Origin of the sequence: Mucilaginibacter kameinonensis (genome assembly GCF_003675385.1) — a bacterium.
GTDB lineage: Bacteria > Bacteroidota > Bacteroidia > Sphingobacteriales > Sphingobacteriaceae > Mucilaginibacter > Mucilaginibacter kameinonensis.
In genome coordinates this window covers 115,344-230,686 of record NZ_RCWZ01000001.1, presented here as the reverse complement: position 1 = coordinate 230,686, position 115,343 = coordinate 115,344, and the positions used below count along the sequence as shown (strand labels likewise).

Annotated in this window: 91 protein-coding genes (2 of these 91 cut by a window edge); 39 read left to right on the top strand and 52 right to left on the bottom strand. The window is 43.5% G+C overall.

Annotated elements, in window-relative coordinates; genetic code table 11:
- The 3 genes from EAH55_RS00950 to EAH55_RS00940 all read left to right on the top strand — a co-directional run.
- A protein-coding gene (locus tag EAH55_RS00950) for a hypothetical protein (RefSeq protein WP_121808113.1) crosses the window boundary here: on the top strand, positions 1–448 show its 3' portion. The gene continues 101 nt to the left of window position 1, outside the view; the window shows 448 of its 549 coding nt (coding positions 102–549); its start codon lies off the left edge, out of view; the stop codon is at positions 446–448.
- A gap of 150 nt (positions 449–598) precedes the next feature.
- On the top strand, positions 599–2,842 hold the full coding sequence (locus EAH55_RS00945; RefSeq protein WP_244228071.1) for a CRTAC1 family protein: 2,244 nt from the start codon (positions 599–601) through the stop codon (positions 2,840–2,842).
- A gap of 83 nt (positions 2,843–2,925) precedes the next feature.
- Positions 2,926–3,306, top strand: coding sequence for a hypothetical protein (locus EAH55_RS00940; protein WP_162996706.1), 381 nt, complete (start codon positions 2,926–2,928; stop codon positions 3,304–3,306).
- 72 nt (positions 3,307–3,378) lie between these two features.
- Here EAH55_RS00940 and EAH55_RS00935 read toward each other — a convergent pair whose 3' ends face one another.
- From EAH55_RS00935 to EAH55_RS00925, 3 genes are read right to left on the bottom strand one after another with little or no spacing between them, the layout of a single operon-like run.
- Positions 3,379–5,079 carry a S41 family peptidase gene (locus EAH55_RS00935; RefSeq protein ID WP_121808111.1) on the bottom strand — a complete coding sequence of 567 codons (1,701 nt, stop codon included), beginning with the start codon at positions 5,077–5,079 and terminating at the stop codon, positions 3,379–3,381.
- A gap of 44 nt (positions 5,080–5,123) precedes the next feature.
- Positions 5,124–7,469: a M56 family metallopeptidase gene (locus EAH55_RS00930; protein ID WP_121808110.1), complete on the bottom strand. Its 2,346-nt coding sequence runs from the start codon at positions 7,467–7,469 to the stop codon at positions 5,124–5,126.
- Positions 7,466–7,828 (bottom strand): BlaI/MecI/CopY family transcriptional regulator, encoded by a 363-nt coding sequence (locus tag EAH55_RS00925; protein ID WP_121808109.1) that lies wholly within the window; start codon positions 7,826–7,828, stop codon positions 7,466–7,468. The genes EAH55_RS00930 and EAH55_RS00925 overlap by 4 nt, the downstream gene beginning before the upstream one ends.
- 168 nt (positions 7,829–7,996) lie before the next feature.
- On the opposite strand from EAH55_RS00925, the gene EAH55_RS00920 reads away from it, so the two are divergent.
- The gene (locus EAH55_RS00920; protein WP_121808108.1) at positions 7,997–8,716 is read left to right on the top strand and encodes a peptidase associated/transthyretin-like domain-containing protein; all 720 of its coding nucleotides are present in this window, start codon (positions 7,997–7,999) and stop codon (positions 8,714–8,716) included.
- Between the two features lie 70 nt (positions 8,717–8,786).
- Here the strand turns inward: EAH55_RS00920 and EAH55_RS00915 are convergent, their stop codons facing one another.
- Positions 8,787–10,079, bottom strand: a complete 1,293-nt coding sequence (locus EAH55_RS00915) for a BamA/TamA family outer membrane protein (RefSeq protein WP_244228070.1) — start codon at positions 10,077–10,079, stop codon at positions 8,787–8,789.
- Between the two features lie 293 nt (positions 10,080–10,372).
- Between EAH55_RS00915 and EAH55_RS00910 the strand changes: the two genes are divergently transcribed.
- A complete protein-coding gene (locus tag EAH55_RS00910; RefSeq protein WP_244228069.1) occupies positions 10,373–12,106 on the top strand; it encodes a glycoside hydrolase family 13 protein in 1,734 nt (577 codons plus the stop codon).
- Between the two features lie 159 nt (positions 12,107–12,265).
- On the opposite strand, the gene EAH55_RS00905 is transcribed toward EAH55_RS00910, so the two are convergent.
- From EAH55_RS00905 to EAH55_RS00880, 5 genes are all read right to left on the bottom strand, one after another.
- Positions 12,266–13,897 carry a GH35 family beta-galactosidase gene (locus EAH55_RS00905; RefSeq protein ID WP_121808106.1) on the bottom strand — a complete coding sequence of 544 codons (1,632 nt, stop codon included), beginning with the start codon at positions 13,895–13,897 and terminating at the stop codon, positions 12,266–12,268.
- A 100-nt stretch (positions 13,898–13,997) separates the two neighbouring features.
- Positions 13,998–15,017 (bottom strand): nucleoside hydrolase, encoded by a 1,020-nt coding sequence (locus EAH55_RS00900; RefSeq protein WP_121808105.1) that lies wholly within the window; start codon positions 15,015–15,017, stop codon positions 13,998–14,000.
- A gap of 298 nt (positions 15,018–15,315) precedes the next feature.
- The gene (locus EAH55_RS00890) at positions 15,316–16,014 is read right to left on the bottom strand and encodes an SMUG2 DNA glycosylase family protein (protein ID WP_121808103.1); all 699 of its coding nucleotides are present in this window, start codon (positions 16,012–16,014) and stop codon (positions 15,316–15,318) included.
- Between the two features lie 15 nt (positions 16,015–16,029).
- Positions 16,030–16,920, bottom strand: a complete 891-nt coding sequence (locus tag EAH55_RS00885) for a helix-turn-helix domain-containing protein (RefSeq protein WP_121808102.1) — start codon at positions 16,918–16,920, stop codon at positions 16,030–16,032.
- 74 nt (positions 16,921–16,994) lie between these two features.
- Positions 16,995–17,813 carry an SDR family NAD(P)-dependent oxidoreductase gene (locus tag EAH55_RS00880; protein ID WP_121808101.1) on the bottom strand — a complete coding sequence of 273 codons (819 nt, stop codon included), beginning with the start codon at positions 17,811–17,813 and terminating at the stop codon, positions 16,995–16,997.
- A 220-nt stretch (positions 17,814–18,033) separates the two neighbouring features.
- On the opposite strand from EAH55_RS00880, the gene EAH55_RS00875 reads away from it, so the two are divergent.
- From EAH55_RS00875 to EAH55_RS00855, 5 genes are all read left to right on the top strand, one after another.
- The gene (locus EAH55_RS00875) at positions 18,034–18,777 is read left to right on the top strand and encodes an SDR family oxidoreductase (RefSeq protein ID WP_121808989.1); all 744 of its coding nucleotides are present in this window, start codon (positions 18,034–18,036) and stop codon (positions 18,775–18,777) included.
- 246 nt (positions 18,778–19,023) lie between these two features.
- A complete protein-coding gene (locus tag EAH55_RS00870) occupies positions 19,024–19,902 on the top strand; it encodes a glutamate--tRNA ligase family protein (protein ID WP_162996705.1) in 879 nt (292 codons plus the stop codon).
- A 207-nt stretch (positions 19,903–20,109) separates the two neighbouring features.
- Positions 20,110–20,958 (top strand): phosphatidylinositol-specific phospholipase C/glycerophosphodiester phosphodiesterase family protein, encoded by an 849-nt coding sequence (locus tag EAH55_RS00865; RefSeq protein WP_121808099.1) that lies wholly within the window; start codon positions 20,110–20,112, stop codon positions 20,956–20,958.
- A 22-nt stretch (positions 20,959–20,980) separates the two neighbouring features.
- Positions 20,981–22,144: a glycosyltransferase family 4 protein gene (locus EAH55_RS00860; protein WP_121808098.1), complete on the top strand. Its 1,164-nt coding sequence runs from the start codon at positions 20,981–20,983 to the stop codon at positions 22,142–22,144.
- 132 nt (positions 22,145–22,276) lie between these two features.
- Positions 22,277–23,152 (top strand): PfkB family carbohydrate kinase, encoded by an 876-nt coding sequence (locus EAH55_RS00855; RefSeq protein WP_121808097.1) that lies wholly within the window; start codon positions 22,277–22,279, stop codon positions 23,150–23,152.
- 301 nt (positions 23,153–23,453) lie between these two features.
- On the opposite strand, the gene EAH55_RS00850 is transcribed toward EAH55_RS00855, so the two are convergent.
- The 13 genes from EAH55_RS00850 to EAH55_RS00790 all read right to left on the bottom strand — a co-directional run bounded on the left by EAH55_RS00850 (position 23,454) and on the right by EAH55_RS00790 (position 41,101).
- Positions 23,454–24,215, bottom strand: coding sequence for a tetratricopeptide repeat protein (locus EAH55_RS00850; RefSeq protein WP_244228068.1), 762 nt, complete (start codon positions 24,213–24,215; stop codon positions 23,454–23,456).
- A 1-nt stretch (position 24,216) separates the two neighbouring features.
- Complete coding sequence (locus EAH55_RS00845) at positions 24,217–26,034, bottom strand: BatD family protein (protein ID WP_121808096.1); 1,818 nt, start codon at positions 26,032–26,034, stop codon at positions 24,217–24,219.
- A 23-nt stretch (positions 26,035–26,057) separates the two neighbouring features.
- Positions 26,058–26,816, bottom strand: a complete 759-nt coding sequence (locus EAH55_RS00840; protein WP_121808095.1) for a tetratricopeptide repeat protein — start codon at positions 26,814–26,816, stop codon at positions 26,058–26,060.
- Positions 26,813–27,853 (bottom strand): vWA domain-containing protein, encoded by a 1,041-nt coding sequence (locus EAH55_RS00835; RefSeq protein WP_112574425.1) that lies wholly within the window; start codon positions 27,851–27,853, stop codon positions 26,813–26,815. The genes EAH55_RS00840 and EAH55_RS00835 overlap by 4 nt, the downstream gene beginning before the upstream one ends.
- A 4-nt stretch (positions 27,854–27,857) precedes the next feature.
- Positions 27,858–28,862 (bottom strand): vWA domain-containing protein, encoded by a 1,005-nt coding sequence (locus EAH55_RS00830; protein ID WP_208644765.1) that lies wholly within the window; start codon positions 28,860–28,862, stop codon positions 27,858–27,860.
- Positions 28,859–29,830, bottom strand: coding sequence for a BatD family protein (locus EAH55_RS00825; RefSeq protein WP_121808094.1), 972 nt, complete (start codon positions 29,828–29,830; stop codon positions 28,859–28,861). Before EAH55_RS00825 ends, EAH55_RS00830 begins: the two co-directional genes overlap by 4 nt.
- Before the next feature lie 5 nt (positions 29,831–29,835).
- Positions 29,836–30,717: a DUF58 domain-containing protein gene (locus tag EAH55_RS00820; protein WP_114939353.1), complete on the bottom strand. Its 882-nt coding sequence runs from the start codon at positions 30,715–30,717 to the stop codon at positions 29,836–29,838.
- Between the two features lie 108 nt (positions 30,718–30,825).
- A complete protein-coding gene (locus tag EAH55_RS00815; protein ID WP_121808093.1) occupies positions 30,826–31,872 on the bottom strand; it encodes an AAA family ATPase in 1,047 nt (348 codons plus the stop codon).
- A gap of 537 nt (positions 31,873–32,409) precedes the next feature.
- Positions 32,410–35,304 carry a DEAD/DEAH box helicase gene (locus EAH55_RS00810; RefSeq protein ID WP_121808092.1) on the bottom strand — a complete coding sequence of 965 codons (2,895 nt, stop codon included), beginning with the start codon at positions 35,302–35,304 and terminating at the stop codon, positions 32,410–32,412.
- A gap of 597 nt (positions 35,305–35,901) precedes the next feature.
- Positions 35,902–37,956 carry a M13 family metallopeptidase gene (locus tag EAH55_RS00805; RefSeq protein WP_121808091.1) on the bottom strand — a complete coding sequence of 685 codons (2,055 nt, stop codon included), beginning with the start codon at positions 37,954–37,956 and terminating at the stop codon, positions 35,902–35,904.
- 165 nt (positions 37,957–38,121) lie between these two features.
- Entirely contained in the window at positions 38,122–38,649 is a 528-nt protein-coding gene (locus EAH55_RS00800; protein ID WP_121808090.1) for a hypothetical protein, read from the bottom strand.
- A gap of 69 nt (positions 38,650–38,718) precedes the next feature.
- On the bottom strand, positions 38,719–40,773 hold the full coding sequence (locus EAH55_RS00795) for a M13 family metallopeptidase (protein ID WP_121808089.1): 2,055 nt from the start codon (positions 40,771–40,773) through the stop codon (positions 38,719–38,721).
- An 85-nt stretch (positions 40,774–40,858) separates the two neighbouring features.
- Positions 40,859–41,101 (bottom strand): helix-turn-helix domain-containing protein, encoded by a 243-nt coding sequence (locus EAH55_RS00790; RefSeq protein WP_121808088.1) that lies wholly within the window; start codon positions 41,099–41,101, stop codon positions 40,859–40,861.
- A gap of 404 nt (positions 41,102–41,505) precedes the next feature.
- Between EAH55_RS00790 and EAH55_RS00785 the strand changes: the two genes are divergently transcribed.
- Positions 41,506–42,645, top strand: a complete 1,140-nt coding sequence (locus EAH55_RS00785) for an acyl-CoA dehydrogenase (RefSeq protein WP_121808087.1) — start codon at positions 41,506–41,508, stop codon at positions 42,643–42,645.
- Between the two features lie 57 nt (positions 42,646–42,702).
- Complete coding sequence (locus tag EAH55_RS00780) at positions 42,703–43,944, top strand: peroxiredoxin family protein (RefSeq protein WP_121808086.1); 1,242 nt, start codon at positions 42,703–42,705, stop codon at positions 43,942–43,944.
- Between the two features lie 103 nt (positions 43,945–44,047).
- Here EAH55_RS00780 and EAH55_RS00775 read toward each other — a convergent pair whose 3' ends face one another.
- The 5 genes from EAH55_RS00775 to EAH55_RS00745 all read right to left on the bottom strand — a co-directional run bounded on the left by EAH55_RS00775 (position 44,048) and on the right by EAH55_RS00745 (position 49,963).
- Entirely contained in the window at positions 44,048–44,770 is a 723-nt protein-coding gene (locus EAH55_RS00775) for an ABC transporter ATP-binding protein (protein ID WP_121808085.1), read from the bottom strand.
- A 2-nt stretch (positions 44,771–44,772) separates the two neighbouring features.
- On the bottom strand, positions 44,773–46,248 hold the full coding sequence (locus tag EAH55_RS00770) for a DUF5687 family protein (protein ID WP_121808084.1): 1,476 nt from the start codon (positions 46,246–46,248) through the stop codon (positions 44,773–44,775).
- A 69-nt stretch (positions 46,249–46,317) separates the two neighbouring features.
- Positions 46,318–47,598: a replication-associated recombination protein A gene (locus tag EAH55_RS00765; protein WP_121808083.1), complete on the bottom strand. Its 1,281-nt coding sequence runs from the start codon at positions 47,596–47,598 to the stop codon at positions 46,318–46,320.
- A 535-nt stretch (positions 47,599–48,133) separates the two neighbouring features.
- On the bottom strand, positions 48,134–49,240 hold the full coding sequence (locus EAH55_RS30775) for a DUF6515 family protein (protein ID WP_162996704.1): 1,107 nt from the start codon (positions 49,238–49,240) through the stop codon (positions 48,134–48,136).
- 150 nt (positions 49,241–49,390) lie between these two features.
- Positions 49,391–49,963 (bottom strand): thiamine diphosphokinase, encoded by a 573-nt coding sequence (locus tag EAH55_RS00745; protein WP_121808079.1) that lies wholly within the window; start codon positions 49,961–49,963, stop codon positions 49,391–49,393.
- Positions 49,964–50,112: 149 nt separating this feature from the next.
- On the opposite strand from EAH55_RS00745, the gene EAH55_RS00740 reads away from it, so the two are divergent.
- Positions 50,113–50,526, top strand: a complete 414-nt coding sequence (locus tag EAH55_RS00740) for a hypothetical protein (RefSeq protein ID WP_112574440.1) — start codon at positions 50,113–50,115, stop codon at positions 50,524–50,526.
- 30 nt (positions 50,527–50,556) lie between these two features.
- Here EAH55_RS00740 and EAH55_RS00735 read toward each other — a convergent pair whose 3' ends face one another.
- From EAH55_RS00735 to pafA, 3 genes are all read right to left on the bottom strand, one after another.
- Positions 50,557–50,943: a hypothetical protein gene (locus EAH55_RS00735; protein WP_121808078.1), complete on the bottom strand. Its 387-nt coding sequence runs from the start codon at positions 50,941–50,943 to the stop codon at positions 50,557–50,559.
- A gap of 8 nt (positions 50,944–50,951) precedes the next feature.
- Positions 50,952–51,578, bottom strand: coding sequence for a thiamine phosphate synthase (locus tag EAH55_RS00730; protein WP_121808077.1), 627 nt, complete (start codon positions 51,576–51,578; stop codon positions 50,952–50,954).
- A gap of 87 nt (positions 51,579–51,665) precedes the next feature.
- Positions 51,666–53,348: an alkaline phosphatase PafA gene (gene pafA, locus EAH55_RS00725; RefSeq protein ID WP_121808987.1), complete on the bottom strand. Its 1,683-nt coding sequence runs from the start codon at positions 53,346–53,348 to the stop codon at positions 51,666–51,668.
- 166 nt (positions 53,349–53,514) lie between these two features.
- Between pafA and EAH55_RS00720 the strand changes: the two genes are divergently transcribed.
- Positions 53,515–55,050 carry a carboxylesterase/lipase family protein gene (locus EAH55_RS00720; protein ID WP_121808076.1) on the top strand — a complete coding sequence of 512 codons (1,536 nt, stop codon included), beginning with the start codon at positions 53,515–53,517 and terminating at the stop codon, positions 55,048–55,050.
- Positions 55,051–55,123: 73 nt separating this feature from the next.
- Here the strand turns inward: EAH55_RS00720 and EAH55_RS00715 are convergent, their stop codons facing one another.
- The 12 genes from EAH55_RS00715 to EAH55_RS00660 all read right to left on the bottom strand — a co-directional run bounded on the left by EAH55_RS00715 (position 55,124) and on the right by EAH55_RS00660 (position 66,971).
- Positions 55,124–56,401, bottom strand: a complete 1,278-nt coding sequence (locus EAH55_RS00715; RefSeq protein WP_121808075.1) for a hypothetical protein — start codon at positions 56,399–56,401, stop codon at positions 55,124–55,126.
- A 93-nt stretch (positions 56,402–56,494) separates the two neighbouring features.
- Positions 56,495–57,106, bottom strand: a complete 612-nt coding sequence (gene prfH / locus EAH55_RS00710) for a peptide chain release factor H (RefSeq protein WP_244228067.1) — start codon at positions 57,104–57,106, stop codon at positions 56,495–56,497.
- On the bottom strand, positions 57,106–58,506 hold the full coding sequence (locus EAH55_RS00705; RefSeq protein ID WP_121808073.1) for an RtcB family protein: 1,401 nt from the start codon (positions 58,504–58,506) through the stop codon (positions 57,106–57,108). Before EAH55_RS00705 ends, prfH begins: the two co-directional genes overlap by 1 nt.
- 10 nt (positions 58,507–58,516) lie before the next feature.
- Entirely contained in the window at positions 58,517–59,245 is a 729-nt protein-coding gene (locus tag EAH55_RS00700; protein WP_121808072.1) for a hypothetical protein, read from the bottom strand.
- Positions 59,246–59,680: 435 nt separating this feature from the next.
- Entirely contained in the window at positions 59,681–61,306 is a 1,626-nt protein-coding gene (locus EAH55_RS00695; RefSeq protein WP_121808071.1) for an NADP-dependent glyceraldehyde-3-phosphate dehydrogenase, read from the bottom strand.
- Positions 61,307–61,768: 462 nt separating this feature from the next.
- Positions 61,769–62,047 carry an Atu4866 domain-containing protein gene (locus EAH55_RS00690; protein WP_121808070.1) on the bottom strand — a complete coding sequence of 93 codons (279 nt, stop codon included), beginning with the start codon at positions 62,045–62,047 and terminating at the stop codon, positions 61,769–61,771.
- A complete protein-coding gene (locus EAH55_RS00685) occupies positions 62,008–62,853 on the bottom strand; it encodes an oxidoreductase (protein WP_121808069.1) in 846 nt (281 codons plus the stop codon). The genes EAH55_RS00690 and EAH55_RS00685 overlap by 40 nt, the downstream gene beginning before the upstream one ends.
- Positions 62,854–62,949: 96 nt before the next feature.
- The gene (locus EAH55_RS00680) at positions 62,950–63,681 is read right to left on the bottom strand and encodes an SDR family oxidoreductase (RefSeq protein ID WP_121808986.1); all 732 of its coding nucleotides are present in this window, start codon (positions 63,679–63,681) and stop codon (positions 62,950–62,952) included.
- Positions 63,682–63,725: 44 nt separating this feature from the next.
- Positions 63,726–64,559, bottom strand: coding sequence for an oxidoreductase (locus tag EAH55_RS00675; protein WP_121808068.1), 834 nt, complete (start codon positions 64,557–64,559; stop codon positions 63,726–63,728).
- Positions 64,560–64,650: 91 nt separating this feature from the next.
- Positions 64,651–65,553, bottom strand: a complete 903-nt coding sequence (locus tag EAH55_RS00670; protein WP_112574451.1) for a helix-turn-helix domain-containing protein — start codon at positions 65,551–65,553, stop codon at positions 64,651–64,653.
- Between the two features lie 336 nt (positions 65,554–65,889).
- Complete coding sequence (locus tag EAH55_RS00665) at positions 65,890–66,393, bottom strand: anti-sigma factor (protein ID WP_121808067.1); 504 nt, start codon at positions 66,391–66,393, stop codon at positions 65,890–65,892.
- On the bottom strand, positions 66,390–66,971 hold the full coding sequence (locus EAH55_RS00660; RefSeq protein WP_112574453.1) for an RNA polymerase sigma factor: 582 nt from the start codon (positions 66,969–66,971) through the stop codon (positions 66,390–66,392). The genes EAH55_RS00665 and EAH55_RS00660 overlap by 4 nt, the downstream gene beginning before the upstream one ends.
- A gap of 512 nt (positions 66,972–67,483) precedes the next feature.
- Here EAH55_RS00660 and EAH55_RS00655 point away from each other — a divergent pair.
- The 10 genes from EAH55_RS00655 to EAH55_RS00610 all read left to right on the top strand — a co-directional run bounded on the left by EAH55_RS00655 (position 67,484) and on the right by EAH55_RS00610 (position 75,558).
- On the top strand, positions 67,484–68,404 hold the full coding sequence (locus EAH55_RS00655) for a hypothetical protein (RefSeq protein ID WP_244228066.1): 921 nt from the start codon (positions 67,484–67,486) through the stop codon (positions 68,402–68,404).
- A 3-nt stretch (positions 68,405–68,407) separates the two neighbouring features.
- The gene (locus tag EAH55_RS00650) at positions 68,408–69,229 is read left to right on the top strand and encodes a TerC family protein (RefSeq protein ID WP_121808065.1); all 822 of its coding nucleotides are present in this window, start codon (positions 68,408–68,410) and stop codon (positions 69,227–69,229) included.
- A gap of 208 nt (positions 69,230–69,437) precedes the next feature.
- Complete coding sequence (locus tag EAH55_RS00645; RefSeq protein ID WP_112574456.1) at positions 69,438–69,905, top strand: phosphatidylglycerophosphatase A family protein; 468 nt, start codon at positions 69,438–69,440, stop codon at positions 69,903–69,905.
- A gap of 322 nt (positions 69,906–70,227) precedes the next feature.
- Positions 70,228–70,803: a TerD family protein gene (locus tag EAH55_RS00640; RefSeq protein WP_121808064.1), complete on the top strand. Its 576-nt coding sequence runs from the start codon at positions 70,228–70,230 to the stop codon at positions 70,801–70,803.
- A gap of 4 nt (positions 70,804–70,807) precedes the next feature.
- A complete protein-coding gene (locus EAH55_RS00635) occupies positions 70,808–71,476 on the top strand; it encodes a TerD family protein (protein WP_121808063.1) in 669 nt (222 codons plus the stop codon).
- 133 nt (positions 71,477–71,609) lie between these two features.
- Positions 71,610–72,305: an HAD family hydrolase gene (locus tag EAH55_RS00630; RefSeq protein ID WP_121808062.1), complete on the top strand. Its 696-nt coding sequence runs from the start codon at positions 71,610–71,612 to the stop codon at positions 72,303–72,305.
- Positions 72,302–73,147, top strand: coding sequence for a phosphoribosyltransferase family protein (locus tag EAH55_RS00625; RefSeq protein ID WP_121808061.1), 846 nt, complete (start codon positions 72,302–72,304; stop codon positions 73,145–73,147). The genes EAH55_RS00630 and EAH55_RS00625 overlap by 4 nt, the downstream gene beginning before the upstream one ends.
- Positions 73,137–73,691 (top strand): TerD family protein, encoded by a 555-nt coding sequence (locus EAH55_RS00620; protein ID WP_121232528.1) that lies wholly within the window; start codon positions 73,137–73,139, stop codon positions 73,689–73,691. The genes EAH55_RS00625 and EAH55_RS00620 overlap by 11 nt, the downstream gene beginning before the upstream one ends.
- 5 nt (positions 73,692–73,696) lie before the next feature.
- Entirely contained in the window at positions 73,697–74,311 is a 615-nt protein-coding gene (locus EAH55_RS00615) for a TerD family protein (protein ID WP_112574462.1), read from the top strand.
- An 80-nt stretch (positions 74,312–74,391) separates the two neighbouring features.
- Positions 74,392–75,558: a toxic anion resistance protein gene (locus tag EAH55_RS00610; RefSeq protein ID WP_112574463.1), complete on the top strand. Its 1,167-nt coding sequence runs from the start codon at positions 74,392–74,394 to the stop codon at positions 75,556–75,558.
- 142 nt (positions 75,559–75,700) lie between these two features.
- On the opposite strand, the gene EAH55_RS00605 is transcribed toward EAH55_RS00610, so the two are convergent.
- Both EAH55_RS00605 and EAH55_RS00600 read right to left on the bottom strand, forming a co-directional pair.
- Positions 75,701–76,333 carry a DUF2306 domain-containing protein gene (locus tag EAH55_RS00605; protein ID WP_121808060.1) on the bottom strand — a complete coding sequence of 211 codons (633 nt, stop codon included), beginning with the start codon at positions 76,331–76,333 and terminating at the stop codon, positions 75,701–75,703.
- Positions 76,330–78,231, bottom strand: a complete 1,902-nt coding sequence (locus tag EAH55_RS00600) for a WG repeat-containing protein (protein ID WP_162996703.1) — start codon at positions 78,229–78,231, stop codon at positions 76,330–76,332. Before EAH55_RS00600 ends, EAH55_RS00605 begins: the two co-directional genes overlap by 4 nt.
- A gap of 185 nt (positions 78,232–78,416) precedes the next feature.
- Here EAH55_RS00600 and EAH55_RS00595 point away from each other — a divergent pair, with 185 nt between their 5' ends.
- Together EAH55_RS00595 and EAH55_RS00590 are read left to right on the top strand one after the other, a co-directional pair.
- The gene (locus tag EAH55_RS00595; RefSeq protein ID WP_091172945.1) at positions 78,417–78,962 is read left to right on the top strand and encodes a peroxiredoxin; all 546 of its coding nucleotides are present in this window, start codon (positions 78,417–78,419) and stop codon (positions 78,960–78,962) included.
- A 227-nt stretch (positions 78,963–79,189) separates the two neighbouring features.
- Complete coding sequence (locus EAH55_RS00590) at positions 79,190–79,774, top strand: carboxymuconolactone decarboxylase family protein (protein ID WP_121808985.1); 585 nt, start codon at positions 79,190–79,192, stop codon at positions 79,772–79,774.
- 255 nt (positions 79,775–80,029) lie between these two features.
- Here EAH55_RS00590 and EAH55_RS00585 read toward each other — a convergent pair whose 3' ends face one another.
- From EAH55_RS00585 to EAH55_RS00570, 4 genes are read right to left on the bottom strand one after another with little or no spacing between them, the layout of a single operon-like run.
- Complete coding sequence (locus EAH55_RS00585) at positions 80,030–81,574, bottom strand: DHA2 family efflux MFS transporter permease subunit (protein WP_121808058.1); 1,545 nt, start codon at positions 81,572–81,574, stop codon at positions 80,030–80,032.
- 4 nt (positions 81,575–81,578) lie between these two features.
- Positions 81,579–82,634: an HlyD family secretion protein gene (locus tag EAH55_RS00580; RefSeq protein ID WP_121808057.1), complete on the bottom strand. Its 1,056-nt coding sequence runs from the start codon at positions 82,632–82,634 to the stop codon at positions 81,579–81,581.
- A gap of 23 nt (positions 82,635–82,657) precedes the next feature.
- Complete coding sequence (locus EAH55_RS00575) at positions 82,658–84,022, bottom strand: TolC family protein (protein ID WP_162996702.1); 1,365 nt, start codon at positions 84,020–84,022, stop codon at positions 82,658–82,660.
- The gene (locus EAH55_RS00570; RefSeq protein WP_121808055.1) at positions 84,006–84,653 is read right to left on the bottom strand and encodes a TetR/AcrR family transcriptional regulator; all 648 of its coding nucleotides are present in this window, start codon (positions 84,651–84,653) and stop codon (positions 84,006–84,008) included. Before EAH55_RS00570 ends, EAH55_RS00575 begins: the two co-directional genes overlap by 17 nt.
- A 263-nt stretch (positions 84,654–84,916) precedes the next feature.
- Between EAH55_RS00570 and EAH55_RS00565 the strand changes: the two genes are divergently transcribed.
- From EAH55_RS00565 to EAH55_RS00555, 3 genes are all read left to right on the top strand, one after another.
- Positions 84,917–87,388: a PIG-L family deacetylase gene (locus EAH55_RS00565; RefSeq protein ID WP_121808054.1), complete on the top strand. Its 2,472-nt coding sequence runs from the start codon at positions 84,917–84,919 to the stop codon at positions 87,386–87,388.
- Between the two features lie 203 nt (positions 87,389–87,591).
- Positions 87,592–87,783, top strand: a complete 192-nt coding sequence (locus EAH55_RS00560; protein ID WP_112574471.1) for a hypothetical protein — start codon at positions 87,592–87,594, stop codon at positions 87,781–87,783.
- 108 nt (positions 87,784–87,891) lie between these two features.
- Positions 87,892–89,601 carry a sodium:solute symporter gene (locus EAH55_RS00555; RefSeq protein WP_121808053.1) on the top strand — a complete coding sequence of 570 codons (1,710 nt, stop codon included), beginning with the start codon at positions 87,892–87,894 and terminating at the stop codon, positions 89,599–89,601.
- Positions 89,602–89,821: 220 nt separating this feature from the next.
- On the opposite strand, the gene EAH55_RS00550 is transcribed toward EAH55_RS00555, so the two are convergent.
- Entirely contained in the window at positions 89,822–90,676 is an 855-nt protein-coding gene (locus EAH55_RS00550) for a DUF2911 domain-containing protein (RefSeq protein ID WP_112575697.1), read from the bottom strand.
- A 165-nt stretch (positions 90,677–90,841) separates the two neighbouring features.
- Here EAH55_RS00550 and EAH55_RS00545 point away from each other — a divergent pair, with 165 nt between their 5' ends.
- From EAH55_RS00545 to EAH55_RS00520, 6 genes are all read left to right on the top strand, one after another.
- On the top strand, positions 90,842–92,029 hold the full coding sequence (locus EAH55_RS00545; protein WP_121808984.1) for a class I SAM-dependent rRNA methyltransferase: 1,188 nt from the start codon (positions 90,842–90,844) through the stop codon (positions 92,027–92,029).
- A gap of 522 nt (positions 92,030–92,551) precedes the next feature.
- Positions 92,552–95,725, top strand: coding sequence for a SusC/RagA family TonB-linked outer membrane protein (locus tag EAH55_RS00540; protein ID WP_162996701.1), 3,174 nt, complete (start codon positions 92,552–92,554; stop codon positions 95,723–95,725).
- 13 nt (positions 95,726–95,738) lie between these two features.
- The gene (locus EAH55_RS00535; protein ID WP_121808983.1) at positions 95,739–97,649 is read left to right on the top strand and encodes a RagB/SusD family nutrient uptake outer membrane protein; all 1,911 of its coding nucleotides are present in this window, start codon (positions 95,739–95,741) and stop codon (positions 97,647–97,649) included.
- 13 nt (positions 97,650–97,662) lie between these two features.
- The gene (locus EAH55_RS00530; RefSeq protein WP_121808051.1) at positions 97,663–98,412 is read left to right on the top strand and encodes a DUF3823 domain-containing protein; all 750 of its coding nucleotides are present in this window, start codon (positions 97,663–97,665) and stop codon (positions 98,410–98,412) included.
- A gap of 76 nt (positions 98,413–98,488) precedes the next feature.
- On the top strand, positions 98,489–100,675 hold the full coding sequence (locus tag EAH55_RS00525; RefSeq protein WP_121808050.1) for a hypothetical protein: 2,187 nt from the start codon (positions 98,489–98,491) through the stop codon (positions 100,673–100,675).
- Positions 100,676–101,011: 336 nt separating this feature from the next.
- Positions 101,012–103,294, top strand: coding sequence for a GH92 family glycosyl hydrolase (locus EAH55_RS00520; RefSeq protein WP_121808049.1), 2,283 nt, complete (start codon positions 101,012–101,014; stop codon positions 103,292–103,294).
- Between the two features lie 148 nt (positions 103,295–103,442).
- On the opposite strand, the gene EAH55_RS00515 is transcribed toward EAH55_RS00520, so the two are convergent.
- A complete protein-coding gene (locus EAH55_RS00515) occupies positions 103,443–104,759 on the bottom strand; it encodes an amino acid permease (RefSeq protein ID WP_121808048.1) in 1,317 nt (438 codons plus the stop codon).
- A 222-nt stretch (positions 104,760–104,981) separates the two neighbouring features.
- Between EAH55_RS00515 and EAH55_RS00510 the strand changes: the two genes are divergently transcribed.
- The 3 genes from EAH55_RS00510 (at position 104,982) to EAH55_RS00500 (ending at position 113,070) form a co-directional block, all read left to right on the top strand.
- Entirely contained in the window at positions 104,982–106,727 is a 1,746-nt protein-coding gene (locus EAH55_RS00510) for a c-type cytochrome (RefSeq protein ID WP_121808982.1), read from the top strand.
- Between the two features lie 96 nt (positions 106,728–106,823).
- Complete coding sequence (locus EAH55_RS00505) at positions 106,824–108,332, top strand: carboxylesterase/lipase family protein (RefSeq protein WP_121808047.1); 1,509 nt, start codon at positions 106,824–106,826, stop codon at positions 108,330–108,332.
- 493 nt (positions 108,333–108,825) lie between these two features.
- The gene (locus tag EAH55_RS00500) at positions 108,826–113,070 is read left to right on the top strand and encodes a hybrid sensor histidine kinase/response regulator (RefSeq protein ID WP_121808046.1); all 4,245 of its coding nucleotides are present in this window, start codon (positions 108,826–108,828) and stop codon (positions 113,068–113,070) included.
- A gap of 191 nt (positions 113,071–113,261) precedes the next feature.
- Here the strand turns inward: EAH55_RS00500 and EAH55_RS00495 are convergent, their stop codons facing one another.
- Positions 113,262–113,492 (bottom strand): hypothetical protein, encoded by a 231-nt coding sequence (locus EAH55_RS00495; protein WP_121808045.1) that lies wholly within the window; start codon positions 113,490–113,492, stop codon positions 113,262–113,264.
- Positions 113,493–113,505: 13 nt separating this feature from the next.
- Positions 113,506–114,435, bottom strand: a complete 930-nt coding sequence (locus tag EAH55_RS00490) for a DUF6268 family outer membrane beta-barrel protein (protein ID WP_121808044.1) — start codon at positions 114,433–114,435, stop codon at positions 113,506–113,508.
- 184 nt (positions 114,436–114,619) lie between these two features.
- Between EAH55_RS00490 and EAH55_RS00485 the strand changes: the two genes are divergently transcribed.
- Positions 114,620–115,343, top strand: the 5' portion of a protein-coding gene (locus EAH55_RS00485) for a helix-turn-helix domain-containing protein (RefSeq protein ID WP_121808043.1). It continues 155 nt past the right edge of the window; only the first 724 of its 879 coding nucleotides appear in the window; it begins with the start codon at positions 114,620–114,622; its stop codon lies beyond the right edge, outside the window.

The window sequence follows — 115,343 nt, the reverse complement described above, 5'->3', positions numbered from 1 at the left end:
TTTTAAAGAACAGATCAGCAAAGGTTTATATAATGTCAATGACCTAACCGAAATTACCATTCCGGTTGATTTGCCAGCCATACATGATTGGCAGGCGTTTGAAAATATATCTGGGCATATAACATTCGGTAACGCTACGTATAACTATGTAAAATTACGGATGACAAAAAAGGCCCTTCACCTCATGTGCATCCCTAACTATGAAACTACCCGCTTTGCGGATAGTAATGTGCTTGATGCTAAAGGGATTAAAGATATCCCTGTTTCGCCGAAAGAACACGTTCCTTTTGGTAAAATAGCCCTGCAGGATAACCTGACATTTTCATTTGTACAGTTTGAATTTTTTTGCCCTGTAAAGTATTTGCCTCAAATCACTATAAGACACGGGCAATCACCAATAAGCCACCATCTGGATATTCCTGAGCAACCGCCAAAAGCATCCTGCTAATTTTCTTCGCTTAACTTATTTACGGGCTGCATGTATATGTTGTGCCCGATAAATTCTGTCGTCTCAATTTTCTACTAATACAATTTAATGCCACATCTGTCGCGGTTAATTTGCTTTGGCATTTTATCCGCACGTGTAAATGTATATCCTATGATCAAGAAAAAAATCACCGCCGCGCTCGCGCTGCTTTGCGGTTTCACTATAATAGCGTCTTGCCAAAACTCATCTAACGAAGAGATGGCACAGGTGCTAAAGCAACTATATAAAAAGAATAATACCATCTCCAATCCGTTTAATCCGGAAATGAAATTAGCTTATTGCGATTCGCTGCTTAAGACTAAGCGGCTTGTTAAAAGCCCGGAAGTTTTATTTTCAAAGGCGTCCCTGCTGTTAAAGGCCGGGGAAGAGCAGCAATCGGTAAACATTTATAAAAACCTGATGGATAATATCGATTTTATGTCGACCGATGAAATGTTGCCCGAGCAGGCCATAGCCTACATGCGTTTGGGCGAGCGCAGCAATTGCATGCTTAACCATACAGGCTCATCGTGTATATTTCCTATCAAGGACGATGGTGTACACAAACTCCAAACAGGTTCACGAAAAGCGATTGATGTTTACAAAACTTTATTAAAACTTCATCCCGACGATTATGAATCACGCTGGCTGGCCAATATCGCGTATATGACCCTGGGCGAATATCCGCAGAAAGTACCCAAAAATATCCTGATCCCGAACCTGAATGTCGACCCGGATACCACCAGCCAGGTTAAACCATTTGTTGATGTTGCTGCCAGCCTGGGCCTTAACATTCACGGCCGCGCTGGCGGTGTAATTGTTGATGATTTTAACAATGACGGCTACCTGGATATCATGATGTCGGGTTGGGACTTGTCCGATCCTATGCATTATTTTCAAAATAACCAGGATGGTACCTTCAGCGACCGCACTGAAGCCGCCGGTTTAACCGGTATTACCGGCGGGCTTAACATCCAGCAAACCGATTATAATAACGATGGTAAACTGGATATTTTTGTTTTGCGCGGCGCATGGCTCACCAGGGGCTTCGGCAATCAGCCAAGCTCATTATTACGGAATAATGGCGATGGTACTTTTACCGATGTAACTGCTATAAGCGGTTTATTTATGCTGCACCCTACACAAACAGCAACCTGGGCCGATTTTAATAATGATGGCTGGCTGGATGTGTTTGTAGGAAATGAAAACTCCGAATCAATGAGTTATGTTGATGAATCAACATGCCAGCTATATATCAATAACCGCAATGGTACGTTCACCAATATTACTACTGCCGCACATTGCGGTATCAAGGCTTATGTAAAAGGGGTTACATCTGCCGATTATGATCATGACGGCTTTGTGGATGTGTTTATTTCTACCATGGATGGGCGTAAATACCTGCTAAAAAACAAAGGCAAAACCGAAGCCGGGGTAGATTTTGAAGATGTAACTGCGAAATCAGGCCTTGATCAAATTAAACAACGCACCTTTACCACCTGGTTTTACGATTACAATAATGATGGCTGGCCCGATGTGATGGTTGCTAACTATAATTTTGAGCACACTTTAGGGTATTACAGTGCTGCCGCCGCGCTTGGCAAAGCTATTCCCGAAGCCGGTAATATCTACCTGTACAAAAACAACCATGACGGCACATTTACTAATGTAACTAAAGAGGCCGGATTGGATAAAGTAGTTTACAGTATGGGGGCCAACTTTGGAGATATTGATAACGACGGTTACCTTGATATGTATTTTGGTACGGGCAATCCCGATTTTAAATCGCTGGTGCCTAACAAGTTTTTCAGAAATATTGGGGGTAAGAGGTTTGCCGATATTACCTCGTCATCGCGCATGGGGAACTTACAAAAAGGACATGGTGTAGCGTTTGCCGATTTGAGAAACGTTGGCCGCCAGGATATTTTTGCCGAAATGGGCGGCGCTTATATCGGCGATTCATATACCAGCTCATTGTATATGAACCCGGGGTTAAGCAATAATAACTGGATCAGCTTAAAGCTAATCGGCATAAAAGCCAATAACGCGGCAATCGGCAGCGTTATTAAACTCACTTTTACCGAAAATGGGGTTAAGCGCTCTGTTTATAAGGATGTTAATTCGGGTGGAAGTTTTGGCTCATCGCCTTTGCGGCAGGAAATAGGCATTGGGCAAGCAAAAATGATTGATGAAATTGAAATAAAATGGGCAGGCAGCGGCGCCGTGCAGCACTTTAAAAATGTTGAACCTAACCGGTTTTTAAATATCACCGAAGGTGAGGCGCAATATAAAACCACCCAGCTAACTAAATTGATGTTCCGGGGCAAAAGCATGCCGGTATGTACGCCTATGCAAATAGCTGCCAAAACAAATTAAGTTATGTTTTTGTAATAGAAAATATTAGCACCAGTTTTATACCGAAATAGTTACATTTATAACAATTAAATTAATCTTAAACCATGAGAAAACTCTTATTACTTTGCTGCATGTTCATTGGATTGGCGGCAGCAGTTAACGCGCAAACCAAACCGGGAGCAAAACCTGTTGAAAAATCAAAAGAGCTGCAAAAAGAATTGAAGCTTAATGATAAACAAACCGAAAAAATTGCGGCTATATACCAGGAGTCATCTGATAAATTTGAAAAGATCAAAGCTGCAGACAAGGGTGATAATACTAAAATGATGGTTGATATTAAACCTTTAAGGGCAGCTACCATTTCAAAAATCAAAGCTGTTTTAACCAAAGAGCAAGCTGTAAAATATGATAAGCTTGTAAAAGGTACAAAGGCAGCCGGCGGTAGCGGCTGGGGAGACGGCTGGAGCGCAACAAGCGGACAGTAAGCTGTTGAAGCAATAAAAAGACGAGGGCCTGTTTCGGAAGAAACAGGCCCTCGTCTTTTTAGGAATATTAATTTATTTCAACAATTGTAAAGCTTTTTCTTTGGCGGCGTCAACGCCATTTAAAACGTCTTTAACGGTTGGTTTTACGGTGATATCCGGGCTAATGCCAACGCCAACAAACTCTTTGCCATCGGGATAGCTATCATGCTTGCCGCAAACTCTTGCCTGCCCGCCACCCGGCAGGTTAAATGACACCGGCTGACCGGTACTACCACCCGTAGGCATGCCTATCAGTTTGCCTCGCTTCATATAGTCAAAGGCTACAGTAAAATCCTCAGCCGCCGAAAACGTGCGGGGGCCTATCAATACCACCACCGGCTTATCATAAAATATTTTTCCGCTGGCATTCCAGGTGCCAAAGCCGTTGTCAATCCATGAGGGTTCGGATCCTGGCATCGACATTAATGATATATTTTTTGACGCTGAACTTTTGAAAGGCTTATTGGTTAGCTTACTGATAATGTCATAACCTATGCCGCTGCTGCCTCCGCCATTATATCTTACATCGATAATCAAACCTTTGGTTTTAGAGATCTCTGCGATATAAAGTGAATCAAACTGTTTGCCGATACCACCATCTTCAAAATTATTAATGGTGAGGTAGCCAATGTTGTTTATGGTTTTATAATCCAGTGTTTTTAGACCTTTTACATCGTGATAACCTGTGCGCGCTATGGTTTTGTTGATGATCTTGCCGTTGGCCGTTTTAAACTCGATATTGATGGGTTTGTTCTTATCGCCGGCTAACAGGGCATAACTAAATTCACGCACCTCCATATCCTGCGGGGTTGAGCTGCTTTGATATGGTTTTATGTTTTTCTCGGCGTAATCTATCACAGGTTCACCATCTATCTTTAATACTTCCAATCCAGGTTGTATGCCTGTTTTGAAAAGACTGTCGCTAAAAACCTGGGTTACAAATATCCGGCCTTCAACTAATTCGGTACGGAAGGGTGGGCGGGAATAAAACTGGGCAGTTAAAGCGTTCGGAACATATACGTTGGTATGCCCGTCTTTTAATTGCGCATAAAAAGTGATCAGCACTTTATAATATTCGGCAGTGGTTTTGGTAGCGGTTACTTTAGGGATATAATCAATGTATGTTTGGTTCCAGTCGATACCGGCATGATCAAAATTTACAAAGTTATACTTGGCTTGTGACCATAACAGCGATAGGCCTGCAACCTTTTCCGCATCGGTCAGGTTCTCCTTATATCGCGTTTTGAAAGCCTCGTTCTGCCAGAATGACGATTGCTTTTTCATTTTCTCCACAATAGCCAGGTACCCTGGTTCCTGGCGGATTGGGTTCAATAAAGGAAAGTCGCCAATATAACTGGCGGCGCGACTTGAACCTCCCTCTGCAAACCTTTTTTCAAGCATCATTATCGCCGAATCTTTTTTACCGGCTACCGTATATGACTGGGCCATATCCAGGTAAACGTCATAAGCACGTGCTTTTAAGTAGAAATTACCATTGGCCAGTTCCTTTATCGGCAGGCTGTCCAGAAATACAAGCGTATGCTTTAAAATGCGGATGCTTCGGTCGAGTTCGGCGGGTGTAGGATCTTTTTTTTCCCAGAGGTCATTGGCATCTGAGCGGTCTTGCTGTGCTTTGTCGTAGGCCTGCGAAGATGATAAATGCTGTTGGGCTACAGCGTTAAATGTGAAAGTAGAAGCCAATACGGCAACCAGCAGTAATTTGTGAATTTTCATAGTTGTTTGGTTTAGGAGGTGGATATAGTTGTTTTTAGCTTACATTAATTGAAAGAGTTTTTAAGGTTGATGTACTTTCGCAGATCTTTTGAATTGAGGCCTTTCTGTTTCATGGAACCCACATACTCCGGGGTAACGTCCGACGTTTTAAGCAGGATTAGATCCTTTACCGGCACATTCTTAAACCCGAGATCATTAAATCCTTTGATAAAGCTGGGGGTGATATTTTCATGCTTCATGCTGATGATATCGGCCAGTTCAATATCATTATAACCCAGGCTCTGAAAACTCTTAATATAATCAGCCGTGATCCCCCGCATTTTGATAAGCACCAGTTCTGAGGCTTTAATATCCTTGTAGCCCATATTTTGGTAGCTTTTGATAAACTCCGGGCTGATATTTTCCCGTTTAAAGCTTGCCAAATAATCTGCCGGGATATCGTTGAAACCTATTGCGCGGTATTGTTTTATAAAATCTACAGTAATATTTTGACTGCGCAGGCCTATTATGTTAGTAAATGTCAGGTTGCTGTACCCCACGGTTTTAAGGCTATCAATATACCCGAGCGTTACATTGTACGCTTTAAACGACTGAAGTTGTGAACCTGTAAGGTTATATCCGGCGTTTATTAAATCACGAATGTAAGCGCTGTCAACCTTGGCATGCCTTGCAGACAGGAGCTCATCGGCAGGGGGGAGCAGGCTGGTGGTATCGCCTTGTGCTCTTCCTATTTTGCGGGCGCTTACAATACTCCGTATATAATCGGGTGTTATTTTTTGTAATTTAAAGCTCGTTAACTGCTGAAGGGTTAGGTTTGGGTATCCGGCATTGCGCATTTCGGATACAAATAAGCTGTCCAGTTTATATATTTTAATGCGGGTGAGATCGCTTAGCGTAATGTCTTTGTATTGTGCCCGCCAAAATCTCATGTCATTTTCAGTACCTCCAAAATATCGCAAAGCGGATAAGTCATTAACTTTCGTTGTTGTGTAACCATATTTTTGGAGTTTTTCAAGGTAATCTTTCTCCACGTTGGATAATAGCAGGTCGAGGAGTTCATGGATTTCGATCTGTTCGATGCCTTGTTTTTGTAGTAGGTCTACATAAGCTTTATTGGGCTTAAGTTTAAAGCGGCCAAGACCTTCATCTCCGTCAAATTTACCGTTGAACAGAATGGTGCCCGCATCACGGGTTAGCGTAAAATCACCTTTTTGTTTTCGGGGCATCGACGAAAGGTCTTTCATAGGAACATTAAATGAATTATAGTTCCAGTTATGTCCTTTGGTAGTCACTTTGAAATCCATATTCATATTATCGCCATCACGGGCCGCAAACCAATAACCTTCCACTTCGGCATCAAAGCTTTTATATGCTGATGCGTTATTGGTTGCTGGTTTGATGAAAGATACAGGAGTATTTGTTGACTGGGCGCTGTTTGCGGGTTGGTTAAGCGCGCAAATAAACAGGCAAAATAGCGGAAGCAAGGTAAAATACTTCCATAAAATGTGCAGGTTTGATCGTTTGGCGTTCATCATGGCAATGCGTTTTTTCAGAAGCGATTGATTGTAATTGGTAGCTATCCGCAGGGAAAACTCAGGTGCGGATACTTTAAGCAAACTCAGCTGATAAGCAGCCCTGTCCGTATCCGCATGGTTTAAAACGGCCGTGTCTGTAAGGTATTCGAGGTTGTTCTCAATTTCCTTGCGGTACAACCAGGCAAGCGGGTTAAACCATTGAAATATAATGCAAAGCTCGGCCAGCATGATATCCAGGCTATGCAGCTGCTTGGCATGAACTTTTTCATGCAGCAGGATCTGGCTGTAGGTATCCCAATCATACGCCGCCGGATTGATGAAGATATAATTGAAAAAGGAACAAGGCACCTTATTACCGTTGAGTTCGACGATGCGATACCGTCCGTCAGTAATAAATGGATTGGTAAATGCCTGGTAAAGGGTACTGCCAATTTGCACTAAAAGGTTTAAACTAAATATGGCTACGCCCGCCCAGTAAAGTATCAACAGCCATTTTATTACTTGTGTAGCAGATAAGGTAAATGATGACTTTGGTTTAGCGGTGATGGTTTGTGCGGGTTTAGGTTGTTCCGGAGTTAAGGTCGTTTTCAGTGTTGGGCCGTCTTCTAACCCGACTTCAGATATTGGAGGTTCTTGTACTTGCTGTATCACAACAGGCTGGCTAATGGGCTTTTCGGCGTTTTGTGCCGACCATTGAGCAGGCGGGTGTATAAGTGGGATCAGAAAGCAGAATCCTAAACAACATAGCAGCGTGTACCTATTTAAACGGTAAAACGTTTCGCGTTGCAGCAATAGTTTGTAAAACAATAAACAAACCGCCAGCAGCAGGGCTACGTACAGCAGATAGGGTATCATTTTTTATTGGATTTAATGATGGTTATAATATCATTCAGCTCATCTTCGGTGATCTTTTCTTCTTTGGCAAAAAAAGCCAGCATCCGCGGGTAGGAGTTATCAAAATACTGGCTCACGATGTCTTTCATGGCATGTTTCTGATATTCTTCTTTTGATATGGCCGGGTAATACTGGTAAATATTACCAATGGCATCATGCGCGAGAAACCCTTTTTCTTCCAGGATCTTAACCATAGTTGCCACCGAGTTGTAATGAGGTTTAGGTTCAGGAAGTTCCTGTATAATGTCTTTGATTACAGCTTTCTCCAGGATCCATACGGCCTGCATGATCTGCTCTTCGCGTTTGGCTAATTTTTGCATTGGTTATGAGGTATAAACAAACTCAATACTAATAAATTAGTATTGCAACTAATTTATTAGTATTTGTACTAATTTGTTAGGAGTTGTGGTTTAAAACATTGGAAAGTATAGAAGTTTTTGCCCTTTTGTGGTTAATATTTTATCTTCATTGCCAACTTAAATACTATCATGAATAAAATTTTAATAGCAAGGTTCTCCCTTGTTGCTTTGCTTTCGATCCTTACAGCCACGCAGTTATTTGCCAAAAAGCGGGATGGAATAGCAAGAAATATCAACATCGCCGGTTTAGTTGTTGATTCAAAAACGCTGCAGCCAATTGAAGCCGCCAACATCTACGGAGCCGACGAACAGCCGCTGGGTAAAACAGACGCGAAAGGTTACTATAAGATCACGCTTAGCTTCACGGCCGATGGCGAGATGAAGTTTAAATTGAAGATTTCAAAAAAGGGTTATAATACTATCGTACAAAGTGAACACTGGGGGAGCCTATCTAACGGTGCAAATGCTTTGATGTATTTTGGATTGGATAAAGCAGGCGCTTCAGGGTCAGATTCTTTTTCAAAGCTGGTAAACAATTCAGTTACCGATCTGGGCTATGGCAATGTGCTGAAAAATTTTGATTCGGTTAAAGCGGGAAAAACATTTGCCGATAAACTAACTGAGGCGAAAGCGGGTAACCAGGATGTATTGATCAAAATTGATGATAAGCTTTATATTGTTGATAAATCTGGATGGATCGCGATCTCATCGGCTAAAGATTCGATATTGATTAACAAGAAACAGTTGGTAATAGCAGATCATTTAAACAGCACTATCAAAAGGAAAGACATTAAGTCGATGACGCCGCTTAATCTTAAAAATACAAAGTTTGCTATCTATACAAAGTAAGCTGTGTTGAGGCTATTGTAGTCGATATTTAACAAAGCAGCCTCCGGTTTTAACCGGAGGCTGCTTTGTTTTAAAATGCCTCATTCAAGCCCAAAAAGAACCCTTTTGAACCATACCTGCCAAAGGCATAATCAAGGCAAAGGTTGGTGCGTGTGGCTTTGTTAAATAAAACCCGCAAGCCGCCGCCATAGCCCGGCTGCCACACCTGAAATATTTTAGTGCCCGACTCATCATTGGTAGTTTGCAGGTTGGCGAATGCTACGCCGCTTATAAACTTGTTCCGCAGTATCGGGAAACGGTATTCCACTTCTGAGTAGTTGTATTGCGTGCCTTTAAAGTATTGTACAACATAGCCCCGGCCACTCCTGAAGCTTGGGTCTTTACCCGTGCCAGGTAACTCCAGATAAGGAATATTACCGCTGATGAGGTATGAGCCCCAGTTCCAGAAAGCTACAACATGCTCCGGGTTTGTTTCTGACAGGCTGAAATACTTCCTGAAATCGGTAGTAAATTGCACCGCGTTTTTTGAACTACCCATCCAGCTTTGGTTAACGCGGAAGCCGGCGTCTACATAAATGCCACGGTAAGCCCGGTTTTGATTATCGCGGGTGGTGTATTGCAGGTTAAAAAGCAGACCGTTGGCGGCATAATGATCGCGGGCAAACCCGTGGCGGTCGCTGTAAATATTATAGGGGGTAAGATCGGTGGTTGATTTGGTATCCTCAATTTTTCGCCTGATATCAAAAGATGCGCCTGCACCCAGGAACAGCCCCTTGTCAATTTCTTTGTACACCTTCTCCCTGATATTATAATATTGCGAATGCAGGGCCCTTCCTTTACGCTCGGGGTTGGCCAGTACCTGGTCGGCTTCGCTGCCGCTTGATGCCTGGCCAATTCCCAAACCATAATCGGGCGATACCGTTTTGGCTGCAACCAAATTGCCCTGGAAATTCCATTTATTACCCGGTGTATATATGTTGTGATTGATATAAAAATAGATGATCCCCTTGGTAGTAATAGAGGCCGAGGTTGCGGCTACTGATAGCAGCGTATTTGGATCGGTCCCTAATTTTTTACCGGCCACCGCCTTAATGCCAATCTGCGAGCCGATTGTAGGGTTAGATGCCACGTTGGGAATAATTGTAATGCCCGATGATTTTTTATTTGGAGGTGCGGCTGGTCGGCCGGGATGCAGTATGTTGCGTACCAGATCGCCGAAGTCATATTGTTTGTACAATGTATCAGTAGGTTTTGCCGGCTGCACCTCCTTTTCTTTAATGCGGAGAGAATCCGCCTTTACCGAATCGGCAGGTACCTGCACCTGGGCAAGGCTATGCATGGCCACGCCTGTAAATAGTATCAATAAAACCGTCTTTAAAAGCAGGATAGAAATTTTATGTGGTGGTTTGTGATGCACGCTAACTTATATAAATATTTAAAGTTCAATTTATTAACTGTTAATTGTGATGGGTGTTAGCTTAATTTAAACCCCCAAACGGCCATAATGTTTGAAACTTAAATTTCGGAACGTGTTATGCCCCCTGCTTTGGCTGCTTTATTTGATGTTCTTGTTAAATAATGCTACCTTAATGTTCTCTTATTGTAAACCGCAGAAAATCAGTTCTGTCCTGCTATAAATTTTAACCGATTATGATCATGAACGTACCTTACATCCGTTTTATGGCTTTTGCTATTTTTATGCTTGGTGCCTTTTCGGGATATGCCCAGAATAATCCCAAAGCAACAGATACCATCGACCGCAAATGGTGGAAAGAAGCAGTAGTTTACCAGGTTTATCCGCGCAGCTTTAAAGACAATAACGGGGATGGCATCGGCGATTTGAAAGGCATCATCTCTAAGCTGGATTATATCAAAAGCCTGGGGATTGATGTGGTTTGGCTTAATCCTATTTACAGTTCGCCCAATGATGATAACGGGTACGATGTAAGCGATTACCGCAACATCATGAAGGATTTTGGTACGATGGACGATTTTGACGCTTTGCTTAAAGGCATGCATAGCCGTGGCATAAAACTGGTTATGGACCTGGTTGTAAACCATAGCAGCGACGAGCATGAATGGTTTAAACAAAGCCGGAGCTCACGAACCAGTCCATATCGGGAATATTATCACTGGTGGAACGCCGAGAAAGGTAAGCCGGCATATCGTTATAGTTTGTTTGATGTGAACCATGATGCCTGGCGGTACGATTCGCTTACGAATGCCTATTACCTGCACTATTTTTCGCGTAAGCAACCCGATCTTAATTGGGAAAATCCTAAACTCAGGAATGAAGTATATGGTATCATGAAGTTTTGGGCGGATAAAGGGATTGACGGTTTCAGGCTGGATGCTTTCCAGTTTGCCGCGAAGGATACTACCTTCCCGGCTTTTCCAAAAGGGTTTGAAAAAAACTTTACCCAATATTATGGTGTACAGGGCAATTTGCATGGCTACCTGCAGGAAATGAACCGGGAAGTGCTCAGCAAATACAATGTAATGAGCGTGGCCGAAGGTGCAGGCAATACATTTGAAGACGGGCATAATTTAGTTGACGCCGACAGGAATGAACTGAACATGGCTTATGCCTTTGAAGGGGTAGATATTGCCAAGCCCGAAGGTTACAGCATAACGCATTTAAAACAGGTATTCACCAAATGGGATAGTGCTTTTGCGGCAAAGGGCTGGCTTTCGATATTCCTGGCCAATCATGACCAGGCACGGTTGGTAAGCCGCTTCGGGAATGACAGCCCTGAATTTAGAGCTTTATCATCAAAAATGCTGACTACCTTTTTAATGACCATGCGCGGTACACCTTACTACTACAATGGCGACGAGCTGGGCATGACCAATGCCGGTTTTACCACAATTGAGGATTACCGCGATGTGCAAACGCTGAACGAGTACCAGCGTCAGAAAAATATTGGTGCCGATTTACCTGCGTATTTAAAACGGATAGCTTTTGAAAGCCGGGATAATGGTCGTACGCCATTTCAATGGAACAATACCGCAAATGCCGGATTTACTACTGGTGCACCCTGGATAAAGGTAAACCCCAATTACAAAAACATTAACGCCGCCGCTCAGGAAAAAGATGCCAACAGCATTTTAAATTATTTCAGACGGGTAGTAAAACTCCGGAAAGATAACCTGGTGCTGGTATACGGAAAGTACACCTTGCTCGACGCGCAAAACCCTGATACTTATGCCTACACCAGGGAGTTGAACGGCAGGAAGCTGTTGGTATTACTGAACTTCACCAATAAGGCGGCCTCAACACAAACGGGCATCGATCTAAACAATGCGACTGTTTTAATTGACAATTATCAAATACCATCAAAAAACGGCACGCTGATGCCGTATGAGGCGGTGGTTTATGAGGTGAAATAGGAGGGACAATCACGGATGGAATAGTAAAAGGAGCCGTCATTGCGAGGCATGAAGCAATCCCCGATTAACAGAGTCGTTAAGCAAATCCGCCCTGTATAGTTTGGGATTGCTTCGTGCCTCGCAATGACGTTTATGGAGTGGATTTTTGAAATATTAATCTTACCTCACCACCAACGAAATCCGCAGCACCCTCGGCTGATCTCCAATTGCAGGCCCACCCCAATCGGTTTCATCACCATTAAGGATGCGAAGCGATTTAAAAATACCATCGCTATACCTGCCTTCTTCAACTTTAAGGTATTGCCATGCCCTGCCGGTATTGCCGCCTGCGGGATGGAAGGTAATCCTGCAGTTTGTCCCGGTCATGATGAATTTATTTTCATCAAGGGTAACTATCATGGCTTTGCCGTTATGGTCTTTGTTAGGCTTAAGCTCGCCACCACGGCCGCTGCCAAATTTTATGATGGCATCCCATGCGCCAAGTTTAATGGTTTGTTCCGTGCCGTCTTCGCGTTCAACAGCGGCTTTGATCTTATCATCAAAAACCCATTGTGCCAGTTCCCGCATCATTGGCGTTGCCATAGCGTATTCCTGTGCGAAAGGAGCAAGGCGTTCGGCCAAATGATCATCGTTTGAAGCATCGCCATTATCATCTATCCCGAAAGGAGAAAAGCCTATGCCGCCATGGGCTAAAACATCATAAAAGTATTTTGCGTTATCGGTAATTAAACCGGCTTCGGGTACAAACAGGGTGTTATCTGCACGGGTATACAGGTCGATCACTTTTAGTACCCTTTCGCTGCCGGAAAGGTAAATATCAGGAGCAAGCAAATCGATAGACGGTGCTGCCGCTTTCCAGATCGGGATCACGTTATCTGTAGCGCCACCACTTTCGTAATGGGTTGCAGGTGGATTGGTGAGCGGATCGCGAAGTGCCACATTCACATATAGTGGCAGCGGGTATTCGGCTTTCCCCGCTGCTGCAACTTGTTCAATGAAACGGGCAATAGACCAGGCCTGGAAATACTCATCGGCCCTGTCGCCAAAAACCTTGGCCCATGTACCTTTGGAGTTTTCGGGTACATTCAACGCTTTTAGTATAGCCGGTTTTAAGAGCTCGGCGGGTACATCTGCTTCAAATAATTTTTGAGCCTTGGCCGAGTAGTCACGAACGGTGTCCCATGAGCCGGGCTCATTTTCAACCTGAACCATAATAACGGTATGCTGCGCGTCGGCCTGTTTCAGATATCGCATCAATGCCGAAAATGCTTTAATATCGGCATCCAATGTAGCTTTTGAATGCGGGGACGGCGAGTCGATTGCTTTGCCTGTTTTACCGGTAATATTTGGATATTTAGCGGCATCACGCTTCATCCATTCGGGCATGTAATGATTACTTCCGTTTTTCCAGGTACCAAACCATAACAACACCAAATGAACATGATGTTGCCGGGCCTGGGTAAGTAGTGTATCTACCAATGAAAAATCAAACTTTCCGGGTTGAGGTTCTATCTGTTCCCAATAAATGGGCAGCTCAAGTGTGTTGAGGTGCATCGCCTCTGCCGATTTCCATACCCCTGGCATCAAGGCCGGCCATGCGCTTGAGTTGTGCGCCTGACCGCCAAGCATCAAAAAAGGTTTGCCATCAACTAAAAACGCGTGCCTGCCATTTTTTTCGATAAGCTTCGGTAATGATGGATCGTTGGTTTGGGCAAAGGTTTTATCGCCCACAGCTAATGCGAGAGCAAGCAGGAAAATGTTCTGCGCTGTTTTGCCGATTATTTTAAGCATGATATCAAAGGGTTATGATCAGGCCAAAATAATTACAAAACAGCGCTTAAGGTAATACTAAATAAACCGATTATGGTTGAAAATATACCAGCTATGGCCCTTACTTATTGAGCTCCAACTTGGCAAAAAAATCATTAAACATCAGGTTGATATCCAGTCGGCGGTAAACGCGGATATTACGGCCATGTGTATTATAATCATACCCGCCCTGCGCGTTAATGAGCGGACAAGGTTTTAATACATACTCGCTCGATGAAGGATCTGCCTCAAAAGATGACTGCAACGCGGTAAGTAACACCAGCGGGCTATCGCCTAAAATATAAGTTTCACCAATGTTAAGATGATATTGTTGCAGGCGGCCCATCAACGTTTCGAGTACGCCAGTCAGGTATTTGCCCGCTTCGCCCTGGGGTTTTATTTTGAGCTGTAATTCGGAATATGGCAACAAGGCCTGACGGTACCCATCTCTTGGGATTTGCCATAGCTTTAATTGCGAGTGGTTAAACACCGCCCTTGCGGCATTGATATCGATATTAAGATTATACTCGGGGCTGCTATAGTTTGGTGGAGGCAGGGCAAGATCGCTGTATTCAGGGCCGCCAATCCATACGAGTGTAAGTTTGTCGGCAATTTTGGGATCGGTTAATACTGCTGATGCAATTTCGGTAAGTCCAGCGCCGCAAAGTATATAAAGCGGCAATGAAGTATCTGTGCGTGAGGCTTCTTTAATGATGAGGTCGACAGCTTTACTTTTAACCGGGGTGCTATCGTTTACCATTGCCGTATTAGAGCCGGCTATCACCGGGAATTGGTCTTTGATCTTTAAAACAGCCAATAACTCGGCAGCTTTTTTTGCCGCGTTATCGGCCTGGGTTTTTGACCTGTCGAAACCGTCGGCAGCATTCAGGTGCGAGCCGATGATGCCTCTAACTTCGACAGATGGAGACAGTACTAAATGGGTAAGTGCAAACAAGCCATCCGGATCGCCGCTAAAATCATTATCCATAATCACCCTGATGCGGGGCGAAATAAGTTTATTGGCGGCTGTTGATTGTCCGTTCGAAATAAAGGGGGAAACAAAAAGCAGGAGCAGGAATGATAAAAACTTGCTTTGGGTCATAGCTTAAAGGTCAATTGGTTACAGCACACAATATAAGTGTTTTGCCATCAAATAGTATAGTTGAATTGCGGATTAAACAGGTGGTTACCTCCCCGGGGAGGGGTGGGTTAGAATTGAGTGTTGGCAGGGAGGGGTTTATACGTCTTACTCCTATCGGACATCTCGAAGGAACCCCTCCCTACACCCTCTCAGGGGAGGGAATCGCACAGCCCATACTTTTAAAACCTTCTGACTGTCTGCTCATGGGCTATTACTTTCAAGAGGGGATTGAGGACCTGTTGTTTAATAGCTAAGAAACTTACCCCGCGACATCCTCAAAAGCAGCAAGATATTTATCAATATAAAACTGCTTGCTTGCGGTTTTATATTGCATTATAAAACGCGGATGTTCCAGCGCTATGATCTCGCCGAAGAAATGATACTCATCATTCAGCTTGCGCAGGAATGTTTCATTTTTACCGGTGCCAAAGCAAAAACACTTATCGGTATTAACACCCAGAGCAATCTGCTTGCGGATGTTTTCGATCATAAACTGGTAAACAGCTTTGGTTAGTTCCTTGCTGTCATAGTAATTGTAATTTTTTTCCTTGCCCTTGGCATCAATACTGGTAAAACCCAGCGGGCATGGGGAGTTAATATAGATTTGCTTATAAAAAGCTTCCGGCCCGCCAAAGGCGTTGATCACCTCATAAACAAATACAGATGATGGCTCGTGCGACATTTTGCCCTCGTAGTTGATGTGACATTCTGAGATCAGTCGTTTAGGATCGGTAAATGGGATTCCGGTTAAGCCACCGCCAAACCTGCCCGGGTTAATGCCCAAAATGATATGCCGTTGCTGGTTATCGTTGTAATATTTATGATAAAACTCATCAACGATGCGCATGGTTTGCGGATGCTCCTTAAACGGGTTCATGATGCGGATGCCTTCAGGTAAAGGATCGCCGGTATAGGTTAGTTGCTCATTGAATTGGATGATCCGGTCTGCGAGTGTCATGAACCAAATGTAGCATTAGTTAATCAATTGTTTTTTGAACTGGTTGGGACTTAAGCCAGTTTCTTTTTTAAACAACCTTGAAAAATAAGGCAGGTTTTCAAAGCCCAACTCGTATGCTATTTCCGAAACGTTTTGATCCTGGTTTTTGAGCCTGTTTTTGGCTTCATCAATAAGATAAACGTGTATAAGTTCTATAGCTGTTTTGCCCGTTTCCTGTTTGAGCATATCACTCAGGTAGCGGGTGGAAACATTAAGATTTGATGCCATGGCGTATACAGTAGGCAGGCCTTGGGTATGTAAAAGTCCGTCATCAAAATATTTTGACAAGGCTTTGTTAAATTTAGATACCGTTTTGCCCGAAAGCTCGGTTCTGTTAATGAATTGGCGCTTATAAAAGCGTTGGGAATATTTAAAAATTGAATCAAGATGAGTGAGGATAATGTCACGACTATACTCATCCATATTGCTGTTCAGCTCGGCCTCTATTTTATCATGCAGCTCCCATATTATTTGCTCTTCGCGGGGCGAAAGGTGTAGTGCTTCGTTAATTCCATAATCAAAAAAGCCGTATTTTTTTATCTCGTTATGAATCGGATGCCCATTCAAAAAGTCTTCATGAATAAATATATTGAAACCGGCCTGATCAAGCCTAAGGTTAGAGTACTCTATCACCTGCCGGGGTTTTACGAATGACATCGAACCATTTTGATGATCATACCGGGTACGGCCATATGAAATGAACCCCGATTTCACCTTTTTGAAAGTGATCATATAAAAATCGCCCGAAAATTCTTTATCCCTCATTGTGCATTTCCCTTTGCATGGCACAACGGCTATCATCGGACTTTCGGATAGCGGAAGCCTGTTTGATTTAAGGAAAAGCGGTAAACTCTTATAATAATTCATGACGATAAAATAAAAGCAGGATCAATACAAATATACATACTGATCCTGCAGACAATTAATTATTGTGGGGCATATTAATGGCCATGAGCGGCTGTAGCTACATCATTCCATTGATCCCATTCAGCTAAACGGGCGTTATAAACTTGTTTCACCCATGGCAAAGCTATTTTACCAAGGAATAAACGAAGCGGAGGGTTTTCGCTATCGATAAGCGTTAATATAGCATCGGTTGTAGCTTCGGGATAACCAAAGAAGTCTTCAGTAAAGCGGGCCTGCTGATCGGCTTTCATTTGATCGTATTGTGGCAAAGCGGTTGAATGTACCGCGGAAGCGCTGCCCCAATCCGTTGAAAAACCATTTGGTTCTACCAATGAGATCTTGATGCCAAAGCCTTTCATTTCTGTCGCCAACGTTTCGCTTAATCCCTCCACCGCGTATTTCGACGCGTTGTAAATTCCTAAAACAGGGGCCGCTACTACGCCCAGCACGCTCGACAACTGGATGATATGACCGTGCCCTTGTTCGCGCATAACAGGTATTGCCGCCTGGGTTAGCCACAGCAGGCCAAAAAAGTTAGTCTCCATTTGTTCGCGGGCTTCTTTTTCGCTTGTTTCTTCCACAGCGCCAAACAGGCCATAGCCTGCGTTATTAATAAGTACATCAATACTGCCAAAGTGCTCTTTCGCTTTTTTTACCGCTGCAAAATCAGCATCGCGGTCATTAACATTCAGTTGTATCGGCAGTATATTGTCACCATATTTTTCTACCAAGTCATTAAGTGAGCTAATGTCACGTGCGGTAGCCGTAACTTTATCGCCGCGTTTTAAAAATGCTTCTGTCCAGATCTTTCCAAATCCGCGTGATGCTCCTGTTATGAAAATTGTTTTTGCCATTGTTTTGTGTTTTTTGATAAACCAAAGTTAGCCGGCGGTTATTAGGCAGATTTATACAGATGTAATGAAAACTGATACATTTATACATAAAGCTGTTCGACAGTTTGTATAAATGGCACTCTGTGAAAAAATCAATTCATATTTCGTTTTTTACCAAATGGTAAGTGGAACCGGTTTTTTACGAGGGACATTTGTGATGTCTAAAAAAAGAATAAACATCATGAGCAATCAAATTGAAAACAGATCGTCATTAAATGGCAAACGGGTAATTATATTGGGTGGTAGTACCGGTATAGGCTTCGCTACAGCGAAGGCTGCCGTTGCCGAGGGTGCTAAAGTTGTCATAGTTTCAGGTAACCAAAGCAAGATTAATAATGCATTAAGCCAATTGCCTGAAGATGCCGAAGGCTACGCTGTAGATCTATCGCACGAAGAAAATATAAAATCATTTTTTGAGCAAGCCGGTAAGTTCGATCACCTGGTTTATACCGCCGCTGAAAATCTTAACCTAAATAATATCGATCAAACCGATATTGAAGCTGCCCGTAAATTTTTTAATCTCCGTTACTGGGGAGCGTACGCTGCCGTTAAGTACGGCACACATTTTATCAACGAAGGAGGTTCGGTAAACTTAACTGGTGGTACGGCGGGAACAAGGCCTGCCGTGGGCTGGTCAATAGCCAGTAGCATTTGCGGTGCCATGGAGGGTTTGGTAAGGGCTCTGGCTGTTGAACTTGCTCCAATACGTGTTAATGCTGTTGTGCCAGGGGTAATTGATACCAACCTGTGGGACAGTATGCCTGCCGAGGATAAAGAAGGTCTTTACAATTGGGCAAAAGATACACTACTGCTCGGTCGTGTTGGCCATGCGGATGATGTTGCGCTTGCATTTGTTTACCTTATGAAACAAAGCTTTGGTACCGGTCTCAATTTAGTTGTTGACGGCGGAACCTTGCTGGCCTAACGGTTTATAGGAGGTATTAAAAAGGATTGCGAATGGAGGAGGTGCGATTCCCCTCTTGAGAGGTGTGGAGGGGTGTGTTGGCCAAGAGAGAATGCGCGTCGACGAGCACACCCCTGCAGCCGCACTTTCCATTGCGCCCCCTCTCAAGAGGGGAACCGCACATTTTACATTTCGTTTCAGGGGATTGACTATTTGCTGCACTCCCCATCTTTTGTATCTTGGGCCATTCATCAATCATTAACAAAATTGACAAGCGCCCCGATACATTTTAATAAAACCCGCATTGCGCCAACGCCAAGCGGGTTTTTGCATGTGGGTAATATCCTGTCGTTTTCTATCACCGCGGCATTGGCCCGCAAACATGGGGCTAAAATTTTATTGAGGATTGATGACCTTGACCGTGCAAGGGTTAACCACGAATATTTGACGGATATTTTTGATACGCTTCATTTTTTGGAGATCCCCTGGGATGAGGGGCCAAAGGATGCGGATGATTTTGAATCCCGGTTTTCACAGATGCACCGGATGCAGCTGTATAACGAAGCACTTGAGCAGTTGGTTGCTGGGGGCTTGGTTTTTGCCTGCACCTGCTCGCGGAAGCAACTCATTGAAGCTGGGCACTGCACCTGTTTAAATAAACAGATCCCGTTAAACACTCCCGAAGCAAGCTGGCGTTTACGTACCGATCAAGCAGCAACATTGGAGGTGAAGAATTATGACGGCACAATAATTCAAACACCATTGCCTGCCGAAATGGAAAATTTTGTTGTACGAAAGAAAGACGGCTTTCCGGCTTATCAGCTCACTTCGATTATCGATGATTTGTTTTATGGGGTTGATCTGATAGTAAGAGGGCAGGATCTGTGGGCATCAACATTGGCTCAGATTCTGTTGGCTACTATGATGGGTAAAGAGGCTTTTAATGATATAGCATTTTATCATCACCCTTTGTTGCTTGAAGGGGATGGAAAAAAACTATCCAAGTCGGCGGGCTCAACATCGGTTAGGTATTTAAGGCAGGAGGGCAGGAGCGCGGCCGATGTATTCGGGCTTATTTCAGCGCTGTTGATGCTTCCTGAAAAAGCCAATAACTGGCAACAGCTTGCCGGGTTCATTCTTAGCTAATCTTTATAGCTTATTAACACCTGTTTGTAAAATGCAGATTTAATGTGAATCAGCCTTAATCGAAAAGTATCGATTTGTATATTTTAATGTGATGAAAATGTTAATTCATTTACAATAAATTAAAGCATCAGTTGCTTTTACTTTACCATGACATAACTGCCTGTACATATCGGAGGGGTAAATTTGTATCAACAAATACAAATTACGATGCAAGCAGCATTTTGCCACAAGCACCTGAAATTTCTGTTTTTTGTTATCCTTGCCTTCAGAGCCATTACCTGCCAGGCTCAAAATAGTCCCCTCTCTAAAGGTTTCGCCCATAATGATTACTGGCACAACCGGCCTCTGTATGATGCCCTGGATAACGGCTTCCAAAACGTTGAGGCTGATATTTACCTGCGCGACGACGAATTGCTGGTTGCACATATGCTTCCTGCTTTTCAAAAAAAGCGTACCCTGGAGCAGTTGTACTTAATGCCATTGTTTAACTGTTACGAGGGTAAAAACAGGGAGGTAGTATATCCGCTTGCTCCAGTTACTCTGATGATCGATATTAAATCTGATGCGGAAAAGACCTACGCAAAGCTATCTGAGGTGTTAAAGCGTTACGCGCCGATGTTATCAAGTTATAATAACGGCAATATAACAGAGGGGAGCGTAACCATTGTCATTACAGGAAATAAACCTTATAAAATGCTTCAGGCGCAAAAGCAACGCTACGCTTTTATTGATGAAGACCTGATGCAGGTACATACCGATACGCTTTCAAATACCATTTACAAAACTGCCAGCTGCAAATATTCACGCCTCATAAGCTGGACAGGCAAAGGCCCTATGCCTGAAGACCAGAAACAACTGCTCCGTGATTACGTAACAGCGGCGCATCACCATAAAAAACGGGTAAGGCTGTGGGCATCTCCCGAAAATAAAGAAGTATGGCGCGCCCTGCTTGAGTGCGAAGTAGATCTGATCAATACCGATAAATTAGCCGAACTAAGGGAGTTCCTGATGACGGGGCCGGATCCTGTAAGATATGCGAAAGTGAACACGAAGTAATAACCTCTAATCAGTCAATAAGATGAAAAAGATCAGAGTAGCCTTTTTTGCCGAGATACTTATTGAAGATTTTGACGGTGCCGTGCGCACCATGTATCAGCTCATAAAACGTATTGATCGTAATATTTTTGAATTCCTGTTCGTGTATGGTGCCGGTCCCGACAGCATAGCTGGTTTTGAATCCTTAAAAGTCCCGGCTTTAACATTGCCTATTAATACCGGGTATACCATGGCCATACCAGCCTTGGTAATGAGCGAATTAACCGAAGACGTAAATAATTTCTCACCCGATATAGTGCATATTGCCACACCATCGCTGTTGGGCAATTTCGCGCTAAGATATGCTACCCAGCATGGTTTGCCGGTTATCAGCATTTATCACACTCATTTTATTTCCTATATCGATTATTATCTGAAACATACCCCGTTCCTGATCAATAAGGTTAAGCAAATGATGACTGAAAGCCATAAGGCTTTTTATAATCAGTGCGACCAGATATATGTGCCTTCTGTTACTATGAAGGACGAGTTGATTGATATGGGGATTGATACCTATCGCATGAAGTTATGGCAACGGGGGATAGATACCCGCCTGTTTTCACCCCGGCATAAACGTAGCCTGCGCTCGATAACAGGAAATGATAATCCATCCATATTATTCGCCAGCCGCCTGGTTTGGGAAAAAAACCTGGAAACCCTGTTTGAGATCTATACCCTAATGCAGGACCGCCACCCCGAAGTTAATTTTATAATTGCCGGCGATGGCGTTGCCCGCAAAGCCTGCGAGATCAGAATGCCGAACGCGGTATTTACCGGTAAGGTAGATCATAAAAGGCTTTCGGTTTTATATGCGTCATCAACTTTGTTTCTGTTCCCTTCCGTATCTGAAGCTTATGGCAACGTAGTACTTGAGGCCATGGCATCCGGAGTGCCCTGTGTTATTGCCGATGGCGGAGGTTCAAAAGATTTTATAGAGCAGGGTATTAATGGTTTTAAATGCGAACCTTATGATGCCGGCTGCTACATTGAAAAGATTGAATTACTGCTTAAGAGCAATAGCCTGAGGGCACAATTTATTGAAGAAGGCCTGCAATACAGCAGTCGCTTAAGCTGGGAGCACCTGGCATCCGTATATTTTGATGATCTGGCTGAAATGGCGGGTGCAGATGTATTGAGCACGGTATAAATTGATAAAATTCTTAAAGTGATTTCCCTGTCACAAAACAGATAACTTCTTGTACACAAAATCCTATTTCTTACATTTGCCGTTTGTTTTAATAATAAGGGCTGAGTATCAAATCATAATAGGGGAATTTTCATGTACGATATTTGTTGTGTAGGGCATATTACGTTAGATAAAGTGGTGACACCGCAAGCGGTGAAACACATGGCTGGCGGTACTTCTTTTTATTTTTCAAACGCCATTCGTAATATGGACGTGAGTTACACGCTGGTTACTTCGCTTGCTTTAAGCGAGATGCCAGTGGTTGAAAAACTCCGCGGCAAAGGTATCGAGGTGCATGCAACAACAGGTGGCGAAACGGTTTACTTTGAAAATATTTACTCTGCTAACCAGGATCACCGTACTCAACGTGTACTTCAAAAAGCAGATCCTTTCACTATTGAGCAGCTCGACGAAATTAAGGCTGACGTTTATCATTTAGGCCCTTTGCTGGCCGATGATATCTCTGTAGATTTTATAAAAGGGCTTGCGCAACGTGGCAAGCTTTCACTTGATGCCCAGGGCTACCTGCGCAAAGTAGAAGATAAGAACGTGGTGCCTATCGACTGGCCCGAAAAGCGTGAAGCCCTGCAACACATCCACATCCTGAAAGTGAACGAACACGAGATGGAAGTACTTACGGGTATCACTGATATCCACGAAGGCGCCAAAGTTTTGAACGAATGGGGGGTTAATGAAGTTGTGGTTACACTGGGCAGCATGGGGTCGGTTATTTATACCGATGGTGTTTATTACCAGATCCCGGCATATAAACCGTCAGAAGTAGTTGACGCTACCGGCTGTGGAGATACTTATATGGCTGGCTATTTATACCAACGCGCCAAAGGCAAAGGCTTCCAGGAATCAGGCGAGTTTGCAGCGGCCATGGCCAGCTTCAAAATTGAATCATCGGGCCCTTTTACAGGTACCGAAGAGGATGTATTGGAGTTGCTGGAGAAAAATAGGGTTTAAGAAGCTGAAAGCCGAAGGCTTAAAGCAAAAAGAAAATCTGGTTCAAGTTTAGCGATAGCGGATAGCGTAACTTGGATCTACAATAGGTTAAGCTGAAAGCTTAACCCAATAGCTATATTTGATAATCCACGGAGGCAGGATGCTTCCATCATTTTAGGTCGAAGTTACGCTATTGCTAAACTTCGACCAGTGGCAGCCTGTAGTTGCAAACTACAGGCATATTGAATCCGTAGACAAAGTCTACGGACAGCAATTGTTTGGACTTTGTATGAGTTGAATGCTTTAAGCCTTTAGCTCAAAACTATATTTCCTTAGCATCCGAAGCATTGATCCAGCCTTCGTTGCCGCTGGCCAGCCTGATCTTCATCCAGCCGTTATTATCTTCCAAAATTTGAACCTTGGTTCCGTCGTGGATCAGGAACAGGTTTTTGGCGTTAGGTGTTGGAGCGCTTTTTACATTTACCGATGTGCTGAAAATGATAGCACCATGGTGCGCGTCAAAATACTGATCCTGGCGACTTGCCACAAACATGCTTGCAAAGCCTAAAAGCAGTACCACCAAAGCCGAGTAAAAAGACAACTTTTTAATGACTACCGAGTTGGTAAACCGGTAAACTACAAGCAATGCCGAACCTGCAACAATCAACAAAACGGTTAATACCGATAAAGTTGTTAATGAAAAACGCAAGATAAACGAGTGCCACCATTTGGTGATAAAAAACTCGGTACCAGCTTCTACCTTATCAGTTGTTTTTTGATTGGCAAACTGGATATTGAAATTGATATCCTCATCGCCGGGCGAAAGTTTATGCGCTTTTTCATAATACAGCAACGCCGATGGCACATCCTCATTTTTAAAATAGGCATTGCCCAGGTTATAATAAACCAATGCCGATTGGTGCCCATCATCCACAATTTTTTGGTAGGTAGTTATAGCTTCCTTGTACTGGCCTTTGGCGTATTGGTCGTTTCCTTTTTTTAACAGGACGTTAGCTTCATCGTTAGCTAATGCACATATAGGCATAACGATGATGAGCAGTAGGTATATAATGCGCTTCATCATGTTATATTTTATTTTCAATGTTATTGATCATGTTCTGGGCCTTGTCAAACACCTGTTGCTCGGTAATGCCCGATACAGGCGCATAGCGTGCCATTTCGCAAAGGTCAAGCGTGTCAAGCATCTCGTTAATCAGGCTTTCGTCAAGCGAACGGGCTTTTAGTTCCTCGGCTATCTTTTCGCGGTTAAGATCGGAATAAGGGATGTTAAGCTTATCACTCAAATAACCATATAAACCACGGAACAGGTTTTCGTAAAACGCTTTTTTATCGTTTAATTGTTGTTTGGCACTGGCCAGGTGTTTGGCGGCCACTTTACCTGCCTTGCGGCTTTTCAAACCTACCACATCGGCATTGTTTTTATCACGCCATTTACCGTAAACCAAAGCCCCCAGAAAACCTGCCGGACCTAAGATCAACAGGAAATAATACAGACCAGATCCGTAAAAGTCGCTGCCTACGTCGTTTAATTCGGTGCTGGTTTTAATGTAGCGGATATCATTACTCAGCACTTTAACATCCTGTTTGCCAGCGTTTGAAAAGGCTGTAACGTTGCTGCCATCGCCTGTACCCTTGGCTACCTTGATATGGAAAGCCTGGGTGGTTAAAGAAACGTATCTGCCGGTAGCCGGATTAAAGTAAGCGAATTTAATAGGGTCGATAGTAAAATCGCCCTGATGCCTTGGGATAAGCAAGTATGTGTATTTCCTGTTACCCGATGAACCACTGGCATTTTCGGTAATGGTATCGGTGATTTTGGGTTCATACTTCTCAAAATCGGCCGGAAAATTCGGGCTTATCGGTTTTAGCAATTTCAGGTTGCCCGTACCGCTTATCTTTATGGTGTAGTTGATAGCATCGTTTGCTTTAACATCATTTTTATCAAGGGAAGCTTCAATATTAAACTTACCTACGGCACCGGTATATTCAACAGGTTTCCCTGCCTGTGGCAACGGCTTTACGTGGATGACAACCGGCGTACTTTTAACTTTATATTTTACATCCTCATATCCACCAAAAAAAGCGTCGAAGGGATCACCTGACGATGAAGCAGCCTGTTGCCTCACTATAAAGTTCATGATAGATGGCTCGATGGTGATATTGCCCTCGTGCTCGGGGAACAGGATAGTTTGCTTAACATCGGTAACATTGTATCGTACACCGTTTATAATTTCGGTACGCCATTGAGCATTGGGATTATTGCTTTTAATGTCGCGGCTGTAAAATCCGTTAAGATCAGGGATTTTTTCAGGCTCGCCGTTGGCTATGTTAACCCGGGTATAAAGGCGCAGGTTCATCATGATCTGCTGACCCATGTAGGCGGTTGTTTTATCAACCTCGGTGCGTAAAAACAACGATTTGGAAATGTCAGTTACACGTCCTTTTTGAATATTACGGCTATCGGGGCCATTGCTGCTTTGTTGCTGAGCCTGCTGACCTACCTGCCCACCCTGGCCTTTCACTACTTTAACTTTAATTGGCGTGGTACTGTACGGCCTGCCGCCCGACATAATCGTAGCCGGACCGATGGTTATTTCGCCCTCCCGGGTTGGCACAAGATCATACCCATAAGTTATACTGGCCGATGTAACGCCGTTGATCATGGAGATGCTATTGGACACGTTTGGGCCGCCAACTACCTGGAAACCGGCAAAAGCAGGCGGTGCAAAACGATCGGCATTGGCATTGATGGAAAATGTAACCTCAAGCACCTCGCCAGTACCTATGGTATTTTTATTTACCGATGCCGTGAACTTTACCTGCGCGAACACAAGGCTTGAGCAACACAGCAGCAGCGTTAATATGGAAAGTTTAATTTTCATTAGTATCTACAAAACAACAAGATTTACCAATCTTTTGAAATAGGCACTTTAGCGCCTTTTAATTTTTTATTCTTTAGTTTATCCTGGGTTTGTTTCTCATCATTGTTCAAGGCGTCAAGCATGCGCTGGGCATCATCTTTTGATAGCTGATTAGGCTGCTGCCCCTGCTGATCTTTTTGATCCTGATTTTGCTTATCCTGGTCTTTCTTGTCCTGATCCTGCTTGTTTTTGTCCTGATCTTTTTTGTCTTTATCCTTATTGTCTTTGTTATCTTTATTCTTATCGTTCTTGTTTTTATCCTTGTTCTTGTCTTTGTCGTTTTTGTTGCCCCCGCCGCCTTTATTCTTATCCTGCTGGTTTTTTAGCATTTTTTGGGCATAAGCAAGGTTATAGCGGGTTTCATTATCCGCCGGATTATTAACAAGCGCTTTTTTATAGGCATCAATACTTTCCTGGAATTTTTTTTGGGTAAGGAAGGAGTTGCCGACGTTATGATAAGCTCCGGATTTTACATTTTTATCGGTTGATGAAGCCGCCAGTTTATTAAACTGTTCGGATGCCTGATCAAACTTTTGCTGCTTAAACATGGCATCACCAAGATTGAAATTACTTTCAACAGTTTTGTTCTTTTGGCCCATGGCCTGGCGATAACTTGCTTCGGCCTCTTTGTATTTCTTTTGCTGGTAAAGCTCGTTACCCTTATTGATAAGTCTTTTTTCCTGCTGGGCAAAAAGAAATGAAGCCTGCAGCATTAAAATAATGACTATGATATATTGCTTCATGTGTTTTTTACTTCAAATAATTTGATTTTGCTCAGGCGCATGTTTTTACGGATAGAGATAAAGAACTCGGCCAGTAACAGTACGAAGGCAATCGCCAGGAAAAACTGGAACCGGTCTTCAAAATCTTTGAATTGCTTAGTATCGGTCATTTTGCGCTGTACTTTGGCTATCTGATCCATCACAATGTTAAGTCCGCTGTTGGCATTGTTGGCACGCACATAAACACCGTTTCCGGCCGCTGCTATTTCTTTGCCCATTTGTTCGTCCAGCTTACTTACTACCGGATGGCCGGTGCTATCGTTATGAAAGCCAGTTTGCTTGCCATCCTGGTAAATAGGTACCGGAGCACCTTCTTCCGAGCCCACACCCACAACATTAACGGTCACGTTTCTTGATAAAGCAGATTTCGCCGCGGCAACGGCGTCATCCTCGTGATTTTCGCCATCGGTAATAATAATCATGGATTTGCCGGTGCCGTTCTTAAAATCAAACGACTGCATCCCCAGGTTAATTGCCGCGCCAATAGCTGTACCTTGTGTTGGCACCATATCGGTGTTAATGGTATTGAGGAATAATTTGGCCGCCGAATAATCAGTAGTTACGGGAAGCTGCACATAGGCCTGACCAGCGAATACTACGATACCAATACGATCGTCATGCAGCTTATCTATCAACTGGGCTAAAGCACGTTTGGCATTTTCCAAACGGTTAGGGGCAAGGTCCTGAGCCAGCATACTGTTTGATACGTCGAGCAGGATCATCAGGTCGGCCCCTTTGCGTTTTACCTCTTCGGTTTTTGAACCCAACTGCGGATCGGCTATACCTATTACAACGAGGGCGTAGGCTAAAATGAAAAAGATAAACTTGATCCAGGGGCGCGAAAAGGAAACCTGCGGCATCATCTGCAGCACTATCTCTTTATTACCCAATGAGGCTATGGCTTTACGTTTCCACCAGTTAACCCTTAAAAAAATAAAGAGCAGCAGCGGAATAGCAAGCAATCCCCATAAATATTCTGTATTTGCAAAACGTAGCATGCTGTTATGTTAAAGCTCCCTTAAGCAGGGTGTTTCTTGTTAAAAATTCTAACGATAAAAGTGCCAGCGCAATAATGGCGAACGGCAAAAAGCGTTCGGTTTTTTTGCGGTACTGGGTAACATCTATCTTGGCTTTTTCCAGTTTGTCAATCTGTTCGTAAATATCTTTCAATGCGCTGTTATTGGTTGCCCTGAAGTATTTACCACCTGTAATGGAAGCGATTTTGCCCAATGTACCTTCGTCAATATCAACTTTCATGCGCTGGTATTGCACGCCCATTGGCGTTTGAACAGGGTAGGGCGCATAGCCGTTGGTGCCGATACCTACTGTATAAACCCTCACGCCAAACTGTTTGGCAATTTCGGCAGCGGTAACCGGTGGGATAGAGCCCGAGTTGTTTGAACCATCAGTTAGTAGGATCACTACTTTACTTTTGGCCTCGCTATCTTTTAAACGGTTTACGGCGGTAGCCAAACCCATACCAATGGCGGTACCATCCTCAATCATGCCGTTTTTAATATCGGCATAAAGGTTAACCAGTACCGAGTGATCAATAGTAAGCGGGCATTGCGTAAAACTTTCACCGCTAAAAACTACCAGACCAATTCTGTCATTAGGGCGGTTCTGGATAAAATCGATAGCGATGTTTTTACCGGCCTCAAGCCTGTTCGGTTTAAAGTCTTCGGCAAGCATACTGCCCGAAATATCCGAGGCGATAACTATATCGATACCTTCGGTAGTAGTATCCTGCCAGCTTAATGACGATTGCGGCCTTGCCAGCGCCACTATAAGTGCGGCCATGGCTAATGAGCGCAAAACGATACCCAAATGCCTGAAATGCGGTAGCTTGCTTTTGGTGATCATGGCAAAGCCCCTGATGGTAGGCATAGCCAGATTGCCCTGTAGTTGCTTTTGTTTCCAGATGTACCAGCCCACCATAAGCGGAATGCTGATAAACAGCCAGAAAAAGCCCGGATGTGCAAATTCTATTCCTTTAAACCAAATCATTTTGCCTCATCTCCCTTCACGTTTACATCTGCAGGCTTAACATAATGGGGCTGGGTATCTTTGATGAAGGTAACAGCGTTATCCATGCTCTTTTCATTTTCATGGGCCGCTGGTTTCTCTTTGGCAAACTTCACCATATCCGAAAGTACCAATAGTTGCCTCAACAGGTTCCGGTCTTCGCTGGCTATATCCATGTTTCTTAGGCTGGCAAAAATTTCTTCGGATGTTTGCTCCAGCGCCTGAATGGTATACCGTTTTTCAAGGTATTCACGTACTACGTCGCTCAGCTCAATATAATATTGCTTAACCTGGTCGTGCTGCCAAAGCTGTTTGCTCTTAATCTCTTCAAGCTTTTGAAGCGCCTGGATATGCAATGGAATATCAGGTTTAACCTCTTCAACAACCACCTCTTTTTTAGGCCGTTTAAGCAGGTAGTAGATAGCGCCCGCTATCGCCATCAGGCCAAGCCAGATGCCTAAAACCATTTTCCAGTTATCATGCAGCCAATCCCAAAAAGTATAATGAACAGCTAATGGCTGTTTAATATCATAAAAGCCTTTAGTGGTATCAACAGCAACGGTTTTTACATCAAGCGTTAATGTTTCAGTTGGTAAATCGCCCACTGCCGATTTAAATACGTATGATGGGATTACATATTGGCCGCTGTCAAAAGCGGTAATAGTATAATGCCTGGTAATGGTTTTGATGGATAGATCGCTTTTATCAGAAATCGTATCAGCCTTAACTTTTACCACCTGAATTTTACCTATGCTGTCGGGCACCTTCGGAAAGGTGACATTATCCTGGGTATGAAAACGGACGCTTAAGTTAAGCTGTGTTTGTTCGCCTATAAGGATAGTGTTTTTATCCAGCGTAGCTTTTGCCCCAAAGTTTTGAGCCCTGCCTGTTTGGTAAAAGCCTGCAAGCGTTACCAACATAGCCAGGGTGTATTTGATGTACCTGTTCATATATTTTACCGCCGGCCTTCCCGCTTTTTAAATAATGTCATTAATGGTTTAACGTATGATTCGTGTGTGCCTATAGTAGTATAATCAACCCCCGAACGGCGAAAAGTATCCTGAAGTGCGGCATTGCGTTTCACGGCATCCCATTTAAAGGCATCGCGCACGGCTTTATCACCGGTGTTTACCCACATGATTTGCCCGCTTTCTTCGTCCTTAACCGGGATAAGCCCCAGGTTCGGGAATTCCTCTTCGTGCTTATCGTAAAGTTTTAAAGCAATGATATCGTGCTTTTTATTGGCGATCTTAATTTCGTTTTCAAACTCAGAGGTGATGAAATCCGAAATCACAAAAGCTGTGCATTTCTTTTTGATAACGCTGGTGAAGTATTTTAAAGCCTCTGCCACGTTGGTGCCTTTGTTTTCGGGCTGAAACGCGATCAATTCGCGGATGATCATCAGGATATGGCTGCGGCCTTTTTTAGGCGGAATAAACTTCTCAATCTTATCGCTGAAAAATATGATGCCCACCTTATCATTGTTCTGTATGGCCGAAAATGCCAGTACAGCGCAAAGTTCGGTAGCCAGGTCCTGCTTTTGCTGATTTTGCGTGCCGAAGTTTTCAGAGCCACTCACATCCATTAATATCATAACGGTAAGCTCGCGCTCCTCTTCAAATACTTTTACGTAAGGCGCGTTAAAGCGGGCCGTTACGTTCCAGTCGATAGTACGGATCTCATCGCCTATCTGGTATTCGCGCACCTCGCTGAAAGCCATACCCCGACCCTTGAAAGCAGAATGATACTCGCCCGAAAATAAGTGGTTACTTAAGCCACGGGTTTTGATCTCTATCTTCCTAACCTTTTTTAGCAGATCCTTGGTGTCTTTAGCCATGTACCCCTCCTAAATCTTCCCCAGGGGGGAGGACTTTAAAAGAATTTTAGTTGAATAATTAAACTTTTTATTTAACTCCCTCTCCTTTGGAGAGGGCCGGGGTGAGGTTTACGGTACCTCAACCGCGTTCAATATCGCTGTGATGATATCCTCGCTGGTGATGTTCTCGGCTTCGGCCTCGTAGCTTAAGCCAACACGGTGCCTTAATACATCATGGCAAACAGCGCGCACATCCTCAGGGATCACATAACCGCGACGTTTGATAAACGCATAAGCTTTTGCTGCCAGCGCTAAACTGATGCTTGCCCTTGGCGAAGCGCCAAAGGTGATCAGCGTTTTGTATTTGGCAAGCTTAAACTGATCTGGGAAACGGGTAGCGAAAACAATATCGATAATGTATTGCTCAATTTTTTCGTCCATATACACCTCGCGCACTATTTTACGGGCCTTGATGATCTCTTCAGGCTTGATAATGGCGTTTGGTTTATTCATGCCCGAAGGCGAAATATTGGCGCGCATGATCTTTTTCTCATCCTCTTTGTTAGGATATTTGATCACCACTTTCAGCATAAAACGGTCAACCTGTGCTTCGGGCAGTGGGTATGTACCTTCCTGCTCAATAGGGTTTTGGGTTGCCAGTACCAGGAACGGATCGGGCAGTTTGTAGGTAGTATCGCCAATGGTTACCTGGCGCTCCTGCATGGCTTCAAGCAGCGCGCTTTGCACTTTGGCAGGCGCACGGTTAATTTCATCGGCCAAAACAAAGTTAGAGAAGATAGGGCCTTTACGCACTATGAACTCTTCTTTCTTTTGGTTGTAGATCATGGTACCAAGCACGTCGGCAGGGAGCAAATCCGGTGTAAACTGGATCCTGCTAAAATCGGCCTGGATGGCGCTTGACAGGGTATTGATGGCCAGGGTTTTCGCCAATCCCGGTACGCCTTCCAATAAAATGTGGCCGTTGGCTAATAAACCAATCAGCAAACGTTCAACCATGTAACGCTGACCTACGATCACTTTATCCATCTCCAGGATCAGCAGATCGATAAACGCGCTTTCCCTTTGTATCATTTCATTCAGCGCCCTGATATCGGTTGAGTACGATGTTGGAGCAGCCGAAGTGACATTTCCTGTATAGCTATTTTGTTCTTCCATTAAATTTTTTCGTTTCGGTAGGCAAACTTAAACACCCGGCCAATTTTTCGCCAACTAAAATCCTTGCATAAATGTTAAAAAGTGTTAAATCGTCATATCTCGCGGTTGATATATCTGTTTAACACTCAAAATGTTCGATGATAATTGTTAAATCCGGCCCTCGTAAATCCCCAATATACACTATTTAGCGGTTTTTGTACAATATAACGTGGTAAAAGGCATTTTATTGAATGATGCAAACGAGCGCAAGGGTAAATAAGAAAGCATGTCATTGCGAGCGAAGCGTGGCAATCCCGTAGCCAGTGCACAGTCGCCCTGCATAGCTACGAGATTGCTTCGTCGTTCCTCCTCGCAATGACATGGTTTTTATTTTTTCTTCGTCATCGCACAGATCAACTTATCAACTCGTGCTCGTTTGTAACGAGTGCGCAATTGGGCTTGCGTTTGTAACGCAAATGGCGATGCAATCGCCAAACCATGTTAAGCGCTCGTTACAAACGAGCGCAAGATTGTTGTTTTGTCATCGCTCAGATCAACTTACCCCAATATCTCCTTAATATCCTCTGCTGTAAGCGACTTAATAAAACTTTCTTCAGTGGTAATAAGTGCCCTTGACAGGCTCAGTTTGCGTTGCTGCAAAGCCAGGATCTTTTCTTCAACCGAATCTTTGGTGATGAACTTGTAGATGAACACGTTTTTGGTTTGGCCAATGCGGTGGGTACGGTCAATGGCCTGTTGCTCAACGGCCGGGTTCCACCATGGATCGAGAATGAAAACGTAGTCAGCTTCGGTGAGGTTGAGGCCTACGCCACCCGCTTTTATCGAGATCAGGAATACCCGTGTTTTTTCATCTTCCTGGAACTGTTTCACTACATCGCCACGGTTTTGGGTACTGCCGTCAAGATATACGTACGGAATGCCAACTCGCTCAAAATGATCGCGATAGATGCTGAGTTGTTTTACAAACTGCGAAAATATCAGCACTTTATGGCCGCCATCAAGTACGTTGTTTAGGGTATGGACTACGTCCTCAAACTTACCGCTATCTCCCTCATAATCCTTATCAATCATGATTGGGTGATTGGCAATTTGCCTTAGTTTGATCAAGCCCTGCAATACCTGGATCTGTGTTTTGGCAAATGTGCCATCCTCCAGGCTTTTCAATAGCTCGTTACGGTATTCGGATTTGATCTCTTCATAAACAGACGATTGCTCTTCGGTCATCTGGGAGTAGAAAAGGTTTTCCGTTTTTGGCGGAAGCTCGGTGGCCACCTGCTCCTTGGTTCGGCGTAAAACAAACGGTTTGATCAGGGCCTGTAGTTTGCGGGCCTTGTCTTCGTCCTTTTTCTTTTCTATCGGGGTTACAAATTCGTTCTGGAAAAACTGTTGCGCGCCCAGCAAGCCCGGATTAATGAACGACATCTGCGTCCACAGATCATTAACCGAGTTTTCAACCGGGGTACCGCTCAAGATCAGCTTAAAGCGCGATTTAAGCTGTTTAACCGCCTGGTATGATTTAGATGACGGGTTTTTGATGTTCTGGCTTTCGTCAAGAATCACGTAATCAAAAAAGAAATCCTTAAACATTTCAATATCGATACGGCTGATGCCATAGGTAGTGATCACTACATCGTAATTGGCAAAAACATCGGCACTGCGGTAACGCATAGTACCAGTGTGCACCATTAGCCTTAATTGCGGCGCAAATTTGCGGGCCTCATTAAGCCAGTTATAGATGAGCGAGGTTGGCATAATTACCAGCGATGTAGCTTTGCCGCCCCCATTTTCAACATCTTCCTTATGCTTTTGCAGTAAGGATAAAGTCTGGATGGTTTTACCCAAACCCATATCATCGGCAAGGCAACCGCCAAAGTGGTATTGCTTTAAAAAGTGGAACCAGTTATAGCCCGCTTTTTGGTATGGCCTCAAATGGCCTTCAAAATTAACCGGCATTGGTGCATCCTCAAGCTCCTCAAAATTGGTGAGTTTTTGAAGTTTGCGGGTCATGGTAACGCTGGCCATTTCGCCCTCAGCAAGGTCTGTAACCAGGCCAATATGATGGCGGCGAAGTTTAAGGTCAGTGCTGCCTTCTGTAAAATGCAGCAGGTTGCCGTATTGCGAAAACCATTGTTCGGGAATTACCGCTATCTCGCCCGATGGCAGGGTAAACTCCTTTTTATGGTTGAGGATATGATTTTTTAACTGGATGAACGGGATACGATACGGGCCGAAGCTTACCATGGCGTTAATATCAAACCAGTCGTTATTTTCGGTTACTATCAGTTCAATTTTGCTGCTGCCAAAAACGTAGCGCTTTTGTCCTTCAGGTTGTTCCAGTTCAAAACCTTCTTCAATGAGATGGTCGTGATGCTGGTTAAGCCATTCAAAAACCGAGAATGAATGATCGGCATCATCATCACGACCGGCAACTTCCAAATTTTGAAATAGCGAAGAAGCTACTTTAAGGCCCATTTGCTCCAATTGGTGCATTTTGCCTTTTTCCCAGGTGGTGGAGCGTTTAATACGATGGAACAGGTAATCATCGCCATTTTTTTCCATCCTTACAGAGATATGCCTGCCATCGCCATAAGGGAAAATATATCCTGCATATTTAAAGGAAAGTTGCAGTTGCGATGTACCGCCTTCAATATAAATGGGTTTAAGCACCGGGCGTGCATCATACTTTTCGGTATTGATGGTGAACCCTTCGGCGTAAACATTATGCTTTTCGATAAGCGGCGCAACAAACTTTTCAAAGTACGATTGCTCTGACGATTTTGGTATGGCAATGAAGCGCTTGTTCAGGAAGGGCTGCAGTTTTTTACCTTCAATTTCTTTATCAAAATAATACAAAGTATCGTCAAGAAGCATCCAGGCCGGGTGGTTACAAATGATCTCGGCATTTTTGAACATGAACTCGATGCGCATGCCCTGGTACTTGATGGTAGGGAAATACCTGATCTCCTCCTCGTTGCGCCTGAAGTGAAATAACACTGATGCGGCTTCAGTAGCAAGCTGTAATTTGCGCTCGCCGGGGTAGCCCTCTTTGCTCATCTGGTACACCTGCTTGCTGCAAAGCAATGATAATGCTTCGGCTATGCGTTTCTCCAGTTTCGGGCGGATCATGTCAAACATCTGCTCGTTGAATACCTTCGAGAAAAATTCGAACGGGCGGATAGGCTTTTTGTAATACCTTTTGATCACGTTACCCTGTTCCATCTCCTCCAGCAGTTTGATAAGCCTGATATCCGTATCATCCAGAAACTCACAAAACTCTTTGGCTGTATTGGAAAACAAACGCTGATGGGTTAGTGAAAATTCACCGTTGGGGTTAAGCTGAACTATGTGTGGTTCAATTACATACGACAGGTAATCATGCCTTGCAATGGCATATATAATTTGGCATGGTTTGGAACTGTCGACGCGTAACATGTGCTTCAGGGTAAAAAATTATTTGAAGCTACATCAAGAAAAAATTCAAACGTAAATAGAATTTACCTTAATTGAAAGAGTTTTATATTAAAAAAATGTTAAAGTATTGAAATTGACATGCTTTTGATAACATAGGGTGCATTTTTGACGATTGGGAATGCCTCTTCTTGAGTTGAAGACTTACGAAGTTTTCAAAACTTCGTAAGTCTGGATTCAAAAAAGTGAATAATAACGTAATAAGATAGCTGTCATGTTGAACTTGTTTCAACACCTCATTTGCTAAGCCGCTTGCCAATCAAATCGCCCACTTGTTTCGTGGGGTGCTGAAACAAGTTCAGCATGACCGAGCGATGTAGTGCGCTTTCAGGAAGGAATAGTGCAAGAGATGACAATTCCCTCCCTTGGGAGGGGTGCGTTAGGAACGTGTGTTGGCAGGGAGGGGTTTATACGCCTTTGCGACAACTTAGCATGTCGCACAAACCCCTCCCTACACCCTCCCAGGGGAGGGAATCGCACAGGCCATGCACTAAAAATCCTCTAACAGCCTTTAAAAAGACTGTTAGAGGATCGTAATATAATAAAGGAGCAAAGCCCGATCTACCAGATCTTCACCCTTTTATCCGGATCAATCCACATTTTATCTCCCTTTTTAATATGAAAAGCCTGGTAAAACTCCGGTACATCACTAAATGGGCCATTCACCCTTAAAAAACCGGGGGCGTGTACGTCAGTAAGGATCTGGTTAGCTAATGATTCATCACGCTGCTGGCCGAGCCAGCCGAGCGCATAGCCTAAAAAGAAACGCTGCATTGGGGTAAGCCCGTCAATAAGTTTGCTTTCTTTGTACTGTTGGGTCTTTTTAAACGCATCAATACCTAACACAATTCCGCCCAAATCGGCAATGTTTTCGCCTAAGGATGCTTTGCCGTTAACATGCAGACTATCCAGTACCACATAGCTGCTAAACTGATCGGCAAGCATATTAGCACGTTTGGTGAATTTTGCCGAATCGGTTGGTGTCCACCAGGCCCTGAGATTGCCTTTGGCATCAAACTGCCTGCCTTCATCATCAAAACCGTGGGTAATTTCATGGCCTATGGTTGATGCGGCTACGTATCCATAAGCAACGGCATCATCAACTTCGCTGTCTTTTACGCCCGGAATGCTGAACTGTGCCGCAGGTAAAGTGATTTCATTATTTGAAGGGCTGTAGCTGGCATTATAGGTTTGCGGTGTCATGCCCCATTCGGTATGGTCGACAGGTTTACCGAGTTTGTTGATATTAAATAGATAAGCCCAATGCTTGGCCTGCATTACATTGCCTGCATACGAGTCGCGGCTGATCTCCATGCTTGAAAAATCTTTCCATTTGTCGGGATAGCCAACTTTGGGGTGAATGGCATTCAGTTTAGCCAATGCCTTTTGCTTGGTTTCGGGACTCATCCAATCCAGTTTGGCAATATGCTCACGATAAGCCTGACGGATGGCCTCAACCATATCGGTGTAACGTTGCTTGGCTTCGACAGGGAAATATTCTTTCACAAAAAGTTGCCCAAGCAGTTCACCCATTAAGCCGTTTTCGGTATCCAGTACCCGTTTCCAGCGGGGCAGTTGTTCTTTACGGCCGGATATCACTTTACCGCTAAACCGGAAACTTTCGGCGTCGGCGGCCGAATTAAGGTAAGGCGCGTATGATGAGATCAGTTTCCAGCGCAAATAAGCTTTCCATTCATCAACCGAAAATGTGGAAAGCGCGGTATTAACCGCCCGGTAATACTCCGGCTGACCAACAATTACGGTATCTATTGGCTGTTTATATTCCAGCTTGCTGAATATGACAGGCCAGTTGATGTTAGGCGTAAGCTTGCCCAACTGGGCAATGGTCATTTTGTTGTAGTTGCGATACGGATCGCGCAGGTTTTCGAGCTTGCGGCTGCTATCGGCCAAAAATTTCTCAATTTTAAATATGCTTGCTGCTCCCTGTGTCGCCTTTTGCTCATTCCAGCCCGAAAGCTTTAACATGGCGGGCAGGTGGTTGGTCATATAATCGGTACGAACTTTAGTAGTGCGGGCATCCGTCTTAAAATAATAATCACGGTTAGGTAAACCCAGTCCCGACTGGCTTAGTTGCACAATGGTTTTAACGCTGTTTTTAGCATCCTGCCGTACGCCGCTACCTATGATGTTACGGGTGCCGGTAGTAGTTAAAACAGCTGCAGCATTCAGGATTCCTGCTATATCGGTAGCCTGGTCAATAATATCCAGCTGCGCTTTTATCGGGTTAATACCTTGCTTCTCGATGTTGACGCTATCCAGCCCGGTATAATAAAAATCGCCTATTTTTTGGGTGGATGAACCTTTAGGAGCGTTAGCTTTTAAGGCATCTTCATTGATTTTTTTAAGCCTGTCTCGAAGTTCTTCGGAAACTACGTTGCCTATGCCCCAGCTTGAATACGCAGCAGGTATCGGGTTGCGTTTAAGCCAGCCGCCATTAGCGTATTTAAAAAAGTCGTCGCCCGGTTTTACCGATTTATCGAGATTATCATAAACAGGGTCGGCGGGTTTATCTGTAGTTTTTGTTTGGTAGGCGCTGAGGGCAAATAAAGCCACAACGGCCCCGCCAAAGAGGGCTGCTTTGTAAAGTTTGGTCATGTCAACGGGTTTTGAACAAATTTAATAAAAACAAAGGCCTTTAAATAAGGCCTTTGTAACAATATGGAATATGTTTGGGGTTAAATGGGAAAGACTATATATATCTTAATGCAAAGTTAATAAAACTGACCATGTGGTAGTTACCTGAGAAAATCGTAAACGGACTTATCTGTGAAAAATCATAGCGTTATACAGACGTTTTCCATCAGGCAAAAAAACTGTAAATTCTGTATAAGCACCAATATAATTTCCGTTCTCTTCCTTTGTTATCAGCAAGAATGGAATCAAATGATGGTCATGAGCATCACGAACCATAACGTAACCATCGGATAACATTGCCGGTACAACCTCTTGCATTGCGCCAAGGTATTTATTCTGTATCGCTGCAGTGTCAATAAGCCCTGTTTGTGGATATTCTATGAGTGTATCTTGCAGGTAAAAAGAACCGCGTACATGTGCCTTCAAAGCATTAGTTAAGAGCGCTATACCTTGCTTTTTATAGAAGTTAGATCCACGATACTTTTTTAAGTATTTCAAAACCTGTGATAATTCAAAATAGAGCTTATCATGGCCAATATCGTAAACCACCGTGTCAATTTTATTTAGAGGTTTAAGCAAAACTGTGTCCTTTTTTATGTCTTGGGCTTTTGCAAAAAAAGGAAGCAGAATAAAAATAAAAAATAGCCACTTCATACTTAAGGTTGAATTAAGATAATGATTTCCCGTCGTTGTTCATTAACTCCCTCTTTAGGGGGCTGGGACTTACCAAATCTTCACCCTCTTATCCGGATCAATCCACATCTTATCACCCTTTTTAATGTGGAATGCCTCGTAAAATTCAGGTACATCGGTAAATGGGCCGTTAACACGCATAAATGCCGGTGCATGTTCGTTGGTTAGGATCTGGCTTGATAGTGATTCTTTCCTATCCTGTGTAAGCCAGCCCAGCGAATAACCTAAAAAGTAGCGTTGCAGTGGTGTTAGGCCGTTTATGAGTTTGCCTTCTTTGTATTGTTGGGTTTTCTTGAAAGCATCAAGCCCTATTACGATGCCGCCAAGGTCGGCAATGTTTTCGCCCTGGGTGGCTTTACCGTTTACGTGCAAACCATAAATGCTGTAGCTATTAAACTGGTCGATAAGCATTTTGGCACGTTGGCTAAATTTTACCGAATCCTGTGGTGTCCACCAGGCTTTCAGGTTTCCGGCGGCATCAAACTGGCGGCCCTGATCATCAAAGCCGTGTGTCATTTCGTGACCGATAGTTGAAGCGGCGGCGTAGCCGTAAATAATGGCGTCGTCAATATTCTCATCCTTGTAGCCGGGGATGGTAAAAATACCGGCAGGCAATACAATTTCATTGTTTGATGGGTTGTAATAAGCATTATAGGTTTGCGGGGTAATATCCCATTCGGTACGGTCGACAGGTTTGCCCAGTTTGGCCGCACTGAAATTATGCCACCACTCATTTGCCCGCAATACATTGAGGGCGTAAGGGCCGCGGTTGATCTCCAAAGTTGAAAAATCTTTCCATTTATCGGGATAGCCAACTTTAGGATTAACCTTTGATAGTTTGTAATAGGCTTTTTCCTTTGTCGCGGGGCTCATCCAGTCCAGCTTTTCTATGTGCTCTTTGAAGCTGGCGCGCATTTCTTCAACCAGTTTCACATAGCGCTCTTTTGTTTTTTCGGGGAAGTACTCTTTCACGAAGATCTGCCCTAAAACTTCGCCCATCAAACCGTTTTCGGTATCCAGCACCCGTTTCCATCGCGGAAGCTGGGCGGTGCTACCTTCAATAACCTTATCATAAAAGCGGAACACTTCTTCATCAAATGGCTTGCTTAGGTATGGGCCAAACGCTGTGATGAGGTTGTTGCGCAGGTAATTTTTCCAATCGTCTATCGTATAAACTTTTAAAGCTTTATTTAAAGCCCTGTAATATTCTGGCTGACCTACAATTACAGTATCCGCATTTTTGTAGTCCATTTTTTCAAATGTGGGCTTCCAGTCAATGTCCGGGGCCAGCTTGCTCAGGGCAGCAAGCGTCATTTTGTTATAGTTATGGTACGGGTCGCGCAAGTCTTCCAGTTTACGGCTGCTATCGGCCAGGAAAGTTTCGAGCGAGTAAGTTTTCTTAGCGGCGGCGGCAGCTTTATCAGCAGCTAAGCCCGCCAGTTTAAACATGGTAGGCAGGTATTTATTTTGATAGTCGGTACGGATGGCAACGCTATGCTCGTCCTTATTAAAATAATAATCGCGGTTAGGCATACCAATACCCGACTGGTATAAGCCCAATGCCATTTTTGAACTGTTTTTAGCATCCTGGCCAACGTATGCGCCAATGGGTTGTGTAACGCCAATCCTTTGCAGATGGGCAAATTCTTCAACCAGGCTTTTGATATCTGTTATCCGGTCTATTTTATCCAGCTCATCCTTTAACGGAGATAGGCCCTGTTTTTCAATGTTAACGGTATCCATCCCGCTGAAATAGAAATCGCCTATTTTTTGGGTATTGCTGCCTTTGGGTGCGTTGGCTTTTAGGGCATCTTCGTTGATTTTCTTCATCCTGTCACGCAGCTCATCCTGCACAACATTGCCTATGCCCCATGAGGCGTATGCCGCCGGGATAGGATTTTTGCGCAGCCAGGCGCCGTTGGCGTATTTAAAAAAGTCGTCGCCCGGCTTTACGATAGTGTCCATATTATGGATCACGGGATCACCGGCTTCGTAAGCTTTTATCTTGTCTTCATGGCTGCAGGCACTGAGCAAAGTGCCGAGCGAAATGACAATTATGGATAAGGAATGGATTTGTTTGTTCATTTTTTAGGTGTGTGTATGAATTAAAATACAACGACTGTATGTTATAATAGAATTTAGGACAACGTTTTTTTCTAAATATGATAATTTAATATATCTCCTGGAAAAAACCTGCTAACGAAACGTTAAAATAATAACAAATTTTACGAAGTGTTTCTAATCTGATATCAATAATACCTGATTCGAGCCTTGCAATATTTATGCGTGTTTCTTTAAAAAACTTCTCCTGAGTAACCCGGTTTTGCTTGCGTAAAGCCTTAATCTGTAAAGCTACTTTTCGTTTAAACGCGTTATCGGTATCGTTAAGGTATTCAAAATCAGTTAAAAGCATGGGTGGATCGGCTTATTTAATATTTTATGTTTTTTTTGTAAGCTAAAAATAAAATAACATCAATACATTTTATATGCAGATATTATTCTTTTATAAAAATGAACAACTAACGTTTAAACATGAAATATTAATGCCACAATTTTATAATTATGGCAAAAGATTTGTATAGAATTACACGCCCTGTATCATCTGTGAAAAAATAAGAGATTTAGTAACATCTACCTGTGAAAAATTAAAATTGAATTCTCAGACGCCCAAGTTGAGATTTTTTGTTCTTTGTTTTGGGTTTAATCAATAGTTTAAATTAATTAGGGGAAAGGGAGCTTCAAAAAAGCTCTCTTTTTTTGTTTATAATTTTACTATGCATGCATAGTAATTTATATATTTATGTTTTAATTATACCCATGTATTTTGAACTGACCGAAGAACAAAAAATGATTCGCCAGGCTGCGCGCGATTTTGCGCAAACAGAATTGAAACCTGGTGTTATAGAACGCGACGAACTGCAAAAATTTCCCGCCGAACAAGTAAGGAAGCTTGGTGAACTTGGTTTCCTTGGCATGATGGTATCACCGCAATATGGCGGGGCTGGCTTGGATGCCATATCATACGTGCTGGTGATGGAAGAGCTTTCCAAAATTGATGCCTCCACCTCGGTAATTGTATCTGTAAATAATTCGCTGGTATGTTACGGACTTGAGAAGTATGGCAGCGAAGAACAGAAGCAGAAATACCTGGTACCGTTAGCCAAAGGCGAATGTATCGGTGCGTTTTGCCTTTCGGAGCCCGAGGCAGGATCTGATGCTACATCGCAAAAAACAACCGCTATTGATATGGGCGATCATTACCTGCTCAACGGTACCAAAAACTGGATCACCAGCGGTAGTACGGCCTCTACCTATATTGTGATAGCCCAGACAGATGTAAGTAAGAAACACCATGGCATTAATGCCTTTATTGTTGAAAAAGGTATGCCCGGTTTTACTGTTGGCGCTAAAGAAAATAAAATGGGGGTGAGGGGATCAGATACCCACTCGCTGATGTTTACCGACGTTAAGGTACCTAAGGAAAACCGTATTGGCGAAGACGGCTTTGGTTTTAAATTCGCCATGGGACTACTTGAAGGAGGCCGGATCGGAATCGCCTCACAGGCTTTGGGGCTGGCTTCGGGTGCTTATGAGCTGGCTGTGCAATATGCTAAGGAACGTAAAACCTTTGGCAAAATGCTGGCCGATCATCAGGCTATTCAATTTAAACTGGCCGATATGGCAACGGAAATTGAAGCTGCCCGTTTGATGTGCCTTAAAGCCGCCTGGCTTAAAGACCATGGTAAACCATATGTGCAGGCCTCGTCAATGGCTAAATTATATGCCTCAGAAGTGGCTATGCGAACTACTACCGAAGCTGTTCAAATTCATGGCGGCTACGGTTATGTGAAGGAATATCATGTTGAACGCCTGATGCGCGACGCTAAAATAACGCAGATTTATGAAGGAACATCTGAAATTCAAAGAATTGTCATTTCGCGCGGATTGTTGAAATAACGGTACTGTTTTTATAACTTTGAAAGTATATAGATTAAGTAGACTATATATTTAAGTATGACTTTCAAAAATATCGCGGCCGGTGTTTGCGGATTACTATTTCTGCAAACCGGCTTTGCTCAAACTAAACTAAAAACCGGCGAATGGCGTGGTGCGCTTAAAACAAAATCGGGTACCGAAATTCCTTTCAATTTTGAGGTTAATAGCACCGGAGGCAAACCACAATTAGCCATTATTAACGGTGCCGAGCATTTTAAGGTAACCGATGTTACCACCAAAGGCGATTCTGTTTTTATCCACATGCCTTTGTTCAATTCTGATTTTAAACTGAAACTTAATGGAGATAGCCTTAACGGCAATTGGGTAAGGCACCTGGCAGATAATGATCTTCTTGTTCCATTCAGTGCAGTGCCTAATACTTCATGGCGATTTTTCAAAAGCCCGGAAAAACCTGCGTTTAATATTGGTGGCCGCTGGTCGGCAGTATTTGGCCAAGGGGAGGGCCGCGATACAACCGTTGGCGAGTTTAAACAGGATGGTAATAAACTTACCGGTACTTTCCTGACCACCACCGGCGACTACCGCTACCTTGAGGGTTCGGTGAGTGGTAACAAACTTTACCTGTCTACTTTTGATGGTGGTCATGCTTATACCTTTACTGCTACTATCAGCGACGATAAAACGATAACCGATGGTAAATTTTACGCAGGGTATTCTTCAGTACAGGCGTGGACAGCAGTAAAAGATGAAAACGCCAAATTGCCTGATGCATATTCTCTCACGTCATTAAAGCCGGGCTATAAAAAATTAGCTTTCAGCTTTAAAGATCTTGATGGTAAAACAGTGTCATTGGATGATGACAGGTTCAAAAATAAAGTAGTTATTGTTCAGATCCTGGGCTCATGGTGCCCCAACTGCATGGATGAAACAGCTTATATGGTTAACTACTATAAAAAATACCACAATAAAGGTGTCGAAGTAATTGGTCTGGCTTATGAGCGCAGCACCGATTTTGAGAAATCAAAGAAAGCGCTACAGCAGGTGAAAGACCGGTTTAAAGTAACCTATCCGCTATTGATAACAGGCTACACCAGCGACAAAAAGCAAACAGCTCAAAGTTTGCCTATGCTATCAAAAGTAGTTGGTTTCCCTACTACCATCATTATTGATAAAAGCGGCGATGTACAAAAAATCCATACCGGTTTTAGCGGCCCGGGCACCGGTGAGCACTATACAGAGTTTATCAGCGAGTTTGAAAAGTTGACGGATGATTTGTTAGCTGCCGTTCCTGCTCCTTAATAAAATAGTTATGTCATTGCGAGCGAAGCGTGGCAACCGCACGGAAGCAAAACCGCTCTGTATAGCATGCGATTGCTTCGTGCCTCGCAATGACATAGTTTTATTAAATGCCTTTCTCTTCAGAAGGGGACATTACACCAAAATAAGCTTCCAACTCATTCAACGTTGATGAACTGGTTGCGATATCTTTAATGATCACACCCTTTTCCATCAGCAGAATCCTGTCACAAACATCGGTGATGTGGTTAAGGTCGTGGCTGGATACTATGGTGGTTACACCTTTATTTTTATTGAGATCTTTCAGCAGGTTTTTAAGTCTGAACTGGGTACTTGGGTCGATGTTGGCGAAAGGCTCGTCGAGCATCAACAATTCAGGTTCCTGCAGTAAGCAGGCTGCAACGCCAACCTTGCATTGGTTACCCTTTGAAAGGTCGCGGATGTATTTGCCTTTTTTCAGGATCTCGCCGTTAAAAAAATCGGTGAGACTGGTTAATACTTCGTCAACGTGCGCCTTGTTGAGGTTGTGTAAGCCACCTATGAAATAAAAATATTCTTCGGGGGTTAGGTAGTCTATTAAAAAACCTTCATCGAGATAGGCTGCAGTATAATCCTTCCATTTTTCATGACCGGCTACAACTTCGCCATTGGATAAGATCTCGCCGCTTTCGGCACGGATGAGGTCAAGCACCATCCGGAACAGTGTAGTTTTACCCGCACCGTTATTGCCTACAAGGCCAACACTTTCGCCTTTATTGATTTGCAATGCTGGCACATCTACAACGGTAATGCCGTTGTAGATCTTTTTTAAATTTCTTACTTCAATCATGATTATTTATTTCTGAAGCCTTCGGCAATGGTATAACGTTTCTGCATAAAATCTTCTTCCAGTTTTTTAACCCAAAAGTCGCGGGTTAAAACAAATATGATCCCAATAGCGGCAAGCATGGCCAAACCCATATCGGCATGCTTAAACAGGGAGAAGGGGAGGTAAATAATATATGGCGTGAGCATAAGCGGGAACGAGATGAGCATCTGCGTAGCGCCTACACCTTCCCAGTTAAATGAAGCGCCTTTTGACAGGTTGATGCTTTTTGCATTGCGATTAGCAAAAAACAGTACAATGGTTGTATTAACGCCGATGTTCCACAGGTACATTACAAAATGCACTAATACAATGTGCCAGCCAAAATAGGCATAAGGTGTGGTTAGGATAAAGGCCACCGTTGATACCATGGTAAACAACAGGTATTTAGCCTTCAAGAAATCGCGGAAGTTGATCTTGCTCACCAACAAACCATCAAAATGCGCGGCCTGCCAGCTGTACATGAACTGACCGTAGTTAATTATGAAAATACCCGTCATGAACATGCCAACAAAAATGTACCAGGTTTGTCCGTAATGGCTGTTAGTGTAAAATATAAGGCCGTAAAACATAAAGAACAGGCCCATAACCAATGCCGAACGGGGGCGCTTGTTGCGGAAGATCAGTTTCAGTTCGTTAGCTACCAGATCACCAACTTTGCCAAACCTGTTTAACAGCGGAAACTCGGTGCTGCTTTTATAGGCTGAGGCCTTGCGCGAGCTTAATTCTTCGAGATAAAGGTTTTGCTTTAAATAGGCAAAATTGATGTAGTACATGGCTACAGCAAGTATTATGGGGAGTAATACCAATACCGGTTTACTAAGCAAATGCCCGAAATACAGGTAAGAAATATTATGGACTGAATACAGGTGAAACCTAAAATCGCCTGTGATGATCAAGCCCAGCGTTGCTATAAATACCAGGAAAACCCAACCGTTTAAATTGGCCTTACGCTTAATAAATAAGGCCAGGTAATTGTTGAAAAGCATGAAGCCTAAAATGGCCAGTACAAAGGCCAACGCCGGTAAAGCGCCCGAATCTGTTAGGATCACCTTTAAAACAAAGGGAATAAAAAGTATAATGGGCCACAGATTAAAAACCGATAACATAGCCGTGAAAGCCAGGTATGATACTACAGTATTGCGTTTAACAGGCAAATGGAGATACGGTTGTACCCTTAATGTTGGCAACTCCTGCAACTGCATACGCATGATGAGGTCGAACAGGAAGTAGAGCAGGATAATGCCACAAAAAGAGATCACCACGTCGTCATTTGGAAAAGATTCTTCCAGAATTTTATCTAAAAATAACCCTGCAAACAAAATACAGGCAAAAAGATAAAGGATAAGCAAAGCCATTACCACGCGGATCGCAATACTTTTACCTGTATTTTTTGACCGCCAGAAAGCTTTGAGCTCGTGCCCGAGGAAGGTAGTGATCATAGATATAGACAGTTAAGGGTTAAGGTATAGGTTTAGTTAAAGATATACCTTTTGAAAGCGAAGCTTAAATTAGTATTTATACCTGTCGCCCCAAAGTTTTCTTAACTTTTCTTTTGATTCATTTTCGCGCGCATTGTTACCGGGATCATAAATTTTTGTTCCGCGGAGGGCATCGGGCAGGAAATCAAGGTCGGTAAAATTGCCTTCATAGCTATGGGCGTATTTGTAGTCCTTTCCATAGCCTATATTTTTCATAAACTTGGTTGGCGCATTTCGCAAATGCAACGGCACAGGTAAATCGCCGGTTTGGCGCACCAAAGCTATAGCCGCGCCTATGGCTGTTGTAGCTGAGTTACTTTTGGGTGATGTGGCCAGATAAATGGCCGTTTGCGATAATATCAGCTGTGATTCGGGCATGCCTATTTTGTTAACGGCTTCAAAGCAGCTTTGCGCAAGCAGCAAGGCGTTTGGGTTGGCATTGCCAATATCTTCGGAGGCCAGAATGAGCATACGGCGGGCGATAAACAGCGGATCTTCGCCGCCAACTATCATCCTCGCCAGCCAGTAAACCGCGCCGTTGGGATCAGAACCCCGCATAGATTTGATAAAGGCCGAGATAATATCATAATGCTGCTCACCGGTTTTATCATACAGGGCCATGTTTTGCTGCACATGTTCCAGTACAACTTCATCGGTTAATACTATTTCCTTGCTGTCGAAAGCATTAATCAGCAGCTCAAAAATATTGAGCAGCTTGCGTGCATCGCCTCCCGAAAGGCGCAGTAAAGCTTCGTAATCTTTTATGGTGATGTTTTTTTCCTTCAAAACCACGTCTTCCTGCATGGCTTTGTTTAGCAGATCAATCAGGTCGGTTTCGGAAAGTGGTTGTAGTATGTAAACCTGGCACCGTGAGAGCAAAGCCGAGATAACCTCGAAGGATGGATTTTCGGTAGTAGCGCCTATTAGGGTAACTATGCCCCGTTCTACTGCACCCAGCAGGGAATCTTGCTGGGATTTGGAAAAGCGGTGGATCTCATCGATAAATAGTATCGGCAGTATGGCACCTTGTTCTTTTAACTGAGATGCTTTTTCTATCACCTCCCGTACATCTTTAACCCCCGAATTGATAGCGCTCAAAGCAAAGAACGGACGGAACAAGGATTGCGAAATGATATAAGCCAACGTTGTTTTACCAACGCCTGGCGGCCCCCAGAATATCATTGATGGCAAGGAGCCCGATTCGATGGCTTTCCGCAGAACAGCTCCCGGCCCAACAAGGTGCTTTTGCCCAACATAATCATTAAGCGATTTGGGACGCATACGTTCGGCTAATGGCGGGAGGTTATTCATAAAAGTAAAATTCAGAAAAGAAAACGCTAAATCCTAAAAAAATTAGTAATTAATAGGCCCGTCGTTGTGCTTTTATTGGTTTTAGCCTGAATTTTTAAAACCCCCTCTTGAGAGCAGGGCTGTTGCATTCTATAATATATAACGCAAGTTCAAGCGTCTTTCGCTTGAATTATAACCAACGTAAGCGTCCACGCTTACGTTTATAACGCTTTACGGGAGCGTGGACGCTCAATTAAGGCTAACGATCAAGCGTAGACGCTTAATCGTGCGAGTTTTTAAGAACTCAATATTAGAATGCAACAGCCCCGCTCTTGAGAGGGGCTGCGAAAGAAACGAGCGGTGGCTGGGGTGTGTTTCATCGCTTGAAGAGAAACACACCCCTCCACCCCTCTCAAGAGGGGAATCGCACAATCCCGCACTTTTCGCCAGAAACATAGGTACTGAAAATTTTATGCTCTATCTACAACACATCAACAAAAAAGGCTGCCTTCATTACGGAAGCAGCCTTTACTATATATATTCGAATTTTTATTAATTACTGTTGGTTAGGATTTTGATCGCTGTTGTTATCTTCAGGATCATCTGACGGAGTGCCTACAATTTTGTAAGCTTTGTTGTCGCCGTTTTGAGTTTCCTGGTAGTAATAACCGTCAGGAGATACAAATAGCTTTTCGCCATTGATTTTGATCTTCCTGCAATCCGGAGGCAATTGGGTTACAATGTCGCCAATTTGCGGGCCCTGATCAACACTGCCGCCATCGCCGTTACCCTGATCGGTATTTAACTGACCATCTTTACCGGCAATCACGTAAACTGTTGAACCATCATCTTTGGTATATGGCTGATAGTAAACACCATTCAACTCATAGTACTGCTCGCCGTTGATCATGATTGATTCCGCACCTGATGGCAAGGTTTTGATTTCGGCACCAATTGGAGGCTCAACAACGGTATATTGATCGTTGTACTGACGATAGTACAAACCATCGCTGTAGTAATATTGGTAATCGCCCCACCAGAAAGGATAGTAGCCGTAAGGCAAGAAACCTATGCTAAAACCTAAACGTGGATAATAGAACGAGTTATAATAATTACGGTATGGATAGTAATAGTGGTTGCCAAAGTAACCGCCGCGGCCACCATAAGGGTAAGTGCCAGGGTAAACCCTGCGACCACCATAGGCGTAACCACCGCCTCTGTAATAGGTGCCACGACCGCCATTGTAAACCCTTCTGTCTACAGTTGCATAACCGCCACGGGTGCCATTGTATACACGCGCAGTGCTGCCATAGCTGCGTTGTGGTGCTATTGAGGTTCCGTTTGGCCTGATACCACCATAGCTGCGTTGTTGCGGAGTGCCGTAGCTGCTGCGTGAATCGGTGCCATAGCTACGTTGTGGTGCCGCTATCGCGGTACGGGTGCTACCGTTAAACGAGGTTGAAGGGCGTGAAAAACTGCCACCTGAAGGACGGGAAAAACTACCGCCTCCGCCACCACCGCCGCCTGACGATCTTGAGCCACCGCCTCCTCCGCCACCACGAGAACCACCGCCGCCACGTTGTGCATCAGCATTGAATGCTAAAGACAGGCTCAACAAGCCTCCTAAAGCAATTGTTAATAGATTTTTATATGTCCTTTTCATGATGAAAGAATTTTTAACTGATCAGCATAATATTTTTTGCTGATATAAATATATAGACTATTAAATGTTTAAACGGTTTAACGCGTTTTAAATTATTTTTTACTCAAAAAGCGAACCAATACTATCTATACGTACGGGTCGCCGGTTTCGCTACGCTATATCCTCGGCAATGAACAAAAAAGATTGCTCAAACTGAAGGGTAAAAAAGCCATCGTGTGTGGTTTTATACCTGTTACCGCCAACGGCTTCAAGCCCGCTCAATTGCAAGCCCGAAGGGTGCGAAAGCAATTCAATGAACTCGCCTGCCGGTTTCCACTTACTGAAACCCGAATTAACCGGGTAGATCTTTTGTTGCTCCCTGAAAATTACCAGGTTTATTTTATCAGCATAAAACAAAAAATCTTTCAGTTCCGGCGCATCAGTTATCACATTAACTGCCGGGTAATTATGCGTTAACAGGTATTTTAAAGCAGCGCCGGCCGAGTTATCATCGCCAGTTGGCATCAGCTTTACATCTGATTGCAAGTCACCTGCATCCCCATCGCTAATTATCCAGTCAACCTTGATGCCCGAGGTGTTCAGTTTTTCTGCAGTATCGGTTGTGCAAATCACCGTAGGGCTCCACTCCAACAACTGACCAAGCATTTCTTCGTCAAAAGTATCCATACTTAAAACCAGTAAAGCAGGCTCCTGTTTTTCGCGAACTATATGATGTGATGACATTGCTAATGTAGATGCTACAGATGAATATTAAATGAAAATATAAAGATGAGGTTTTTATTGTGATATGAGGTAGAGGCTACATTTTATGACCGTAGAATAGTATTAACGGTCACCTTTTTTATTTATTGAGTATTAACGGTAAACCTATCATGAAAAGGAAGCTTTTATTGTTTGCGCTTTTGTTTTTTACAGGCTGCATTATGGATTATTACGACAATCGGCTGTGCGTTATTAATCAATCTCCGGTTAGCATCGCCGTAGAGGTCGTCAACGATACAACCAAATACACAGCAAATAACATCGCATATTATCAATCACATGCAATAGCGCCTAATGACACCGCTTTTATAACAAAAGCGGGCAAAAATGCCTGGCTTGAGTATACTAATGAAGGGAAAGCTAAAGCGTTATATGTATATTTTTTTAATCTCGATAGCCTAACCAAATATGAAAGAGGCGGAGCGGATATGAGCTATCTGATCGGGAACAAAAAGTATTTGAAAAGGCTGGATTATTCGCTTGATGAATTAAAGAAGACCAATTGGCAGATCAAATACAGATAGGGGCTACTGTTAATACCATGACACTCCAAATCAAGCCTCACTTAAATAGCTTTTTACACGGCTCGTAACCCGGAATTTAGTATTGTTTTCTTCGGGGGGTAAATTGCCAAATGCCCAATATTGTAATAATGCAAGATGTTCTTGTTTCTCTGGCTCGATTATTCTTTTTATAGATGTCCAATAAAAATCATCATCGTCAGGATCGTATTGCAATAGATCGTCATAGGATGCGATTATTAGAGCTAAAAAAGCTTTTTTAACAGATAGTGTTAGATCATACGCCCTAAATGTCGCTAAAAATTCGCTTAACCTTGCCGGATCGGCCAATTCAATATCCCAATCTTGTTCATCACCTCTTGCAGGCAGGTTTAACAACTTATTGAGATAATCAGTATCCTCTTTATATAAAATATGCATCAAGTAATTCAATACATTTTTCTGTAAAATTCCTTAACGCTTGCTGCCGGATCAGCAACCAGGTTTATGGCTGATGATACCGCGATGCCATCTATCCCTGTTTGAAGCAAAGGCTCTACATCATCCAATTGGATGCCGCCGGCCGCTATCACCGGAATGCTTATGCCCAGCTTTTCCAGTTTGCGATACCCGTTAAAGCCAAGAGGGGCATTATCGTTCGAGTCATCGGTTAAAGTAGATGAAAACGGGCCATAGGCGTAATAATCAACTACGCCGGTGCTTTGTAATTTTAATAGTTCGTCAGCGTCATTAACAGATGCGCCAAGGGTTTTATCCGCGCCGATAATTTTTCGTATAGTCGGGAGGTCAGCGTCGATATCATCAATATGTACACCCTGTGCGTCAACCCGGTCAATCAAATCATAATGGTTGGCGATGATAAGGGTTGCTCCCCAATCGTCGCAAATTTCGGCTATCTCGTTTATCTCATCAATCAGTTCGTCTTCGGGTTTGCTCATGCAATGATATTGCACCCAGTTGGCGCCTGCCCCGCAAGCAATTTGTACCTGCTGCACATGGCTTCGGCCTGGCATATCCTGTGTAACGTAATGAAATCTGGAGATATATTTTTTCATCGCTTTTTTCCAAATTAAAAAGTCCCGAGCCAAACAAGGCCGTTTGGCTGTGCTTTAACTCAGGACTTTGTACGAAAAACTTACAACTTAGTTCTTCAACGCTTCGCTAACAGTTTTGCCCACGCAGCCGTTAGGTGCCTGGATATGTAGTAACGATGCTATAGTAGCCGAAATATCAGTCATATGTGTTTGGCGGGTAAGGTTGCCATGTTTAATGCCCCAGCCCATAAATACCAGCGGAATGTGTGAGTCATACGGGTTCCAAGTACCGTGTGTGGTACCGGTTGGGCCACGGTCATTAGAACCATGACCTGTATACCAGGCCGGTTTCAGGATAATCTGGATGGCTCCGCTATGCTCCGCATTGTAACCGTTAATGATCATGCTGCGCAAATCATCAGGAATATTAGCTTCCTGAATTTTTTGCAGGTCGATTGCATAAGCAATACCTTGTTGCTTTTTCAGGTAATCGATACAATCCAGTTTTATAGCATCTTCACTAACGCCTGCTTTTGCAAGGGCCGCGTTGTTGAAGTTAACCTGGTAGTTATCCATGCTGATGATCAGGTTATTCACCTTGTATTTATCGCTGATCATGGTGTTCATTTCTTTGGCAGCTTTGCTATCGTCCCAAACACCTGCGGGGATGTTATGATCTTTCAAAAAGTTAGGATTGTGGGCAGCGCCGTGGTCGGCACTCAGGAAAACCGAGTAATTGCCTTTACCAACAGTGGCATCTAAATAATTGAAAAAAGCCGCCAGGTCTTGGTCGAGCCTTAAATATGTATCCTCAACCTCAACCGAGTTAGGGCCAAACTGGTGACCAACATAATCTGTTGATGAAAGGCTCACTGCTAAAAAGTCGGTTACGGTATTTTTACCCAGCTTTTCGCCTTCGATGGCTGCCTTAGCCAGATCAAGGGTCATGGTGTTGCCGAAAGGAGTAGAGCGGATCATGCCGATGCGGCCTTTATACAATTCAGAAGTTTTAACCGGTAGGGTTGGTGTAGCGGCGCCTGGAAATTTATCTTCGTAACGGTCGCTGTTATCAGGCGCGCTTTGCACGTAAGTATCAATAGGGTATAATGGGTTCCAATCCTGTTTCAGGTATTTTTCAGCAATTTTTTGACCGTTGAAAGTTTTAACCCATGACGGCAGGTCATTCATATAATAAGTACTGGTGATCCAGTTGCCGCTTGCATCATCAAACCAGTAAGCTGCATTTGCCGAGTGACCTGCAGGCAGGATACCGCCGCGGTCTTTCAAGGCAATACCGATAACTTTTGAACGGAAATTGGTAGCAAGCCTTAACTCGTCGGTAACGGTGCTAACCAATAAGTTACGGGGCGACATCTGGCCCGCTTTTGAAGTACTGCCAACGGCAACCACTGTGCTGTCATCTGTACAATACATTGATTTGCCGGTAGCCTGGATAATAAAGTCGTTGCCAACTATGCCGTGTATGGCAGGGATAGAACCAGTGTAAATGCAGGTGTGACCAGCAGCTGTTACGGTAGGAATATAGTCGATATTAGTGTTTTCGCAGGTGAAACCTTCATTAAGCATGCGTTTAAAACCACCGGTTTGGTAACGATCATAATAACGGTACAGGTAGTCCCAGCGCATTTGGTCAACCACTAAACCCACAACCAGTTTTGGGCGGGGAATTGATGCAGACGCAGGAGGCGTTGTTGTAGTTTTCTTTTTTTGTGCGGATACCGAAACGGTAGCGAACGAGAGGGAAATAAGCAGCAGATGTTTAAACTTCATCGCGGGAAAAGATTTTTGATTGCGCCAAATATCAACAAAGCATTTAAAATGCAATATGATGTTTTTGTTAATTATACAGATTGTTACAAAGGGTTTGTTGTTTAAACGCAAGGTCTGTTCGGGAAAACTTTGTAAGTTTAACAAACCAATTATTAAACCTATTTAGATGAAACGCATCCTTTTACTTCCGCTTTTGCTGCTGGTAAGTTCTGTTTTTGCTCAAAATAAAAACCTTGATGTTGTGGCTACCGATGCAGGCAAAGTATCTGGTTTCGCCAATCAGGCTGGCGATGTGCATATTTATAAAGGAATCCCCTTTGCGGCTCCGCCCGTTGGCGATTTACGTTGGAAAGCACCTCAACCGGTAAAGCCCTGGGATGGTATTAAAAAATGCACCGAATTTGCTGCCAGCCCAATGCAGGGTAAGCCTGATGCATTTGGTGTATACACACGCGAATTTCTCATTCCTTACGAACCTATCAGCGAAGATTGCCTCTATTTAAACGTATGGACTGCCGCTAAAACATCCGCAGAAAAACGACCTGTATTGGTATATATTTATGGTGGAGGATTTGTAAGCGGCGGCGCGGGTGTGCCTATTTATGATGGCGAAGCGATGGCAAAAAAGGGGATCATATTTGTGGTTATTAATTATCGTGTGGGGATTTTTGGCTTTTTCGCCCATCCCGAATTAACTAAGGAATCGCCGCATCATGCTTCAGGAAATTATGGTTTGATGGATCAGTTGGCTGCATTGAAATGGATAAAACAGAATATAGCTGCCTTTGGCGGCGATCCGGGCAAGGTTACTATCGCTGGTCAGTCGGCAGGTTCCATGAGTGTAAATTGTTTGGTGGCATCACCATTAGGAAAAGGCCTGTTTAACGGCGCTATAGCCGAAAGCGGGGCCAGTTTTATCAGTCCGCGTGAATACGACGGCTTGAAAGAAGCGGAAGAAAACGGCATAAAAACGGCAACTACATTAGGTGCAAGTTCTCTTGCGGAATTGAGAAACAAACCTGCTGCCGAACTGGTTGGCAAAGGCCAAAGCCGCCCGGTTATTGACGGTTATGTTTTACCGGAAAGTATTGCCGATATTTTTAATGAGCATAAGCAAAACGATGTGCCCGTACTTACCGGCTGGAATGAAGATGATGCCTTTGTTGGCCCGCCAAAAACGGCCGAAGATTATAAGAAAATGATAAGCACTCAATACGGTGCTGATGCTGATGAACTTTTAAAATTGTACCCGGCAGGTTCGGATCAGGAAGCTGCAACCTCACAAATCCGGATCAACCGCGATCAGATTTTCGGGATGCAGAATTATACCTGGGCCAATGTACAAAGCGAAAAAGCGAAATCGAAAATTTATGTTTACCGTTTTACCCGCCGCTTGCCGGCCACTGCAGATTTTGTTAAATATGGCGCTTTCCATACCGGCGAGGTGGCTTATGCTTATGATAACCTTAAATTCCTGAACCGCCCATGGGAGCCTGTTGATCAGCAATTGGCCAATATCATGAGCACCTATTGGGCAAATTTTGCTAAAACCGGTAACCCTAACGGGAAAGGTGTACCAACATGGCCTGCCTATACAACAAGCGATAATAAAATTATGATCCTGGGCGAAAAACCGGAAGCGAAACCATTACCTGACAAAGCAGCTTTGGATTTTATGGTAAAGCGGGCAAGTGGAAAATAAGAGTATATATATGAAAAGAGGCTTACGAGGTTTTTAAAACCTTGTAAGCCTCTTTCTATGCCGGATAGCATTTTTAAAAGTGATAATTTACACCGGCTTCAACGGTAGTAACAGATATCCCGAGGATGTTTGCCGCTGCTGCGATACCAGTTGAAGGACTATATCCGAAGCTCAGGTCAAATTTTTTGCCAACTATAAATCCAGCTTTTGCTATTGGTGTAAACCAGGCTCCTCCGCTTGATGGCACCTTTTCTTCTGAAACGGAATTGAATCCCGGTACGGTAGCACTTGACATCTGCTTTTTAGTATTAGCAGCGCTATATCGTGAAAAGTTAATGGCTGCTCCTCCGCCCAGGTAGAACTTGAAATTGTTTCCGTTAAAAAAGTTGTAAACAAGCTGAGGTCTTAATGAAGCACTTGTTTGCGTAAAAGAATAAGTCCTGATTGTAGTTGAACTGTATTCAACGTCATAATTACTGACCCGTGCCTTGATCATTTCCAGCACCAGTTCGGTCCTGAAAATTAAACGACCTGTATTAGGATTAAAAGGTACATCTACACCAAAAATTAATTCGGGTAGGTAAGATGACTTTTGAAGATCAGTAGTGCCAGTCGGCGGATTGCCCTGTCTGGTTACCCGGCTGGCATTTAAACCAACACCTGCATATAAGCTGTACGCATGCGCATTGCTTTTTTTAACAGTTGCAGTGTTATCATTATTGATCAGGTTTATTACTTTAAGTATCTCATCCTCGTTATAATTAAGTATTACAATACGATCTATTACCGCGCGAGCATTATCCTGGCGGTATTTATTAGCCAGTTCAATAAGCTGGGCATAATAAATGTTTTTCTTCTTTAACGAAGGTGAATCCCTGTCAAGGTAAGGTTGGTACTTTAACTCCTGTGGTGCTATGCCAGTTTTGTTATCGGTAACGTAAAACCTGGTTTTAATAGCGTCGGTATATGATAATAATGACACATTAGCCCCTTTTTGTACGATTTTTAGAAAAACCTGGTCGGTTTTAGAGGTTGTGTCTATTTCGTTTCCAACGGTTTGGATATCGGTCTTGCCCATGCTGATGGCTACCATCGCCGATTGATATTGTTCAATCCCGGCTATTTCAAAATAGCTGATGTCGGTGGGGTGATAATTCTGCACTTTGCCATCAAGGGTCTTTTTAAAGCTGATGTTATCAGGGTTTGAATACCATTCCCTGTAATTGATAAAACCGTTAATGGGTTCGCCGTTACTGGTAATAACAAAGCCTTGTTTGTAGTTAGTTTGCGCAGAGGCATGGTAAAAAGAGAGCAGGAAAAATGTAAATAGAAGCGTATAAAATTGTTTCATGAATATTGTGACGGTATAAGTTTAAAACCGCCCGAAAATACATTTAATTAGCTTGATTTTCGGGCTTGTAATTATGCAGCATGTTTTATTGCTTTATAGCGGCACCTTTATAACCTTAACCGGGTTGCCCCGCTCAAGCGAGTGATGCTCCAGCCACTGGCTTTGCTGCTGATCCGTAAGTTTACCGGTTTGAAGCGCAGCTATCCTTTCCTGAAGCCTTATTAAACACAGTTTTTTGTTTTGTAATTGCGAACGGCTATCCATAGCTATGACCTGTATGCCGGTAGGTTTGTGTGTGCCGCGTACGGCCGTTTCAACCTTATTTACATTTTGCCCGCCCGGCCCCGATGACCGGGTGGTTTCAAATACCACATCTGCAGGATCAAAACCTGTTTGTTCCGGAATATCGAATACTTCAACACCTACAAACCAGTTTTTACGTTTATGCGCGGGTCGATAGGGGCTTTGCGCTGTCCATTGTATGGTGCCTTGCCATTCTTTTATCAGGCTCTCCAGGTGGTTACTTTCAGCTATTAAAGCAGACGACAAAAGTGTGCCTTTTTGCGGCCCCGGTTTATCTTCAGCTATAGCTATGCTTATGTTTTGTGCCTTTGCCTGTTTCATGATCAGGTCTCTAACCCTAACTACAACAAGACAGCATTCCGCTGGGCCTTTCCCTGCGGTTATTTGTATGATCTTTTTCATTATTCTTTGTCCATTCTTACTATACGTGGGTGAAATTTACCCTGTACTTCAATTAATTGTTGCTGGGCGGCTATCACCGTGTCTATATTTTTATAGGCCGATGGATTTTCTTCCAAACTGCCGCCAATCAGGGTTACATCAGCATCTGCCAATATCTTTTTAACTGCCGAGCCTGTTGTGCTTTCCCGTGCTTCCTTGCGGCTCATAGCCCTGCCCGCGCCGTGCGATGCAGAGTATAAGGCACTATCATTTCCTTTGCCCATTACTAAATAAGCGGGAGTGGCCATGCTGCCGGGAATAATACCCAGTTCACCAACATGGGCAGGAGTAGCTCCCTTACGATGGATAATTGCCTCTGTGCCGTCTATCAGTGTATCCTTCCATGCAAAATTGTGGTGGTTTTCAACTTTGGCCAAGGCTTTTAAACCCAGCGCCTTTAGCAAATTAGTGTGGATACGGTCATGACATGCCTTTGCGTAATCGCCGGCAAGCTTCATGCTTAGCCAATATTCTTGACCGGTTTCTGTAGCAAGATCAAGCCAGGCCAGCGGCTGTGCTTCGCGCGGAAGTTTGCAGGTTTCCATAGCTATCTGTGTATAATGCCGGGCGATGTTTGCTCCGAGGCCACGACTGCCCGAATGTGACAGCAAAGCCAGGTATTGCTTGGGTGGAAGCCCGATGGCATTGCCTTCGTAGATTTCCATCAGCCCAAACTCCACAAAATGATTTCCACTGCCAGATGAGCCTAATTGTTTAACAGCTTTTCCATGTAGCTTTCTAAGTAAAGGTGTTTGATGGAAGCGGGGACTATCAAGTACTTCGTGATCTTGAGATGCATTCAAACCTCCGTCAATACCAAAGTGAGTATGATCATTTATAGCTTGTTTTATTTGATGGGTATAACGGTTTAAAAATCGTTCATCGGCATCAATAATTGATAGGGCCATCCGACAGCCGATATCCATGCCAACACCATAAGGGATCACCGCGTTTTTGGCGGCGAGTACCCCGCCGATGGGCAGGCCATAGCCGCTATGTGCATCGGGCATCAATGCTCCCTGTAAACTAATTGGTAGCTTAAGTGCAAGTTCCATCTGTTTGATGGCGGATGGCTCAATGCCGGCTTCTCCAAAAATGTTTAGTGGCGCGTGCTGATCTTTTAATTCGTAAGATGTGCTTATCGCTTCGTGTATATTGCTGATAAATGTTTCGGCTATTTTTCCGCTTATTTCATTGTTTAAAAAAGCATCCGGTTGCTGCTGGATATTGGTTAATAAATTAATTGCCTCTGCTTTGCTGTATTGCTTAAAGTGTTTGGCTATCATATTCACGGCGAGGCTGCGCTGTTTGTTGTCAGTGTAGCCTATCTGTGTTAATTCTTTTGTTTTTAAATTGCCCATAAGGGTATTGTTAATAGTCGAGGTATGCTTCTTTCGACGCGTACTTCGGATTGTTTTTAAATTCGTTTATGTATTTGGGCTGTTCGGAAAAAATGACTTTCCAATATTTGTAGGTATTACCACGCTTTATCCGGTTGATATACGGCCAAAGATTATCCCGCCTAAGGCGGTTATGAACTTCACCAATCTGTTGCTCCAGTAATTCGTCGCCAAGTTTTACCAGGTAAATGAAATGAGGCTTAATAGCCAGTTCAAACCGCCATGGTTCTGTAAATACAAATCTTACTGCCCATTCTCTATATTGTTCGTGCCATATTTCTTTTCGTTCAAAAAGAGCCTTTTCTTCGTCGGTGAGCAGCATCTTGTTTAAGCGCCAATTGTATGGGCTGAAATCACGCAAAAACTGAGGCTGGTTTAAATATTCGTAAGTCATTCTCCTCTTTTTCTTTACCTGGAATGTTTCATCGTAGTGGTAAACGGGAAAATTTATTTTACTCAGCAATCCTTCAAAAAAATCGGCTTTGGGGCCACGCTTTTCTTTAGCAGTTAGCACAAATTCCCGTTTCCAGCCCTTTTGATATGGTTTTTCGAGCGGAATCCATGGCAGCGCCTTTTTCTCTGTGTTTAATTTATCCTGGAGCTTGTTAAGTTGGATCAGTTTTTTATCAAACGCTTCTTTAATCAAACGTTTTTTTCTCCGCGCCGATTTTAAACGGTACGGCAAATCATGTATGTCCATCGGACTTTACTTGTTAGTCTTTCAAAATCTGTTCTGATTTTTAAAAATTCGTCCCCGGGTTAGGGATATACCCATTTTGAGATTGCAGCGTAACCGTTAAGGTGTAAATCCGCAGACAAGCAAAACCTATTGCCGGTTAAAACGCGCCGACAAAACTTTTTAAATAAAAACAAAAGGATTGCTGTCCACCTGTTAGAGGTGATGCATTAATGGGATATGTATGAGATACTCTGTAGCATAGTCCTTAAAATATTAAAGGGTTAACAATTAAGGAATTGGCGCAAAGATGCAAATATTTTTTGATTGAGGAGTGTTTGGATAAATAAAAAGCGTCATTGCGAGGTACGAAGCAATCCCAAACTGTACAGGGTGGACCTGCTAATCGGGGATTGCTTCGTACCTCGCAATGACGCTCGGTTGGGCTTTAAACGCCCTCTACAATATAAACTTCGTGCTCAGGAAATTGGAATCGTTGTCATTCACAATTTCGTTGATGATGTTTTTATTGGTTTCGGTCATTTTGGTGGTAACTAATGAGCGAATAGAGAACGACCTTAACGCGTCATGTACCGAAAGGGTACCCTCGGCACTGTCCTTACGGCCGGTGAATGGGAATACGTCCGGGCCACGCTGGCACTGGCTATTGATATTTACACGGCTCACCAGGTTCACAAACGGATCTATCAGCGACGAAATTTCTTTGGCATCATTACTGAAAATACTCACCTGCATGCCATGCGGGGAATCTATCTGGTAAGTGATCGGCTCCTCGATATCCTCAAACGGAATAACCGGGATCACCGGGCCAAACTGTTCTTCGCGGTATAGCTTCATGTTTTCGTTAACCGGGTACACAATGGCCGGGAAAAAGAACGAAGCCGATGTTTCGCCGCCATTCTCGTTGATCACTTTAGCGCCATTGGCCAGGGCATCGTTTACAATATCGGTTAAATAGGCTGGTTTGTGCGGCTCCGGAAGCGGGGTAAGTTTTACATCTTTTTCCCATGGCAAACCGAACTTAAGTTTAGCGACAGCTTCACTCAGTAATTTTAAGAACTCGTCGGCAACTTCTTTATGTACAAATATTACTTTAATGGCGGTACAACGCTGGCCGTTAAATGATAGCGATCCTAAAATACATTCGCTTACCGCTTGCGGCAGGTCGGCGTGTTTGGTTACAATAGCCGCGTTTTTGGCATCCAGGCTTAAAACGGCCCTTAAACGGTTAATTTTAGGATGGCGTTTTTTAAGGTCGTTGGCTACCTTGCTCGAGCCGATAAAGGCCAGTACGTTTACTTTACCTGAAGCCATTAAACCAGGGGTTACTACAGCACCGCGACCGTAAATGGTATTTACCACACCTTTAGGGAATGATTCCTGGAATGCTTTTAACAATGGGTAGTGCAGCAGCGTACCATGTTTAGGTGGTTTAAATAAAATGGTATTGCCCATGATCAGCGCAGGGATCAGCGTTGTAAAAGTTTCGTTCAGCGGATAGTTGAACGGGCCCATACAAAGTACCACACCTAAAGGCGAGCGACGGATCTGCGCTACCAACCCTTCGGCCATTTCAAAGCGAGACGACTGGCGGTCGATATCCTTCAATGCATCGATAGTGGCATTGATGTACTCGATGGTACGGTCAAATTCTTTAGCCGAATCGGCATATGATTTACCGATTTCCCACATCAGGAGTTTAACTACCAGTGTACGCTGTTCGCTCATTTTGTAAATGAAGCGTTCCATACATTTAATACGGTCGGCAATGCTCATGGTTGGCCATTCGCCGCGGCCATTGTCATAGGCTTCAAGGGCTGCATCCAAAGCTTCAAATGCTTCTTTTTCGGTGCAAACGGGGTAGGTGCCAATCAGCTTGCGGTTAAAGGTGCCATCCTGTCCCCAAAAGCCAACGGGCGAGTAAACTTCGCTTACTTCATCGTTCCATGGTTTCATTTCGCCACCGCTCAGGTATTCGCGCTGGTGTACTTCTTCAATCTGAAATTCGGGGGGGATATTGTTTTCATCAACAAAAATTGAACTGAGCTGGGTTTTAAAACTCATATTTTTTCAAGGGTTTGATTCCCCCTAAGATAAAAAAAGCCTGCTTTAACAAGCAAGCTTTTATGTGCTAATAATGTTTACTGATTTTATTGTAGCACAAAGGGGGCATTTTCAAAACTCCCCTCTTGAGAGGGGGCGCGGCGAAAATGAGCGGGAGCAGGGGTGTGTTTATACGATTAGCTTATCAAAGCAGAAACACACCCCTCCACCCCTCTCTTGAGAGCAGGGCTGTTGCATTCTATAATATATAACGCAAGTTCAAGCGTCTTTCGCTTGAATTATAACCAAAGTAAGCGTCCACGCTTACGTCTATAACGTATTACGGGAGCGTGGACGCTCAATTAAGGCTAACGATCAAGCGTAGACGCTTAATCGTGCGAGTTTTTAAGAACTCAATATTAGAATGCAACAGCCCTGCTCTCAAGAGGGGAATCGCACGGGCCCCGTTTTTATATTGATTTATCACGCCGCTTGCTTAACCAAAACCATTCCGGCGTAATAATATACGCCATCCCTGAAATCGCCTTCGGCGGTGAAGCCGGTATCGTCAAGGTATTCAACGTGGTTGCCTAACACACTATAGTAGCCTGAGTAGGCATTTTGTTTATCGCCGCGGGCCTCGGTGTAGCGGCCGTTGGGCAAAAATTCGTGACGGATCAACCCATCGCGGGTTGCCCATACACCTATATAATGATTTGAATTTATTGTTGTATTGCTGTTGAAAGCGTTAGTTCTTTCCATGTTGCTAATTCGTTTTGAACGAATGCCAGCTTTTTCTCAACCAGACCGTAAGCATCCTCGCCTAAAAATAAATTAAGTGGCGGGTTAGCTTCGTTAGTTATGCTGATCATGGCCGCGGCTGCTTTTTCAGGGTCGCCGGCCTGTTGCTGGTCCATATCGTTTTGGTGAAAATTTACTGTGTCCCGTACATTTTGATAGTCTGCTATCTGGTTTTGAGGCACTGCCAATGAACCTGCCGACAGGAAGTTGGTCCTGAAATAACCCGGCTGCACAATGGTAACCTTAATGCCAAATGGCGCTACTTCGGCCGACAAGGTTTCGGAGAAGCCATTGACGGCAAACTTGGTGGCGCAATAAATACCGCCGCCTGCAAACGCACCGGTAAAGCCACCTATTGACGAAACGTTTAAAATATGACCCGATTTTTGAGCACGCAGATAAGGCAGTGCTTTGCGGATCACATTCAATGAGCCAAATACGTTGATCTCAAAGTTATCACGGGCTTCGCGATCGGTTAGTTCTTCAATGCCGCCCAATAAGCCATACCCGGCGTTGTTGACAATCACATCAATTTTTCCAAAGGTTTTTACCGTAAGTTCAACCGCTTCCTGTACACTGTCTTCGTTGGTTAAATTAACGGCAAGCGGTAAAAACTGCTCACTGTTTGCGTCAACTGCTTTATTCAGATCGCTTAAATTGCGCGATGTGGCGGCTACCTTATGGCCTTCATTTAATAGTCGTTTGACTAAGGCAAGTCCCAGTCCCTTAGAGGCCCCGGTGACAAACCATACTTTATTGTTTTCCATAGTTTTAGATAGATTTTAATTTTATTGATTTGTTACTGTTTTATCGGCGATTTTTGATTTTCGCTTATTTTGATGGAAAAGATCGCCGGATTAACGTTATCGTGTTTGGCCAAGCGGGCGTACCACCACCTCGTTTACGGTAATGTTATCTGGCTGGCTAATAGCGTAGATAACCGCGTTGGCTATGGCTTCTTCATCAAGCTTGGGCATATTGGTCAGGTTACCATACAAGCCCTTGATTTTAGGACTGGTAATGTCATGCCCCAACTCGGATTTTGTAGCGCCCGGATATATAGTAGTTACTTTTATGCTTTGGGCAACTTCCTCGCGCAGGGTTTCCATAATGGCCTTAACCGCGAATTTAGTACCGCTGTAAACACCAATACCCGGCGAGGTTTTCAAGCCACCTACAGATGAGGTAGAAAGGATGTGCCCTTCGCCCCGTTGAAGCATATGTGGTAGCACGGCATTGATGCCATATAATACACCTTTAATGTTGATGTCTATCATTTTATCCCACTCATCCACATGGCCTTCTTCAAAAAAGGAAATGGGCATGATACCGGCATTATTCCACATCACATCAACATGGCCAAATTTGGCTATGGCTTGTTGAATAAGATTGTCGAGGTCGGTACGTTTGGCAACATCCGTAACTACATACATGGCATTTTCGCCAATTTCAGTAACCAGGGTTTTCAGCTGATCTTCGCGACGGGCAGCCAGAACCACTTTTGCTCCGAGCTGTGTCAGTTTACGGGCGGCAGATGCACCGATGCCACTGCTGGCACCGGTTATCACAATCACTTTATCTTTAATACTTTGCATTTTATTGTTTTTATATAGGTAGATATAGGGTAACGGAATAAAATTTAGAAATCGGTTGAGCAGGTTATATCCTGCCACTGGCGGATTTCATTGTGTAAAGTATCAAGCTTAGCTAAAGCGCGATTGTATGCATCGCCACCTAATAAAAGGTATAATGGCGGGTTTTCTTCGTAAGCTACATTGATAATAGCGGTTGCCGCTTTTTCCGGATCGCCCGCCTGGTTGCCATCCATTTTGAGGTATTTGTTGTGGATGGCACGTACCTCTTTGTAATCATCAATTTTATTATCGGTGATTGAAAGTGAGCCGGCTGTAAGGAAACTGGTGCGGAAGGCGCCTGGTGCCACCACGGTAACTTTAATGCCCAGTTCTTTAACATCGGCGGCAAGTACTTCCGAAATGCCGATTACGGCATATTTCGATCCGGCATAAATTGCCCAGCCGGCGTTGCCGGTAATACCCGCGATGGATGAAATGTTGATGATATGGCCCGAGCGTTGTTTGCGCAGGTAAGGCATTACCGAGCGGATCACGTTCAGGGTGCCAAATACGTTTACGTCAAATGCCATACGGGTTTCGGCATCGCTAAGCTCTTCAATTGCGCCGCCTATACCATAACCTGCATTGTTGATCACTACATCAATACGGCCGAAGGTTTCATTGGTGTGCTGCAAAGCCAGCGACACGCTGCTTTCATTTGCCAGATCAACCTGTAGGGGTAAAAAATTATTGCTTGTTGTATTAACCGCTATGGTTAATTCCTGTAAATTTCTGGAAGTAGCGGCAACAAGCTGTCCTGCTTCCAGTAGTTGTTTTACCAGGCTTAGGCCAAAGCCTTTCGAAGCCCCGGTAATAAACCATACTTTGTTGTTGTCCATAAAAGTTGTTTGCTTTGTTATTAAGATAGAACAAAGTTACAGCGACAACAAAGGGAGGACATTACATTAATCAAACCAAAGGTTACGAAATTCAAACATTTCGGAACGAGCTTGGCGTTTGCTGGGTTTGTTTCTTGAAAAAGTTATTGAAATGGGTAGGTTCTTCAAAGCCCAGGCAGTAACCAATTTCTGAAATGTTCCAGTCGGTATGCCTTAATAATGATTTAGCTTCGCTCAATAGCCTGTCGGCAATATGGTCGGTAGTGGTTTTGCCTGTAGTTTCACGGATTGCCCTGTTCAGGTGGTTTACGTGTACCGACAGTCGTTGCGCAAAGTCATTGGCCGAACGAAGCGCAAACCGCTGCGACGGAGTTTCGATAGGGAACTGCCGCTCTAATAACTCGGTAAATACCGATGTGATGCGTGATTTGGCATCAACATGCTTGTACACGTTTTCAGATGGTTCGGTTTTTAAAGCGTAGTAAGCCAGTTCGGTAACATAGTTACGGATCAAATCATATTTAAAAGCATATTCGGTATTGATCTCGGTAAGCATCTTTTGGAAAAGACCTGTCACATAGGCATCCTGCTCTTCATTTAAAGCATAAACGGGTTTAGCATTAATGCCAAACATCGGGAACTCGCTCAAGCCTGTCCTGAATTTCTCCAGAAAAAACTCTTCGGTAAATATGCAGAAGAAACCGGTGCGGTCGTCAGACATGTGCTCAAAGGTATATGGCACCATCGGACTAAAGAACATCAGCGTAGAGCCTGAAAGCGTAATGCTTTTATCGGCATAGTGAATGATATTATCGCCACGCATCAGGCTGATCTTATAAAAGGTACGGCGGCTGTAAGTTACCTGCTTAGCGTTGGGGCCAATGCAATCCTCAATTCTGAACACGTTAAAGTGACCAATGCTTTGCTGCAGGTTATTGGGTAGCCAGTTTACCTTTCTTTGATAAAAATCTTCAAGTGTTTCTGCTTTCGACATAAAAACAAAGTTACAAAAATCAAACCGGGTGTCAAGTAGTAGGATGGGGGATAAGGTAAGTATGACAGAATGGTGTATAAAAAATAAAAGCCTCCCAACCTTGCGTCGGGAGACTTTCAACCTAAACCTTATCACAATTAAACCGGTAAGTTTACCAGTTCGTTGTCTGTATTACAATCACTGTGCCAAAACCAAAAACTTTTTAAAATTTTTATTAATGTATCAACAAGGATACATTAACAATAGGTTAAAGGAGAGTTTACTTTACAAAAAGTGTATAACTAAGTGTCAAAAAGACACTCTTGCGATATTTGGCATTACAGAAAAGTGAACACTTTATGCCTCTTTTGCAGCTTTTTTTCTACGCAGGTAACTGTCAGTTAAAAATAGCGCCAAAATTACATCAAACACGAAAAAACTTTTCATTAAAGTACTGTTGAAGATACTGCTTGCCGAAGGTAATTTAACGTTTGAAGGTAGTTTAAGATCTAAATCACTGAATAAATTGCCCGAAATTTTGATGCTCGAGAGGGTTATACCAAGTAAAATCAGGATGCTCAATACGAAAAATGCAGCTATTCCTAATATTATTTTTTTATTAATAGTTGATTTTAATGGCGCTAACTGCTCGGCCCTGATGGCCTCCATTACATTATAACTGAATGCCATCGACGGTTCGTCAAGATCCATGTCGGCAAATTCCTGGTTTAGCTCAAGCAGTTCTGTGTACTTTTGTTTGTACAAAGCATCTTCTTCAATAAGCCGGGCAATGGCTTCCTGCTCTGCTGGAGTACAGTTACCATCAATATAGTTCCAAAGTTTTTCTTCGATGGTGTTCATATCAGTTCTTTCACCTCGTGTTTTAAATTGCGCTCCAGCTTTTCTTTCAAACGCTGGCGTGCTCTAAATAGTTTAACCTTAACGGTATTTGTTTCAATACCCATTGTTTGGGCAATCTCCTCTAATGATTGCTCGCCCTTGTAAAACAGGGTAATAATGGTGGCATCATCGGGTAGTAATTGCTCAATAGCCTGGTTCAGGTAGTATGACCGTGATTTATTTTCTACATTATTGGTATCGTATGCCGATTCGTGACTTTCAACCTGTACAAATGTCCCCTCATCATCAATCGAATCGGTATCAACCCGTTTTTTTCTTAAAAATGTCATGGCTGTAGTATAAACTATACTATACAACCACGTTGTAAATTTCGACTGCCCCTGGAACGATGCCAGCGAGCGGTAGGCTTTCACAAAACAATCCTGCGCAATCTCTTCAGCATCCTCCCGGCCTTTGGCAAAGCGCATAGCCAGCGTAAAAACAAAACGCTGGTGCCGCTTAACCAAATCTGCATAGGCAAATTGGTTACCCGCCAGGGTTTGCTCAATAAGTTCGATATCTGAAAGCTTGCTTTGCATTATATAACCGCTGTGACTACGCGTTTGCAGATTGGGTTACACCTATATGTAAATATAATTTATTTTGATGGGAATAGGAGGGGGTGCTATTGTTGGGTTGTTAGGATAGATGTTCGGAAGATAAAAGAAATGTCATTGCGAGGAGGAACGACGAAGCAATCGCACGGAAGCATGACCGCCCTGTATAGCATGCGATTGCCACGCTTCGCTCGCAATGACATATTTTTAATTATATCTTCCAACTCGTTAACCTCCTTATGTGGGCGTTGCCTGCGGCCGGGCTATCCGCTCATACTGCGCAGGCCTTATCCGTTAGCTGACGGACGGTATCCGCTTCTATCCCTAACGCAAATTATAGTTTCATTGATGATACGTATTCTAAATGCACTCCTTTATTCGTAACATAAGCCCAAACTTTCCATCTCATAATTTTTGTATTTTTACATTTATAAAAGGGATATTGCACGTTGATGGATGAGAACAGGTTAAATATTTTAAATGAGTCTAACAGGATGCTCAGCAAGCTTCAGCTGCTATCGGTGTTTTTTGAAGAGGACCTCATTTACAAGATCTACCTGCGTACCCAGGTTATTCACAAGCTTTTTGAAACCAATCCCGAGATCGATATCAATAAGCTGGAGCTTTTCCATGTACAGTTTACTACCAGCCTGGTAGATCTGCTCCGGAAGATCAAAAAGAACAATGAAAACAATGTGAGCCTTGTGCTTGATGAGATCCAGCTTACCAAAGAGATGATTGATAAGATGGACGACAACATGCTCACCGAGCAGGATTTTAAGATTGACCGGCAAAGGCAGGCGCTGAAGGTAAACCTTTCGCTGCGGAAACTTTACCAGGTACTTTCTGATAATTCATCCGATTATCCGTTCTCAAAAAATATCAACGCGTTTAGTCTGCGCTACGGTTCCGATTTCTTTTACAACATAACGCCGGAACTATATAATGAATTGGTGCAGTACAACTATAACGATACCTATCATAATACCAACGCTATTATTCAGCGTAAATTGATGGGTGTATTATTAAAACGCGAGTTCCGTACCGAGTTTTACTGTGGACTGAAAGCCGGAAACCTGATACTGGAGGTGTATAAGTTTATGGATGAAGACCGCTACTTTTTGTTTTCGCCTGCCAATAATTTATTCCTATTTTGCGACGTAACAAAGCTTTCGGGCGTAGAGAATAATAGTAGTCTGTCTAAAAAGGAAAAACTGGCGCATGAACTGCAGGATAAAATAGATAAGCTGCAAAGTGATGTTGTAACCATGAAATCATACATGCCGCCCGAAATAAAATCCCTGTTAGCCGAAAACTATAAAAAAATAGCCGACATCAACTTTTTACAAAGCCTGAGCGATGTTGATGTGCAGGCCAATATTTTAAAAGCAATGCTTAATACCGATATCATATAATTTATGGAGTTTTTACATTACATCCTCGGCCCCGACCTGAAGGCCGGCGTCCTGATCATTTTAAACCTGATTGTTATTGAGAGCTTGCTCTCTGTTGATAATGCTGCCGTGCTGGCCACCATGGTGCTCGACCTGCCTCCGCACCAACGAAAAAAGGCGTTACGCTATGGCATCATGGGCGCATACATTCTGCGTGGTGTTTGTTTGTTTTTAGCTGCCTGGCTGGTATCTGTTTGGTGGTTGAAACCACTTGGCGGTCTTTACCTCATTTATTTATGCTTTAACTATTTTAAAGGCAAATTATCTGCCGGTGATGGTGATGGCGAAGACGAGTCTGTTGATAAAAACAAAAACTGGCTTTACCGCTCAACCGTTGGTTTGATAGGTAATTTGTGGGCCACCATTGCTTTAGTGGAGTTGATGGACCTTGCCTTTTCTATTGATAACGTATTCGCGGCAGTGGCTTTTACCGATCATAAAATGTTGATCTATATAGGCGTGTTCATCGGGATCCTGGCTATGCGTTTTGTTGCTCAGGCCTTCGTGAAGCTAATGGAGAAATTTACTTTCCTGGAAACTGTAGCTTTTGTAGTGATAGGCGTGTTGGGGATTAAACTGTCATCATCATTATATGTTCACTTTTTCCCGGAATCCGGCTTTTCAAAACTAATGGAAGGCGAAAGCGCTGATATTTTCACTTCGGTGTTTACCGTAGCTATATTTATTATCCCTGTTCTTACCTCGCTGCTGTTCAACTTCCCTAAAAGGCACACCATTGAGCCAGAAGTTGCCGAGGCTGCCGAGGATGTATTGGATAAACAGTAGCGTTTAGTTGGCAGTTTTAAGTTGGCAGTAAAAGTGTAGGCCATATGCGAGTCCCCTCTCGAGAGGGGCGGAGGGGTGTGTTTAACCAAGCGAAAACAACGCAGAAGAAACACACCCCAGCTATCACTCATTTCTATCGCGCCCCCTCTCAAGAGGGGAGTAGGAACTTCGCTCTTTCAGAGTAATTAAATTGATTATTATTAAACAAATGTTCTTAAATAAAACAATAGCATCCATTTTTGGCATTGGGTTTTTGAAGGGTGGGGGTACTTATGCCGCCATTGTTACCTGTGGTTTTATCTGGCTGTTATGGCAAAGTCCGGCTTTGCAAAACCCCTGGTATTTGCTGGCTATTACCATATTTATTACCGCGCTTGGTGTTTATGTAGGTAATAAAGTTGAACCGGATTGGGGCGAAGACAGCTCTCGCGTAGTAATTGACGAAGTTGCCGGAATGCTGATAGCGATGCTCTTTATTCCTGCCAATCTATACTTCCTTTTAGCCGGACTGGTGTTATTCCGCTTTTTTGATATTGTTAAGCCGCTTGGCGTGCGTAAAATGGAAGACCTTGGCGGTGGTTTAGGTGTAATGATGGATGATGTGCTGGCCGGTGTATACTCCAATATCCTGCTTTGGGTAGGGTATTTTGTGTGGATGAAGTTTGGAGTCCATTAATTACCAACGTATTACGCCGTCGTCCCGAACTTGTTTCGGGATCCCACATGCAGATCAAACTATGCATGCTGCTCAGTATGTGAGTTGCTGAAACAAGTTCAGCATGACGGTTATTATAGATAAATTTCTCCCCTCTTCCCTGTAACAACCGAAGCCTCCCGTTGTCTTATTTATGTGTAGACAAATTTTACAATATCACCTCGATAAAACATCTACCTTAGATTAAATGTTTAATTGCCGGTTTGTCACCGGCCAATACCTGCAATGCCGCGCAAAACCCAATAGGCGATACAGGTTTCACCTAAAAATAACACATACTAAAATGGCTATTAACTTACAAAAAGGGCAGAAAATAGATATCGGCCTTTCAAGAATGACAGTTGGTTTGGGCTGGAACCCAAACGAAGGTACAGGTTATGATTTCGATCTTGATGTGTCGGCTATCATGATCGACGCCAACCGTTTGGTACCGCAGGATGAATTTTTTGTGTTTTATAATAATGTCGATTCACCTGAGCAATCGGTTCACCACACTGGCGATGATCCAACAGGCGGTAACAGCGATGGTGGTGACGATGAATCGATCATAGTAGACCTGACTAAAGTTGACACCCGCATCCAGGAGATCCTGTTTGTGGTAACTATTCATGAAGCGCAGGCCCGTCGTCAAAATTTTGGTCAGGTGCGTGATTCGTACATTCGTATATTAGATAACCAAACAGGTGCCGAGGTTTGTAAATACGAACTGGGCGAAGATTTTTCTATCGAAACCGCTATCGAGTTTGGCAGGTTGTACAAACGTGGTGGCGCATGGAAATTTGAGGCATCGGGCGTTGGTTACAAAGAGGACCTGGCCTTCTTTTTAAGTAAATATTTCAAAGGGCAAATAATCAAATAAGGCAATGGCTATAAATTTGGTAAAAGGTCAAACTATCGACCTTCGTAAAAATGATAAAGGCGAAAGTTTCGACCTGTCGTCAGTAACTATTGGTTTAGGCTGGGATGTACGTAAAACCCATGGCGGAGGCTTTTTGGGTAAGCTATTTGGCGGTGCAGAAGAAGCTGAGTACGATCTGGATGCGATAGCGTTTTTGTTAGATAAAAATGGTAAAGTAGCCAATCGTGGTTATGCCAAGCAAACGGCTAATGGTCGTACCATTAATATGTTTGAAGGCGATGTGATTTACTTTAACTCTATGCGCCATCCATCAGGCCATATTTGGTTAACGGGAGATAACCGTACCGGCGCAGGAGATGGTGATGATGAGCAGATCATCGTAAAGCTTGATGCGCTCGACCCGAAATATGATCGTATCCTGTTTTTGGTGGCTATTTACCAGGGGCGCAAAAATAATCAGCACTTTGGTATGGTAGAGAATGCTTTCATCCGCGCGGTTGATAGTCATGGGAAGGAGATCGCTAAATTCAGTCTTTCTGGTGATTCAACTTATAACGGCATGTGTTCCATGACTTTTGCAGAAGTATACCGTAAAGACGGCACCTGGAAGTTCCGTGCTATTGGCGATCCGCATACTACTGATAGTCTTTCGGAGTTGCTCCGGAGCTATTAAGGAAAGAACAATAAAAAGAACGTCATTGCGAGGAACGAAGCAATCCCAAACTATACAGGGCGGACCTGTCAATTGGGGATTGCTTCGTTCCTCGCAATGACGCTTTTAAATAAACATCTCCCTAAAAAAATAAATGTACCAGCACTATTCATTTGACCTGTGGCTTACGCTGATCAAATCAAATCCGTACTTTAAGATAGAACGTACCAAGATTTTTCACCGGGATTTTAACCCGGCGGGTAAAAGTATCGATGACGTTGCAAGGGCTTTTCGCCAGGTTGATCTGATGTGTAATGCCGTGAACGAGCGTACCGGAAAAAATATCGACGCTGATGAAATGTACCTCATGGTGATCAGTACCATCAATGATAACCAATATCCACTTGCTGATGTTAACATTGATAAGCTTTATGCCGATATGGAAACGTTGCTGTTCTATTACCTGCCGGTGCTTTACTCGCCTGTAACAATTGAGGTGCTACAGCATCTAAAACAAAAAGGCGATTGCTCATTGAGTATATTAAGCAATACGGGTTTTATAAAGGGGCAGACGCTTCGCAAGGTGATGGTTAAGCTGGGCTTAGATGTTTTTTTTAATTTCCAGATCTATTCGGACGAGGAAGGGATGTCGAAGCCTAACCGGGAATTGTTTAACCTGATGGTGCAAAAAGTTAAAGATTGTAATAAACCAAAGCAAATAGACCCATCGGGTATTATACATATAGGCGATAACCCGGCCGCAGATATAGCAGGGGCTAATGATGCAGGCCTCAACAGCCTGCTCATCAATTCAAACAACTTATCTATTTTAACCTTATTAAGTTTATGAAAGCTACCTACTCTTTACATCACATCAACAGCGCTACTCATTTCGGTTTCGATGCGGATGATTACAGTCGTTTTAAATTTGGCGATGCTGAAGTATCCCGCTATTTCGGTACCGACCTGGCCGATGGCTTCATTAATGAAGTCCTTGCCAAACAGCCAATAGAGAAACAGATCGTAGTGATATCAAGCCCGTACTCGTTTATTCCTACGGCTACTTTTGCCATGAAAAATCATTTTGTGTGCAGACTTAACCGCTGGCAGGCCCATCATGGTTACCCTGTAGTGCAGGAAACCAAAGTACATCGTACCATAACCTATAAGGAAGATTATGGCGAACTGGATGCCGAGCAAAGGATTAATTTGATCGGTAACGATTCGTTTCATATTGATAAGGATTTTTTGATCGGCAAAACGCTGCTGTTTTTGGATGATATCAAGATAACCGGAAGCCATGAGCGCATGATCATGAAAATGGTAGATGAGTATGGCTTACAGAACGACATTTACATGCTGTACTTTGCCGAACTGGTGAACAAAAACATTCATCCCAATATTGAGAACTATCTCAATTATCACCATGTTAAAAACATCTTTCATTTAAATGATATCATTAAGGGGGCCAGCTTTTGTATCAACACCCGTATAGTGAAGTACATCTTAAATTACGATCAAGAAAGTTTTTGCATTTTTATACACGATCAAGACAGCAATTTCATAAACTTGCTATATGATATGGCTTTGGGTAACGGTTATCATACCATTGAAGCCTATGCGCCTAACTTAAACTTTATTAAACAAAACCTATTAATAAACAACAATAAACTAATTCAGCATGGCAATTAACTTGCAAAAAGGCCAACGGGAAACTATTGGTGCCCCTAAATTTACTATAGGCCTTGGTTGGGATACAAACAGCTCATCAACAGGCTCGGCCTTTGACCTCGACGCTTCGGTGTTCATCATGGGCGATAACAAAAAAATACTGGCCGACGAATTTTTCGTTTTCTATAATAACCCAAAATCTCCGGATGGCGCCGTGGAGCACACCGGCGATAACCTGACCGGTGCCGGCGATGGCGACGATGAGCAGATCATTGTTGACTTGTCAAAGATCGATCCGCGTGCTACCGAAATTTGCATTGTTGTAACTATCCATGAAGCCGAAAGCCGCCGCCAGAATTTTGGGCAGGTACGTAACTCTTTCGTTCGTATTTTTGATTCGGCTACCAATGTCGATATTTTGAAATACGAGCTGGAAGAAGATTTTTCGATAGAAACCGCCGTTGAGTTTGGCCGCATCTACAAAAAAGATAATAACTGGAAATTTGAAGCTGTAGGAGCTGGCATGAAAGGTGGCTTGCAGGATTATTTAAACAAATACAACTAAAAATTATGGCTATTAATCTTCAAAAAGGGCAGCGTATCAGCCTTGAAAAAAGTAACGGCAGCAAATTGCAGAATGTATGCGTTGGTATAAACTGGGGTGCTATCGAAAAGAAAGGCCTGTTTGGTTTTGGTACCACAAAAGAAGCGGTTGACCTTGATGCCAGCTGTATTTTATATGATGAAAGCAAACGCCTGGTTGATGTGATCTACTTTGGTAACCTGCGTTCAAAAGATCATTCTGTAAGGCACAGCGGTGATGATTTAACCGGAGATATGGCGGGTAACGACGGGCTGGATAACGAGGTGATCACGGTAGATTTTGGTACTTTAAGCCCAACTGTTACCTATGTGGCCTTTGTTTTAAACAGTTTCCGCGGGCAGGATTTTGGTACTATCCCGTTTGCCTCTATCCGTATTTACGAAGGTACGCCAACCCGCGTTAACGAAATCTTCGCTACCTATGATATTGCACATAGCAAAGATTTTGCTGGTCACGTATCTATGGTGATGGGTGTGTTTTACAAAAAGAACGGCGAGTGGAAATTCAATGCCATTGGCGAGCCAACCCGCGACCGCAAGCTGGAAGAAACCGTAAAAACGGTAACTGCAACGTATTTATAATAGTTTAAAGTCATTAGTCTTAAGTCGGATGGCTTTTAACATGAACAAATTAAGTACTACTAAATAATTAAAATAAGATTATGGAAAGTGCACCAAACAATGATGAACTAAATCTGAATATACCACCGCTGATCACTCCAACCAACCTGGATATTCCGGCGGCAGCTTCACCGGCCAGCAACGTGCCTATGAAGGTAGATAAGCAGGGTAATGTAAACCTTGATGCCATACCAAACCAGGATCTGCAAAAGTATGGCGAAATGGGTAAGGATATCAATCCGGCTGATGTTAACTCGATACTGAACTACGGCGTTGAGGTACAAAACTCAATGGAGAAATACAGCAATAACTTCCTTACTTCGGTACGTACCTATAACTCGGGCGAGGTAGGCGGACTGATTAACGAGTTGCTTACCGAACTTAATTATATTGATGTTGATGAGCTTAACCAAAACGCGTTTACCTCATTTATATCACATATCCCCTTCATGAAAAAGCTGGTTGTTGATACCAAAAAGCTTTTCCAGAAGTATGATACCGTGGTTAACAACATTGATAAGATCACCAATAAGATCAAAGCCGGTCGTGTTAACTCGTTAAAGGATAATAGCTCGCTGCAAACCATGTTTGACAGCAACATTACCTATATTAAACAAATGGAAGACCTGATCATTGCCGGGCAGCTCAAATACAATGAGCTTAACGAAAAGCTGGCAGTGATGGATGGTAACCCAACAGGTTACCAGGATTATGAAATAGCCGATCTGCGCGATTTTGTGAACCGTTTGGATAAGCGTCTTGCCGATCTGAAAGTGGTACGCTTTATTATGCTGCAATCGCTGGCCCAAATCCGTGTGGTGCAAAATAACAATACCACCATTGCTGAAAAGGCGCAATCTATCGTATCAACCACCATCCCGGTCTGGAAAAACCAGCTTACCATAGCTGTGGCGCTTAACCGCCAGAAAGAAAACGTGGAGATGCAGAAAAAGATCTCTGATACTACCAACACCATTTTACAAAAGAATGCCGAAATGCTGAAACAAAACAGCATTGACGTAGCCCGCGAAAATGAGAAAACAGTAGTATCATTAGATACCCTAAAAAAGACCACTTCATCCCTCATTGAAACCCTTACCGAGGTAAAACGCATTCACGACGAAGGTACAGCCAACCGTCGTACGCTGAACACCGAGCTTCAAAACCTGGAAACAGAGTTGAAAAAAACGGTAACGAGTGTGAGTTAAACCCCACCCAACCCTCCCCAAAGGGGAGGGCTTTAAATTATACCCGTCATTGCGAGGTACGAAGCAATCCCCGATGAGCAGAGCCGCTCTGTATAGTTTGGGATTGCTTCGTACCTCGCAATGACGTTTTAATTTAAATCCTTTATCCCGCCATAATCGGCTTCCTGCCGTACCTATTTATAACCTCAACCAAAAGCAAATTAGGCACCCAGCTTAAAAAGGATATGATGAGGTAATTATTTTCAAAGTTTACACCGTTACCCCAAACGGTAAACAGCCAGATATAAAAACGTAAAGTAACCGCGCCGAAGGCGAGTGCATAGCTCCGGTTCATCATTTTGATATGCTCGTCAATCCTGCCTTTTTTAACCAGCAGAAACGCAGCCAGGGTAAAAGCCACCCACAGCGTGTTCTGCAATAAAAAAGATATAAATACACCCGTGCCCCGGTTTATAAAAAGCGTCATGATGTAAGCGCCCGGCGCGGCAAAAAATAGCACACCAAATATATAAAGCTTACCCAATGCACGATGCAGCGCTTTGTTATTGTACACTTTTTTTGAAAACTGGAAAAAGCCGGCAAGCAGGATTACGCTGCTACCTATAATATGGCAATAAAAGGCAGGGAGGTACCATCCGGTTTCAACGGCTTTTTGTTTGATATGCAGAAAGTAGGAATCGGTATTAAAATTCCAATACTGGATAAATGTGCCAGCGCAAAGCACAAATACCCAGAAAAAAGCAAAATATCTTAATATGCGGCCTGTGACACTCATTTAGCAGCAAGTACCTTTGGTTGTATAACCGGCATGGCTTTCAATTTCTGATCAATCCACTGGATATTATACTTATCAATCTCGGTAAGTGAATCCTGAACACTAACGTTTTCTGGTTTATAACGGTCATAAAACTGCTGCGAGAAGACATCCGTCCAGCGTTTGTCTTTAAACTTGTAATTATAATCGGCATAGATCTCGTTTTTCATATACCTTAATGTTTCGGATGAAATTGGCCCTCCACCTGAAGTTTTATATTTTCCGTCAACAACTTTACCGTAAACGTAACATCCATTGATAAAATGGTCGTCCATTTTTTGGTATTTTGTAAAAGCGAACACCCTTTTTGTGTTCATGGCTTCTGTTACTTTGCCATTCTCAATTTTTAGGAAATGAAATACGGGCAGCTCATCAATAAAGGTGTGATTATAGAGTTCGATATTGGCAGTGGTTGTAACTTTTACCTCCAGTAGCGAATCGCTGGTTGCATTGATATTATACTCATTGCAGCTTCCGCTTAATTCGCCCCCACCTTCCTCGGAGTTAATATCAGTGTTGATTTCATAGCTATAAATCTTGTTGTTTTTGTTATCTATCAGTACTATATTATTGGTATCATAGAATTCGGCGCGGCCACCTATAAAATAATCGCGAATAGAATAATAAGCCGTTTGCAACCAGCTGTTGTTTTCGGCGGATACTTTTACCGGCAACGCTCTTGCTTTTACTATATACTGCGAACTTGTAGCTACAAAGTCAACATGCTTACGCAGTGGGTTTTTAAATTCATGCACTTTTCGAATCAACCCGAGATCAACAAGATATGAAGGAGGAAGATAAATGCTGCCGTGCTGCTCGTGCGAGTTAAACTCGGTAATATCACCGGCCGGGCTCTTGGTTAATGTAAATGAGTTTGGTTGCTTAAGTTTCGAAAACAGCTCACTGATTTTAACCTCGGTTTTTTCGGACACAGAAAAGTCGTTTTTTAACCAAAAGTACTCATCGCCTTTTCTTAATGCGGCAAGGTTTTCGGTATCATTAACCGGAAATATCTGGTCATATTCAACGGGAATTACAACTTTGCCACTAAGGTCATAAAAACCCCGCTTACGATCTTTTTCAACTTCAATAAGATCAGGGAACGTGCCGCTTATGTTATGAATAAGGTCATATTCAGCAGGGATTACTTCTTTATAATCGGGGCCGATTAATCCCATTTTATATGTTTTGGCAGTATCCTTCATTAAGTTATAATAATCCCATTTCCCCTTTACTACATAAAAGTATGTCTGTTTCTTTAAATGGGTAAACCATATTACGCTATCATATTTAGCGAATAAATTGCCTGCATCTAAGAATGCTTTCAGTGTTTCCGGGCTGTAAATTTCTTTATCTGTATATTTTTTCGCCCACGCGGTATTACGGTAAGCTATATAATCATTCATGAAATTACGAGCATCTGCCTGGTAGATGCTAAGTTTGTTTTGCTCGTTTTTTTGAATGGCAAAAGTTATGGCGGAATGCCTTGTATCCAGATGCTGCTCGCTAAAGGTAACAGGAACAACAGCTGTGGCGAGTTGAGGATTGATCTGTGTAATTTCGGCTTGCTCTACATTCAGCTCTATGTTAAAAGATACATCTTCTTCGTCGCTTTTTTGCTGTTTGTTGATTAGGGTTGTTATTAATTTATTTATAGGTTCAGATGTTTGTTTATCGGCAAAATAACTCATCAATGAATCGCGATTGCCTTTTATAACCTGAGCTTTGAATGCTTTTAAAAAGTTACTTATTTCATTGCTGCTGGTTGACTGTTTGGGTTTTCCACGGAAAATAAAATACCCGCCAACTGCCAAAACAATAACAGCCACCGCAATAATAAGGATAGGTCTGGTTTTCATACAACCAAGATAGCGCATTTTTTGAAATAGCAAAAGCTGTTAAAGCGTTAATAAACAGACCTATAAAAGTTAACTATATTTAAAATGAAATATATAGCCAAAATCTATATATGATAGAATATTAGTATTCGGGAGGCGGCCTAAAATTTTTATATTTGCATAAACATTAAAAGAAATATCAAAATATGTTAACGATAGGACAAAAATTCCCTGAATTTTCTAAAACAGCAGTAGTAAGCCTTGAAAAAGGTAAAGAGTTTGAAACCCTTACTTCTGAGTATTTAACCAACGATGATAACGTTTGGACTGTAATGTTCTGGTGGCCAAAAGACTTTACTTTTGTTTGCCCTACTGAAATTGCTGAATTCAACAAAAACTTTGGCGAATTCCGCGACCGTGAAACCCGTTTAATCGGTGCTTCTACCGACTCTGAGTTTGTTCACGCTGCCTGGAGAAGAGATCACGACGATTTGCGTGATTTGAAATTCCCTATGCTTGCTGATACTTCAAAATCATTAGCTGAAGATCTGGGTATTTTAGAACCAACTGAAAAAATCGCTTACCGTGCTACTTTCATCGTTGACCCACAAGGTATCATCCGTTGGGTATCAGTTAACGACCTGAGCGTTGGCCGTAACGTAAAAGAAGTATTACGCGTACTTGACGGTTTACAAACTGACGAGCTTTGCCCTTGCAACTGGGAAAAAGGTCAGGAAACTTTAACTGTATAATCGTATAACAGATAATTGTCCCCGTACTGTATTCCGGTGCGGGGATTTTTTACACCCTTTTTTAAGCTGAAGATCAATAGTTAAAAACCTAAGGCAGAAGCTGTTTTGATGTAGAGGCGCATCACATGCGTCTCTCCCAAGGACAAGCAATTTTATTTAGCGATATTGATTTTCATGCAGGAGACGCAATTAAGCGTCTCTACAATAAAAAAATAACCCCGAAAAACATGAACGAAAGTACCGAAGTAATCCAGGAGATACTCCAGAGTATCGGATTAGATATTAATTACCGTACCGCAAGCCTTACACTTTTGGAAACAGGCGACTCACGCTATCTGCGTGATCTGAAGCTGAATTTTACCAGCACCCTTACCTCTGCACATTTAACCAATAAAGAATGTGCGCTACTTGGTTTGGCTACAGCTGTAAATAACAATAACGTACCGCTTACCAACTTCTTTACCAAATACGCTAAAGACAACGAAGCTACCGATGCCGAAGTTGGCGAAGCTGTTGGTTGTGCTTCATTGCTGGCATCAAACAATGTGTTTTACCGTTTCAGGCACTTTACTCAAAAAGAAAAGTATACCCAGATCCCTGCACGGATCCGTATGCAGTTGATGATGAAACCTGTTACCGGTAAAGAGTTTTTTGAACTGGCCAGTTTAGCCGTGTCTGCAGTTAACGGTTGCGAAATGTGCGTGAACGCTCACGAAGATTCATTGATTAAATTAGGCACTACCGAAGAGCGTATTTTTGATGCGGTACGTATAGCATCGTTAATAACAGCTACAGGGAAAGTTATATTTTAACAAGCTTAACTTGTTTTAAAAGTAAAAAAGGCATGAAACAATAAAATTTCATGCCTTTTTCATAAATAGTATTTTATTGCCCAATAAAATTTGCGTTTATTAATTAAAAACCAGTAAATTTATACCTTAAGATTAAACAAACCCTGGTCGCGATATTTAAATATGTTGTTTATGCAGGGCGAGTAACTTAAATTTTAATTGTTAATTTTTTTTGGGGAAAGCCGTTCCGGTAATAGTGGAACGGCTTTTATCGTTTTAGTGCGAATCCGCAACGGCTTTGAGCTTTTTGAACGGCTGCAAATAAAGCAGCGGTATCGAAAACAACATCACCAATCCCGAAATCCAGTAAGCATCGTCATAAGTTAACAACAGCGTTTGCCTTGTAACCATGCCCTCAATAGCCTGATAAGCCATGTGGGTAGCATCAATCATTGATTTACCTTTAGCCATGAAGCCCTGGGTAAGCATATTCAAACGATCATTGAAAGGGTTGTTGTACTGGTTGATGTTTACCAGCAGGTTACTGCGGTGTACACCCTGACGAATGTGGATGATAGTAGTCAGTGTAGCAATACCAAATGAACCACCCAACTGACGCATCATATTGTTCAAACCAGATCCCTGGCCTAATTCAGGGCCTTTCAAATCGGCCATGGCCAGTGTTGTAAGCGGCACGAATAATAAGGCCATACCTACACCACGGATCAATAGAGGTACTAATACATCTTTTTCGCCTGTAGCAAGTGTTGAGCCGCTCAGCATATGTGTAAATACATAAAACAGGAACATGCCAGCTGTGGCCATAAATTGGGCCGGTATGCCTTTGTTGAGCATCTTGCCTATAAATGGCATCATCACAATGGTACACAAACCACCCGGGAACAACAACTCACCGGTTTGCTGGGCGTTAAACCCAAGCAGGTTTTGACAAAACACCGGGAACACAAACACCGATCCGTACAAACCAAACCCGAGAATAAAGGACGTAAACATCCCCACCGCAAAACTTCGGTGCCGGAGAATGCTGAAATTCACAATCGGGTGCTCCGTGCTCATTTCGCGCCAGATGAACAGTATCGTTCCTAATACAGCAGTGATGGTTAATACCAGGATGTATGTTTTTGCAAACCAGTCTTCACTTTCACCTTTTTCAAGTACGGTTTGTAAGCTGCCTACCGCTATGGCCAGCAGGATGATACCCCACCAGTCAACAGGTTTGCCTTTGGCATCCTTGGGGGTTTCCCTCACAAAGGTGTAAGTACAAAATGCCGCTAAAGCGCCTACAGGTATGTTCACATAAAAGATCCATGGCCATGAGTAGTTTTCAACAATCCAGCCACCAATAGTAGGGCCTACTGTTGGGCCTACAACCGCTCCCAAACCAAATAACGCGGTTGCAGTACCTATTTGCTCACGAGGCCAGGTTTCAAGCAATATAGCCTGGGCGGTTGAAATTAAACCGCCACCGGCAATACCCTGTAATATCCTGAACAATACCAGTTCATCCATACTGTGCGCGTTACCACATAAAAATGATACAATGGTAAACACGATGATAGATGCCATGAAATAGTTTTTACGCCCAAAACGGCCGCCCAGCCATCCCGACATGGGCAATATGATTACGTTTGCTACCGCATAGCCGGTAACTACCCAGGCCACATCCTCAAGGGTTGCGCCAAGGTTACCCTGTATGTGAGGCAACGCTACGTTAACGATAGTGGTATCAATCAGCTCCAGTAGCGAAGCTGTGATCACAGTAATGGTGATGATCCACTTTTTAAAGCCAGTTTCAGCCATAATATTATTCTTTAATTACTGATACGTTTACGCTCATACCAGGGCGTAATTTTGCAAGCTCTTCTTTAGTGCCGTTAATTTTAATTTTTACTGGCACACGTTGTACAACTTTTACGAAGTTACCGGTAGCGTTATCCGGAGGAAGCAGGGAGAATTTAGCGCCTGTAGCAGGTGAAAAATTGTAAACCTGGCCTTCCAGTTTCATATCAGGATAAGCGTCAACTTCAATCTCCACTTTTAAACCGTTTTTGATGTTGGTAAGCTGAGTTTCTTTGTAGTTGGCAGTAATGTAAAGGCTATTGTCATTCACAATTGAAAACAAAGTTTGACCAGCCTGTACCAGCTGACCTAACTGTACATTCTTTTTAGATGCTAAACCACTTGCAGGCGATTTAACTAAAGTATAGCTCAATTGCAATTTTGCATAATCAATATCAACCTGCCTTTGTGATACACCTGTGTGGGTAACTGCTAACTGGCTGCGGGTTGTACCAATTTGCTGAACAGCAGCTTTGTACTGATCCTGTGATGCTTTGTAGTTAGCTTTAGCAACATCAAGATCGGCTTTGGCCTGGTCAAATTGTTGTTGAGTTACTGATCCGTCTTTTACCAGGTTGGCATAACGGTCGTAATCTTTTTGTACTTTCTCTAAGTGGGCAGCGTTTGATGCAACCTGAGCTTTAGCGCCAGCAGAATTTGCTTCGTTAGCGAAGATCTGTGACTGGTTTACATTGATACCAGCGCTTGCGCCAACTTGTGCAGCCTGGGCCTGCTCTAATTTTACTTTATAGTCGCGGTCATCAATTTTAACCAACGGCTGACCAACATTTACGTGGGTGTTTTCTTCAAAATAAATTGAATCAACATATCCGCCAACGCGGGCAACTACAGGGCTGATATCGCCATCGATCTGAGCGTCATCAGTATCAATGTGTTTGCTGAAGTAGATGTATTCTTTTATACCGAAAATTACGCCGCCAATAAGTACAATGCCTAATATGATGGGGATAACTTTGTTTTTCTTTTTCGGTTGTTCCGGTGTTTCTTGTTCCTTTGCCATTTTATTTAAAAGGTTTGGTATTATTATTTGTTGATTTTTCCAGTTGATTTTTGTAAAGTATAGTAAGCCAGACCAGCATCGGCTTTAGCCAATTCTAAGTTGATCTGTGCCTGGTAAAGCAATGTTTCTGCATCGGCCCTGTCTGTAGCTGATGCTATGTTGCTTTTGTATTTTGATTCGAGGATCTTGTTGTTTTCACCCGCCTGATCAATAGCTGTTTGTAAAAGTTTGATCTTCTCCAATGCCTGGGTGTAGTTCTGATAGCTTTGGTTAACCTCGTCTTTTACACGGTCGGTAGTGATGCTATTGTTGATATCAACCTGCTGGCTCTGAATCTGGGCTTCTTTTACCTTGTTTTTGTTTGTCCACAATGAGCTGAAGTTCCATGACAGTGTTAAGCCGGCCGATAGTGGAGTGATGAAGTTACCGCTTTTAGGGATAGGATTGGCGTTAACATCAACATAATAACCTGCAACTGAAGCACCTAAAGTTGGCAATTCATTAGCTTTAATGCTTTTGATATTGGTTTCGGCAACACGGCTGCGTAGCGCGAATTGCTTAAACTCAGGGCGAACAGCCATTGCTGTATCAAGGTAAGCAGTAAGCGGAGCTACCTGCCTGTCGGCTTCGGTAATCTGGTCGATATTTAACTGTGTGCCTTCAGGTAAACCTAACAATACGTTCAGGTTATAGTTGATGATACGACGGTTAGTTTCCAGGTCTACACCGTTAACTTCAATGTTTGAGCGTTGCAATTGAAAACGCAATACATCGTTTTTAGTTACCAGGCCCTGTTCAAAAAAGCGTTGTGCCTGTTTAATCTGACCATCAACAGTAGTTAAGTTTTGTGTTACTACTTTTTTGCTTTGCAATACTTTGTACAGATTGTAGTACGAGCTGATGATATCGTAAACAATCTGGTCTTTATCATTCTCTATATCCAAACGGGCCACCTGTGTAAGCAGGTCTGTTGACTGACGGGCATATTTCAATTTACCGCCGGCAAATATGGTTTGGTTTAAAGTAAGGATGCCAAGGTACGCGTCGGCACGGTTAGGCAAATTAAAGCTTGATTCGCCCAAAGCAAGCCTGTTGGCCGGAATTTCGGCGTGGTTGTAACCGTAACTTACTTTACCTGTTGGCAGTGCTTCATCTTTAGCCTGGTTGTATTCAGAAATAGCCTGCTCAACCTTCGAGTTTGATAGCTTTAACGTTTTGCTGTTTTCAAGGCCAAGTTTAATAGCCTCATCAAGTGTTAGTGTCCTGTCTTGCGCATTGGCTGCAAAAGGCAGGCTTAAAACTATGAGGGCGATACTGCCACGCAAAACGGGCCGTAACACCTGCTTTAATAGTTTAAGGTGATTGGTTTTGTTATTTGGAGTTGTCATGTTCATTAACTAAATAAGCTTTTAAAAGTCTTTTCATGTATTTTTTTACGCGTGGTTTCAGTTCATTTTCCATAAACTTTTCATCACGAATATCATGTCCCAGTATTAATGATGATAGCTGTGGCATGTTAACGATATAATTTTTTGTACCGAATAGGGTGGCTATTACGAGAGGCACATCAACATCTTTATAAAACAGGCCATTGTTTACGCCCTCTTCCATAATTCTTTTTACCTCGTACACGTTTACCATTAATATTTCGATGATCTTATCGGTAAGATCACCACGTTTGTTCATGGATACTTCTCTGTTTATAAGCTTTTGAAAACAGTTATTGGCAATAATGCGCTCAACATAATTGTCAATGCATTTATCCAGTTTATCCCAGGCGTTCATGCTATCATCGCTGCCAATATTTTGCAGCAGGGTGCGGAACGAATCGATCTTACGCTTAAAAACTGCCAGGAAAAGCCCTTCTTTTGATCCAAAATAGTAATTGAGCATAGCCATGTTTACACCGGCTTCGCCCGATATGGTACGAGTGGAGGCACCGTCATAACCAAGATCCGCGAACACCTTTTCGGCTACGTCGAGGATGTGGTCTTTTTTATCTATTTTATCTTTTTCCATTGTTTTAACGGCACAAAATTAATCAAACGATTGATTAAGCGTATCGGATTGAAGCAGAAAAAGTTAATCAGTTGATTAAGATTACCATCGAATGACAGATTTGTTTGACAAGACTTAAGAAAAATATAAAAATTAAAAGTGTTTGTTGAAACATTTAATAGTTATCGTCAAAAATCTTAACAGATTGATGCTCATAGTAATGGTTTTGTTATATTGTTGATACAGTAAATGCAGAATATTTATCTTTCAATATATTTGTTGCTATGAAGCGTATCTACCTCATTGCATTATTGCTGTTTGCAACTGTTTTATCAAATGCCCAAACCAATCCGCCAACTGATCTGGGCACTATCCAGCAAAATTTAAAAAAGCTTGATGTGTTGGGCAGCGTGCTGTACGTGGCGGCACACCCCGATGATGAAAACACTCGCTTGCTTGCTTACCTGGCGCAGGAAAAACATTATCGCACCGGCTACCTGTCGCTTACCCGTGGAGATGGTGGGCAAAACCTGATAGGCAATGAGCAAAGCGAACTACTTGGATTGATCCGTACGCAGGAACTGCTGGCAGCCCGAAGGGTTGACGGCGCCGAACAGTTTTTTACACGCGCTAATGATTTCGGTTTTTCAAAAGGGCCGGAAGAAACGCTGAAGATCTGGGATAAAGAAAAAGTATTGGGCGATGTGGTTTGGGTGATCCGCAAGTTCAGGCCCGACGTTATTATTTGCCGTTTCCCTACAACCGGCGAAGGTGGTCACGGTCACCATACTTCATCGGCAATATTGGCGCAGGAGGCTTTTACTGCTGCGGCTGATCCCAACCGGTACCCCGAACAGTTAAAATATGTAAAACCATGGCAGGCCAAACGTCTGATGTGGAACACCTTCAATTTTGGTAGTACAAATACTACTGCCGCCGATCAGTTTAAGATAGATGTAGGAGTTTACAACACAACATTGGGCAAAAGCTATGGCGAAATAGCTGCCGAAAGCCGTAGCAACCACAAAACCCAGGGTTTCGGTTCGGCTAAACAACGCGGCGAATCGTTCGAGTTTTTCAAAACCATTTTGGGTGACGCACCCCAGGAAGACCTGATGGATGGTGTTAACACAACCTGGAAACGCGTTAAGGATGGTGATGCCATCGCCGCTCTTGTAAATGTCATCAAGAGAAACTTTATAACAGAGGCTCCCGAAAAATCATTGCCCGCGTTGGTTCAGCTTTTAATGAAGGTTGAAAAAGTTCCGGATATATATTGGCGCGAACAGAAAACTAAAGAACTGAATAACATCATTGCCGCATGTGCCGGTTTGTGGTTTGAGGCTTACGCAACCGAACCAACTTATTCGCTTGGTGATAAAATAAATGTACGCGCGCAGGTAATTAACCGTTTTAATTATCGTGTTAAAATAAACAGTATTGATGCTAACGACAGTTCGTTAGCGTTGCAAAGCAAGGAATTGCCATTTAACCAGGTTCAGACCTTTGAAACCACTGCCGCGGCATCTGCCTTAACGCAACCTTATTGGTTAGCTGCACCGCACCCCGTTGGCGTTTATACCCTGCCCGATAATACGCTTGCCGGTAACCCCGAAAATCCCGACCTACCGAAAGTTACTTTCCAGTTTATTGTGGAAGGTAAGCCGGTAAATATCGACCGCCGCATTATTTATAAATATGTAGATCCGGTTAGGGGAGAGGTATATCAGCCTATAGAAATTACCCCGCCGGTTACAGCAAACATCGACAATAAGGATTATATCTTCAGTACACAACAGGCGCAAACGGTGCTGTTAAACCTGAAAAGCTTTACCAAAGCAAGCGGAACCATCAGCCTTAAACCGGTAGCAGGTTTTAAAATAAGTCCGGAGAAGATTGATTTTACCAATAAAGATAAAAATGACGAATGGTCGGTAGCGTTTACGGTTACACCTACTGATAACAAGCAAAAGGTAGTTGAACTGGAAGCCGTTGTTAATGCCAATGGAAAACCGTTTTCGCTTAGCCTTCGCCGTATCAGGTATGATCATGTGCCGGCTATAACCTTGTTCCCACCCGCGCAAACTAAACTCGTTTACCTCGACCTGAAAGCCAACGGTAAAAAGATAGGTTACATTGCCGGAGCCGGCGACCAGATGCCCGAAGCTTTACGCCAGGTAGGTTATGAAGTGCATTTGCTTACCGAAAATGAAGTGATGAATGGTGATTTATCGGTATACGATGCCATTGTAACCGGGGTTCGGGCCTACAACGTGAATGAGCGCCTTGCTTATCAGCAACCTAAATTATTGGAATATGTAAAAAACGGTGGCAACCTGGTGGTGCAGTACAATAACAACAATGGTATTGTGGTAAAACAAATAGGCCCTTATCCGTTTACTGTAGTAAACAGGAGGGTTACCGATGAAAACGCCGAAATATCCATATTAGATCAGCAGAACCCGGTACTGAACTATCCTAATAAAATAACCGGTGACGATTTCAGCGGATGGATCCAGGAACGTGGTTTATACTATGTAACCAACATCGATCCGCAGTATAAGCCTATTCTGCAAATGCATGACAAAGGCGAAGAACCGCTTAACGGATCATTAATAGTAGGCGATTACGGCAAAGGCAGGTTTGTGTACACCTCGCTGGCATTTTTCAGGGAGCTGCCCGCCGGTGTACCCGGAGCATACAGGTTGTTCATCAACTTACTGAGCAAACCGAAAGCATCAACCGGGACAAATTAATATACTACTATCGTCATTGCGAGGCACGAAGCAATCCCAAACTGCACAGAGCGAACCTGCCAATCTGGGATTGCTTCGTGCCTCGCAATGACGTTTGTTGATAATTATTATAAATTGCCTATCAACATAATCCTTTTACAAAATAAACAGTTGGTAAAATTCAATTAATCACCTATTTTTGCCGCAATCATATTCATAACATCATGGGACACCATAAAGAAGAAAAAGAAAACTTTGATTTCATATACTACCTGGTTGGATTAGTGACCGGCTTATTCGTTGGTTTTATTATCGATAAAGGCTTTACCTGGATTTTTGTAGGTGGTGTTTTAGGCTTGTTAACTGCTGCTGCATATATCGCCGTGTTAGTTCGTGGCCGTAATGAAGAGGCCTGATCCTGACCTCCCTTCATTTATAAAAAATTGGAACCAGTTTTACGGCATTGTTGCTGCATGGCTGGTTTTTTTAGTTTTCGTATTCTGGCTCATTACCAAATTCTTTGAATGAGTTTAACCGACTGGATTGTTTTAGGGCTTACCATATTCTCTATAGTGCTGTACGGCATATGGAAAAGCGGTAGCAATAAAAATATCGACCAGTTTTTGATGGGCAACCGCTCCTTGCCCTGGTATCATGTAGGCTTATCGGTAATGGCCACACAGGCCAGCGCTATTACTTTTCTTTCGGCGCCGGGACAGGCTTATTCTGATGGGATGCGCTTTGTGCAGTTTTACTTCGGTTTGCCGCTGGCCATGATTGTGCTTTGCATCACCTTTGTTCCCATTTTTCACCGTCTTAAGGTTTATACTGCCTATGAATTCCTGGAGCAGCGTTTTGACTTGAAAACCCGAGCGCTTACGTCATTCCTGTTTTTGGTACAGCGAGGCCTTTCAACCGGGGTTACTATTTACGCGCCATCTATCATCCTTTCAACCATATTAAACATCAATACGGTTTATACCACGCTTTTTATAGGCGGCCTGGTGATCATTTATACAGTTTACGGCGGAAGCAAGGCCGTATCGTATACGCAGCTGCTGCAAATGAGCATCATTTTTATGGGCATGTTTTTGGCGGGCGTATTGGTGGTTTACCTGCTTCCGGGTAATGTAAGTTTCATGAGTTCGCTTAGAATGGCCGGCAAAATGGGTAGGATGAACGTAATAGACTGGAAATTTGATCCGGATAACCGTTATACTATCTGGAGCGGATTAATTGGTGGTTTCTTTTTACAACTCTCTTACTTCGGTACCGATCAGAGCCAGGTAGGGCGTTATTTAACCGGAAGCTCGGTAGGGCAAAGCCGTTTAGGATTGATCATGAACGGCCTGATCAAGATCCCGATGCAATTCCTGATCCTATTAATAGGGGTACTGGTATTCGCGTTTTACCAGTTTAACCGCCCGCCAATGTTTTTTAACCAGTACGAGGTTAAGCAAATTCAAAAAAGCAATTACGCCACACAATACAATCACCTCGACCAGCAGTACACCCAAGCTTTTGAACAAAAAAAGATCAAGGCCGATGAGCTGATCAAGGCCATTGACAGTAAAAATGAAGACCGAATTAACCATGCGCAGGGCCAGCTAAAGGTAGCCGATATGCAGGCCCACACCATCAGACAAAATGCCATTGAGCTGATGAAGAAGAATAACCCGAAGGCCGATGATAATGATACCAATTATGTGTTCCTGACTTTTGTAACGCAGTATCTGCCCAAAGGATTGATCGGCTTGCTGATGGCCATTATTTTTCTGGCCTCTATGGGCTCAACCGCCAGCGCTTTAAACTCCCTGGCCTCAACAAGTGTGGTTGATATTTATAAGCGTATAGTTAACCCAAATGCTACGGATCAGAATTATCTAAACGCATCTCGACTGGCAACTGTATTTTGGGGAGTGGTTTGTATCGGCATGGCATTGTATGCCAGCCGTATCGGTAACCTGCTGGAGGCGGTAAATCAATTGGGTTCCTATATTTATGGAACCATTCTTGGTGTATTCATCGTAGCTTTTTATCTCAAGAAGATAAAAGGTACCGCGGTATTTATAGCTGCCATTATAACCGAAGCATTGATCTGCCTTATGGGGTATTATAATGTAATTGCCTATTTGTGGCTTAATGCTATCGGTGCTCTTCTGCTCATCGTAATCGCATGGGTTATTAGTGTGATGGTACCTGATAAATATTCTCCGCTTACAAAAGCCAATTAAAATGGTTCTTTTAGCAAAAAGGTGTCGTTTCATTATAAAACGACACCTTTTTGCTAAAAGAGTTCCTTGTATTGTATTTAGCTAAGATCCTAAAATCCCCTCTTGAGAGGGGGCGCGAAGGCGAGAGCGTTAGCAGGGGTGTGTTATCCGAGTGGCTTATCAACGCAGAAACACACGCCTCCACCCCTCTCAAGAGGGGAATCGTACATCCCCAATCACCTTATTGCTTAGCCTGATCCAGTGCTTCCTGGTTCAATCGGGCGTATTCTTCATCTTTATCGGCGTTAGCTAAGGCTATACCGGCTTCGGCAGCGGCAATGGCCCCGGCTTTATCGCCTTTGCGTAACAATAAGCGCGATTCCCATAGTTTGTACCACGGACCTTTCGGCTCGATTTTTTCGGCTTCGTAAACCCAGCCTAATGCCTTATCAACATCTTTATGGTTTTCGTAATAGTACTGGATGGCGTTAAAATAATATGGTTTACGATCGCCTTTCATCAACTCGTCAATATTGGCTGTGATTTTGGCGTCGTCGTCGGTTTCCATGTGGATATAGGCCGCGGTTTTGTCCCAAACCAAAACCATGTCGGTTGATTTGGTGGTTGAATTAACAAAGGCCATGGTAAAGGTTTCGCGTTTTTCGCTTACGCGGATAGGTTTTACAGTAAAACGCAGGAAATCCTGGTCTTGCTTGTAGCTGTAAGCGCCCCATTGTTTTACAGTTTTATTAAGGATGATGGTCCATTCGTTTTTATTAGGGATACTGAATAACGAATAAGTACCTGCGGGTACGGGATTGCCTTCAATTATAACTTTCTCGCTAAAGGTGATTACAGTTGCGGCATTGGCTCCGGTGCGCCAAACTTCGCCGTAAGGGATAATGCCGCCAAATATTTTGCGGTCTTTAACATTTGGACGGGAGTAGGTTACGGTTACTTTTCCTAATCCGAAATCCTGGATAATGGTTTGGGTTGAGCTTGCTTCAGGTATGCGGGGAATCTGAGCGTATGATTTTGAACTGAAACAACAGCATGCTATCAGCATACTGAACAGGAGTACGTAAGTTTTTTTCATGATTATAGTTTTCGAATCTAAGATACCAAATGTTTTAATGCGGATATTATTGTGTATGACGTAAAAATATTTTCAAGGTTTAGAAGCCATATCATAAATACGCAGCAAATGGATGGCGCGTTTCCACAAAGTCAAAATTGCCAGCGCTTTATTACCTTTGCACCCATGATTGACGTTATATTAAAGAAGGGCAAAGAAAAAGCAGTGCTGCAAAGGCATCCTTGGGTATTTTCGGGAGCGATTGAAAAAGTAAAGGGCAAGCCCGCCAATGGCGATGTGGTGCGCCTGGTAAATACACAGGGCGAATTTATGGCCTATGGTTTTTATAACGATCAGTCGAGGGTTACGTTGCGCCTGTTGGAGTGGAACAAAGATGTGCAGGTAAACGAAGCCTGGTTCCGCGAAAAGGTAGCGACAGCCGTAAAAAGCCGTGATAGCATTCTGGCTAACGGCACCAATACCTGCCGCCTCATTTTTAGTGAATCTGATTATTTACCGGGACTTATTGTTGATAAATATGCCGGCCATTTGGCAGTACAGGTACTTACCTCAGGTATTCAAAATGTAATGCCTGTTATTATAGATGAACTAAAAAGGCTGCTTAACCCTGAAAGCATCTCTGATAAAAGCGATAATGCTTCCCGTGCTCACGAGGGTTTGGCCGAAGCGGAGAATAAAGTGCTTGCCGGTAGTCCTCCACCCGAACTGGTAGAGGTTTTGGAGAACAATGTAATTTACGGCATCAATATCACCGAAGGCCAGAAATCAGGCTTCTATTGCGATCAGCGTGATAACCGCCACGTTTTGGCCATGCACGCTAAGGAGAAAAAAGTGCTGGATTGCTTTTGCTACACCGGCGGCTTTACGCTGAACAGCCTCAAAGAAGGTGCGGCATCAGTGACCAGCGTGGATAGCTCAGCCCTGGCCATTGAAACTTTAGCGGAAAATATCAGACTGAATAAATTGGATGCAACCAAACATACAGCCATTAAATCAGACGTGAATGTACAGTTGCGTAAATTCAGGGATGAGGGCGAAAAGTTTGACGTAATCGTACTCGATCCGCCTAAATACGCGCCATCGCGCTCGGCACTCACCCGGGCGTCGCGGGCTTATAAAGATTTAAACCGTTTAGGGATGCTGCTGCTTAACGAGGGCGGTTTGCTGGCTACTTATTCCTGCTCTGGTGCTATGGATATGGAAACCTTTAAACAGGTTATTGCCTGGGCCGCGCTTGATGCCGGCAAACAAGTTCAGTTCATTTACCAGTTCCATCAACCCGAAGACCATCCGGTACGTGCTTCCTTTCCAGAAGGTGAATATCTGAAAGGTTTGCTTTGCCGGGTGTTTTAGCCCCCTAACCCCCTAAAGGGGGAATTTTAGCCGAAGGCCTGTTTTGCGTAGCAAAACAGGCCTTCGGCATTTAATACTAAAACATAGTTCCACCCAATAGTTGTTGAGCAGATAAAAATCATGTCATTGCGAGGAGCAGAACGAGAATGAGCGTGGGCGCGACGTGGCAATCGCATGCTATACAGAGCGGCGGTCATGCTTCCGTGCGATTGCTTCGTGCCTCGCAATGACATGTTTTTATACACCTCGTTAAAAGCCACCACAGGTTACGCTATCGCTAAATCTGCGGCGGTTTTTCGTTATTATCCTTCTATTCGCTTAAAAAAGCGGTTAATTTTTGCACGGTTAATAAAATTTTAGCCGAATTAACCCCTTTTTTAACCCTTGTTTTAATACCACCCGCTATATCATTGTCCCGCCAAATGGAAAACATGATAAAAATTAAGCGGGTTTAACCATCCCTGTTTAATGGTTTTTGCTTCCCTTTTTGGCAAGAGTTATAAACCCATTAACCAATTATTTATGTACGAAAATTTTACCAATTATGATGGATGCCATCGCGTCCGTTATCGTGCTAAAATTAAAGGGATGCTTCAATGCTGCATAACCGCCCTTTTATTTTTAGCCATGTGTACTTCGGCTTTTGCTCAGGGGAGCAAAATAACCGGCGTAGTAAATGACGAGCACGGGCAGCCCCTGCCCGGTGTAAGCGTTAAGCTCAAAGGCACACCCAACGGTACAACCACTAATGTTAACGGACAGTTTAACATTAGTGCCGAGCCAAGCCAAACGCTGGTATTTACTTTTTTGGGTTACGTTGCCCAGGAAGTAAACGTAGGTAACCAAAAAACAATCAACATTAAGCTGCAGCCAAATGCTACCAACATGAACGAGGTGGTAGTGGTAGGTTATGGTACCCAACGTAAAGCCACCGTTACAGGTTCGGTTGCATCGGTTACCAACAGCGAGATTGTGACTACCAAAAACGAGAACGTGCTGAATATGCTTGCCGGTAAAGTTGCGGGTGTACGTATCACGCAAAACACATCTGAACCGGGCTCATTCAGCAATGCTTTCGATATCCGTGGTTTTGGTAACCCACTGGTTGTTATTGATGGGATCCCGCGTGATAACATTACCCGTCTTGATCCAAACGATATCGAAAGTATTTCGGTACTGAAAGACGCTTCGGCTGCCATTTATGGTGTGCGTGCTGCAAACGGTGTGGTTATCGTAACTACCAAAAAAGGTAAAAAAGGAGCGGTTGATCTTAACTATTCCGGTACTTATGGATGGCAGATCCCATCGTATATGCCAAAACCTGTTGGCGCTGTTGATTTCATGACCCTTGTTAACGAGCAGCTTTTGCACAACGTTAACGGCGGACAAGTGAAATACACTGATGCTGATTTTGCAGCTTACAAAAACGGTACAAAGAAAAGCACTGACTGGTATAGCCCGGTTTTCGCCAACAGCGCACCACAGCAACAGCACAACCTGAACGCTACAGGCGGTACCGATAACAGCAGCTACTTTGTGAGTATGGGTATTACAGATCAGGATGGCTTTTTCAGAAGCGGTGATCTTAACTACAAGAAATATAACCTGCGCTCGAACCTTACCACTAAAATCAATAAAAACCTTACGGTTGATGTTAACCTGAGCGGTACAATTGAGCAAAAAAATCAGCCTTACCAGGATGCCTGGTGGATTATCCGTTCATTCTGGAGGCAGGTACCCACTCAAAGCATCTATGCCAATAACAACCCGGCATACCTGAACAATGGCGAGGTTGATGGTTCAAACCCTGTTGCAATGGCCGATGCAAGTGTTGATGGTTACAAACAAATTGCTAACAAGTGGTTACAGTCTTCGGTATCTGCAACGTACAATGTACCTTTTGTACCTGGCTTAAGTGCTAAGGGCTTGTATAACTATGATTATTATTTTTCAAGTAACAAGATCTATCAGCGTTCATACAACCAGTATAACTATGATGCCAATAGCAATAGCTACCAGGCTATAGCTAATCAAACTCCGGGTTCACTTACCCGCCAGTTTTATGAAAAACCAAGTACTTTAATGCAATTGTCGTTAAACTACGCTAAGCAATTTAAAGGAGGTCATAACATCACCGCGTTAGCACTTTATGAAGAAGGTGAGCAAAAAGGCGATAACTTCAACGCGCAGCGTCAGCTTTCATTGCCTGTAGATCAGCTATCGGCAGGTAACGCTTTAAACCAAACTGCTACGGTTGATGGCGGATGGCCTTATGACTATGTAAATAAGTCAGTTGTTGGTCGTGTAAACTACGATTATAAGTCAAAATACCTGGTTGAGTTTAGCTTCAGGGATGATGCGAGTTCAAAAAACTCTCCGCTTAAACGTTGGGGCTTCTTCCCGGGTGCGTCTGCAGGCTGGAGGGTATCACAAGAGGGGTTCTGGAAAAATGCTAAAGCCCTTTCATTTATCGATGACTTGAAGATCCGTTTATCATATGCAAAACTGGGTGATGATGCCGGTCTTAATGCTTATCAGTATCTTACCGGTTATAACTACCCTGCTAATGGTGATAACAACCGCCTGCCTCCTGGTTCGGTATTTGACGGTACATTTGTTAACGGCGCGCAAAGCCGTGGCATTGCCAACCCTTACATTTTCTGGTATGTTGCAAAAACATACAACGCCGGTATCGACTTACAGGCCTGGAATGGTTTGTTAGGTTTAACTGTTGATGCTTTCAGGCGCGACAGGAGCGGCTTGCTTGATACCCGTGCTGATAACCTGCCGGGTGTAGTAGGAGCCGGTTTACCGCAGGAAAACCTTAACAGCGATCGCGCTCAGGGTTTCGATATTGAGTTAAACCACCGTTACCATATCGGCGACTTCAATTATATTGTTAAAGGCACATTCGGTTATACCCGCACCAAGTGGATTAGCAAAATACATTCAGCCTACGGCAACTCACAGCTTAACTGGCACAACAATAACGACAACCGTTATAACAACATATTCTGGGGTTATGGTGCCGATGGCCAGTTCCAAAACTATCAGCAGATCCTGAACAGCCCGCAATTTGTATCACGTAACGCCGTTGTTGGTGACTATATTTTGCAAGACTGGAATGGCGACGGTGTAATCAACGACCAGGACGTGCACCCAATTGCCCAAAACGTAAGTAACAACAATTACAGCACGCCTTCAACCACATTTGGTTTAACGCTGGGCGGTTCATACAAAGGTTTCGACTTTAACACGGTATGGCAAGGCGCTACAGGCATCAATGTATCATACATCGAACAATTGAACATCCCGCTATGGGGTGGAGGCAGCGCGCTTTCGATGTTTATGGACAGATACCACCCAACCGATCCTAAAGCTGATCCTTATGATCCGAATACTGTATGGACTCCGGGCACATTTGCACTTACCGGTACAACTGCTAACACTAACTCGCTGTCAAATATCCACAGCGCGGCTTACGTGAGGTTAAAATCTGCCGAGATTGGCTACAGCATTCCTGCAGGAGCCGCCAAAAAGGTTGGTATTAAAGGTGCCAGGATCTTTGTAAACGGGTACAACATATTAACCATTACTGGTTTGAAATATCTTGACCCTGAGCACCCATCAGCAAACTACGGTTATTTATACCCATTAGATAAGATTTATTCAATTGGTGTAAATGTTAAACTATAATCAATTACAGATCATGAAAAAATACACATATACGATATTGGCTTTTTTACTTTGCTGGACAACGGCATGTAAAAAGCTGGATACCCTGCCTCCAAGCATCGTTAAAGATGCCGACGTTTTTTCGACCGCTGCGGGAATTCAGGCCTACATGTCCCGCCTGTACAGTGAATTGCCTATTGAAGATTTCAGGTATTCGCCCGAAAGAGGTTTAAATATGTTCTGGATCATCAGCCCTACCAGTGCAACTACCGGTGAGGCCTTAAGCCGCGACCAGAACGGATCAATGCAGGAAAACACAGGTCTTTCAACCTGGGGCGATTGCTACAGGGTTATTAGGGATGCCAACTACTTTGCTGAAACCCTGCCTAAATATGCAAGCAACTTTACTCCTGATCAAGTAAATAACTGGTTAGGTGAAGCACGGTTTGTGCGTGCGGCTACTTACTTTGCCCTGGTTAAACGTTACGGTGGTGTGCCACTTGTTGATAAAGTGCTTAACTACCCGGAGCAAAGCATCGAGGAATTAAAGATCCCTCGTACCTCTGAAGAAAAGATCTATGATTTCATAGGTACCGACCTGGATTATGCTTATACCAATTTGCCTGAAACTAACCAGGCAGGCAGGGCAAATAAATATGCGGCTGCCGGTTTCAAATCAAGGGCAATGCTTTATGCAGGTACAGTTGCTAAATACAACCAGATCTCATTGGTTGACGCCAGCGGCAACAGGCTTTGCGGTATTCCTGCAGCAAAAGCGGTTACCTACTTTAAAGCAGCTTATGATGCAGCGGTGTTAGTAGACGGTAAGTACAGCTTATACAAAAAAGCATGGGCTGCAGGCGATAAAAACGCGCAATACCAAAACTACGTAAACATGTTTTTTGATGCTTCAAGCCCCGAAAACATATTTGTACGCCAGTATCACTACCCTGAATCGGTACACGGCTATGATGCCTACAATGTGCCACGCCAGTTAATGGGTGCTAACGGTTACTCATCAGAAGTTAATCCAACTCTTGACTTTGTGGAAATGTTTGACGGTCTCCCTAAAAACGCTGACGGTACTATCAAAACTACAACCGGTGGCAAATATGATCTGTACACCAACACTATGGACCTGTTTGCCAACGCAGAGCCAAGGTTAAGGGCAACCGTGGTTTTCCCGGGTGATATCATGAAAGGTGTAAGCATCGAAATTCGCAGGGGTATCTATACCGGTCCTTCGGCAGGTGGTATCAGTCCGCTGTTGCCTGCAGGTTCAACTGCTCATTACCCAACTGATAACATTGTACAATCGGCCAATGCCAGCCAAACCCCTTACAAATTGCCAAACGGTACAACCATGAACCCTGCCGGCTTAAGCGGTTACTTTACCGGTGATGGTACTTGCTCGGTGTCTGGTTTCTCTATCCGTAAATACATCGTACCGGACAAGCCAACATCCGAAGTGTTGGAAAACCGGGCCGATCAAACCTGGATCGAGTTACGTTACGCCGAAGTAATGCTTAACCGCGCTGAGGCAGCTGTAGAGCTGAACGCGCTTGGCCAATCTGATAAGAGCTATGTTCAGGATGCGTTTACTCAGATCAACCAGATCCGTGAGCGCGCCGGTGCCGATCTTTTAACCGGTACTGCAGGTGTAACCATCGACGTGGTACGTAAAGAGCGTAAAAAAGAGCTTGGTTTTGAAAACAAACAATACTGGGATATGCGCCGCTGGAGAGTTGCAGACAAAGAGCAAAACAGCACTATCTATCGTACGCTGATGCCTTTCTATTCGGCTAATGACAATAAGTACTTCTTCGATGCCCGTTTAGATGAGCGTAATTCCCGTTACACATTTGATGTGCGCTGGTACTACGAGCAGATTCCGCAGGGCGAGATCCAGAAAAGCCAGAATTTAATTCAAAATCCGGGTTATTAATTTAAAGAGAGAGATGAAAAAACTATTTTATAGCATAGCATTAAGTGTATTGGTTGCTGCAGGCAGCTCATGCAAAAAGGTTGATAATTATGCCGCCCCTAATGTTACCTTAAAAGGTACTGTAACTGATGCCGGTACCGGTAAAAGTTTACAAACAGAGCAAGGTTCTGGCACCCGTATCAAATTGTTGGAGATAAGCTGGAGCGCTAACCCCACTCCATTCTACATATCTTCTTACCAGGATGGTACTTATCAAAACACCAAACTGTTTGCCGGTAAAAACGTAATTTCGGCCGAGGGCGCTTTTGTGCCATTGGTACAAGTTGACGATGCCGGTAAAACCATTGTTGATAAAAGCCAAACAGTTGACGTTAAAGACGTAACCACCGTAAACTTTTCGGTTGAACCGTTTTTAAGAATAGAATGGGCGGGCGATCCCGTTTTAAATGCCGATGGCACCATCACCACCAGCTTTAAAATTACCCGTGGTACTGCCGATGCTAATTTTCAGCAAAACGTGAGCGACGTAGCGGTATTTATTAACTCAAACAACTACGTTGGCAATAATAACTACGATAATCGTTATACGCCTAAATTGAGCGGTAACGATGCAAATAATACCATCGGAAAAACAGTTAGCCTTACTACACTTGGCGGCGCGCTGCCTGGTAAAAGGAGTTACTTTGTACGTGTAGGTGCAAGAATTTCTTATGGTCTTAATTACTACAACTATACCGATGTTAAAGAGGTAAAGGTTCCGTAAAAATAAATAATACCTGTGTGAGGGAGGGGCCGTGGGAGTGGTTCTCTCCCAAACACAGTTTTAACAAAACACAACTATGAAAAACACGCTACTTTTTTGTTGCGGACTTGCATTTGCTGCCGGGGTTTTTGCACAGGGGACTAACCCGAAACCGGCATCGTTGAAAGAGAAAACAGCGTTCCAAACCAGTAGCCCGTGGAGGCCTGAGATTGATGTGCGCTCGGATATTGCTATTGTTTATGGCACTAATGATCACCCAAACATGACCTTTGAACAACGCGTTAAATCATGGCGCGACCGCGGTTATGATGTAAACTTCATGACCGGTATTGCCTGGGGCGATTACAAAGATTACTTTTTGGGTAAATGGGATGGCAAAAACCATCTTGGTGTAGGGCAGGTAACACAAAAAGGGGATACCATTTTCCATGGTAAGGATATGCCTTACGTGGTGCCCGATGATTCGTTTATCGAATACATGAAAACGGCCGTGGTAAAAAGGGTGATTGACGTTGGTATTACCAACATTTTTTTAGAAGAACCGGAGTTTTGGGCCCGTGCAGGTTACAGCGCAGGCTTCAAAGAACAATGGCAAAAATATTATGGCTTCCCATGGAAACCACAGGATGCATCTGCTGAAAATACATACTTATCAAACAAGCTAAAATATAACCTGTATTATGAAACTATAAAACAGGTATCATCATACGCCAAAGAGTACGGTAAAAGCAAGGGAATGAAAATTAAAGTGTTCATTGCAACGCACTCGCTGGTAAATTACTCGTCATGGCAAATTGTAAGTCCGGAGGCAAGTCTGGCATCATTACCGGGTATCGATGGCTATATTGCCCAGGTATGGACAGGCACCTCTCGTGAGCCTACATATTTTAACGGCGAAAGAAAAGAACGTGTATTCGAGAACGCCTTTCTGGAATATGGTTCGGTAGTATCAATGACCGCGCCAACCGGCCGTAAGGTGTTTTTCCTTACCGACCCTATTGAAGACCGCGTGCATGACTGGAGCGATTACAAGCGTAACTACCAGGCTACCTTTACCGCCAAACTGTTGTACCCAATGGTTGCCGACTATGAGGTAATGCCATGGCCTGAGCGCATCTACACGCATCCATACCCGGTATTGGGCACTAACGAAAAAACACTGATCCCGCAGTTTTATTCAACCCAGATGCAGATCATGGTGAACGCGCTGAATGATATGCCCGTTTCATCAAACAAAGTTTCCGGTGTTAATGGCATCGGTGTGCTGATGAGCAATACACTTATGTTCCAGCGGTTCCCTACGCATAACGGCTTTGAAGATCCGCAGTTCTCCAACTTTTATGGACAAACCCTGCCGCTGGTAAAACGTGGTGTTCCGGTACAAACTGTACACATGGAAAACTTAGGCTATGCGGCATCGCTAAAGAAAATCAAAGTTTTGGTGATGAGCTATTCTAATATGAAGCCGGTGTCGGCCGAGGTTCACGAGCATTTGGCCGAATGGGTAAAAAACGGTGGTGTTTTGATCTATGCCGGCCGTGATGATGATCCGTACCAATCAGTAATGGAATGGTGGGATACTAAAGGCAATAATTTTAAAGCCCCATCTGAGCACCTATTTAAGCTGTTAGGTATCAACCCAACCGGCGATGATCAGCGTTTTGCTGTAGGTAAAGGCGCGGTTTACGTGTTAAGGCAAAACCCTAAAGAGTATGTAATGCAGGCCGGTAATGATGATGGCTTCATCAAAACGGTAAAACAAGCTTACGAAAAAGATGCTAAGGGCGGTACCCTGCCATTTAAAAATAGCATGTACCTGGAGCGTGGCCCTTATGATGTAATTGCCGTGATGGACGAAAATGCCGATAGCAAACCGTACACAGTAAAAGGCCCGGTTATTGATCTTTTCGATCCGAAGTTGCCTGTACTTGCCGAAAAAACTATTAACCCTGGTGAGCAGGCTTTATTATATGTGGTAAATCGTGTACCTAATAAAAAGTTGCCAAAAGTGCTTACGTCTGCTTCAAGGGTTTATGATGAAGCAACAACAGCCCGTAGTTATACTTTTGTAACCAAAAGCCCTATCAATACATTAAACAGCGCCCGGATTTTATTGCCGGCGCAACCAAAGGCAACAGTAGTTACCGATAATACAGGAAAAACCATTACTGATGTAAAATCCTCGTGGGATAAATCATCAAGCACCTTGTACCTGGGCTTTGCCAACAGCCCCGATGGTATTAAGGTGAGCATTAAATGGTAAAAGAATCTTTTTTGAGAGAGAGTTGGTTTATGCTTCCGTACATGAAATTTCATGTGCGGAAGTTTTTTGATGTTTGGTCTGTACATTCGCTCAAAAAAATTGTCCTTGTATTGAACATCGGTTATTGAGAAAAGAAAAATAGTTCCCTCCCTTGGGAGGGGTGTGTTAGGATGTGAAGTGGCAGGGAGGGGTTATATGTCTCGCTAAGCGAATATGCATAGCAGTTAACCCCTCCCTGCACCCTCCCAAGGGAGGGAATCGCGCAATCCCCCACTTTAAATTTCTTTGAGTACTAAATCATGTAATGATTTGAAAATAAAGCACCCATAATAATAAATGAAAAAGTTACTTCTCCTGGCGTTTGCCTTTTTACCGGCAGCACTTTCGGCACAAGAAAAGGTGTCGTCACCTGTCGATCTGATCAACCCGCTCATGGGTACACAATCAAAGCCGTCGTTATCCAACGGTAATACTTACCCGGCAGTAGCACTGCCATGGGGTATGAACTTCTGGACACCACAAACCGGAACCATGGGTAACGGATGGCAGTATACCTATGATGCCGATAAGATCCTCGGTTTTAAACAAACGCACCAGCCATCGCCATGGATGAATGACTACGGTATGTTTTCTGTTTTCCCGGAAACGGGCAAACTAAAGCTCGATGAAAAAGATCGCGCCAGCTGGTTCTCGCACAAAGCTGAAACTGCAAAACCGTATTACTACAGCGTTTATCTGGCCGATTATGATGTAACAACAGAAATTACACCTACCGAGCGTGCGGCAAGTTTCCAGTTCACTTTCCCTAAAAGTGACAGTTCGCACATCGTAATTGATGCTTTTGACAAAGGATCTTACGTAAAGATCATCCCTGGCGAGAAAAAAATTGTTGGCTACAGTACCAAGAACAGCGGTGCCGTACCTGCCAACTTCAAAAACTACTTTGTTATTTATGTAGATAAACCATTCGCGCTGGCATCGGCATGGCATGACTGGAAAAAAGATGCAGGTCAGTTGGAGTATACCGGCGACCATGCCGGCGCGGTGATCACCCTGAAAACTGCTAAAGGCGAAAAAGTTCATTTAAAAGTTGCTTCGTCATTTATCAGCATTGAGCAGGCCGAACTTAACCTGAAACGTGAATTGGGTAACGATGATTTTGCTGCAACTTGCCAAAAAGCTAAAGACACCTGGAATAAAACCCTGAGCCGCCTGAATGTTGAAGGTGGTACCATCGATCAAACCCGTACTTTTTACAGCAGCCTTTACCGCATGTTGTTTTTCCCTAACAAAATGTACGAAGTTGATGCTAACGGACAAAATGTACACTACAGCCCGTTCAACGGTAAAGTTGCGCCGGGATACCTTTTTGCCGGCACCGGTTTTTGGGATACTTTCAGGGCGCTTTATCCTTTCCTGAATTTGGTTTACCCATCCATCAGCAAAGAAATGCAGGAAGGTTTGATCAATGATTACAAAGAAGGTGGTTGGTTACCTGAGTGGTCGAGCCCTGGTTATGCTGATTGTATGATCGGTAATAACTCGGCATCGGTAGTTTCTGAAGCTTACCTGAAAGGCCTGCGTGGTTATGATATCGAAACCTTATACCAGGCGCTTAAACATGGTGCTAACAACGAAGGTCCTAGCGCTACAGGTCGCCGTGGAGTGCAATATTATAACACCTTAGGTTATGTGCCATACAATGTTAAGATCAATGAAAACGCTGCACGTACTTTAGAGTATGCTTATGACGATTTTGCCATTTACCAGTTAGGTAAAGCTCTTGGTAAACCTAAAAAGGAAATTGAGATCTATAAAAAACGTAGCCAGAACTACCGTAACCTGTTCGATCCGCAAACTAAACTGATGCGCGGTAAAAACCAGGACGGTACTTTTGAAACGCCGTTTAATCCGTTTAAATGGGGCGATGCCTTTACCGAAGGTAACAGCTGGCACTACAGCTGGGGTGTGTTCCACGATATTCAGGGTTTAATAAACCTGATGGGCGGCAAGCAACAATTTGCGGCCAAACTGGATTCGGTATTTGAAATGCCGCCGGTATTTGACGATAGCTACTATGGCGGGGTGATCCATGAGATCCGTGAAATGCAGATTGCCGGTATGGGTCAGTATGCTCATGGTAACCAGCCAATTCAGCACATGATCTATCTTTACAACCACGCAAGCCAGCCATGGAAAACCCAATATTGGGTTCGCGAAGCTATGAACAGACTTTACAGGGCTACACCAGATGGTTATTGCGGTGATGAGGACAACGGGCAAACATCTGCATGGTACATTTTCTCGGCCATGGGTTTTTACCCGGTTACCCCGGCCAGCGACCAGTATGTATTAGGTGCCCCGCTATTCAAAAAAGTGACTGTTAATTTAGAGAACGGTAAAACCATCACCATCAACGCGCCAAAAAACAGCGACGAAAACAGGTATGTAAATACACTTACAGTTGACGGTAAACCATACAGCAATAACTGGTTAAGCCACAAAGGTTTGTTAAACGGCGCCGTGCTTGATTTTGATATGCAGGCCACTCCGAACAAAGACCGCGGTACAAAAGATGCCGATGTGCCTTATTCAATGAGCAACGATAAAGAGAAATAAAAATTTCCCCTCTTGAGAGGGGGCCGCGGCGGGAATGAGCGATAGCAGGGGTGTGTTTGTACGATTTAAGTATCATCGCAAAAACACACCCCTACACCCCTCTCAAGAAGGGAATCGCGCATTCCCGCCTTTTTTATTTATATAATCCTCACTCCGCCTTTTTCCTAAACGCGGCCCAAACATAAAAAGGGATCCCTGCCAGTAATAACAAAAAGCCATAATAAACCGCTTCCTGCCCGGCACCGGCTATGGCCCAAAGTGAATAGCCAAATGCCAATATAGCCAGCGCGGTAGCGCCAACCCAACCACCCGCCTGCGGAGTTTTTCGTGCTCTGATAACAAGGTAAGCAGCGGCTGATAATAAGTAAGGGATCAACACACTTAGCAATGAAAGCAGCAGCAGAAATTTAAATTGTGCCACCAATCCCCTGGTGTAATTCATGGTCATGAACAGCGATACCATAATACTGCTGATAACAATACCCATATAAGGCACGCCTTTTTTATTTGTCCGACTGAAAATGGGAGGGAAGAGCTTGTCTTTTGAAATAGCATATGGCACTTGTCCTTGTAGTAACGTCCAGCCATTAAGTGAGCCAAAGGCAGCTATGGCGATACCAGCGCTTACCCAATACCGGGCACTGCTGCCGTAAATGATCACCGCAGTATCGGCGTAAGGGGTAAGTGATTTTTGCAACTGTGCCGCCGGGATAATGCCAATAACACTTACGCTGCCCAGGATATAAATAAAGGTAGTAATGAGGAGCCCCAGCATGGTTGCCCTGGCTACCGTTTTTTCGGGATTGGCTACACTGCCAGACGGTACGGTAGCACTTTCAATGCCAATGAACGCGAACATCGTCATTGTAGCTGTAGCCTGTAACGCGCTTATGATGCCGCTACCGCTGGTGTTAAAAGGGCTGAAGTTTGCAGCTTTAATAAAAAACAAGCCGCCAATAGCCACTAACAATAAAGGCAATATTTTTAGAATGGTGGTAACAAGTTGAAGTTTTCCCCCTGCTACAACACCCAAAGTGTTAATATAGGCCAATAGCCATATAGAACACAAACCGGTTGCTACCGCGATAAAACTGCTGCTGCCCAGCACCGGGAAAAAGGTACTTAAGGCACTTACAAATGATATAGTGATGGCCGCGTTGGCGCAGGCTACCGCAAGATAATATCCCCAGGCCACTAAAAAACCTATAAAGTCGCCCAGGCCATCGCGGGTATAGGCGTATGGACCGCCGGTAGCATGGGGCAGTAGCTTGCTCAGGTTACTGAAAACTTTTGCCAGGAAAAATGACCCTATTGCCGAAAATACCCAACCCAGCAAACCAATACTCCCGAATGACGCCATAGCAGCCGGCATCAGGAAAATACCTGCACCTATCATGTTGCCAATCACCAACGAGGTGCTGGTCCACAGGCCTAATTTGTTTTTTTCGGAAAGTGCTTCGGGCATGAATATCTGTTTTGTGAAAAGATAAGATTTTTACCGGTGCGAATATCAAAAAAGATTTCGAGGCGGGAATGTTGGATTAAACCGGTGTTGCCTGCTCTTGAACCTTATTTAGCATAAAAAATAAAATCTTGCCTAAACATTTACCGTTGAAATTGCTTTTATAGCAGGATGTTGCTTTTTAAGCGATGGCTCCGTTATTTGCATAACCTGTTCGCATCAAAAATGAAAAACAAAAAAACAGTGACCGGCGTGATGCTGGTGCTCTGCGCGCTTTTAGCGGTCAGTTTTAAAAATGTCGGCAAAAAAAGTGTTCCGCCCGCTAAGGATACCACTAATGCCGGTTTGTTCCTGCCGGGTAAATTTAAAGCTGTAACTGTAGTTGATAGTTTGGAAGGCCGCGCCCGCCATATTGCCGTTAATACTAATGGCGATGTTTATGTAAAGCTTCGCTTCCCTGATTCTATTGGTGGCAATGTTGCCCTGCGGGATACTAATGGGGATGGCCATGCTGATATCATTAAAAAATTTGCCAATTATGAAGATAAAGGCCCGTATGGTACCGGGATGCGGGTGCATAAAGGTTATCTATATTTCAGTTCGGAGGTTAATGTCTATCGCGTAAAACTAAATCCTCGAACACTGGTACCAGATGCTCCGCTCGAACTGATATTGCATGACGCCACAGCTCCGCATGAACATGATGCCAAACCGCTCACTTTTGATAACGCCGGGCATATGTACGTGGCTTACGGTGCGCCGTCGAACGCCTGCCAGGTGCAAAACCGGGTTCCTGGTTCAAAAGGGATTAAAGGCTGCCCGTTATTGAAACAGTACGGCGGCATCTGGCAGTTTGATGAAGCTAAACCCAATCAAACACAGGCTGATGGCATTCGGTATGCCACAGGTTTGCGCAGCGTAGTTGCTATGGATTGGAATACCGCCGATAGTTGTTTGTATGTTGTAGCCCACGGTCGCGATGATCTGCGTTTACAGTTTCCTAAAATATTCAGTGCCTGGCAAAGCGCGGTACTGCCTGCCGAAGAGTTCATCAAAGTAAAAAAGGGTACCGATGTAGGCTGGCCATATTATTATTATGACCCTATTAAAAAGAAAAAACTCCTGAACCCGGAATATGGTGGTGATGGGATAAAGGCAGGCAACGGCGCAAAATATACGCAGCCCATTATGGCTTTCCCGGCGCATTGGGCCCCCAACGATTTGTTGTTTTATACCGGCAATCAGTTTCCGGCGAGGTATAAGAACGGGGCTTTTATCGCTTTTCACGGCTCAACCAATAGGTCGCCTTACCCGCAGGCCGGTTTTTTTGTATGCTTTGTGCCTTTTAAAAACGGAAAACCCTTTGGGCCTTGGGAGATATTTGCTGATGGCTTTACCGGGAAAAATACAGTAGTGAGCGTAAGCGATGCTAAGTATCGGCCAATGGGTTTGGCCATGGGGCCTGATGGTTCACTGTATATCAGCGAAACGGAAGAAGGTAAGATTTGGAAGATCTCGTACACGGGTAATAAAGCATCATTCGGTAAAGCCGAGCTTGCCAAAATGGAACTGCGTAAAAAGCTGCCCGGCTTCAGGCTTCCTGATGTTTTGAAAAGCGATTTGCAAACAGGAATGCTGAAAGGCGGCGCTAAAATATATACCACCTATTGCGCCAATTGCCATCAAAAAAATGGTAAAGGCGATGGCAATATGATCCCGCCGCTCAGCGGGTCGGAATGGGTTACCGGCGGTAAGTTTATGGAAAAAGACCTGGCTATAAGGGTGGTGCTGAATGGTTTGGATGGGCCTATCAAAGTGAAAAATCATCCTTATAACAGCGCTATGCCCAAGCATAATTTTTTAAGCGATGCTGATATTGCGGCGGTGTTAACCTATATCCGCAACAATTTTGGCAACAACAGCAGTCTGGTTACTGCCGCCGAAGTTAAAAAAGTAAGGAACGAGAAGTAAATAAATCAATACATAAGCCAAATAACCGTGCATTTATTGCTATTAAAGCTATTTTAGGGCCTCGCAACCATTGTTTGCTTTAACCTTTAATAAGCCATGAAAAGTTTTCTTCATTCCGTAACCGCTTTCGTTTTTTTGCTGGGCATTGTCCTTGCATTTGATGGCAGTGCGCAAACAGTTGCAACCAGGGTATCGGGTGGATGGATCAGGGGCATAGAGGAAGGGCCGACTTTGGTATTTAAAGGGATTCCGTATGCCAAGCCCCCGGTTGGGCCGCTACGCTTTATGCCGCCGCAACCCACGACCTCGTGGAAAGACACGCTTTCTTGCGAAAAGTTTGGCAGCCCGGCATCGCAAGGCGGTGGTCCGGGTGGATTGAAAGGGAGTGAAGATTGTCTGTCTTTAAATGTATATACACCTACAACATCAAAGGAAGCCAAACTTCCGGTACTGGTTTGGGTGCATGGCGGTTCGCTTACGGGCGGTTCGGGTATGGGTATGAATGGTCACGCCTTTGCCGATGACGACAGCGTTGTAACCGTGACTATCAACTACCGACTGGGTGTTTTCGGTTTCATGTATTTGGGGGATGTAAATAAAGCCTATCAGTCATCGGGTAATAACGGCTTGCTTGATTTGATCATGGCCCTTAAATGGATCAAACAAAATATTACCGCTTTGGGAGGCGATGCCGCCAAAGTTACCGTAATGGGCGAGTCGGCAGGCGCCAAGCTTACCAGCGCTTTGTTGGCCACACCACAATCAAAGGGCTATTTTAACCAGCAAATTTTAGAAAGCGGCGGGGTGCAATGTATCCGGGATTCGGTCACTGCCAAAGGCATCAGGCAACGGCTAATGACCCAATTGGGTGTTACCAAACCTGCCGATCTGCTTAAAATCTCCGCCGAAAAACTTATTGCAGCACAGGCAGAAATTAGCAATGGGGCACAGGGTACCAATTATTTTGGCCCGGTGATAGATGGCTCAGTTATTTCAGAGGATCCGTATCAGTATATCCGCAAAAGCAGGAATGATAAAGTTCGCTTCCTGATAGGTACCAATAAATTTGAAAGTAAAATGTTTATGGGGTTTGATAAACGTCTTAACCATCCTGATAGCACGGTGCTGTATGGTTGGTTTGGCGATAACTATCGTTCCATTTTATCAAACTATGAGACTGAAGCAAAAAAACAGGGTGCCGATAGCGCTGCCATAAAAGTGCTTACCCAATACATGTACCAGATGCATAGTTACCGGTTGGCTAACGCGCTCTCAAGGACAGGTAATCATACCTGGATGTACCGCTTTGATTACAAGCGCGACGGTACCGGTGCTACTCACGCCGATGAGTTAGGTTATGTGTGGTTTTTGCCCGGAAAGCATAATTTTAACCCGGCAGAATTGAAACTGGCACAACAGATACACCAAAACTGGGTAAACTTTATCAAAGGCAAATCTCCCGGCGATGTAAACGGTGCGCCATGGCCGCATTTTGTAGCCGGCGAAAACAATATCATTGTTTTTGATGTCGCTTCGGGCCCGGCACAGCTCAGCAATGTTTATAATGATAAAACCAGTCCTTCCTCATGCTTTGTTTTGAAGTAAGGGTTGTTTTCTGGTAAGCTCAGACTTCCTTCGCTCCAATTATAAGTTAGGCAAGCGTCCATGACAGCGGACTGGAGGATTTAGTGTAACCCTGGCTTGTGCTTAATGATTTGATTATCAGGTGTTTGTTTTGAATAGAGTGAATTTCTGTTAACCCTGTTAACCCCCTATTATTGGTCTAAGTTAGCGGCTATGGAGCCCACGCTTACTTATTAAAAGTATTACGTGGGTATAGGCCTCAATCAAAGTTAACAGTCAAGCATCGACGCTTGGCTGTATGCACTATTATAAACAATTAATGACGTAATATGGGCTTTTAAAACCCACTTGTGAATATCGTCGTATACAGCCTTGAACTGTTGATAAAAACATAGCCTAATTAAAATCTGGTTAATATATTAATAACGTATATGCAAGATGCTTAAAGAGTTTCATAAATTTTTTGAGATAATTTGAGTATTATTGCTGTTACTTAATGACACCCCTACGTTAAATGGCTGATCCAAATTTCACGGCATATTACGGCCGTATAAAATATACCCTGACCTTTTTTTTGCTGTTTATTTTAGGGGCCTCGCTTCGTTTATCTGCACAAATCTCCGATTCCCGATTCAGGCATATCAGTAATGAACAGGGGCTTTCAAATAGCACCATCAATTGCATTTTTCAGGACAGCCGCGGCTTTATGTGGTTTGGTACCCGCGATGGCTTAAACCGTTATGATGGGTCAAAGGTGATCATCTACCAAAATAATCCTGCCGATAAGGCAAGCATAAGCGATGGCTTCATTAATTGTATTTATGAAGATGCTGATCACATGCTTTGGATAGGAACCAATTATAATTTGAACAAGTTTGATCCCATTACCAATAAGTTTTCGGCAAGTGGGTTTAAAAATATAACAGTTACCGCTATTACTGCTAAAGATGACAGTCATTTATGGATCGGTACACAAGGTAATGGCATCAGTTTGCTTAATACACGTAATGGTAAAGCTGTTCGCGTAAGCAATGCCGGGCTTAGCTGCGATACTGTTAATACGCTTTATAAAGACGCTAAGGGCAACTTATGGGTTGGTACGCGCCATGGCCTTTGTGTATATGATGCTGCCAAATCGGTATTTAAACCTTTTGCAACTAACACTCCGGTTGCCGGCTGTGATATTACTTCCATCACTGCCGATAAGGCCAATAACATTTGGATAGGCACTAACGGACAGGGCGCAGCAACATTCGATGCGCAGGGTAAACACTTCAAATCATTTGTTCATGATGATATGGACAACGGCAGCTTGTCTGGCAATATGGTGCTGCAGGTACTTTGCGACAGGGATGGCGAAATCTGGATAGGAACCATTAACCAGGGCATGAACTGGTATAATGCCAAAACCAGCAAGTTTGTAAAATATTTCCCACGGCCCGAAAATACTGGCAGCCTTTCAAATACTACCGTTTCGGCAATTTATGAGGATGTGCAGCACGATCTTTGGATAGGCACACATCGCGGAGGCGTTAACCTTTATACTGCCGAAACTGATAAGTTTAAACTGTACAGGCAGGGCATTAATGAAAGTACCTTAAGCTATAATGATGTTAAGGCCTTTTTTGAAGACAGGCGCGGCAACATCTGGGTTGGTACCGATGGCGGTGGACTAAACCTTTTTAACCGAAAAACAGAGCTGTTTCGTCAGTATAAGTTTAATCCATATAACGCGGCAAGTATCTCCAGTAATTCCATACAGGATATAGCGGAGGATGCGCAGGGCAATATCTGGGTAGGCACCTGGGGCGGAGGGATCAACCTCATGAATCCGGCGACCGGTAAATTTACCCGTTTTAAAGCTAACGCCACCGACCGTAGCGCCGTAAGTTCGGATTTTATGCAGCGGATGCTGTTGGATAGCCGCGGCAATTTTTGGGTAGCTACTTATTTTGGCGGCCTTAATTTGCTGGATCCCAAAACACACAAATTTACCCGTGTACTTAAAGATCCGGATGGTAAAACCTCATTTGAGGGGAACAACGTTGTTTCGGCAGGGGAGGATAAGGATGGTAATGTGTGGTTTGGTACGGATGACGGTGGCCTCAATTGTTACAACCTGAACACCCGCCGTTTTTCGCATTATTTTGATCACGAAAAAAAGAAAACGGATTCGCGGGTAATTTTTACTGACAGTAAAGGCCGGGTTTGGATAGGTATGGCCGGTTTATACCTGTTTGACAAGGCGCAGAATAAATTCAATCTGTTTACCACTAAGGGCAATTTAAGCATCGATTTTATTAAAGGGATCACCGAAGATGAAAAACATAACCTTTGGATTTCGACATCAACAGGGATCAATCGCCTAAATCCTGAAACCGGCGACAATAAGCAATTTAATACTTATGACGGCCTGCAGGGTACCGAGTTTGAAGCCAATGCCTATCTTAAAACCCGCGATGGCGAAATGTACTTCGGCGGCGTAAAGGGCTTCAACAGGTTTTATCCCGAAAAAATAAAAGCCAACGCGTTTATCCCACCGGTTTACCTGACCGATTTTCAGATGTTCAATAAATTGGTATTGCCGGGCGGCAAAGATTCTTTACTGAAAGCGGATATCGGGTTTACCCGCAAAATAACGCTTAACTATGATCAGTCATCGATAGCCTTCAATTTTGTGGCGCTTAATTACATCGTAAGCCGCAACAACCTGTATCAATACAAATTGGATGGCCTGGATAAAGAATGGGTAAAAGCAGGAATGGAACGAAGGGCTACTTATACCAACCTTGATCCGGGAACATATACTTTCCACGTAAAAGCATCTAATAACGACGGCGTTTGGAACAATACCGGAGCATCAGTAATGATTGTGATTACCCCACCGTTTTGGGTTAGGTGGTGGTTCAGGCTATTGGTGGTGTTATTAATCATATTAGCCGCATATAGCTTTTACGCCTATCGTATCAATACTATTCAAAAGCAGAAAGCCCATCTCGAAAAACTGGTGCAGGAGCGTACGCGCGAGGTAGTTCAAAAAGCAAGCGAACTCGAGGTAAAATCAAATGAACTGCAGGATGCTTATGAGGAACTGCAGGCGCAGTCTGAAGAGTTAAAAACCCAGTCGGAAGAGTTGCAGGTACAGTCTGAACATTTACATGAACTTAATGGCCAGTTAGTTGAGCAAAAGGAGCAGGAGCAGCAAGCTCGTGAAGAAGCTGAAAAGGCTAACCAGGCCAAGAGCATTTTCCTGGCTACCATGAGTCACGAGATCCGTACGCCAATGAATGGGGTTATAGGTATGGCCTCGTTGCTTGCCGAAACCAAACTTGATTATGAGCAGCGGGAGTATACCGATACCATTATCAGTTGCGGCGAAGGCTTGCTGAGCGTGATCAACGATATCCTTGATTTTTCAAAGATCGAATCGGGTAAGATGGAGGTGGAGCATGAAGATTTTGATCTGCGCCATACTGTTGAAGAGGTGATGGATATTTTTGCGCAAAGGGCCGCCCAGCAAAAAATAGACCTTATTTATCAAATTGATGCTGATGTACCGCTGTATATTGTAGGTGATAGTCTCCGGATTAAGCAGGTGCTTATCAACCTTATCAATAACGCCATCAAGTTCACATCAAAAGGCGAGATCTTTATCAAAGTATTTTTGATAGAGCAAATTGGCCAGGAGGCAGAGATTGGGTTTAGTGTTAAAGATACAGGCATTGGTATTCCCGAAGAAAAGATCTCGCGCCTGTTTAAAGCATTCTCTCAGGTTGATTCATCAACTACCCGTAAATATGGCGGTACCGGCCTTGGGCTGGCTATTTGCCAAAGACTGGTGAATTTGATGGGCGGCGATATTTCGGCCGCGAGTATTTATGGAGAAGGATCGGTGTTTAGTTTTTCTATCAAAACAGTTAAGAGTAAAAATCCTGTACGGACACCATTGGTTTGTGACTTGGCGGCTTTAGCAGGCTCACGTATCCTGATAGTTGATGATAACAATACAAACCTGTTCATCCTTAAAACCCAGCTTGAGCATTGGAAACTGGAACCGGTAACGGCTTCATCAGGCCCCGAAGCCTTAGCCATATTGGATAAGGATAATAGCTTCAAGTTGTTGATAACCGATATGGAAATGCCTGAAATGGACGGCGTTGGCCTCGCAAACCAGGTGAAAGTCAAGTATCCGCAACTGCCTGTAGTGATGCTGAGTTCCATTGGTGATGAAACCAAAAGCAAATTCCCGGGGCTGTTTTCGTCCATATTGGTTAAACCAATTAAGCAACACCACCTGTGCATGAGCATTCAGAAAGCGTTTAACCAGGATAACACAGCAACAACCGAAGTTGCAGCTAAGAGTGTATTGTCGGCCGATTTTGCTAAGGACTATCCTCTTCGGATTTTGGTGGCCGAAGATAACCCGATAAATCAGAAGCTTATAGAGCGCGTATTGGGTAAATTGGGGTATCAACCTGATATAGCTTCTAATGGTGTATTTGTACTGGAAAAACTCGACGAAAAATATTACGATATCATTTTGATGGATATCCAGATGCCCGAATTAGACGGCCTGGAAACCACAGCCCAAATTCGCGGACGAGGCGGAAATCAACCATACATCGTGGCCATGACAGCCAATGCCATGCAGGAAGATCGTGAAATCTGCATGCAAGCCGGTATGGACGATTATCTTTCAAAACCAATGCGCCTGGAAGACCTGGTAACGATATTGCAAAAAGTACAGGTTACTGGATAAGCTGTGAAGGGTTTACTGCATAATGTCGTAGAGTTGACTCACCCGGTCTGTGCTTCGCTGGACCACCCTCTCTATCCTTCGGAGAAACAGGGTAGAAAAAAATAAAAAATTAAAAATCCCCTCTTTACGCTTAGCGTAGAGAGGGGTGACGAGCGCAGCGATGTCGGGGTGAGTCAACGTAATTTTAATTGCTACTCCAGCAGCTCGCATAAATAACCATGCTTTTTAAGTAACTCAATAACCAATTGATGCGAAACATCGGTGCCCTCTATCCTCAGAACTTTATCGCAATCGTCCAGATCAAAATTTACATGACTATTGGTGATCCGCTTTTGAAGCAAGGCGACTAACATCGCTGCTGCTGCCGTGGTCTGAACGTTTGTTTTAAAAACCTCGACGGTTGAGTTCGTGATTGTTTCCATGGCTTTGTTTGATTTAAAACCGGTAGCTGATTCCTGATTCTACTGTAATGCCTGTTTTCTTCAACTCCGTTAGCGGAACACGTTTGTTCAGGTCATTAAATGGTGCCCAGTTAACTTTTTGATCTTTGTTATACAGGTCAAGTTTCTGCACAAAGTTGTAACCACCGCTTATCTGTACCGAAAAGTTTTTAGCTAACTGATAATTATAAAAAAGTGTGTTTTTATATTGTTGAACCTGCAGGTAGTTAGATCCTGTTTTTTTCGATAAGCGATATGAGCCTCCACCTATGCCGAAATCGCTGCTGAAGCCTATAATACTTTTATCACTTAACTGGTATTTCAATTTTTCGGAAACCGGTAGTGTACCGCTTAGGCTTAGTTTTTCGTTGATCTGCCAGTCGATACCGATAACAGGGATCAATATGCTACCAAAAAACTGACGTGAATAGCCTGCACCAACTGAGTAAGAAAAGTTTTTTGATGTACGGATCTTAAGCATGGCGAAAGCCGAATATGACATGTCTTCGCCCGAAACATCTTTCAGATCAGATGACAGGGTAGGTATTGCCGATACCAGTAAGGCATACTTTTGAGAAAATGACTTTTGAAAAGTGATAGGTACTGAAATGGCGTAAAACTCTTTTTCACCAAATGATTGCTCCATACCAGATAATGTAAGTCCGCTGTAGCTAACTCCGGCAAGGAGGAAATCAAGCTTGCCGTCTTTAAAGTTATTGATCAGCGGCACACTTACCGACGCGGTAGACTGCTGTATATTCATTTTTTTATGATTAACAGTAAATGGCGAGTAAGAGTAACCGATATCGAATGAGCCGATTTTGGGTTTAAATGTAGTATCGGTGGCCTTGTTTTGCTGGGCGGTGGCGGTAAACTTTAATGATACTAAAAGGATGATTAGATAAAATGAAGATGTTGCTTTCATAGCAATTGTGTTGTTAAGACTATTAAGTGAATTTGCCCCTTAAACACGGCTGAAGCATTTTACCCCTATTGTGATCAATGATATTTTTTATGATCACGTAATCTTGAACCGTATAGTCAAATTTTTTGAACGAAATAGAAAAGCTTATTTGCCAATTATCCTGTAGTTTTGCCTATTAATTGAGATGATAGAAAAAGCAGTTAAAGTACCCGACGAATTGGTTTGTGCCCCGTATCACCACAGGGATATTAAGCTAAATGGCTTATCCATAGTAGAATCATGTACAGTTACACATCGTAGTCGCGGCTCCATGTTCTTGGAAGATCATATGTTGCTTGTTGTTTTGGAAGGAACAAACACCATAACACACGGCAACATGGAATATGTGGTATCAAAAAATGAGATGGTACTGTTAAAAAAAGCCATTCAAATTAATTACGATAAGGTGGGCAACCCCGAAAAGGGAGCTACCTACAACAGCCTGATGTTTTTCCTAAAGGATGAATTTTTGCGTGATTTTGTTAAGATAGCCAAAATTGAATCGGTAGAAACTGTTGAACCCGCAAAAGTTGCTGTAAAGCCTGTAAAGGAACGTCTGCGCAAATTTTTTGAATCGGTAGTGCCGTACTTCGAAGAACCCGAAAGTATTGATGCTTCATTGATGCGGCTTAAAATGCTGGAATTGCTTTATGATTTGGTGCATGTAGATAAGAACATGCTTCAACAATTATTGCAGTTAAAGCAGCAGGTGCATGGCGATATCCGTAGTGTGGTGATGGATAATTATGCCTCGCCGGTTTCTATTGCCGAACTGGCCTATCTGTCCGGGCGCAGCTTATCCAGCTTTAAGCGCGATTTTTTTGCCATTTATCAGGTTACTCCGGCTCAATGGATCCGTGAAAAACGTT

What these genes read in the sequence shown, in the direction of transcription:
- EAH55_RS00600 (WP_162996703.1), bottom strand. Translation starts at nt 78,231, where the DNA reads ATGAAAACCAGACCTATCCTTATTATTGCGGTGGCTGTTATTGTTTTG.
- EAH55_RS00825 (WP_121808094.1), bottom strand. Translation starts at nt 29,830, where the DNA reads ATGAACAGGTACATCAAATACACCCTGGCTATGTTGGTAACGCTTGCA.
- EAH55_RS00635 (WP_121808063.1), top strand. Translation starts at nt 70,808, where the DNA reads ATGGCTATAAATTTGGTAAAAGGTCAAACTATCGACCTTCGTAAAAAT.
- EAH55_RS00655 (WP_244228066.1), top strand. Translation starts at nt 67,484, where the DNA reads ATGCTCAGCAAGCTTCAGCTGCTATCGGTGTTTTTTGAAGAGGACCTC.
- EAH55_RS00585 (WP_121808058.1), bottom strand. Translation starts at nt 81,574, where the DNA reads ATGGCTGAAACTGGCTTTAAAAAGTGGATCATCACCATTACTGTGATC.
- EAH55_RS00880 (WP_121808101.1), bottom strand. Translation starts at nt 17,813, where the DNA reads ATGGCAAAAACAATTTTCATAACAGGAGCATCACGCGGATTTGGAAAG.
- EAH55_RS00835 (WP_112574425.1), bottom strand. Translation starts at nt 27,853, where the DNA reads ATGCTACGTTTTGCAAATACAGAATATTTATGGGGATTGCTTGCTATT.
- EAH55_RS00765 (WP_121808083.1), bottom strand. Translation starts at nt 47,598, where the DNA reads ATGAATAACCTCCCGCCATTAGCCGAACGTATGCGTCCCAAATCGCTT.
- EAH55_RS00535 (WP_121808983.1), top strand. Translation starts at nt 95,739, where the DNA reads ATGAAAAAATACACATATACGATATTGGCTTTTTTACTTTGCTGGACA.
- EAH55_RS00830 (WP_208644765.1), bottom strand. Translation starts at nt 28,862, where the DNA reads ATGATTTGGTTTAAAGGAATAGAATTTGCACATCCGGGCTTTTTCTGG.
- EAH55_RS00775 (WP_121808085.1), bottom strand. Translation starts at nt 44,770, where the DNA reads ATGATTGAAGTAAGAAATTTAAAAAAGATCTACAACGGCATTACCGTT.
- EAH55_RS00855 (WP_121808097.1), top strand. Translation starts at nt 22,277, where the DNA reads ATGTACGATATTTGTTGTGTAGGGCATATTACGTTAGATAAAGTGGTG.
- EAH55_RS00545 (WP_121808984.1), top strand. Translation starts at nt 90,842, where the DNA reads ATGATTGACGTTATATTAAAGAAGGGCAAAGAAAAAGCAGTGCTGCAA.
- EAH55_RS00905 (WP_121808106.1), bottom strand. Translation starts at nt 13,897, where the DNA reads ATGCTTAAAATAATCGGCAAAACAGCGCAGAACATTTTCCTGCTTGCT.
- EAH55_RS00560 (WP_112574471.1), top strand. Translation starts at nt 87,592, where the DNA reads ATGGGACACCATAAAGAAGAAAAAGAAAACTTTGATTTCATATACTAC.
- EAH55_RS00520 (WP_121808049.1), top strand. Translation starts at nt 101,012, where the DNA reads ATGAAAAAGTTACTTCTCCTGGCGTTTGCCTTTTTACCGGCAGCACTT.
- EAH55_RS00705 (WP_121808073.1), bottom strand. Translation starts at nt 58,506, where the DNA reads ATGGGCAATTTAAAAACAAAAGAATTAACACAGATAGGCTACACTGAC.
- EAH55_RS00580 (WP_121808057.1), bottom strand. Translation starts at nt 82,634, where the DNA reads ATGGCAAAGGAACAAGAAACACCGGAACAACCGAAAAAGAAAAACAAA.
- EAH55_RS00715 (WP_121808075.1), bottom strand. Translation starts at nt 56,401, where the DNA reads ATGAAACAATTTTATACGCTTCTATTTACATTTTTCCTGCTCTCTTTT.
- EAH55_RS30775 (WP_162996704.1), bottom strand. Translation starts at nt 49,240, where the DNA reads ATGAAAAGGACATATAAAAATCTATTAACAATTGCTTTAGGAGGCTTG.
- EAH55_RS00515 (WP_121808048.1), bottom strand. Translation starts at nt 104,759, where the DNA reads ATGCCCGAAGCACTTTCCGAAAAAAACAAATTAGGCCTGTGGACCAGC.
- EAH55_RS00745 (WP_121808079.1), bottom strand. Translation starts at nt 49,963, where the DNA reads ATGTCATCACATCATATAGTTCGCGAAAAACAGGAGCCTGCTTTACTG.
- EAH55_RS00685 (WP_121808069.1), bottom strand. Translation starts at nt 62,853, where the DNA reads ATGGAAAACAATAAAGTATGGTTTGTCACCGGGGCCTCTAAGGGACTG.
- EAH55_RS00910 (WP_244228069.1), top strand. Translation starts at nt 10,373, where the DNA reads ATGAACGTACCTTACATCCGTTTTATGGCTTTTGCTATTTTTATGCTT.
- EAH55_RS00735 (WP_121808078.1), bottom strand. Translation starts at nt 50,943, where the DNA reads ATGCATATTTTATATAAAGAGGATACTGATTATCTCAATAAGTTGTTA.
- EAH55_RS00720 (WP_121808076.1), top strand. Translation starts at nt 53,515, where the DNA reads ATGAAACGCATCCTTTTACTTCCGCTTTTGCTGCTGGTAAGTTCTGTT.
- EAH55_RS00645 (WP_112574456.1), top strand. Translation starts at nt 69,438, where the DNA reads ATGTTCTTAAATAAAACAATAGCATCCATTTTTGGCATTGGGTTTTTG.
- EAH55_RS00820 (WP_114939353.1), bottom strand. Translation starts at nt 30,717, where the DNA reads ATGGCTAAAGACACCAAGGATCTGCTAAAAAAGGTTAGGAAGATAGAG.
- EAH55_RS00700 (WP_121808072.1), bottom strand. Translation starts at nt 59,245, where the DNA reads ATGGACATACATGATTTGCCGTACCGTTTAAAATCGGCGCGGAGAAAA.
- EAH55_RS00850 (WP_244228068.1), bottom strand. Translation starts at nt 24,215, where the DNA reads ATGATGAAGCGCATTATATACCTACTGCTCATCATCGTTATGCCTATA.
- EAH55_RS00810 (WP_121808092.1), bottom strand. Translation starts at nt 35,304, where the DNA reads ATGTTACGCGTCGACAGTTCCAAACCATGCCAAATTATATATGCCATT.
- EAH55_RS00575 (WP_162996702.1), bottom strand. Translation starts at nt 84,022, where the DNA reads ATGACAACTCCAAATAACAAAACCAATCACCTTAAACTATTAAAGCAG.
- EAH55_RS00650 (WP_121808065.1), top strand. Translation starts at nt 68,408, where the DNA reads ATGGAGTTTTTACATTACATCCTCGGCCCCGACCTGAAGGCCGGCGTC.
- EAH55_RS00690 (WP_121808070.1), bottom strand. Translation starts at nt 62,047, where the DNA reads ATGGAAAGAACTAACGCTTTCAACAGCAATACAACAATAAATTCAAAT.
- EAH55_RS00920 (WP_121808108.1), top strand. Translation starts at nt 7,997, where the DNA reads ATGAATAAAATTTTAATAGCAAGGTTCTCCCTTGTTGCTTTGCTTTCG.
- EAH55_RS00770 (WP_121808084.1), bottom strand. Translation starts at nt 46,248, where the DNA reads ATGATCACTACCTTCCTCGGGCACGAGCTCAAAGCTTTCTGGCGGTCA.
- EAH55_RS00875 (WP_121808989.1), top strand. Translation starts at nt 18,034, where the DNA reads ATGAGCAATCAAATTGAAAACAGATCGTCATTAAATGGCAAACGGGTA.
- EAH55_RS00925 (WP_121808109.1), bottom strand. Translation starts at nt 7,828, where the DNA reads ATGCAAAAATTAGCCAAACGCGAAGAGCAGATCATGCAGGCCGTATGG.
- EAH55_RS00790 (WP_121808088.1), bottom strand. Translation starts at nt 41,101, where the DNA reads ATGCTTTTAACTGATTTTGAATACCTTAACGATACCGATAACGCGTTT.
- EAH55_RS00860 (WP_121808098.1), top strand. Translation starts at nt 20,981, where the DNA reads ATGAAAAAGATCAGAGTAGCCTTTTTTGCCGAGATACTTATTGAAGAT.
- EAH55_RS00500 (WP_121808046.1), top strand. Translation starts at nt 108,826, where the DNA reads ATGGCTGATCCAAATTTCACGGCATATTACGGCCGTATAAAATATACC.
- EAH55_RS00670 (WP_112574451.1), bottom strand. Translation starts at nt 65,553, where the DNA reads ATGTCGAAAGCAGAAACACTTGAAGATTTTTATCAAAGAAAGGTAAAC.
- EAH55_RS00660 (WP_112574453.1), bottom strand. Translation starts at nt 66,971, where the DNA reads ATGCAAAGCAAGCTTTCAGATATCGAACTTATTGAGCAAACCCTGGCG.
- EAH55_RS00495 (WP_121808045.1), bottom strand. Translation starts at nt 113,492, where the DNA reads ATGGAAACAATCACGAACTCAACCGTCGAGGTTTTTAAAACAAACGTT.
- EAH55_RS00940 (WP_162996706.1), top strand. Translation starts at nt 2,926, where the DNA reads ATGAGAAAACTCTTATTACTTTGCTGCATGTTCATTGGATTGGCGGCA.
- EAH55_RS00640 (WP_121808064.1), top strand. Translation starts at nt 70,228, where the DNA reads ATGGCTATTAACTTACAAAAAGGGCAGAAAATAGATATCGGCCTTTCA.
- EAH55_RS00615 (WP_112574462.1), top strand. Translation starts at nt 73,697, where the DNA reads ATGGCTATTAATCTTCAAAAAGGGCAGCGTATCAGCCTTGAAAAAAGT.
- EAH55_RS00845 (WP_121808096.1), bottom strand. Translation starts at nt 26,034, where the DNA reads ATGAAAATTAAACTTTCCATATTAACGCTGCTGCTGTGTTGCTCAAGC.
- EAH55_RS00695 (WP_121808071.1), bottom strand. Translation starts at nt 61,306, where the DNA reads ATGAGTTTTAAAACCCAGCTCAGTTCAATTTTTGTTGATGAAAACAAT.
- EAH55_RS00590 (WP_121808985.1), top strand. Translation starts at nt 79,190, where the DNA reads ATGAACGAAAGTACCGAAGTAATCCAGGAGATACTCCAGAGTATCGGA.
- EAH55_RS00510 (WP_121808982.1), top strand. Translation starts at nt 104,982, where the DNA reads ATGAAAAACAAAAAAACAGTGACCGGCGTGATGCTGGTGCTCTGCGCG.
- EAH55_RS00675 (WP_121808068.1), bottom strand. Translation starts at nt 64,559, where the DNA reads ATGGACAACAACAAAGTATGGTTTATTACCGGGGCTTCGAAAGGCTTT.
- EAH55_RS00945 (WP_244228071.1), top strand. Translation starts at nt 599, where the DNA reads ATGATCAAGAAAAAAATCACCGCCGCGCTCGCGCTGCTTTGCGGTTTC.
- EAH55_RS00555 (WP_121808053.1), top strand. Translation starts at nt 87,892, where the DNA reads ATGAGTTTAACCGACTGGATTGTTTTAGGGCTTACCATATTCTCTATA.
- EAH55_RS00730 (WP_121808077.1), bottom strand. Translation starts at nt 51,578, where the DNA reads ATGAAAAAATATATCTCCAGATTTCATTACGTTACACAGGATATGCCA.
- EAH55_RS00815 (WP_121808093.1), bottom strand. Translation starts at nt 31,872, where the DNA reads ATGGAAGAACAAAATAGCTATACAGGAAATGTCACTTCGGCTGCTCCA.
- EAH55_RS00780 (WP_121808086.1), top strand. Translation starts at nt 42,703, where the DNA reads ATGACTTTCAAAAATATCGCGGCCGGTGTTTGCGGATTACTATTTCTG.
- EAH55_RS00505 (WP_121808047.1), top strand. Translation starts at nt 106,824, where the DNA reads ATGAAAAGTTTTCTTCATTCCGTAACCGCTTTCGTTTTTTTGCTGGGC.
- EAH55_RS00595 (WP_091172945.1), top strand. Translation starts at nt 78,417, where the DNA reads ATGTTAACGATAGGACAAAAATTCCCTGAATTTTCTAAAACAGCAGTA.
- pafA (WP_121808987.1), bottom strand. Translation starts at nt 53,348, where the DNA reads ATGAAGTTTAAACATCTGCTGCTTATTTCCCTCTCGTTCGCTACCGTT.
- EAH55_RS00740 (WP_112574440.1), top strand. Translation starts at nt 50,113, where the DNA reads ATGAAAAGGAAGCTTTTATTGTTTGCGCTTTTGTTTTTTACAGGCTGC.
- prfH (WP_244228067.1), bottom strand. Translation starts at nt 57,106, where the DNA reads ATGAAAAAGATCATACAAATAACCGCAGGGAAAGGCCCAGCGGAATGC.
- EAH55_RS00930 (WP_121808110.1), bottom strand. Translation starts at nt 7,469, where the DNA reads ATGATACCCTATCTGCTGTACGTAGCCCTGCTGCTGGCGGTTTGTTTA.
- EAH55_RS00840 (WP_121808095.1), bottom strand. Translation starts at nt 26,816, where the DNA reads ATGAAGCAATATATCATAGTCATTATTTTAATGCTGCAGGCTTCATTT.
- EAH55_RS00570 (WP_121808055.1), bottom strand. Translation starts at nt 84,653, where the DNA reads ATGGAAAAAGATAAAATAGATAAAAAAGACCACATCCTCGACGTAGCC.
- EAH55_RS00550 (WP_112575697.1), bottom strand. Translation starts at nt 90,676, where the DNA reads ATGAAAAAAACTTACGTACTCCTGTTCAGTATGCTGATAGCATGCTGT.
- EAH55_RS00885 (WP_121808102.1), bottom strand. Translation starts at nt 16,920, where the DNA reads ATGAATTATTATAAGAGTTTACCGCTTTTCCTTAAATCAAACAGGCTT.
- EAH55_RS00525 (WP_121808050.1), top strand. Translation starts at nt 98,489, where the DNA reads ATGAAAAACACGCTACTTTTTTGTTGCGGACTTGCATTTGCTGCCGGG.
- EAH55_RS00620 (WP_121232528.1), top strand. Translation starts at nt 73,137, where the DNA reads ATGGCAATTAACTTGCAAAAAGGCCAACGGGAAACTATTGGTGCCCCT.
- EAH55_RS00795 (WP_121808089.1), bottom strand. Translation starts at nt 40,773, where the DNA reads ATGAACAAACAAATCCATTCCTTATCCATAATTGTCATTTCGCTCGGC.
- EAH55_RS00890 (WP_121808103.1), bottom strand. Translation starts at nt 16,014, where the DNA reads ATGACACTCGCAGACCGGATCATCCAATTCAATGAGCAACTAACCTAT.
- EAH55_RS00565 (WP_121808054.1), top strand. Translation starts at nt 84,917, where the DNA reads ATGAAGCGTATCTACCTCATTGCATTATTGCTGTTTGCAACTGTTTTA.
- EAH55_RS00605 (WP_121808060.1), bottom strand. Translation starts at nt 76,333, where the DNA reads ATGAGTGTCACAGGCCGCATATTAAGATATTTTGCTTTTTTCTGGGTA.
- EAH55_RS00785 (WP_121808087.1), top strand. Translation starts at nt 41,506, where the DNA reads ATGTATTTTGAACTGACCGAAGAACAAAAAATGATTCGCCAGGCTGCG.
- EAH55_RS00680 (WP_121808986.1), bottom strand. Translation starts at nt 63,681, where the DNA reads ATGCAAAGTATTAAAGATAAAGTGATTGTGATAACCGGTGCCAGCAGT.
- EAH55_RS00665 (WP_121808067.1), bottom strand. Translation starts at nt 66,393, where the DNA reads ATGAACACCATCGAAGAAAAACTTTGGAACTATATTGATGGTAACTGT.
- EAH55_RS00935 (WP_121808111.1), bottom strand. Translation starts at nt 5,079, where the DNA reads ATGAAAATTCACAAATTACTGCTGGTTGCCGTATTGGCTTCTACTTTC.
- EAH55_RS00610 (WP_112574463.1), top strand. Translation starts at nt 74,392, where the DNA reads ATGGAAAGTGCACCAAACAATGATGAACTAAATCTGAATATACCACCG.
- EAH55_RS00530 (WP_121808051.1), top strand. Translation starts at nt 97,663, where the DNA reads ATGAAAAAACTATTTTATAGCATAGCATTAAGTGTATTGGTTGCTGCA.
- EAH55_RS00540 (WP_162996701.1), top strand. Translation starts at nt 92,552, where the DNA reads ATGTACGAAAATTTTACCAATTATGATGGATGCCATCGCGTCCGTTAT.
- EAH55_RS00625 (WP_121808061.1), top strand. Translation starts at nt 72,302, where the DNA reads ATGAAAGCTACCTACTCTTTACATCACATCAACAGCGCTACTCATTTC.
- EAH55_RS00900 (WP_121808105.1), bottom strand. Translation starts at nt 15,017, where the DNA reads ATGACCCAAAGCAAGTTTTTATCATTCCTGCTCCTGCTTTTTGTTTCC.
- EAH55_RS00805 (WP_121808091.1), bottom strand. Translation starts at nt 37,956, where the DNA reads ATGACCAAACTTTACAAAGCAGCCCTCTTTGGCGGGGCCGTTGTGGCT.
- EAH55_RS00630 (WP_121808062.1), top strand. Translation starts at nt 71,610, where the DNA reads ATGTACCAGCACTATTCATTTGACCTGTGGCTTACGCTGATCAAATCA.
- EAH55_RS00865 (WP_121808099.1), top strand. Translation starts at nt 20,110, where the DNA reads ATGCAAGCAGCATTTTGCCACAAGCACCTGAAATTTCTGTTTTTTGTT.
- EAH55_RS00800 (WP_121808090.1), bottom strand. Translation starts at nt 38,649, where the DNA reads ATGAAGTGGCTATTTTTTATTTTTATTCTGCTTCCTTTTTTTGCAAAA.
- EAH55_RS00490 (WP_121808044.1), bottom strand. Translation starts at nt 114,435, where the DNA reads ATGAAAGCAACATCTTCATTTTATCTAATCATCCTTTTAGTATCATTA.